We start from the raw sequence: 113,466 nt of genomic DNA, 5'->3' as shown, positions 1-113,466 counted from the left end.
CAGCGGCGAAACGCGTTCGAGTTCGTCCTCGACGATACTCGCGGGCACGACGGTCAACTGGCAAAAACTGAGCGCCTTGGCGGTGCTTGGGCGCGGCTCCGCGCCAAGCAATGCGCTTTCGCCAAAGAACTCGCCTCGACCGAGCGTTGCCGTCACGACGCGTTTTTCGTCGCAACGGGTGGAGATTTCGACTTTGCCTTCGGCGATGACGAAGAGCACGCGCTCGCCCGCAAAGCCCTCCGAGTAAATCACTTCGCCCGGCGCGGCGGTGCGCGACCACGTTTGACTGCGATTCAAGGTAATACCCCGTAAGCGATGTTTTGTTTTCGATCCCGGAAGCTGGCCGATCGGCGCCGGCGCGCTCAAAACGGGGTCTCGTCAATGCCGTTTACGGCTTGCGTATGGGGGTTCTTGAATCAGTTTTCAAAGCGGCGCGCAGGGCTTGCAGCCGGGTCGATAGCAAACCGACGCGGCATGCGACGCATATGGCGCGTTTGCTGGTGAAATTGGCAAACGCAAACGATTGCGCCTGCGAAAGGCGTATTCAGACTCGCAGTCAGGCACTCGGTCAGATTCTCAATCAAGCCCTAAATCAGGCTGCAAGCTTGCCGACAGATCCATTCGCGGGCGGTACGGCCACGCCCGCGCGCGCGAAGCGGATGGCCTCCATCAGCGCTTCATGCTCGCCCACGTGGTTCGCGAGCAGCAGGATCAATTGCGCGTTGGCCGATTGGCTTTGCGCGTCGTCCAGATCGCGATGCATGTCGATCAGCGCTTCGTAGAAGTCGTCGGGCCGTGCGAGATTGGGTTGGGTGTTGAGCATCGTTGTCTCCTTGCTCTTGATTCTGTTTTCGTCTGCGCAACGAAATCGAAAGGCGGCGACGTCTCGCGTACGTCACCTTTCGTCTCGCTGCTTCAAGCCGTACCGGCCACGCCCAGCGCCCGCCTGAGCGCCTGCTCGACACGCGAAGCATTGGCGCGCCGCCAGCGCGCACACACGTGCTGATCCGGCCGGATCAGATAGAACGCGCCATCCTGCGCACCATAGCGTTGCGCGGCCAGGCCTTCTGCGTCGCGCAGCACTGCCGCATTCGCAGGCAGGCCCTCGGGCACCGCGCCCGCGCCATCGAGCACGACCACGAAATGCATGGGCACCGGGCCACGTGCAAGCGCATCAAGCGTCGCGCGCGTATCGCTTTCGAGCGCCGCTCCCGCGCGGCAAAACAGCAGCCCTGTGAAACGCCCGCCGAGTTGCGCGAGCAGCCATTGCGGCGTGCCTTGCGCGTCGGCCAGTGGTGCATCGGCGCACGACGAGCCCGGCACCATCTGCCCCGTGAACGGCTCTTCGTCGGCGGTGTTGAGCGTCGATTCGTGCAGCACCGCAGGCACCGAAAGCCGCCCGCTATTCACCAGTTGCCGCGCGAAGGCATGCTCGCGTGCGAGCGTCAGCACGGCGTCGCGGAACACGCGGCTCACCGCGCTCTTCGGCGTGATGAAGTCGGTCGAGCGCGTGGAGTTGCGGATGTTTTCGTCGGCGGCGTATTCGCGTTCGCTCGCATAGGTGTCGAGCAGCGCATCGGGCGCGCGCTGTTCCAGCACCATCGCGAGCTTCCATGCGAGGTTCTCGCCATCCTGGAAGCCGCTATTCGCGCCGCGCGCGCCGAACGGCGAAACGAGGTGCGCCGAGTCGCCCGCGAACAGCACGTTGCCGTGGCGGAAACTGTCCATGCGCAAGCACGAGAACGTGTAGATGCTCACCCATTCCAGCTCGAATTTCACGTCGGGGCCGAGCAGCGCGCGCACGCGCGGGATCACGCGTTCGGGCGTCTTTTCGAGCACCGGGTCGGCGTCCCAGCCCAGCTGGAAGTCGATGCGCCAAACGTTGTCGGGCTGGCGATGCAGCAGCACCGACTGGTTCGGATGAAACGGCGGATCGAACCAGAACCAGCGCTCGGTGGGAAACTCGGCTTCCATCTTCACGTCGGCGATCAGGAAGCGGTCCTTGAACGTGCGGCCGTGGCTGTCGAGGCCCATGAGCTTGCGCACCGGACTGCGCGAGCCGTCGGCGGCCACCACGTAACGCGCGAGCAGCGCGTAAGGGCCGTCCGGCGTTTCGATTTCGAGCGCCACGTGCGCGTCTTCCGCACCCGGCGTGCCGTGCTGCGCGATGCCCGTCACCTTGCTCTTCCAGCGGATCTCGAGGTTGGGCAGTTCCTGTGCGCGTTCGAGCAGGAAGCCTTCCACGTAGTACTGTTGAAGATTGATGAACGCAGGCCGATGATGGCCGCTTTCCGGCAGCAGGTTGAAGCTGTACACCAGCTCGTCCTTGCGAAACACCTTGCCCACGTTCCAGCTCACGCCCTTCTCGACCATGCGCTCGCCGCAGCCGAGCCGGTCGAAAATATCGAGCGAGCGCTTCGAAAAACAGATTGCGCGCGAGCCCGTGGAGAGCGTGCAGTCGTCGTCCACGAGCACCACGGGCAAGCCGTGTTGCGCAAGATCGATTGCCGTGGCGAGGCCCACCGGCCCCGCGCCCACCACCACGACCGGATGCACGCGCGCGGCGGCGTCCGGGCTTTGCTCGCTACAGCGCGTGTATTCGAAGGTCAGCGTCTGATAGTCGATCATTGTTGTGTCTCCACCGTGATTCCTTCCCGCCTCGCGCCACTTCAATCCTGCAGCGCGTCCCACATTTCCTTGTCGCGCTGCGCGGTCCAGATGCGCGGATGCGAAATGCCGCTCGCCTCGTCATAGGCGCGCGACACGTCGAACGGCAGGCAATGCTCGTAGATGAACACATGGCCAAACTTCGGATCCATCGCTTCGCGAGTGAGCGCCATGGCGTCCTTGAGGTCGAGCTTGCGCTCGACCGCCTTGCGGCCCTGCACGAGCAGGGTCGTGACGAAGTCCTTCGTGTAGTCGAGACCCTTGTTCACTTCATCGGGCGTGACGAGCGCGGGGCCGCGGCCCGGCACGAGCTTTTGTGCGCCAAGCGCGCGCAGCGCTTCGAGCGTGGCGGGCCATTCGGCGAGCTGGGCATCGCCGCAATAGCACGCCGCGTCGTATTCCACGAGATCGCCCGAGAACAGCACCTTCTGCTGCGGCAGCCACACCACCGTATCGCCCTTCGTGTGGCCCGAGCCAAGATGAGCGATCTTCACTTCGAGCTTGCCGAGAAACAGCGTGATTTCCTTCTCGAACACGAGCGTCGGCCACGTGAGGCCCGGCACGGTTTCGACACCGGCAAAGAGGCGCGGGAAGCGCTCGATTTCCGACTTCATGTCGGCTTCGCCGCGCTCGACGATCATTTCGTAAGTGCCGCGGCTCGCGATGATCTGCTGCGCGCCTTCCTTGAAATACGCCGATGCGCCCAGCACGCGCACCGCGTGATAGTGCGAGAGCACGACGTATTTGATGGGCTTGTCCGTGACGCTGCGGATCTTCGCGATGAGATCCTGCGCCATGGCGGGCGTGGCGGTGGTGTCGACGATCAGCACGCCGTCGTCGCCGATGATCACGCCCGAGTTCGGGTCGCCTTCCGTGGTGTACGCGTAGGCGTTTTCCGAGAGCTGCGTGAAGGTGACCTGCTTTTCTTCGAGATCCGCCTGCGATGCGAACGCCTTTGCCATCTGAGTCTCCGTATCCGTTGGGGGAGCGAACGACGGAGCGAGGCCGGGCGGCGCGCGCGAGCACGCGCCGCCATGGCGGGCATGACGCCCGCCCGAATGTCTCGCCCCGCCTGGTTGTGAATGAGCCGCTGTTTTGCCGGGGTGAAGCCATGATCGCCCGCCCGTTTTTATTTGTCAATGGCGAATACACTAGCCATATGCAAATAATCAGATCGCCAGTGTTTGTGCGCCATTCGGTTAACATGGACCCTTTTTCAGCCCGGGACAACGAGTGAAGACCCCTCGCAACGCGCGCGCCGCCGCTGCCACGCCCGCCCCGTCCGCCCGGCCGGATGCGGACGCTGGCGCCGGCATCGGCAAGACGCAGCGCGGCATTCAGAGCGTGGAGGTAGCCGCGCGCCTGTTGCGCGTGCTCGCCGACGCCCGCGTGCCGCTCGCACCCAGCGATCTCGCGGCAGGCGCCGAAATCGCGTCGAGCCAGGCGCACGCCTATCTGGTGAGCCTCACGCGGCTCGGCCTGATCAAGCGCGACGCGCTTTCCGGGCGCTACGAGGCGGGACCGCTCGCGCTGCGCCTGGGCCTGCTGCATCTGGCGCAGGAGCCCGCGCTGCGCGAAGCCGTGCCCCGCGCGGCGGCGCTCGCGCAAGCGCACAACTGCAGCATCGCGCTGTGCATTGCCGGGCCGCAAGGGCCGACCATCGTGCGCTACGAGCACGCGAGCCTGCCGCTCCATGTGAACTTGCACGTGGGCACGGTGATGTCGCTGCCGGCGACGTCCACGGGCCGCGTGTTCTGCGCGTTCCTCGACGAAGCCGCGCTGGGCGCGATGTGGCGCAACCAGACGGCGCAGCCGGTCTGGCGCGGCACCGCGGCAACCGGCGCGACGTCCGCCGCTGCAACGCCAGCCACGGGCAAGGCCGCATCGAAGCAGGACGACGCATCGCCGAAACACGACGCCGCCTTCGCCGCCACGCTCGATACCATCCGCGCGCGCGGCTTCGAGCTTGGCATCGACGCGCCCAGCCCCGGCGTCAGCAGCGCCTGCGTGCCGGTGCTCGATCCGCAGCGCACGTTGCGCCTCACGCTCACGGCCGTGGGCGCAACCGGCGTGCTCGATGTGCGCCCGGCCAGCGCGCTCGTGCGCGCGCTGCGCGAGGCCGCGCGCGAGATCGCCGAGGCCGCCTTTGCGGAGGCCGCCTCTGCGGAGGCTTCCGACGCCCCCGGCGCTGTCCCCCCTCCCGATCCGAACTGAAGCCGCCACCATGCCCCGAGCCCGCCCCCCGTCCACCGTCCCGGACGAAGCCCGCGCCGAACCCGCACCCCAAGCGGAATCCGCCGACAAACCGCAGCGCGGCATCCAGGCGCTCGACGCCACGGGCGAGCTGCTCGCCGCGCTGGTGGCGGCCGGCACGCCGCTTTCGCTGCGCGACCTCGCGGCGGCGGCCGGCATGCCGAGCGCGAAGGCTTTTCCGCACCTCGTAAGCCTGCTCAAGACCGGCCTGCTCGCGCGCGACGCGGCGGGCCGCTACGAAGCCGGCCCCCTGAGCCTCGAACTGGGCCTCCTGGGACTCGCGCGCCTCTCGCCCGTGCGCGAAGCCGACGCCGAGCTGGTCGACCTCGCCGCCAGCACCGGCATGAGCGTGGCGCTCGCGGTGCCGGGGCCGCTCGGGCCCACGGTCGTGCGCCTCGAAGAATCGCCGCGCCCGCTGCACGTGAGCCTGCGGCCCGGCACGGTGATGTCGCTCGTGAACACGGCCATCGGCCGCGTGTTCGCCGCCTGGCTCGACGACGACATGCGCGCCGAGCTGCTCGCGCAAGACAGCCTGCGCCTCGCCGGCGCGCCATCGCCATCATCGCCCATGCAATCGGCAGCGCCCGACCCGCGCTACGCCGAACGCCTTGCCGCGATCCGCGCACGGCGGCTCGACACCGCGCTCGACAATCCGATCCCCGGCATCAGCACCGTGGCCGCGCCCGTGTTCGACCACACCGGCAGTGTGTGCCTCGTGCTCGCGCTGATGGGGCCATCGGGCAACTTCGACGCGGCCAGCGAAGGCGACAGCGCACAGCGGCTAAGCGCCTCGGCAGAGCGCCTGTCGCGCCGCTTCGGCCATGTGGCGGGAGCGGCGTCGCTATAATCGGCTCCCAGTCGTCCGCACGCGGCCACGCAACACCACGCCATGCCACGCCATGCCACGCAACGGCGCGCAACACCGCGCAGCAGCACCCAGCCGCCACACCAGCCCCCGCCAGCCGCCACCAAGGAAGCGCTCATGAGCACGGCCTCCACCGGTTCCCGCACTGCGCAGCGTCAGGTCGCCGACCTGCCGTGTCCGCGCGGCCTGCCGCTCGTCGGCAATCTGCTGCAGCTCTCGCCCGCGCGGCTGCACTTGATCCTCGAACGCTGGGCCGCCGAACTCGGCACGCCCTACCGCTTCCAGGTGGGCAGCATCCCCATCACGATCTGGACCGACCCCGAGCTGATCCAGCAGATAATGCGCGAGCGCCCGCACCGCTACCGGCGCTATCAACCGATCGAAGCGGTGCTCGAGGAGATGGGCTGCAACGGCCTGTTCTCTGCGGAAGGCGCGGCCTGGGAGCCGCAACGCCGCCTCGTGATGCAGGCGCTCTCGATCCCGACCATCAAGGCGTTCTATCCCACGCTGGCCGACATCACCGGGCGGCTGCGCGCGCGCTGGCTGCGCGCGGCCGAGCGCGGCGAAACGGTGGAGATGACCGACGACCTCAAGCGCTACACCGTGGACGTGACGAGCGCGCTCGCATTCGGCGAAGACCCGCGCACGCTCGAACGCGATCACGGCGTGATTCAGGAGCATCTGGAGCGCATCCTGCCGAGCGTGATGGGCCGCATCAACGCGCTCTTTCCGTATTGGCGCTACTTCAAGCTGCCCGCGGACCGGAAACTCGATCAATCGCTGGCCGAAGTGCATCGTCATGTCGACGCGATGATGGCGCGCGCCCGCGAACGCATGCGCGACGAGCCCGCGCAAACGCCGCGCAACCTGCTCGAAGCGATGCTCGTGCAGCAGCAGGACGCGAGGGCGGAACCGGGCGCGACGCCCATCACCGATGCGCAGATCCGCGCCAACGTGCTGACGATCCTGCTCGCTGGCGAGGACACCACCGCCGATTCGATCGCCTGGACGCTGCCCTACCTCGCGGCGGACCCGCAACTGCAGACGCATCTGGGCGCACAGGCGCGCCGCGTGCTCGGCGAGGCGAGCGTATGCCCCGACTACGCGACGCTCAAGGAGCTCGACCTCTTCGAGGCGATCTGCATCGAGGCGACGCGCCTGCGCCCCGTGGCGGCGGTGCATTCGTTCGAGCCGTTAGAAGACGTCGTGCTCGACGGCGTGGCCCTGCCCAAAGGCACGCGCATGTTCTTCGTGGCGCGGCCCGCGATGATCGACGCAAAGAATTTCGCCGATCCGCAGCGCTACGATCCGTGGCGCTGGATGCACAAGAGGGAGTCCAGCGGCGAGCATGAGGCTCACGGCGGTCCGCACGACGTTCGCGCGTACCTGCAGTTCGGCGCGGGGCCGCGCGTGTGTCCGGGGCGTCATCTCGCGACGGTGGAGATGCGCCTCGCGCTTTCCATGCTGATGAACGAGTTCGAGATCGAGATGGCCATCGATCCGGCGCAGATCAACGAGGTGTCTGCGTTTACGATGGTGCCGGATACGATGCCGGTGAGGTTGAGGAAGCGCTAGCGATACCTGCCGATCGGCACCGCAACGAGCATCCTGAAAACCGCCGGCCTTAAGTGACACGGACAAGCAAAGAGGAGCGAAAAATGGAATTTCCCATCGCAATTCATAAGGACGATGGGAGCGTCTACGGAGTCACCGTTCCGGACATTCCGGGCGTGCACTCGTGGGGCGACACCATCGATGACGCAATCAGGAACGCCAGAGAAGCCATCACCGGCCATGTTTCCACTTTGGTCGAGTTGGGTGAGGATGTCGGGTTCACGTGCTCGACCATCGAAGAACTGGCTGCAAATAAGGACTACGCAGGAGCCATTTGGGTGCTGGTGGATGTCGACTTGACGAGGCTGGACAGCAAGCCGGAGCGGATCAACATCAGTCTTCCACGGTTCGTCCTGCACAAGATCGACGCTTATGTCGAGAAAAGGCACGAAACGCGAAGCGGCTTTCTCGCGCGCATAGCGTTGGAAGCGTTAGCGCACGAATAAAGGGTCGAAGGCTCGCTGCCCAGACTCACTACCCAGCGAGCTTTTTTCTTCTCGCGCTCTGCCTATCCCTTCATTTCCGCACTGTCCGAGCCTCCACGCGCCTGCGCACCACGCATCTTCTCCAACGTCTTCGGACCAAGCCCGAGCGCCACGCCCATCGCGAGCGCATCCATCACCGCGAGATGCGCGATGCGCGACACACCGGCCGCATGCGCCTCTTCAGGCGCTTCGGACTCCGGCACGCGCAACAGCAGCGGAATGTCCACCACCCACGCGAGCCGCGAGCCTGCGTTGGTGAGCGCGATGGTGGTCGCACCGCGCTCCTTCGCGATCTGGATGCTCTCGTTCACTTCCACGCTGCGCCCCGACTGCGAGATCGCGAACGCCACGTCGCCCGGCTCGAGCAAGCCGGCATAAAGCCGCTGCAAATGCGCATCGGCGAACGCGCTCGCGGCGATGTCCAGCCGCAAAAAACGCAGCGCCGCGTCCTGCGCCACGAGCCCCGAGCCCGCGCCCACGCCGAAGAAATAGACGCGCCGCGCACCGGCGAGCGCCGCCACCGCCGCCTCGAATACAGCCGGGTCCAGCGAGGCGCGCGCGTGCTGCACGCCCTGCACCACCTGCTCCGTCACGCGGTCGAGCAGCGTGCCGGCCTGCGCGGGGTCGCCGCTCGTCACTTCGCGCGCGGCGGCGAACGGCATGCCGCCCGCCGCGCTCTGCGCAAGCCGCATCTTGAAGTCGCGCAAGCCGTGCGCGCCCACCGCACGGCAAAAGCGCGTGACCGATGGCTCGGACACCTCGGCGCGCAGCGCAAGCTCGGTGATGCTCGCGCGCATCGCGAAGTCGATGTCGGCGAGCACCATCTCCGCGACCTTGCGTTCGGCGGGCCGCAGCGACTCCGCTACGTTGCGGATGTGATGGATCAGATTGGAGACCGGCAAGCTGTGTTCCGTGGATAAGCCGTGGAAGGTGCGACCGGGCCCGCGGTTCGGTTCAGTCAGTCGAGCCGCTTGCCGCTTTCGGTGTCGAATAGATGCAGGTGCGCGAGCGGCAGACCCAGCGTCATGCGCTGCCCCGGTTCGATGCCGGGCCGCGCGCGCGTCGTGACGCACCATGTCGTGCCGCCTATTTTCCCGTACAAGTGCGTCTCAGCGCCAGTCGGCTCGATCACCTCGACGTTGAACGGCACCTCGCCGCCCGCGGTTTCGATGTGCTCGGGGCGAATGCCGAGCGTCACGCGCGCGCCGGCTTGCAGGCTCGTTCCCGCACGGCCCTCGGGAAGCGCGATGCGCACGCCGTCTTCGAGCACGAGCGCCGTGCCGCGCGCGTCGCTCATCACGCTGCCCGCGGCGAAGTTCATCGAAGGCGAGCCTAGAAAGCTCGCCACGAACAAGTTGCCCGGCTTGTCGTAGAGATCGAGCGGCTTGCCGATCTGCTCGATGCGCCCCGCGTTCATCACCACGATGCGGTCGGCCATGGTCATCGCTTCAATCTGGTCGTGCGTGACGTACACCACCGTGTTGCGCAGACGCTGATGCAGCGCCTTGATTTCCGTGCGCATCTGCACGCGCAGCTTGGCGTCGAGATTCGAGAGCGGCTCGTCGAACAGAAACACCGCAGGCTCGCGCACCACGGCGCGCCCCATCGCCACGCGCTGGCGCTGGCCGCCCGAGAGCGCGCGCGGCAGGCGGTCGAGATAGCTCGACAGATTGAGCATTTTCGCGGCGGCTTCGATGCGCGGCTTGAAGCCTTCTTCGCGCTCCTTGCGAATGCGCGGCCCGAACGCGATGTTGTCGTAGACCGAGAGATGCGGGTAGAGCGCGTAGCTCTGGAATACCATCGAGATATTGCGCTGTTGCGGCGGCAATGTATTCGCGAGCGTGCCGCCAATGGTGAGATCGCCGCCGCTGATGTCTTCGAGACCGGCGATCATGCGCATCAAGGTGGTCTTGCCGCAGCCCGAAGGCCCTACCAGCACGACGAATTCGCCGTCCGCGATGTCGAGGTCCACGCCGTGCACGACCTGGGTGTCGCCGTAGCGCTTGAAGATGCCGTTCAGTTGTACTGCCGCCATGTTGTCCTCTTGGGCTGTGCTCTTGTGCTGTTGTTGCGTGCCGCGCGCTTCAGAACGGGTCGAGCGTGAGCTCGTTCGCCATCAGCCGGTTGCCGGCCATGAGGCCCGCGTCCACCGGCAGCGCCACGCCCGTGATCACGCGCGCCTGTGGCGACGCGAGAAACTGCACGGCGTCGGCGATATCCTCGGGCGTGGCCACGTCGCCGAGCGGATACCACTTCTTTAGTTCTTCGAATATTTTTGGATGTTGCGTCACGCGCGCGTGCCAGGCCGGTGTTTTCACCGTGCCGGGGCAGACGATGTTCGCGCGAATCCCGTGCGGCCCGAGTTCCATGGCCAGCGCCTTCGTGTAGTTCACGAGCCCCGCCTTCGCGGCGCTGTACGCGGGGTGTCCCAGCGCGGTCAGCCCGTTCACCGAGCCGATCAGCACGAGCGCGCCGCGCCCGCGCTCGATCATCGAGCGGCGCACGGCCTCCACGGTGTAATAGGTGCCGTTCAGGTTCAGGTCGATGTCGCGCCGCCAGCTTGCGGCGTCGGTATGCGCGAGCGTCGTGCCGAGCGCGGCGCCCGCGTTGGCCACGGCCACCTCGACCGGGCCGCGCGCAGCCACGGCGCGCGCCACGGCGTCTTCGAGCGCAACCGGATCGCTGACGTCGGCGGCCAGCGCTTCGAGGCGCAGCGCGCCGAACTCGTCGGCCAGCGCCTGCACGCCGGCCTCGTCGCGATCGAGCGCGAGCACGGTATCGCCCGCCTCGTGAAATCGCTTGCATAGCGCACGGCCAATGCCGCCGCACGCGCCCGTCACCAGCACCACCCGGCTCATCGTCGACTCTCCGCGAAGGATTCGAAAGGCCCCGCCGCCCATCCGGCGGGGCTGTAAATTTCCTACATAGTGAGCAGCATACGAACTTGCCAGCGGCTTGACATGAATGGCGCGCTGCTGCGGCGCCGCATGAATTCCGCTTGTTTTACAGCATGTTAGGCAATTCCCAGCGTGCGAAACAATCTCGTGTTTCCCAGGTGACAACGTTTTTTTCATCCTGTAGGATTTTTTCAGACAACGCAAGACGGTCAGCACGACGACCGAAGCCAAGGCGGCGGCAATAACCCGAAAAACCAGGCAGCAACCACCCCGCATGGGATGGGACGAGGTGCGCAACACCCGCTTCCATCGACACAGGAGATTGAGAATGGCGTTTAAGGCACGTGCATCTTTCACGCTCGGCAAGCTCGCCGCCGCGCTCACGGTTGGTATCGCTGCGGCGGGCGTTTCCGTTGTGGCGCATGCCGACACGGTCCGCGTGACCGTCGCTCACTACAGCGACGCCACGGCCCCGTACTTCGAGAAAATGGCCAAGCAGTTCGAGGCCGCCAATCCCGGCACCACTATCAAGATCGAAGACGTGAACTGGGACTCGCTGCAACAGAAGCTGCAGACGGATATCTCCGGCGGCGCGAACGCCGACCTCGCGATCATCGGCACGCGCTGGCTGCTCGACTTCGTGAAGGACGACATTGCCGAGCCGCTCGATCCTTATATGGATGCGAACTTCAAGGGCCGCTTCATTGGTCCGTTCCTCGCGCCTGGCGAAATCAACGGCAAGATTTACGGCCTGCCGATCGCCGCGTCCGCGCGCGCGCTCTACTACAACAAGGACATGCTCGCCTCGGTGGGCTATCCGAACGGGCCGAAGAGCTGGAACGAAGTGATCGACGCCTCGAAGAAGCTCAAGGCGAAGGGCATTGCAGGGTTCGGCCTGCAAGGCAAGGAAATCGAAACCGATGTGTACTACTACTATTCTCTGTGGACCAACGGCGGCGATGTAGTGGGCAAGGACGGCAAGGCCGCGTTCAATTCGCCGGCCGGCGTGAAGGCCGCCACGCTCTACAAGACCATGATCGACGAAGGCCTCACGGAGCCTGGCGTGACGGGCTACAGCCGCGAAGACGTGCAGAACCTCTTCAAGCAGGGCCGCGTGGCGATGATGATTTCCGCGCCGTTCCTCGCCAAGCAGCTCAAGAAGGAAGCGCCGAACATCAAGTACGGCATCGACCCGATCCCGGTGGGCACGACGCCCGCGACCTACGCCGTCACCGACTCGATCATGATGTTCAAGAACTCGAAGGTGAAGAAGAGCGCGTGGAAGTTCCTCGACTTCCTGTTCACCAAGCAGCCGCGCGTGGAGTTCACGAGCACCGAGGGCTTCCTGCCGACAACCAAGGCTGAAGCCACCGATCCGGCGTTCCAGGATCCGGACACCAAGGCGTTCGTCGCGCTGCTGCCGCATGCGCGCTTCGCGCCCACGGTAACGGGCTGGGAAGACACCGCCAAAGCCGTGACCAACGCGATGCAGTCGATCTACCTCGGCAAGGCCAAGCCCGCCGACGCGCTGAACCAGGCCGCCGCCGAAGCCAACAAGTCGCTCGGGAAGTAAGCAGCAAAGCGCCTTATCGCCGCGAAAAACCGGCGCGTGGCGTAGCATGGGATTCGCTACGCGGCGCGCCGGTTCGTTCATGCAACGACCGCAACACCGGACGCACCACGCCATGCCCCCCGGCCCCCTGAAGCAAACGCCGCCAGCCGGTCCGGCGAACGGCGAAGCAAGCGCTCCGCCCAGTCCGCTTCCACGCACAACGAACCGCAGCCGCATGAGCCATACGAGCCACATAAGTCACATGAGCCGCTCACACCGCGCCATCGCCGTACCCCGCGCCCCCTGGCTGCTGATCGTGCCGAGCCTCGCGCTGGCGCTCTTCATCATCAGCTACCCGATCTTCAACATCGTGTACCAGTCGCTGCACGAGGTGTCGCGCTTCGGCCAGATTCGCGGCTTCAGCGGCTTGCAGAACTTCTACAACGTCTTCACCGATCCCGTGTTCCTGAGCGCGCTGAAGAACACGCTGATCTGGACGTTCTGCGTCGTGGTGGGGACGGTGGCGATCTCGGTGCCGGTCGCGCTGATCCTCAATCAGGACTTCTATGGACGCGGCATCGCGCGCACCATCGTCATGCTGCCGTGGTCGGTCTCGCTCACCATGACCGCCGTGGTCTGGCGCTGGGCCTTCAACGACGACTACGGCATGGTCAACGTCACGCTGCAGCGTCTCGGCATGATCTCGGGGCCGATCCACTGGCTCGCCACGCCCCAGTATGCGTTCCCGGTCGAGATTGCCGTGGGCATTCTCGTGTCGATCCCGTTCAGCACCACGATCCTGCTGGGCGGGCTCTCCTCGGTGCCGGGCGACATCTACGAAGCCGCGCGCATCGACGGCGCAAGCGCCTGGCAGCAGTTCCGCCAGCTCACGCTGCCGCTACTCAAGCCCTTCATCAACATGGCGATCCTGCTCAACGTGATCTACGTGTTCAACTCATTCCCGATCATCTGGGTGATGACGCAAGGCGGCCCCGACGACAGCACCCACATTCTCGTCACCTACCTCTACGAACTCGGCTTCCGGCTCGGCCGGCCCGGCGAAGCGGCCGCCGTCTCGCTCATCATGCTCGTGATCCTGTTCGCGTTTTCGGTGGCTTATCTGCGCGTGCAGGCGAGGCGTGGCGGCAACGCCGAAGGAGACCTCGCATGAACCGCAAGCTCAAACGCTCGCTCTGGTGCTGGCTCGCGCTTTCGCCGCTCGTGGTGGCCGTGCTGTTTCCGTTCGCGGTGATGTTCTTCACCTCGTTCAAGCCCGCCTCCGAGGTGTTCGTCTATCCGGCGCGCTGGCTGCCCGTGCATTGGCGCTGGGAAAACTATGTCGACATGTGGCAGGCCGCCAACTTCGGCGTCGCGCTGCGCAACAGCATCGTGATCTCGTGTCTCTCCACGGCGCTCGCGCTCGCGGTGAGCCTGCCCGCCGCCTACGCGCTCGCGCGCTTTCCGTTTCGCGGGCGCGGGCTCTACCGCCAGTTCCTGCTGGTCACGCAGATGCTCTCACCGATCCTGCTGGTGGTGGGCCTGTTCCGGCTCGCCGCGATGATCCCTTACGGCGACGGCAATCTCGTCGATTCGAAGATCGGCGTGATCGTCTCGTATGCGGCGTTCAACATCGCGTTCGCGGTGTGGATGCTGTCTTCGTATTTCCAGACCGTGCCGCGCGATCTCGAAGAGTCGGCCTGGCTCGAAGGGTGCAGCCGCAGCGGCGCGGTGCTGCGCGTGTTCCTGCCGCTCGCGGTGCCGGCCGTGGTGGTCACGGCGATCTTCACCTTCATCAGCGCGTGGAACGAATTCGCGGTGGTCTATACGCTGATCCGCTCGCCCGAGAACAAGACGCTCACCGTGCAGGTCACCGACATGGTGGCCGGCAAATACACCGTCGAATGGGAACTGGTGATGGCGGCCACGCTCGCGGCCACGCTGCCGGTTTCCGTGGTGTTCGCGTGGTTGCAGCGCTATATGGTGAAGGGGCTCGCGCTGGGGGCGGTCAAATAAGAGAGAAATCCGTTGCGCCGTTATACCCATCCAAGAATGCGATGAGCGATATCGCGCGCAACGTGTAAGACAAGAAAGTCTTGCAAGAATTGAAGCCGTACGGGCGCTTATTTGCCGAGTTCGTGTCCGATCACACCACCCGCAACGGCGCCGCCCACCGTGCCCACGGCACTGCCGTTGGTTGCCCTGTTGCCGATATAGCCGCCTGCCGCGGCACCGCCCAGCGTGCAAGCGCCGGCACCCAGCATCGATACAGTGGCGGCAACGAGTACACATGCCCGCAATGCGCGGCTGCGTCGAAGCCAGATCATCGTCATTCTCCCAATTCAAACCATGACCCGACTGCCGCAAGCACCGTGCCATCACTTCGCGCACCGTGCGGGTTGAGAGCGCAGTGCTTCTGGGGTCAGCCGTCGTGCAGATGCAGCAGAATCAGCACGAGCGTGACGAGTGAACCCGGCGTCGAGCAGGGGCGGATCGAGACAGCGGAGAGCATCGCGCGTGAGCAGGAGATCAGTCCATCGCCGCGTGGCTTGCGTCGGCCGCCCCGCTGCCCGCCGAAGGCCGGATCAGCACGAGCAGCGGAATCACCAGCAGCGTGGCGACGAACATCATCTTGAAGTCGTTCAGATACGCAATCATCTGCGCCTGCTGCGTGATCGACTGGTTGAGCACGGCGAGATCGTAGCGCGATCCGGAGGCGAGCATCGGCTCGAGCGCGGGGTTGAACGGCGTGACGTGCGCGGCCAGATCCGCGTGCGCGATCTGCGTGCCGCGCGTCACGAAAGTCTGCACGATCGATATGCCGATACTGCTGCCGATGTTGCGCATCAGGCTGTACGTGGCCGTGCCGTCCGCGCGCAACTGCGGCGTGAGCGTCGAGAACGTCAGCGTGGAAAGCGGCACGAACACGAAGCCGAGCCCGAAGCCCTGCACCACGCCGGGCCATACGATATCGGAGGCCGAGAGCACGATCGTGTACTGCATCATCTGCCACAGCGCCCAGGCGGACACCACGAAGCCGAACAGCAGCATCGCGCGCGCGTCCACGTGCTTGAGCAGGCGCCCTGCGATCAGCATGGCCAGCATGGTGCCCGCGCCGCTGGGCGCCGTGACGAGTCCGGTGGTGGCGACCGGGTAGCCCATCAAGTTCTGCAGCATGGGCGGCAGGAGCGCGCGCGTGGCGTAGAGCACCGCGCCGATCACGAAGATGAACAGCGTGCCGGTGGCGAAATTGCGGTCCTTGAGCAGTTGATAGCGAAAGAACGTGTTGGGGCCCGACGTAGCCGTATGCACGACGAAGAACGCGAACGCGATGCACGAGGCCAGCGCTTCGATGCGGATTTCGAGCGAGCCGAACCAGTCGAGCTGCTCGCCGCGGTCGAGCAAGGCCTGCAGCGCGCCGATGGCGAGCGCGAGCGTGGCGAAGCCGAACACGTCGAAGCGCGTCTCGCAGCGCGGCGTGCGCGAGGGCATGAAGGTGGAGACGCCGAAGAACGCGAATGCGCCGATCGGCACGTTGATGAAGAACACCCAGCGCCAGTTGTAGCTGTCCGTGAGCCAGCCGCCCAGCGTGGGACCGAGCACGGGGCCCACCATCACGCCCATGCCCCAGACGGCCATGGCCTGCCCCTGGCGCTCGCGCGGATTGATGTCGAGCAGGATCGACTGCGAGAGCGGCACGAGCGACGCGCCGAATATGCCCTGCAACAGGCGCGAGCCGACGATCTCGCCAAGCGTTTCCGAGAGCCCGCACAACGCCGAGGCCACCGTGAAGCCCGCAATGGCCGCGCCGAGCAGCCGCTTCACGCCGAAGCGGTCGGCGAGCCACCCCGTGAGCGGCGTGGCAATGGCCGCCGCCACGATGTACGAGGTGAGCACCCACGTGATCTCGTCCTGCGAGGCCGAAAGCGTGCCCTGCATGTGCGGGAGCGCGACGTTGGCGATCGTGCTGTCGAGCGTCTGCATCAGCGTGGCGAGCATGATCGACAAGGTGATCATGCCGCGATTGAGCGGCGCGGTCTCACGTTGCGAGGCGGTGCCGTGCGGGACTGCGGTCATCGTGGGTTCGGGCGGCGCATGGTGGCGTGGCGGCCAGGTGTCGACTACGTGGAGACTGAGCGGAGACTAAGCCCATAGATAGTAAGCCTGCTTATTATACGACTCGATCGACCCGGCACAACCGGAAAGAACGGCCGCGCGGCGCACCGTATAATCGCGCGATGACTACCGACCTGGAAAAACGCTTCGGCTTTCTCGTCGTCGACGTGGGCAGCCTGTATGGCAAACGTTACGACGCGCTTGCAAAGTCGTCACTCGAACTCACGCGCGCGCAGTGCCGCACGATCGCGTACCTCGCGCATTACGGCGACATGAACCAGGCGAGCCTGGCCGAGCGGCTCGAAGTCGCGCCGATTTCCGCTGGCAGGCTGCTGGAAAGAATGGAGGAAGGCGGCTGGGTCGTGCGCGCGCCCAATCCCGAGGACCGCCGCGAATGGCTCGTGAGCCTCACGCCCAAGGCCGAAAGCGCGCTCGGCGGCGCGCGCCGCGTGGGCGACGAGGTGCAGGCCGAAGCGCTGGCCGGCTTCACGCCCGAAGAGGCCGAGCAATTCAGCCGGATGCTCCAGCGCGTGCGCGCCAATCTGGGCGCGCTGGTCGAGCGCTGATCATACGAATCGCTCGCGCGCCTGCGAGCTAGCCCGCGCAGCAACTTGCGCCGCCGCGCGAGCTCATTCCACGCTTTTAGCGCAGCCGCACGAGCGTCGACTTCAGCTCCGTGTACTTCTCGAGCGCATGGAGCGATTTATCGCGGCCATTGCCCGACTCCTTGAAGCCGCCGAACGGGAAGTTCATGTCGCCGCCTTCGTCATAGCAGTTGACCCACACGGTGCCGGCGCGCAAGCGGCGCGAAATCTCATGCGCATGCGTAAGGTTCGCGGTCCACACGGCCGCCGCCAGGCCGTAATCGCTGTCGTTGGCGATGCGCACCGCTTCGTCGATCGTGTCGAACGTGATGACCGAAAGCACCGGGCCGAAAATCTCCTCGCGCGCGATGCGTGCGTCGTGGCGCGTATCGAACACGGTCGGCTCCACATAGAAGCCGCCGCTCGAAGCGTTCACGCGCTCGCCGCCCAGCAGCAGCGTGGAATCCTTGCGTCCCGCCTCGATATAGCCGAGCACGCGCTCGAGCTGAAGCTTGTCGACGATCGCGCCCATCGAGACATCGGGATCAAGAGGATTCCCAGGCTTGTACGCCTTCGCGGCTTCCAGCAGCTTCGCGAGAAATACATCCTTGATGTCGCGATGCACGAGCAGTCGCGAGCCCGCCGTACACATCTCGCCCATGTTGTAGAAGATCGCGCCCGCCGCGGCCTTGGCCGCACGATCGAGGTCCGGGCAATCGGGCAGCACGATATTGGGCGATTTGCCGCCGAGTTCGAGCCACACGCGCTTGAGATTGGACTGGCCCGCGTACTGCATGATCTGCTTGCCCACGCTGGTCGAGCCCGTGAAGGCAAGGCAGTCCACGTCGCGATGCAATGCAAGCAGCTTGCCCGGCTCGCCGCCGCCCGGCAGCACGTTGAACACGCCCGCCGGAATGCCGGCCTCGTGCGCGAGCTGCGCAACGCGAATGGCGGTGAGCGGCGACTTCTCCGATGGCTTGAGCACGACGCTGTTGCCGGCGGCCAGCGCCGGGCCGAACTTCCACGACGCCATCAGGATCGGGAAATTCCATGGCACCACGGCTGCCACCACGCCAATGGGCTCGCGCGTGACAAGGCCCACGAGATGATGGTCGGCGGGCACGACTTCGCCGCCCACCTTGTCGATGGCCTCGGCGAACCATTCGACGCAATAGGCCGCGCCCGGCACGTCCACCGTGGTGGTGTCGCCAATCGGCTTGCCCGCGTCGAGCGTTTCGAGCAGCGCGAGTTCGTCCAGATGCTCGCGCATGAGCGCGGCCCAGCGCAGCAGCACCGCCTTGCGCTCACGCGGATTGCGGCCCGCCCACACACCCTGTTCGAAGGCGCGGCGCGCGGCGGCCACGGCGGCATCGACATCGGCCGCGCCGCAATCGGCCACGTTCGCGAGCACGCGGCCGTCGATGGGGCTCACGCAATCGAAGGTGCGGCCCGAGTACGCATCGCGCGACGCGCCGTCGATGAATGCACGCCCTTCGATCGAAAGCGATGCGGCCTTGTCCTGCCAGTAAGCGAGAGTTCTCTTTTCCATGAGGATGCCTCAATGATTTGCGATCCGCTTGGCGTGCCGGGGATGCAGCCGAACTTCAGGCCAAATTCAGCCTGAATTCAACACAACGCCGGCAAGAAGCGAACCTGATTTGCGCGAGTCAGAAGGTGGGCGGCGAATTGGCCGACACCACTTCGCAAACATCGCTCGCGCTGGGATTGCGAAACCGGTGTGGAAGACGGCTTTCGAAGTAGTAGCTGTCGCCGGGGTCGAGCAGCCAGGTGGTGCCGTCCACGCTCAGTTCGAGCTGGCCGGACACCACGACGCCGCCCTCGTGGCCCGCATGCGTGAGCATTTCGGCGCCGGTGTCGGCGAGCGGCTGATAAACCTCGCGCATGATGCCCATGTTGCGGTCCTTCACGTTCGCACCCGCGAGATAAAACTCGATGGACGCGTTGCCGAGGTTAGGCATCTCGTTGCGGCGCGACACGACGCTCGCGCCCTCATTCAGGTCGAAGGTGAAGAATTCCGCGAGACTCATGGGAATGCACTCGAGCAGCTTCTTGAGCGAGCCCACGGAGGGACTGACACGACTTTGCTCGATCAGCGAGATCGCGCCGTTCGTGACGCCCGCGCGCTTGGCGAGCTCGCGCTGCGACAACCCATAGCGTTTGCGCACGTAGCGCAGACGTGTTGCAACTTCAGTAGAAGCGGATGCGGACTCGGTCACGTTCGAAAGCCGGTTGATCAGGAAGCGCGCCAAAAAACGACTGCGGACAACAATGAACGACGGGCGAATTACAACAAAACGGCGCGTTGGATGTGTTGAATATTCTAATCAGTTTGCAAAAATTTGCGCTAGTGGAAACCCCTGTAAGTAAATCGAAATATAAAAACAGTCGGGCATATCTCGTGTTTGTTGTGGTCTTCAGAACACCCTCGGGAAAGTGCTGACACAAAAAACGTAAAAAATAATTGACGGCCTTTTTGGCTCGTATATGCTGAAAACAGGTCGATCGAACGATGACTACAAGCATGAAACGGTCCTGCAACACGCCGCTCATGCAAAACACATTGAACGACACCAATGTTCAGATTGATGCACTGCGAAGTATTTATGCCGCACTGAATAAATCGGGCAATTTTTCAACCACCCAGTCGAGTGTAATTGTGAGAGTCCGTGGCCCTCTGGTGAGATGGGAACGAAGTCATGCGAGGTGTCTTCGCAGTGACTGCGCCGCCATCGCCGACGGCAGTCGCGGCAGGCTTGCCTCTCGCCTGCTTCCCTCCGTCTTCACCATTCTTTCCCGCCGGTCCGTTCGACGCCATAACGCCGTCTCGGCCCGCGCCTTCATTGCCGTTCACACGGACGAAGTCGCGTCGCTGCTGCCCTAGCGCCTCTCTTTCCTGCGCCGTTCGTTTTCATCGCCGTCGATTGCACGCGAGCCGCATTGCTGCGCGAGCGCGGCGCGGTTGCGCACGCCTTTGCACGGTCTCGCCGCATAACGGCCGGAAACGAACCGCCTACATGATCTCCACCCGCAGCGCCATGCGTTAGCAACGCTCGCGCGCCGCACCCAAGGTTTGCGGCCTTGCCTCGTGCAGGGTTGCAAGGTCATGTCACGTCCGGGCATTGCTGAAAAACGATATGCACATGCATCTCCCGGACAGAAGAAGTGAAACATTAGTCATGCGAACCAAGCCATTGATTGGAGTCACTGCCGATCGCACGATGATGGGACCGCACGCGTCGCACGTGGCCGGCGAGAAGTACATCGCCGCCGCCGTGGACGGCTCGGGCGGCCTCGCGCTGGTGCTGCCGGCGCTCGGCGCGAGGCAGGACACGGCCGACCTGCTAGAAGTCGTGGACGGCCTGCTCTTCACCGGCAGCTACTCGAACGTGGAGCCGCATCGTTACGGCGGCGCGGCTAGCGCTGCGGGCACGCTGCACGACCCCGCGCGCGACGCCACCACGCTGCCGCTGATGCGCGCGGCCATCGACGCGGGCGTGCCCGTGCTCGCCATCTGCCGCGGCTTTCAGGAGATGAACGTGGTGTTCGGCGGCACGCTGCATCAGCAAGTGCATGCCGTTGACGGCTTCGACGACCATCGCGAGAACAAGGCCGATTCGCTTGAATCGCAATATGGCCCGGCGCACACCATCTCACTGGCCGAGGGCGGCTTGCTGCAGCGGATCGCCGGCGGCACAGGCGAAACTCGCGAGGCCGAGGTGAATTCGCTGCACGGGCAAGGCCTCGAAACGCTCGGCAGCGGACTGGTTGTGGAAGCAACGGCACCCGACGGCCTTATCGAAGCGATCAGCGTTGCCAATGCGGCGAGCTTCGCGCTCGGCGTGCAATGGCATCCCGAATGGCAGCACGCGCAGAACGCGCTGTCCACCGCGATTTTCCGCGCGTTTGGCGAAGCCTGCCGCGCCCGCATGCTGGCCCGAATACCGTGCGAAAGCCGAGCGCCAATCCATGCACGCATGACGCCGGCTCATACAGAACAGAGAGAATCATCATGAACGACATCGACGACTTCCTGAAGAAGCACCACATTACCGAAATCGAAGCGATCATCCCCGACATGGCGGGCATCGCGCGCGGCAAGATCATCCCGCGCAGCAAGTTCGAATTCGGCGAAAACATGCGGCTGCCGCAAGCGGTGATGATCCAGACCGTGACCGGCGACTATCCCGAGGACGGCAGCCTCACCGGCGTCACCGACCCGGACATGGTGTGCGTGCCCGACGCCTCGACCATCCGCATCATTCCGTGGGCCGTCGATCCCACCGCACAGGTGATCCACGATTGCGTGCACTTCGACGGCACGCCGGTCGAGATCTCGCCGCGCCGCGTGCTGCGCCGCGTGCTCGAACTCTACGAGGCGAAGGGCTGGAAGCCCGTGATCGCGCCGGAACTGGAGTTCTACCTCGTCGATATGAACAAGGACCCGGATATTCCGCTCGCGCCGCCCATCGGCCGTACGGGCCGTCCGGAAACGGGCCGCCAGGCGTATTCGATCGAAGCGGTCAACGAGTTCGACCCGCTGTTCGAAGATATCTACGAGTACTGCGATATCCAGGGCCTCGAAGTCGATACGCTGATTCACGAAGTGGGCGCGGCGCAGATGGAGATCAACTTCCTCCACGGCGACCCGCTCAATCTCGCCGACCGCGTGTTCCTCTTCAAGCGCACCGTGCGCGAAGCCGCGCTGCGCCATCACATGTACGCGACCTTCATGGCGAAGCCGATGGAGAACGAGCCGGGCTCGGCCATGCACATTCACCAGAGCATGATCAGCGCCGAGAGCGGCCAGAACCTCTTCACGGGTTCGGACGGCAAGGCCACCGACATGTTCTACGCATACATCGCTGGCCTGCAGAAGTACACGCCCGCGCTCATGCCGATCTTCGCGCCGTACATCAATTCGTATCGCCGTCTTTCGCGTTTCATGGCCGCGCCCATCAATGTGGCGTGGGGCTACGACAACCGCACCGTGGGCTTCCGCGTGCCGTATTCGTCGCCGGTCGCGCGCCGCGTGGAAAACCGCATTCCGGGCGTGGACACGAACCCGTATCTCGCGATCGCGGCCACGCTGGCCGCCGGCTATCTGGGCATGACGCAGCACCTCAAGCCCACCGAGCCGCTCGTGAGCGACGGCTACTCGCTGCCGTATCAGCTGCCGCGCAACCTCGAGGAAGGCATCTCGCTGATGGCCGCATGCGAGCCGCTCAAGGACATCCTCGGCGAGAAGTTCGTGCGCGCGTATCTCGCGCTCAAGGAAACCGAATACGAAGCGTATTTCCGCGTGATCAGCTCGTGGGAGCGCAAGCACCTGCTGCTGCACGTGTAACAGAAAGGAGAAACGAAACATGAGCTATCGAATCGACGCCCCCGCCAGCGCGGTGCAAGAGCTGCCGACGACGCTGCGTGCACAGACCGCGCGCTCGACCGCCGAGTACCGCGCGCTCGACGCCGCGCACCACATCCATCCGTTCTCGGACATGGGCTCGCTCAACAAGGCCGGCAGCCGCGTGATCGTGAAAGCGAAGGGCCTGTACCTGTGGGATTCGGAAGGCAACCAGATCATCGACGGCATGGCCGGACTCTGGTGCGTGAACGTGGGCTACGGCCGCAAGGAACTCGCCGATGCCGCCTACAAGCAGTTGCAGGAACTGCCCTACTACAACACCTTCTTCAAGACCACGCATCCGCCGGTGATCGAGCTTTCGGCGCTGCTGGCCGAGGTATCGCCCGAGCCGTTCAATCACTTTTTCTACTGCAACAGCGGCTCCGAAGGCAACGACACGGTACTGCGCATCGTGCACCAGTACTGGCTCACGCAAGGCAAGCCCGCGAAGAAGTTCGTCATCTCGCGCAAAAACGCTTATCACGGTTCGACCATCGCGGGCGGAACGCTCGGCGGCATGGGCTATATGCACGAGCAAATGCCCTCGAAGGTCGAGAACATCGTGCACATCGATCAACCGTACTTCTTCGGCGAAGCGCAAGGCAACATGACGCCCGAGGAGTTCGGTCTCGCGCGGGCGCAGCAGCTCGAGGCGAAGATTCTCGAAGTGGGTGCGGAGAATGTGGCCGCGTTCATCGGCGAGCCGTTCCAGGGCGCGGGCGGCGTGATTTTCCCGCCCTCGACCTACTGGCCGGAAATCCAGCGCATCTGCCGCAAGTACGACATCTTGCTGTGCGCCGACGAAGTGATCGGCGGCTTCGGGCGCACCGGCGAATGGTTCGCGCATCAGCATCTGGGCTTCGAGCCCGATCTGATCACGATGGCCAAGGGCCTCACGAGCGGCTATGTGCCGATGGGCGCGGTGGGCATTCACGACCGCGTGGCGAAGGCGCTCATCGAGAACGGCGACTTTAATCACGGCCTCACCTACTCGGGCCATCCGGTGGCGGCTGCTGTTGCCGTTGCGAACCTCAAGCTGCTGCGCGACGAGAAGATCGTCGAGCGCGTGAAGACGGACACCGGCCCGTACTTCCAGCAGCGCCTGCGCGAAACCTTCGCCAATCACCCGATCATCGGCGACATCTCGGGCGCTGGACTGGTCGCGGGCCTGCAATTGGCCGAGGATCCGAAAACGCGCAAGCGCTTCGCGAACGGCGGCGACGTGGGCACGATCTGCCGCGACTTCTGCTTCAACGGCAATCTCATCATGCGCGCCACCGGCGACCGCATGCTGCTCTCGCCGCCGCTCGTGATCACGCGCGCCGAGATTGACGAAATCGTGACGAAGGCGAAAAAGGCCATCGACGCAACCGCGCAACAACTGGGACTTTCGTAACGCTGCAAACGTAAGGGCCGGCGGCGCACGACGGGGTGCGTGCGCCGCCCGCCAATCCTCACCTTCCAGGGATACCAACATGAGTGTCAGTCATCTTCGTCACGCTGTCGCGCTGGCCGCGCTTGCCGTATGCGCGGGCCTCACGGCCACGTCGAGCGCGCCGGCGCACGCCGCCGACAATCAGCTCAATGTCTACAACTGGTCCGACTACATTGCGAAAGATACGATCCCGAACTTCGAAAAGCAGTCGGGCATTCACGTGAAGTACGACAACTACGATAGCGACGATACGCTGCAAGCCAAGCTGCTCGCCGGCAGCTCGGGCTACGACATCGTAGTGCCCACCTCGAACTACATGGCCAAGCAGATCCAGGCCGGCGTGTACCAGAAGCTCGACAAGTCGAAGATCCCCAACCTCGCGAACCTCGATCCCGTGCTCATGCACATGATCGCCGACGCCGATCCGGGCAATCAGTACGGCGTGCCGTGGGCCTTCGGCACGGACGGCATCGGCTACAACCAGGAAGCCATCGAAAAGGTGCTCGGCCCGAATGCGCCGGTGGACAGCTGGGCGCTCGTGCTCGACCCCGCCAATCTTTCGAAGCTCAAGAGCTGCGGCGTGTCGTTCCTCGATCAGGCCGTGGACGTATTCGCCGCGACACTGCAATACATGGGCAAGAACCCGAACAGCACGAACCCGGCCGACTACCAGGCAGCCTATGAAGTGCTGAAGAAAGTCCGCCCGTACATCACGCAGTTCAATTCGTCGGGCTACATCAACGACCTCGTGAACAACGATGTTTGCGTGGTGGTCGGCTGGTCGGGCGACGTGGGCATCGCGCACCGCCGTGCCGAGGAAGCCAAGCGCCCGTACCACATCAAGTTCTCGAACGTGAAGGAAGGCGGGCTGCTCTGGTTCGACGTGATGGTGATTCCGAAGGACGCGCCGAACGCCGAGAACGCGATGAAGTGGATCAACTACATCGAAGATCCGAAGGTCAACGCGGCCATCACCAACGAAGTGTTCTATCCCACGGCGAACAAGGCCGCGCGCCAGTTCGTGACGCCGGGAGTCGCGCAGGACCCGACGGTCTATCCGCCCGAAGACGTGCTCAAGAAGATGACGCTGATGAAGCCGATGCCGGCCGAAATCCTGCGCCTCGAAAACCGTCTCTGGTCGCAGTTGAAGACCGGTCACTGATCGACTGACGAGATCGGTTGTCCGCCCCGGAAGGAAACCGAAGCAGAAGGAAGGAGACAACGCGCGGAAGAGGGATCGCTCGACCCCTCGCCGCCAGAAGTTTGCTGTTTCGAAGTCCGGCTGAGTGCGTCGCCCCCTTTTTCTAAACCGGCGCACCTGGCCTCCAACGAGCTCAGTTCGTAGTGCTGATGTCCGCGAGTCGCTTCCAGCGCCCCGTGCGGGGCAACTCGCGCCCGCGTTTTGCCAAACCGGGAAAAGACAGGCCAGTGCCGCGATCAGAAAGGAACCCAGTTAGATCATGAATCCGACGTCCAAAGTCAACGCCTCCGAAGCCGCTCGCGCCAGCGCCGCGGCCAGCTCCCGCGACGCCTTCGTGCGCATCGAAAACGTCGTCAAGAAGTTCGGCGACAGCGTCGCCGTCAACAACGTGAGCCTGAACATCGCGAAGAACGAGCTCTTCGCGCTGCTCGGCAGCTCGGGCTGCGGCAAGTCCACGCTGCTGCGCATGCTCGCGGGCTTCGAGACGGCCACCTCGGGCAAGATCTTCGTCGACGGCGAAGACCTCGCGACGCTCCCGCCATATCGCCGCCCGGTCAACATGATGTTCCAGTCGTACGCGCTGTTTCCGCACATGAGCGTGGAATCGAACGTCGCGTTCGGCCTCAAGCAGGAAGGCGTGCCGAGGAACGAGATCCGCGAACGCGTGGCCGATGCGCTCAATCTCGTGCAGATGGGCCGCTACGCGAAGCGCAAGCCGCATCAGCTTTCGGGTGGCCAGCAGCAGCGCGTCGCGCTCGCGCGCTCGCTCGTCAAGCGGCCGAAGCTGCTGCTGCTCGACGAGCCGATGTCGGCGCTCGACAAGAAGATCCGCCAGAAGACCCAGCTCGAACTCGTGAACATCATCGAGAAGGTCGATGTCACCTGTGTGATGGTCACGCACGACCAGGAAGAAGCGATGACGATGGCCAACCGCCTCGCGGTGATGAGCGAAGGCCGCATCGTGCAGATCGGTTCGCCCAACGACGTCTACGAATTCCCCAACAGCCGCTTCTCGGCCGAATTCATCGGCTCGACCAACCTGTTCGAAGGCAAGGTCGTGGAAGACGAGCCCGATCACATCTACGTCGAAAGCGAAGACCTGGAAACGCGCATGTACGTGAGCCACGGCGTGACCGGGCCGCTCGGCATGCCGGTGGGCATCTCGGTGCGTCCGGAGCGCGTGCGCGTTTCGCGCGAGAAGCCTGGTACGCCACACAACTGGGCGCGCGGCGTGGTCACCGACGTCGCCTATATGGGCAGCTACTCGCTGTATCACGTGCGCCTGCCTGGCGGCAAAACCATCGTCTCGAACCTCTCCAGCTCGCACCTCATGAACGAAGGCGCGCCGGCATGGAACGACGACGTCTATGTCTCGTGGTCGCCCGCAAGCGGCGTCGTGCTCACGCAATAAGGGAGAAGCCGGGATGAGTACTCCAATGTCCTCCACTACGCCCGCCGCCTCGCGCGGCGCGCTCGGGCGCATGCTCTCGCGCTTCCTGCCCTCGGGCCGCAGCACGGTGATCGGCGTGCCGTTCCTGTGGCTCACGCTGTTCTTCGCGCTGCCGTTCGTGCTGGTGTTCAAGATCAGCTTCGCCGATCAGGCGATGAGCATTCCGCCGTATTCGAGCCTCGCCGCGATGAAAGACGGCATGGTGCACCTCTCGCTGCAACTGGGTCACTATGTCTTCCTGCTGCAGGACAGCCTCTATATCGCCACCTATATCAGCTCGCTGAAGATGGCGGCGGTCTCGACTTTCTTCTGCTTGCTGATCGGCTATCCCATCGCCTACTACATCGCGCGCTCCAACCCGGCCACGCGCAACCTGCTGATGATGGGCGTGATGCTGCCGTTCTGGACGTCGTTCCTGATTCGCGTCTACGCGTGGATCGGCATTCTCAAGGACGACGGCCTGCTCAATCACGCACTCATCGCGATTGGCCTGATTCACTCGCCGCTGCGCCTCTATCACAGCGATGCGGGCGTCTATATCGGCATGGTCTATTCGTACCTGCCCTTCATGGTGATGCCGCTTTACGCGCACCTCGTGAAGATGGACCTCACGCTGCTCGAAGCCGCCTACGACCTCGGTGCGAAGCCGTGGGTCGCGTTCACGCAGATCACGCTGCCGCTCTCGAAGAACGGGATCATCGCGGGCAGCCTGCTGGTGTTCATTCCGGCGGTGGGCGAGTACGTGATTCCCGAACTGCTCGGCGGCGCGGACACGCTCATGATCGGCCGCGTCATGTGGGATGAGTTTTTCAACAATATGGACTGGCCGATGGCCTCGGCGGTCACCGTCGCCATGGTCGTGCTGCTGCTCGTGCCGATGGCAGTCTTTCAGTACTACCAGGTCAAGGAACTGGAGGAAAGCAAATGATCAAGCCCAATCGCACACTTTCCACAGGCGTTCTCTCGCTGGGATTCCTGTTCCTCTATATCCCGATCATCAGCCTCGTGGTGTACTCGTTCAACGAGTCGAAGCTCGTGACCGTGTGGTCGGGCTTCTCGCTCAAGTGGTACGCCGCGCTGCTGCAGGACGACGAACTGCTCACCGCAGCATGGCTGTCGCTAAAGATCGGCCTCATGACCGCGTTCGCCTCGGTCGTGATCGGCACGTGGGCCGGCTTCGTGCTCGCGCGCTTCGGACGCTTTCGCGGCTTCACGCTGTTTGCCGGGATGATCAACGCGCCGCTCGTGATTCCCGAAGTGATCCAGGGCATCTCGCTGCTGTTGCTGTTCGTCGCGATGGAGCAGCTCATCGGCTGGCCGAAGGGCCGCGGCGTGATCACCATGTGGATCGGTCACGTGATGCTGTGCGTCTCGTACGTGGCAATCGTCGTGCAGTCGCGCGTGAAGGAACTCGACAAGTCGCTCGAAGAAGCCGCGCTCGATCTGGGCGCCACGCCGCTCAAGGTGTTCTTCGTGGTCACGCTGCCGCTCATCTCGCAGGCGCTGCTCTCGGGCTGGCTGCTCTCGTTCACGCTCTCGATCGACGACCTCGTGCTCTCGGCGTTCCTCTCCGGCCCCGGCTCGACCACGCTGCCGCTCGTGGTGTTCTCGCGCGTGCGCCTCGGCCTGAATCCGGAAATGAACGCGCTCGCCACGCTCTTCATTTGCGCGGTGACGATCGGCGTGATCGCGGTGAACCAAATGATGGCCGCCCGCGAAAAGAAGCGCATGCGCGACATGCAAATGGCCTTCGTGCAGCCCGATCCCTCGGAAGCCATCCAGACCGCGGGACCGGGCGCGCCAGCCGGCGCGGTGGGCTCGCCGCTCGGCCGGCGCGCCGCTTGATGATCTGATCGCAGTCCACAAAGGCAGCGCGCGCTGCCGGCAACGCGCTGCGGCACAGGGGATTTTTAAGCCGCAGCGCTTGCAATAACGACCCACTCGGAGAATTTCAATGAAGAAGAAGTTAATCTGTTTGCTGGTGGCCGGGGCATTGCCTGGGCTCGCCTTCGCGGACACGACTAGCGACCAGATCAAGGCCCTGCAGGCGCAGCTCAACGCGCTGCAAAAAGAGGTGAAATCGCTCAAGAGCGAACTCGCGGCTTCGAACAATGCCGCAAAGGGGACGGCGAAAACCGCCTCGGCGTCCTCGGGCGCGGCAGGCGTCACGCTTGTCGCCGCGCCCGCTGTGGACCCGTCCTCGCCCGAGTATGGCAAGCAGCCCGCCCAGTTGACCAACGACCAGGTCGACGCGATGAAGCAGCAGATCGCGAATCAGCAAATGAAGGTCGATTCGCTCACCGACGCGGCCACGACCGGACCGCTCGCAGGTCTTTCGGTCACTGGCTATATCGACCCGACGTACATCTACAACCGCGCTCCGGGCACCTCTTCGTTCCTGTTCGCGAACCATACCGGTTCGTACAACTACTACAACAGCACGTTCGGCGACGTCTACCTCGACATCAAGAAGACCTTCGGTGTCGGCCCGATGGCGCCTTCGGCCGAAATTACGCTCATGCCCAATCGCGGCAACGGCATCACGCTGCTGCAAAACGAGCACGGCGAGATCGGCAACAACATCCTGAACACGGCGATCATCACGGTGCCGGTGACCTCCACGGGCACGTTCGTGGCCGGCCTCATGCCGAGCTTCGGCGGCTACGAGGTGCAGCAGTCGAACCAGATGCTCACGCTCACCCACAACCTGCTCTACGACTTCTCCGATCCGGGCAGCTATGTGGGCATCGGCTGGAACTACACGCCGAGCGGCAGTCAGTGGGCGTTCAAGTTCATCGTCGCCAACGAGCAGTACCGCACCTTCGGCGCCGTCACGCAAACGGGCACGAACGCGCTGGGCGACCCGATCACCACCAGCAACAAGATCCCGACCTTCACGGCGCGCGCCGACTACACCTGGTCGAGCGCACTCGATATCGGCGGCTCGTTCAACGTCGGCCGGCAGACGCTGGCGAGCGCGATCGACTCCACGACGGGCCAGGCGGTCTATGGTCCGGGCGGCCAGGCATCGAGCTCCGGCGGCTACTTCTTCTTCGGCGAAGTCGATGCCAGCTACACGCTCGCGGACGTCCAGTACAACGCCGAAGTCGACTACGGCCAGCAGCAGCGCGCGGCGTTCAACGGCGGCAATGCGCAGTGGTACGGCCTCTCGCTGCTCGCGCACCGCAAGTTCTTCGCGCCGGTGGTGGGCCGCATGGGCGTGACCGCTCGCTACGACGTGCTCGTCAACAACAAGAACGGCGGCGGCGGCGGCGGCATCGCGCTCAACGGCAACGGCATGGATCCGTACAACGGCTTCGGCATTGGTTCGGACTGCCTCGCGAATTCGAAGGCTAACGGCGGCTTCGGCTTCGAATGCCACGGCGCGACGCGCCAGGACATCGCGCTCGACGTGCTGTTCTACGCGACGCAGCAGATCACCGTGAAGGTCGAATATCGCCACGACTGGGCCACGCAGAAGGTGTTCCTGCGCGACGACGGTTCGTACAGCAAGAGCAACGACCTGGTGGGCGCGCAGTTCATCTACTCGTTCTAACGAGTGCGCAACGGGCGGCAGCGGGAGCGAACGCTCCCCGCTCCGCCCGCTTTTTTGTACGCTTTCTCTATGCTCAAATTCGCCAATCAACCTCATGCGCCGTCGTGGTACGCGGCCAGCATCAACGACACGACCCGCCACCCCGTGCTGCAAGGCGCGCTGGACGCCGACGTCTGCGTGATCGGCGCGGGCCTCACGGGCGTCTCGGCAGCGCTCAATCTCGCCGAACGCGGCTATCGCGTGGCGCTTCTCGAAGCTTCGCGAGTCGGCTGGGCCGCGAGCGGACGCAACGGCGGCCAGTTGATCGGCGGCTTCGCGTGCGGCATGGACACGTTCGCGCAGTTCATGAACGAAGACGAGGTCAAGCAGATCTGGGCGATGGGCCTCGAAACGCTCGACATCGTGAAGTCGCGCGTGGCACGGCACCAGATCGATTGCGCGCTCACGCCGGGCTACTTCACCGCCGCGAACAAGCCGCGCGACGTGGACGACCTCAAGCGCTCGCGCGACGAAGCCGCGAAGCGCTTCGGCTATGACCGGTTCCGTTACGTCGATGGCGAGGGCGTGGGCCAGTACGTGAATTCGGCGCGCTATCCCGGCGGCCTTTACGATCCCGATAGCGGGCATCTGCATCCGCTCAACTACACGCTCGGCCTCGCACGCGCGGCGCGCGAAGCAGGCGTGCGAATCTTCGAGGACAGCGCGGTCACGCGCATTCGCGACGAGCATGGCGGGCATATCGTCGAAGCGGCGCAGGGCCAGGTGCGCGCGAAATTCGTCGTGCTCGCGTGCAACACGTATCTCGGCACGCTCGCGCCGCAACTCGCGCGCAAGATCATGCCAGTCGGCACCTATGTGATCGCGACCGAAGCGCTCGGCACTGAACGCATGGCCGCGCTGATGCCGGCGCAGACCGCCGTGTGCGACAGCCGCTTCGTGCTCGATTACTTCCGCCCGGCGCCCGACACGCGGCTCCTGTGGGGCGGCAAGGTCAGCTACTCGAAGCTCGCGCCGCGCAATCTGGGCGAAGCGATGCGCGCGGACATGCTCAAGACCTTCCCGCAACTCGCCGACGTGAAGGTGGAATACGCGTGGGGCGGCTTCGTCGACATCACGATGAACCGCGCGCCGCATTTCGGCCGCCTATCCCCTACCGTGTACTTTGCGCAGGGCTTCTCGGGCCACGGCGTAAACACCACGGGTCTCGCGGGCACGCTGATTGCCGAAGCGATTCACGGCCAGGCCGCGCGCTTCGACCTGTTCGGCAAGATCCGCCACCGCGACTTTCCCGGCGGCGCTACACTGCGAACCCCTGCCCTCGTGCTCGCGATGGCATGGTATCGAATGAAGGATTTGCTCTGATGACTTTCGACCTCGACGCCCAGGCGGACCTGCTCGCCCGCGACTCGTACTACGAAGCCACCGCCACGCGCCCCGCCGACGACGACCCCGTGCTGGAAGGCGTGATCGACGCCGATGTCTGCGTGATCGGCGCGGGCTTCGCGGGGCTTTCGGTGGCGCTGGAGTGCCGCGCGCGCGGGCTCTCGGTCGTGGTGCTCGATGCGCATCGGCCCGGGTGGGGCGCCTCGGGGCGCAACGGCGGCCAGACGCTGGTGGGCTTCGCGAAAGACGAAGTGCTCGAAAAACAGCTTGGCGAAGCGGGCATACGCGCAGCATGGGCGCTGTCCATCGAGGGCGTCGCGCTCGTGCGCGAGCGCATCGCGCGCCATGGCATCGATTGCGATTTCACACCAGGCTACGTGACGGTTGCTACAAAGCCCAAGCGCGTGCCCGACCTGCGCGCATGGATGGATGCCGCGCGCACGCGCTGGGGCTACGACAAGCTCGAATGGCTCGACACCGACGCCACCCGTGCGCGCGTAAATTCGCAGAGCTTTCTGGCGGGCGCCTACGATCCGTTCTCGGGGCATCTGCATCCGCTCAAGTACTGCCTCGGTCTCGCCGATGCGGCGCGCAAGGAAGGCGCTCGACTGTTCGCCCACTCGCGCGCGCTCGACGTCGCGCGAGGCGCGCGGCCGGTCGTGAGGACCGCGCGCGGCGAGGTGCGCTGCCGCTTCGTGGTGTCGTGCTGCAACGCCACGCCTGGCGGCGTGCTGCCCGCGCCCATCGCGGCGCGCATTGCGCCCATCGCCTCGTACATCATCGCCACGGAGCCGCTCGGGCGGACGCGCGCGCAAGCGCTGATTCCCGGCCGCGCGGCCATTTGCGACAACAACTTCTTCCTCGACTATTTCCGGCTTTCGGCCGATGACCGTCTGCTGTTCGGCGGCCGCGCCGATTCGACGGGTGCGGCGCCCGCGCAACTCACCGAATCGATGAAGCAGCGCATGACCGGCGTGTTCCCGCAACTCGAAGGCGTGAACGTGGAATACGCATGGGGCGGCTTCGTGGATGTCACGCGCAATCGCGCGCCCGACTTCGGCGCGGTCGATCCGAATTATTACTACGTGCAGGGCTTTTCAGGGCACGGCGTGGCGCTCACGGGCATCGCGGGGCGCGTGGTTGCCCAGGCGATTGCGGGCGAGCGCGCGGCGTTCGATCTGTTTTCGCGAGTGCGTCACGCGCGCTTTCCGGGCGGTCCCGCGTGGCGCAGGCCCGCGCTCGAGATCGGCATGATGTATCACCGGGTGATGGAGATGTTTTAAGGCGTCTGCCTCGAGAGCATCGCCTTCAACACATCCGCCAGCGCTGCCATGAGCACGTCCGAGGCCTCGGGCGTGGCCTCCGCGTAGCCGAGCAGGAAGCCGTTGTAGCGGACTGCTTCGCGATTCGAGCGCCCCTCCTCGCCGTCGAGACAAAACGCACTGAGCGCCGAAAGCGCAAGACCGCGTGCGCGCGCCGCCTCGCTCACGGCCACGTCCGCGAGCGGCGCGTCCAGACGCACGCTCAGGTGCATGCCGCCCGCGTCGGCGGACACTGTCATGAGCCCCGCGAGGTGCTTTTCGATCGCGGCCACGAGGCCGTTGCGGCGCGTCTCGTAGAGCTTGCGCATGCGGCGCAGATGCCGCGCGTAGCGGCCGCTTTCGATGAAGTCCGCGAGCGCCGCCTGCTCGGCCACGCGACCCTGGCGCATGAGCGTGCGATGCGCCGCCGCCACCTGCGCCACAACCTGGCGCGGCACGATCATGAAGCCCAGGCGCAGCGCCGGAAAAAGCGTCTTGCTGAAGGTGCCCAGGTAGATCACGGGCGAGTCGTCCGCGAGGCCCTGGATCGATGGCAGCGGCGGGCCATCGTGGCGCAGCTCGCTGTCGTAGTCGTCTTCGATGATCCATGCGCCGCACGCGCGCGCGTGCTCGATCAGCGCGAGACGCCGCTCCAGGCTCAACACGCAGCCGAGCGGATATTGATGCGAAGGCGTGAGATACACGAGACGCGGCGGCGCTACGCGCCAGTCCTCATCGCGCGCTGCCATGCCCGCGGCGTCCACCGGCACCGGCACGAGCGTGAGCCCGGCCGCCAGCATCGCCACGCGCGCGCCCAGATAGCCCGGATTTTCGATCCACACGCGCTCGCCTTCGTCCGCGAAAAAGCGCGCGCACAGCGCGAGGCTCGTTTGCGTGCCGTCTGTGATGAACACCTGCTCGGGCTGGCAGCGCACGCCGCGCGACACGCGCACGTACTGCGCGATGGCGTGGCGCAGCACCGGCAGGCCCGCGCTGTCGCCGTAGCCCAGTTCGCCCGGGTCCGTCTCGCGCATCGCGCGCTCGACGCTCGTGCGCCACTGTGCGAGCGGAAACGCGTCGAGCGCGGGCGTGCCGGGACGCAATGCCGTCACGCCGTCGCCCGACGCGCGGCGCGGCGGCAGCTCGCGCACGCGGCGCGACAGCAGCGGCGCGGTGTCGTCGTGCAGCGGCACGCGCGTGGCGGGCGGGGCCACGCCCGGCTTCACGCCGTTGACGACGGAGCCATGGCGCGTAGCGGTGATGAAGCCCTCTTCCACTAGCCGCTCATACGCATAGAGCACCGAATTGCGCGCGATGCCCAGCTCCTCGGCTAGCGTGCGGCTCGAAGCGAGGCGCGTGCCGCACACGATGTCGCCGTCGAGAATCGCGCGGCGCAGGCTCTCGTAGAGCAGGTCCTGCTGCGTGAGGCGTCGTGAAGCGCTCGCGCGCGCACGGCGCTCGTAAGCGGCCATCATCAGCGCGTAGTCCAATTTCGTGGCTCCATGTTTTGCGGCTTGAGTGGGACTAAAAATGGTGCCACAAATCGCTTACGCTGGCGCTGCGGCAAACCCACAAGCCCAAGGAGAACGAATTTGAACCCGACGATTCACGTGCGCGAAGTCACGCCCGCCGACTACGACGCATGGCGCCCGCTCTGGGACGGCTATAACCATTTCTATGGCCGCTCCGGCCCGACCGCGCTGCCCGAGGCGATCACGCAGACCACGTGGACGCGCTTCTTCGACGGCTACGAGCCCATGCATGCCTTCGTCGCGCTGCAGGGCGAACGCGTAGTGGGCCTCGTGCACTTCATCTACCACCGCAACACCACGCTCGATGGCCCGATCTGCTATTTGCAGGATCTGTTCACGAGCGAGGACGCACGCGGCAAGGGCGTGGGACGCGCGCTGATCGAAGCGGTATACGCGCACGCGAAGGCCTCGAATTCGGCGCGCGTCTACTGGCACACGCACGAGACGAATCACACGGCCATGCGCCTTTACGACGGCGTGGCCGACAAGCCCGGCTTCGTCATGTACCGCAAGAACGTCTGAGGCGCAGCATGAAGCGCGAAGGCTTCAATCGAGATCCTTCACGAGCGCGTCGCGCACGTCAGAGTCGATGATCTGGTCCGGCACGCGATAGTTCGGATGATCGCAGCCGATCATGAGCGCCGCGCCGTCGCGCAGGCGCTTTTTCATTTGCGGCGTGAATTCGAAGCGCACGAAGTGCACCGCCGAGGTCTTCTCGTCATTGTCGCGCTCGAGGTCTTCGTCGGCGATGGCGTAGACGGGCGGCTCGCCCTCCACCTGCAGAAATACGCGGTCTTCAATGCCGATGAGCCGCGCGAGCGCCGCGCGCCGCTCGATCTCGCTCTCGTACTCGATCTGCATCGTGGCCTTGAGGTTGCTGCCATCCGGCACCAGCGGCAAATAGGCGTCGAGTTCGCCCTGAATGCCGTCTTCCTCGAAGATCTTCTCGATGTGCAGCATCTCCTGGATCTGGTAGCGGATCGTCGCCTCGTCTTCGAAGAGAAAGGTCAGATGATTGCCGAGCGCCACGGCGCGGCGCTTCTTGTGCTCGATGATGCGGTTACGCATCTCGGTGCGCTGCTTCGCATAGGCTTCGAGCGAGAGCAGCGAATTTCTTGCGATCGTCATCAGGTGTGCCTCATGCGTGAATGCTCATCAAATGCCATAGGCGCGGCGCAGCAGCGTGAGCGGATGCGCAAGCGGCGGGCCGCCTTCGGCGTTGCCGAGCTTGTTCTCGTCGATGCCCTGCGCGATGTGATGCCCCGCGAGCTGGCAATCCGAGGAGACGAAATCGGGCTCGCCTTGCGCCATCTGCTTGAACACGGGCGTGCCGATCTTCATCGCCATCGCGTGAAATTCCTTCTTCACGCCAAACGTGCCCGCATGACCGGAGCAGCGCTCGACCACGTTGACCTTGGTTTCAGGCACGAGCGAGAGCAGGTCCGATGTCTTGCGGCCGATGTTCTGCACGCGCGCGTGGCAAGGCACGTGATACGAGACATTGCCAAGCGGCGTGCGGAAGTCGGTTTTTAGCAAGCCGTCGCGGTTGCGCGCCACGAAGTATTCGAACGGATCCCAGAACGCTTCGCTCACGGCGCGCGTGTCGGCGTCGTCGGGGAACATCAGCGGCAGTTCGTGCTTGTACATCAGCACGCAACTGGGCACCGCGCCCAGCAGCGCATAGCCTTCGCGCGCGTACTGCGCGAGCACCGGCATGTTCTCGGCCTGCTTCTTCGCCACGCCTTCGAGGTTGCCCTGTTCGAGCAGCGGCATGCCGCAGCACGCCTCGCTCTTCACCAGCACGTAAGGAATGGCGTTGTGATCGAGCACCGCCAGCAGGTCGTGGCCGATGCCCGGCTCGTTGAAGTTCACGTAGCAGGTCGCGTAGATCGCGACCTTGCCCGGCGTGCGCTCGCCGTCGCGCACCTCGCTCGCCGTGGCCTTGCTTGCCGCGCTGCGGAACTTGCGCGCGGCAAACGACGGCAGCCACGCTTTGCGGTCCACGCCGAGCGCATCTTCCATCACCGCGCGCATCGCCTTCGTGCCGTTCACCGCGTTGACGGTTTGCGTGACGACCGGAATGCCCGCGAGATGGCCGAGCGCATCGGTGTTCGAAAGCACGCGGTCGCGCAGCTGCACCTCGCCGTTGCGGTAATGAATGGCCTTCGCGCGCAGCATCAGGTGCGGAAAATCCACGTTCCACGGATGCGGCGGCACATAAGGACACTTCGTCATGTAGCAGAGGTCGCACAGATAGCACTGGTCGACCACTTTCGAAAACTGGGCTTTGTCGACGTCTTCGGCTTCGCCGGTGTCGGTTTCGTCGACGAGATCGAATAGCGCCGGGAACGCGCCGCAGAGCGAAACGCAGCGCCGGCAACCCGCGCAGATATCGAACACGCGTGCAAGCTCGGTGTCGAGCTGCGCCTGATCGTAGAACGCGTCCGAGCGCCAGTCGAGCGGGTGGCGGGTCGGCGCTTCGAGACTGCCTTCCTTGTGGGGCATGACGTCTCCGGTTCTAGTTCTGGTTATAAGGGTGCGTTCGCGCGGGCGCACGAAAAACGCACGCAAAAAAAACAGCACGCGCGCGGGCGAGCCTCGCGCGCGGTGGTGTGGCCCTGTGACCGCGGCCCTAGTCGGCCAGAACTTCTAGCGCCTTCGTATAGCGGTTCGCGTGGCTGCGCTCCGCCTTGGCGAGCGTCTCGAACCAGTTGGCGATTTCGTCGAAGCCTTCGTCGCGCGCGACCTTGGCCATGCCCGGGTACATATCCGTGTATTCGTGCGTTTCGCCCGCGATCGCCGACTGCAGATTCAGACGCGAACTGCCGAACGGCAGGCCTGTCGCCGGGTCGCCCACGGCTTCCAGATACTCGAGGTGGCCGTGCGCGTGGCCGGTTTCGCCTTCGGCGGTCGAGCGGAACAGCGCGGCGACGTCGTTCTGGCCTTCCACATCGGCCTTGGCCGCGAAATAAAGGTAGCGGCGATTCGCCTGCGATTCGCCCGCGAAGGCGTCCTTGAGGTTTTGTTCCGTCTTCGAGCCTTTGAGCTGTGCCATCTATGCCTCCTTCAATCTTCCGGATTCGGGGGGACGCGGCGCTGCGCATCTTCGTGCGGTGCAGCAGGGCATGAGCGCGGACTACGCCGCTCTATCAATTTAGGAAATGTCGTTTGCGTTCCCAATTGTGATTTTCAATCCCGCCGATAGCCGGACGGTCTCCGGACCGGCGACACCTTGCCGCACCGCTGCACACCCTTATGCGGCGGGCCTGTAGGACGGGCCTCTCCCAATATATGAATAAACGCCTTGAACACCGAACCATCCGACCTAGACTTGGATTTCGGCCAGATTCGCGCGCCCGCCCGCGCGCCCTTTGAAGCCATTTCGGAGCTCACATGCGATTGACTATTTTGATCAACGGTTCGGACCCGACTGTGAACCACGACTTTGCGGTGCTCTGGCTCGACACCGACCAGCAACGCTGGTCGCGCGAGTCGCATGAAGGCATCGATCTTCCCGCTTGGGGAGAGATGCGCGACGCAGATGGCGTGACGGCGCTATGTGCGCCGCTCGACGATGCGCCGCTCTGCACCCTGCGCGGCCTGCACGTGAACCGCCGCCAGGAAATCAGCTCTGCCCATGGCGACGCCACGTGGTCGTGCGAGAACTCGCACGCGCACATGGAAGGCCAATGGCGTTTGCAGGCCGTGGACCGTCAGTCGGTCCATGCCGAAAACGCGCTGTTCGCGGACTAATGCATCGCGCGTAGCCTGCGCGATGCACCCTTCCTGTTTTTCCTGTCTTGCGGCGTCGCCTTTCTGGCGGCGCCGCATTGTTTTGCTGCGCGCGCACAACTGACTTCAAGTTGGCCACGCCCAGTCCCGCCCGCTATACTTTCACGCCCTTACGGGCCCTTTCAGGAATGCAACGCCGCGCACGACCCGCGCGCCGCTCGCGCGTTCCCGGGGCCATTCCCGACTCGCTGGTTTGCCGATTTGCCGATGAAGAAGCTGTTTGCCTGCCTGACCATGGCCCTCGCCGGCCATGTGTTTGCCGCACCCGCCGCGCCTGCCGCACCTGCAACATCCGCCTGCGCCCAGTTCGTTCCGGGCGGCCAGTTCCCCACGCTCAGCAATCCGCGCCTGGCGCCGAAAACGCGCATGCTCTGCTATTCCGATTATGTGGTGCTGCACTCGGGCGTCACGCACGGCCCGCTCTGGTCGGCGGAGCACCTCACGCGCGATCACCTCCAAGCCGCGAAGGACATGACGCGCACGAACCGCTTCTTCGAAGACGAGCGCCTGCCCGCCGGCGAAGGCGCGACGCTCGCCGACTACAAGCGCAGCGGCTTCGACCGCGGCCACATGAGCCCCGCCGGCAACCGCTGGAACCCGCAGGCAATGGCCGAATCGTTCTCGCTCGCGAACATCGTGCCGCAGAACCGCGAGAACAATCAGCGGCTGTGGTCGCATATCGAAACGGCGGTGCGCAAGCTCGCGACGAAATACGGCGATGCTTATGTCGTGACCGGTCCGCTCTTCGCGGGCGCGCAATTGCAGACGATCGGCGCATCGCGCGTGCTGGTGCCCACGCAGATCTACAAGGTGGTGTACGTGCCTTCGCAGCAGCTTGCGTTCGCCGTCGTCGCGAACAACACGAGCGACGATCGCTATGACGTGCGTTCGGTGCGCGATCTCGAAGCGCAAAGCGGCATTGCGTTCCCGGGCATTCCCGCGAACGTCGCCGCGCAAACGAAGGTGTCGTTCAACGGCGGCACATTTGCCGTGCGCAAATGGGGCTGGTAGGAACCGCGTGACGAAAGCATGACTAAAGCCGGCGGGAAGCGGCATACCGCTCGCCGTTACAAATCGAGCCGCGAAATCTTGGTGCCTTCGAGCGAAGCGCCGGCCATCAGGCCGGCGTTGGTGAGCACGAAAGCCTCGATCGGGTTGACGGCGGTGGTCGTGTCGACCTGCCCGTTCACGCCCATCTTCACGAGCGCGACGGTGGCGTCGGCGCCCACCTTCCAGCCGCTGCTGCGCTTGAAGCGCTCCAATGCGCCCCGGGTCATGAAGGCATAGAAAATGGCGCGCGACTGTGCGCCGACCTGGAAGCCGAACGAGCCCGCCGTGGTGCTGAAGTAGCCAATCGAGCGGCCGTCGACGCGCAACGCGCCGCGCCCATACTCGCCGCCCACGCCAAAGGCCGCGCCCATCACCTCGGGAAATACCAGCACGGCGGCGGCCTTGCCCACCAGCTCGCGCGAGCCCTTCACCGTGCCATAGAGACGCGCAAGCGCGGCATCGACCTTGGCGTCGATCTCGCGGCGCAGGCTAGCGTTCTTCTCCGCGGCATCGGCGGCGTTGCCGGGCCCGGTCATAGTGCATGCGCCCAGCACTGTGAGCGACGCCACCGACGCAGCGGCTCGCCCACCCGCCGCAATGAATTGCCTTCTGTTCATGTTGTTTCGCACTCGCATGGACTACGGCTGCTTGCGCGGCAATTGCGCAAGCGGATCGACCGGCTTGCCGTTCTCGCGCACTTCGAACAGCAGCATGCCCACGCCCACCGCGTCCGCGCCGCTCGTGGCGATCTGCTGGCCCAGCTTCACGCTGTCGCCCTGCTTCACGAGCAGCCTGCCATTGCGGCCATACGCGGTGATCAAATGCGCGTTGTGCTTGACGATGACGAGCTTGCCGTAGCCCTTGATGCCGCTGCCCGCATACATCACGCGCCCCGCAGCGGCCGCCTTCACGGGCGCGCCCGGCGCACACGCGATGACGACGCCCCGCTGCTTGCCAGGCTCGAACGGCTTGACGACGCTCCCGATGACCGGCCAGGCGAGCCGCGCATTGGTCCGCGCGGCGACGGCGGGCTGCGCGGGCGCAGTCGGCACATTCGGGGCCGAAGGCGCGGTGGCCGGCGGCGGCGAAGCGGGTGCCGCGAGCCCCTTCGCGGGCGCGGGCGCTGGAGCGGAAGCGGATGTGGGTGCCGCGACAGAGGCCTTCACGGGCGGCGCAACGCGCAGCAATTGCCCCACCTTCACCATGCCCGAGGCGGGCAGCTTGTTCCAGGCGGCAATATCGACGGCGCGCTGTTTGTGGGCGACGGCAATGCGGCTGAGCGTGTCGCCGGCCTTGACGCGATAAAACTCGTCGGCGACGCTCGACGACGGCACCTCGGCCACGACAGCCGAAGCCGGTGTGTCGATCGACGTGGCGCTCGTGGCAGACGAAGGCTCGGCGGCCTCGCTGGCGACAGCCGGCGCATCGTCGGCCACGGGCGCGGACGAATGCCACGGCGTGACCGTGCAGGCGCCGAGCATTGCGGCGGACGCGGCGGCAACGGCCACGGCCACGGCAATTTCGGCACCCTTGTCTAGAATTCCCATGACGCGCTCCTTGTTCGACCTGCAGGAATGTCTGCGCCGCGTGGCGCAGGAGCGTCATGATCGAGGGTTTGCCGCGAAGCGCAGCGGATTCGCGCGCCAGTTCTGACTCACGTCAATATGAACAGCCCGCGTGCGGGATGCGCCGGGTTTTCGGGAAGATGTTTGATGGCGCAGCGGGACGCTTCTTATAATGCGGGCCCGCGCATCGCGCTCAAGGAGGAACAGAAGGTGTTCGACGCATACGCAAATGACGACGATGTCCTGAACGTGCAAGGCGACGCGCTCACGCTCACGAACGGCACCACGCGCGTGACGCTTGCCGGCACGCTCGAATTCACGCGCGACAAGCGCGGCCTCGCCGCCGCGCTCGCGCTGAAGGCCGCGCTCGACAGCGTGGTAGCGAAGCTCCAGGGCGACCCGCACTTGCCCGCGCAGGTCAAGGACGAGCCGGACGCGAAGCCCGGCGTCGTCGACAACCCGTTCAATTGATCGCCGCGCGGGCCGCCGCAAACGCGCGGCCCGCGCGCCGGCAGCGCCTCCCAGGAAAACGCCGGGCCGCCCCAAGTTTTCTTGAACCCCCTCCGGGGGGCCTGACGCGAAGCGGCAGGTCTGGGGGCGCTCAGAACGGCTTGCCTTCGCTCGTCTTCCACGCGGCCATGAGCGTGTTGGACGGCAGCGTTTCGTCGAGCAGCTTCTTCGCGCTCGCGGCGCCCGCAATCGGCAGCCCGGTCGGATCGATCGCGCCGATCTGCGCGAGCACCGACGCCTGATCCCAATAGATGTGCTCGTTATAGAGCTTGCTGCCGCGAAAGCAGATCACGGCAAGCATCGGCACCTCGAAGTACTTGCCGGTGGGCGCGAGCCCGGGCAGCAGCCAGTCGATCTCGCGGTCGTGCGTGCAGCAGAAGATGAACTCGTCCACCACGCGGTCCGAGCCGATCGTGCGCGAGATTGGAATCAGGCGCGTATCGGCGGGGTTCGAATGCACGAAGTGGTGCGTGTAGAAGCGCTTGAGCTCGTCGTGGCCCACGCCGCCCGTCATCGTCGGGATGTGGTTGACGTAGGGCTGCGCCACCATCGTCGGCATGACGTCGCTCGGGTTGCGCGTGACGAACTCGTGATAGCAGTGCTCCTCCCACAGCGCGTTGAAATCGTAGATGGGGCCGAGCACGCGCCGCAGCATCGCCAGCGAGCGCGAGTACGCCATCATCGCGGCGGGCTTGTCGAATTGGGGCCGCGCGTTCGACGCGAACGCGTGATCGCAGCCCGGGTACGTGTAAAGCTCGATGCCAGGCTTGCCCGCCAGCGCCTTCGTGATGCGCTCGCGCGTGGCCGCGTCGCACCAGCCGTCCTCGGCCGCGAAGTGCAGCATGAGCGGACACTGGATCTTGCCGGCTTCGTCCAGATAATTTTCGAGCGCCACGGCGTAGTAGCCGATCGCGCAATCGACGTCGGTGCGCGCCGCGGCCAGATACGCGAGCCGCCCGCCCAGGCAATAGCCGAGCGCCCCCACCTTGCCGCGCTGCGAAGGATGCGCGCGCAGCGCCGCGAACGTCTGCGCGACGTCGTCCATCGCGAGATCGACGTCGAAGCGGTCGTACAGCGCGAGCGCCTTCGCCATGTCGGCGCCCTCGTAGCCCAGATCGACGCCCGGCTCGAGCCTCCAGAAGAGGTCGGGCACCATCACCACGTAGCCTTCTTCCGCAAAGCGGTCGGCCATCGCGCGCATAGATGCGTTCACGCCGAAAATCTCTTGCAGCAGCACGAGGCCCGGGCCGCTGCCCTCGGGCGGCAGCGCCGTGTAAGCGCGGAATTCGCCGCCGTCGCGCGACGTCACCTGGGTCCATTGTCCAGTCATGAGCTTGTCTCCTGTTGTCGTGTTGTGGCCGGATCGGCGGATCCGCCGTGCGTGGCATACGCGACGCGTGACGCGCTACTACACCGCCGCGCCAAATCCCCCGCCAGCCGCGAGCGGCGGAAGCGCCGCCTCACCGCGTATCCACGCGTGATTCGCCAGCTGGGCCATTTCGCGATCGCCACGGCTGTCGCCGTAGGCGTAGAGCGTCGCGGGCGCGTGCTCGCCCCACCATGCGCGCAGCCGCGCAACCTTTTCCGGGCCCCAGCAGTTGCGGCCCGCGAGCCGCCCAGTGTAGACCGCATCTCGCCATTCAAGCTCGCTCGCGAGCACCGTGCCGATGCCCACGCTCGGCGCCCACTTGCGCAGATAAATCGAAGGCGACGCGCTCACGAGCACCACCTCGTGCCCGAGCGCCTGGTGCTCGCGGATGCGCGCGAGCATCTCGGGGCGCAGCATCGAGGGCAGGTGCGTGTCGACGAAGCGCTGCGCGGCGGCGTCGAGTATTTCGCGGCGCACCGGGCCGAGCGCCGCATAAAGAAAGCGCGCCTTGGTGCGGCCCCGGTCGGCCCAGCCGGGCGCGATGCCGGCGAGCCACGGCAGGCAGCGCAGCACGGCGAGCGCGAAACGCGCGTTGCCGGCGGCATCGAGCATGAAGGCGCGGAAACTATCGGACGTGGTGATGGTGCCGTCGAAATCGAAGGCGGCTACGACGCGGTTGTTCATGAAGCGGAATCGGAAAGCGCCATGGTCAGGGGCGTGGGATTATGGGCGGCAAGCCGGCGTCATTGTCGGCGCAAACGGCGCGCTGCCGCAATGGCGCAGCCATGAACCACACGGGCGATCTTGCTTTATGTATCGATGTTGATGCTATCAATCAATATCGATACATGCTCAACGCGCAGCGCCGCGAGGCCGTCACACGGTCATAATCATTGTGGAGACAACGAGGCACTCATGAGAAACCTGACCGATCAGCTCACGCAGTACGCCGAATACCATCGCGACGCCCGCAATATCGCGACGCATTTCGTCGGCATTCCGATGATCGTGCTCGCGCTCGCCGTGCTGCTGTCGCGGCCTGTCTGGGGGCACCTCGGGGCCTGGCCGCTCTCGCCCGCGTGGCTCCTGTTCGGCGTGGCGACGCTCTATTACCTCGTGCTCGACGTGCCGCTCGGCCTCATGATGGCCGTCGTCTCGGCGGCCTGCCTCGGCTTCGGCGCGTGGCTCGCGCAGCAAGGCACGGCAGCCTGGCTCGCGGGCGGCGTCGGCCTGTTCGTGGTGGGCTGGATCTTTCAGTTCGTCGGGCACATCGCGTGGGAGCATCGCAAACCCGCGTTCGCCGACGACCTGATCGGGCTCGTCGTCGGCCCGCTTTTCGTGCTTGCCGAGGCGCTGTTCGGCCTCGGCTGGCGCCCTGCTTTGCGCGCGGCCATCGAGGCGAAGGCGGGGCCCACGCGCATCAATCCCCCGCGCGGACGCGCGGCCCGGCCGTAACCGGATCATCCCCCCGATAGCCTCACCAGCCGCGCACCATGAACCGCCGTCAACGCGACGGCAATCCAGATCGGCACGTAGGTTCCGAGTTCGCGCAACCCGAACGGCTCGCGCAGCAGCACCACCGAGACGATCACGAGCAGCACCGGTTCGACATAGCCGAGGATGCCGAAGAGCGCCATCGGCAGCAGGCGGCTCGCCTTCAGATAGCACGCGAGCGCCACGGTGCTGAGCACGCCCAGCCCCGGCAGCAGCATCCACGTCAGCAGCTTGTGCGAGGCGAGCTGCGCGAGCGAGCCGCCCGTGCGCACCTCGATGGCGGCCACGGGCAGCAGCAGCATCATTTCGATAGAGAAGGTCACGAGCGAATCCGCGTGGATTTTGCGGCGCAGCACGAAGTACGGCGGATAGCCGAGCGCGACGAGCAGCGTCGGCCACGAGAACGCGTGCGTCACCCAGAGCTCGTGCGCGACGCCCACGGCCGCGCACGCCACCGCGATCCATTGCAGCGCTTCGAGCCGCTCGTGGTAGTAGTAGCGCCCCACCAGCACCATCACGAGCGGCAGCATGAAATAGCCGAGCGACACCTCGAGCAGGCGCCCGTGCAGCGGCGCCCAGAGGAACACCCATAGCTGCATGCCGAGCAGCCCTGCGCTCGCCATGAGCATGAGCGCGGTGCGCGGCTCCTTGAACGCACGGACGATCAGTTGCCAGAGGTGCGGCGCGCGCGAGCGCAGGACCACCAGCGCGAGCGCGCCCGGCGCGGTCCAGATCACGCGCCAGGCGAAGATGTCGAGCCCGTCGAGCGGCGCGAGGAGCAGCGTGTAGGCGGACATCAGCGCGAATAGCGCGGATGCGCCCACGGAAAGCGTAATGCCGCGCTTGGGTTCGTAAGAAATCACCGACATGGCGAAGCGCCGCGCTGACGTGGATAAAACGCGGCGCAGGTGCGCGCGCTCACAGTGCGCCGCGCGGTGGAACGCACGCCGGCCTCCCTGAAAAACTCAGGAAGCGCTGAAAAAAGTATTGTCATTTGAATCGGTTATTGAACAAGAGGCGGCTGGCGCAGTCACGCTGTCACGCTTTCAGGCGAAGTGTAATGCGCCGCGCACCGCGTTGGGGCGGCAGGCACGCGCAATGCGGCCTCCGCCCGAGCAGCGAGATCCGCAACATAGTCCGTGAAATGCCTGCTGCAATGGACTAGAACTTAAATCTCGCTACGGAGCCGCCCTGCAACCGTGCGCGCGAAGAAGGCCTTCGGCGCGCCGGCCGCCAGCCGTCCAACGCACACAGGAGTGCGCATGCACCGATCCGCGTCCCGTCCCGCCCGTTCTTCCCGTTCCAACGCGCAGCCGAATGCCCTTTCCGGCTTCGCCGCCGATTTTGCCGCCGAGGTCCGCGCGGGCCTCACCCACGCCCCGCAAAAGGAACTGCCGTCGAAGTATCTCTACGACGAAGTCGGCTCGGCGCTGTTCGAGGTGATCACGGTGCTGCCCGAATACGGCGTCACGCGCTCCGAGGAACGCCTGCTCATGCGCCATGCCGCCGAAATCGTCGAGGCGCTGCCCGCCGACGTCGTCGTCGCCGAACTCGGCAGCGGCAGCGGGCGCAAGACGCGCCGCATTCTCGAAGCGCTTTCGCGCAAACGCCCGACCTCGCCCACCTCGTACTGCCCGATCGAGATCTCGCGCACGGCCTTGCAGCTATGCCGGCGCGAGCTTGCCGACATCGAGCGCATCTCCATCGTCGGCTATGAGCGCGATTACCTCGCAGGTCTCGCCGAGGTGAGCCGCCAGCGCAAGCACGGCGAACGACTGTGCGTGCTGTTTCTCGGCAGCACGATCGGCAATTTCGCGCGGCTCGCGGCCACTCGATTTCTGCGCGACATCCGCGCGATGCTGCGCGAGGGCGACACGCTCTTGCTAGGCACCGATCTCGTGAAGCCGGTGCCCACGCTGATCGCCGCCTACGACGACGCCATCGGCGCGACGGCCGCGTTCAATCTGAACCTGCTCGCGCGCATCAACCGCGAGCTCGACGGCGACTTCGACCTGCACGACTTCGAGCACGTCGCGCGTTTCAATCCCGATGCGCGCAGCGTCGAGATGCATCTGCGCGCGCGGCGGCGCGTCTCCGCGCACGTGGGCGCGGCGCGGCTCGCGGTCGAACTGGAAGCGGGCGAGACGATCTGGACCGAGAGCAGCCACAAGTACCACGCCGACGAAATCCCCGCGATCGCAGCGGATGCGGGTTTCGAATGCGCGCGGCAGTGGGTCGAGAAGGAATGGGGGTTCGCGGAGAGCCTGCTGGCTGCCGCCTGAGGGCTGGAAAGCCTGCGGATATAGCGGAGTCGAGCAGCCTCAGTGCTGCTCGAAACGCTCGTAGCGTTTCTCGGTGTGCCGCTCCTCGCTCTCCACCGAGCTCACGCGCGCGGCGGGCGGGCCGTGGCGCAGCCAGGACAGCATGCGGTCCACCTGGTTCGCGCTGCCCTGGATCACGGCCTCCACCGAGCCGTCCTCCATGTTGGCGACATAGCCGCGAATGCGCAGCGCGTGCGCCTGGCGCACCGTTGCGTGGCGAAAGCCCACGCCCTGCACCGTTCCGCGCACGCGCACGTAATACGTCTCAAGGCGTGCATCCAGATCCGGTTCGCTCATCGTTCGTTCTCCCTTTGTCGGCCAGAGTTGGCGCTTTAGCTGTCGACCGGAGTTAGTGCTTTAGCACTTACTCCGGTCCCATGCAAAGCTCCTTACTCTGGCCCCATGCCGCATGAAATCGGCGCGCAGTGCGTCCATTACGCCAGGCATTGTAGACGCCGCGCCGTGACTCTGCCGCCGTGCGCCACGTACAATCCGTGCCACGCTAGCGGCGCAACGCGCCGCTCCTCGAACCCGCAAGCAAATCCAGAATGACCGACACCTCCCGCGCCAACAAGGACCTCGTGCTGATCACCGGCGCGTCCGGCTTCGTGGGCTCGGCCGTCGCCCGCATCGCGCAGGAGAAGGGCTACGCCGTGCGCGTGCTGGTGCGCGCGACGAGCCCGCGCAAGAACCTGGAAGCCCTCGACGCCGAAATCGTCACCGGCGACATGCGCGACGCCGCCTCGATGCGCAAGGCGCTCGACGGCGTGCGCTACCTCTTTCACGTGGCCGCCGACTATCGGCTGTGGGCGCCCGATCCGCACGAGATCGAGCGCGCCAATCTCGAAGGCGCCGAAGCCACCATGCGCGCCGCGCTCGACGCGGGCGTGGAGCGCATCGTCTACACGAGCAGCGTGGCCACGCTCAAGGTCACGAGCTCCGGCAACTCCGCCGACGAAACCTCGCCGCTCACGGCCGAGCAGGCCATCGGCGTGTACAAGCGCAGCAAGGTGCTCTCGGAGCGCGCCGTGGAGCGCATGATCGAGCGCGACGGCCTGCCCGCCGTGATCGTCAATCCGTCCACGCCGATCGGCCCGCGCGACGTCAAGCCCACGCCAACGGGCCGCATCATCGTCGAGGCGGCCACGGGCAAGATTCCCGCGTTCGTCGACACGGGGCTGAACCTCGTGCACGTCGACGACGTCGCGACCGGCCACTTCCTCGCGCTCGAGCGCGGGCGCATCGGCGAGCGATACATCCTCGGCGGCGAAAATCTGCCGCTACAGCAGATGCTCGCCGACATCGCGGGCATCGTGGGCCGCAAACCGCCCACGATCGCGTTGCCGCGCTGGCCGCTCTACCCGCTCGCGCTGGGCGCGGAGGCCGTGGCGCGCTTCACGAAGCGCGAGCCGTTCGTGACCGTGGACGCGCTCAAGATGTCGAAGAACAAGATGTACTTCACCTCGGCGAAGGCGGAGCGCGAGCTCGGCTACCGGGCGCGGCCTTATCGCGAAGGTCTGCGGGACGCGCTCGCGTGGTTCCGCGAGGCGGGGTATCTGGGCGCGAAATAAACGCCGCGCGAGGCGCGCCGCGCAATGCCGGAGCAAATTGTTACAACTTTTGTTGCGACCTCATTACAACGTCGCGCGGGACACCCGCGTGCGCTGTAGGTAAAATCGCGGGTCTTACCAGAGAAGCCTCGCATGAATCTTCAAGATCAGATCGGCGCGCTCGACGTGGGCGTCGATCAGCTTATTCAGGCCGCCAGCGCCGCGCTTGCCGCTCGCGCAGCCGTTGCGGCAACTCCCGAACCTGCTCAAGCGGCAGCGCTTGCCGAGCCGGAAACGCCCGCCGTTGCGGCAGCGGCCGTGCCCGAGCCTCAAGCCGCGCAGGTCGAATCCACGGAATCCACGGAATCCACGGAATCCACGGAATCTGCTGAACCCGCTGAACAGGAAGCCAAAGCCCCGGCTCCCACGCTGGAAGTCGGCCGGCCCTCGGCGAACGAGATCACGATGACGATCGGCGGCCAGACAGTGTCGCTGCATCCGATGCAGGTGGGCCAGCTGATCGAGGAGCTTGCGAACGCGCGCGCCTCGATGCAACCCGAGCCGCCGCCCGCGATTCCGCAGGGATGGCGCTTCGCATCGACGAAGAATCCGATGATCGCCGTGCAGAAGCAGTCGAACGGCGACCGCCTGCTGGTCATGCGGCACACGGGTCACGGCTGGGTGCCGTTCGTGTTCTCGCCCGACATGATCGTGCAGATGTACATGATGCTGACGCAGCGCTGATCAGGGCGTCAGGGCATTCAGCGTCCATAAAAGCAAAAGCCGCCGCGAGCGATCGCGACGGCTTTTTTGCATGCTTGCGGGCCAGCGCTTTTCTTACCGCCCCTGCGCCGGCGCCTGCACGCGCGACTTCCACTGCCCGCCCTTGCCGCGCCAGAAGCGCCACGCCGAAGCGAACGTCGCGCCCACATAAAACAGCGCGACGAGCGGCAAGAACGGCGCCCACAGCGGCGAGCGGCGATAGTACGCGAGCATCGGCGCATAGGCGCAGCACATCAGCGCCCACGCCATCCACGCGGGCCAGCCGAGCGGGCCGAGCACGAGCGCGACCACGGGCGGCGCGAGATAGATCACCGTCATGCCGAGGATCGTGCCCGCGAGCTGCCACGCCGAGTAATGCAGCTGCGTGAACGCCGTGCGCGCGATCATGTTCCAGATGTCCTTCCACGAGTCGTAGGGGCGCAGCGAGACGCTCTTCGCGGCCACGTCGAGGCGGATCGGATGATGGCCCTCGCCGCGGTGCTTGATGCGCGCGGCCAGGCTGCAATCGTCGATGAGCTCGGCGCGGATCGACTCGATGCCGCCCGCTTCCTCAAGCGCCTTGCGGCGCACCAGCATGCAGCCGCCTGCCGCCGCCGCTGTCTTGTTGCGCGGATTGTTGACCCACGAGAACGGATAAAGCTTCGCGAAGAAGAACACGAACGCCGGGATCAGCGCCTTCTCCCAGAACGAGTCGCAGCGCAGGCGCACCATCAGCGAGACGAGGTCGCGCTGTTCCGCCTGCGCGCGCACCACGAGCTGCGCGAGGGCCTCGGGCGGATGGCCGATGTCGGCGTCGGTCAGGAGCAGATAGTCGGCGTTCAGGCCCAGCGTGCGCACCGCCTCGATGCCCTGCGACTGCGCCCACACCTTGCCCGACCAGCCCGCGGGCAGCGGCCTGGCGCTCACCACCGTGAGCTTTTCCGGGCATTGCAGCGCGAGCGCGGCGGCGCGCGCGGCTTCGGCGGTGCCGTCGGTGCTGTGGTCGTCGATCACGATGACGTGAAATTCGCCGCCGTAGTCCTGCTGGAGCAGCGACGCGACAGCCTCGCCGATCGCGTCCGCCTCATTGCGCGCCGGCACCACGGCGCACGCCGACGGCCAGCCCGCCGCGGGCTCGACCACGGGCAGCGGCGCGGAGGGACGCGCGCGCCAGAAGCCGCCCCGCGCGAACAGCAGCACGAGCCAGATCAGCAGCGAAAGGCAGGACACGGCAAAGAGGATCGTTGTCATCATGCGTTGTTGCTCTCCATCGAAGGCGACCCCAGGCGGCGCGACAGCCACATGGCGCCGGTGCGCAGCAGCACTACGGCCCAGTCGGCCGCGCCCAGCCGGGGCCGCGCGCGAAACACGTCGTAGCCGCTGCGCTCGATGATCTCCAGCATGCGCAGGCCGCCATGCACGACGCTGCACAACTCGAGGCCGAAGCGGCCCGGCACGCGCAGCGCGAGCGGCGCGCCGCTCAGCATGAGCGCGCGCGCTTGCGCCACTTCGTGCGCCATCAGCGCGCGCCAGGCGTCGTCCACCCTGCCCGCGGCGATCTGAGCGTCGCTCACATTCATGCGCTCGCGGTCGGCCTGCGGGAGATAGATGCGGCCCCGGCTCCAGTCGGCCGGCACGTCCTGCAAAAACGTGATGAGTTGCAAGGCGGTGCAGATGGCGTCGGACCAGGCGAGATTCTCGGGCGTGGCCTCGTCGATCAAGTGCAGCATCAGGCGCCCGATCGGGCTGGCCGAGCGGCGGCAGAAGTCGAGCAGATCGTGGCGGTCGGCATAGCGCGTGGTGCCGATGTCCTGCTCGAACGCCGAGACGAGGTCGTAAAACGGCTCCAGCGGCAGCCGGCACTGGTACATCACTTTCGCGAGCCGCGCGAACAGCGCGGGGTGCACGGGCGCGAGGCGCCCTTGCGCCACGGCGTCGAGCCCGGCACGAAAGTCGGCGAGGCGCAGGTGGCGCTCTTCGGCGCTCCAGTCGCCTTCGTCGGCGATGTCGTCAAGGGTGCGCGCGACATGGTAGATCACGCCGACCGGCGCTCTGAGCGCCTTCGGCAGCAAAATGCGCGCTACCGGAAAATCGTCGTGTTGATCGGGTTCCATGAAGCGTCCAGATTGGGGTGGTCCCGCGCGGCGCGGGTCGGCCGATGCGCGGGGACGTTAGTTTAAGGGTTCCCGCATCATGTTGCACTGCGCAAGGTTCCCCCGAGGCCGCCATGGGCTGTCTTCCGGCAAAACTTACCGAAGTAACAAGCCAGTCGCGCGCGGAAAAGCCCGTGAAAAAAGGGGTCACGCTAATTGGCGTCGTATGCGCGCAGCACCTTCCCGTTCGCTGGGCAGCAAAGCGGCGGCGATGGGGTTAAAATGCGCGTCTGGTTTTTTCCGCCCGCCTTTCTGCGGATACGTGCGGATCTCAGCACCTTATTAATATGATGGCCGCGGCGACCGGGTCTTTCACGGCTCGTTCGAATATCCGCGGCAGCCGGAGTTCGCCACCTTATGCGAGTCATCCTTGCTCAACCCCGCGGCTTTTGTGCGGGGGTTGTCCGCGCTATCGAGATTGTCGATCGCGCATTGCAGAAACACGGCGCGCCGGTCTACGTGCGCCATGAAATCGTCCACAATCGCCACGTGGTCGAAAACCTGCGCAACAAGGGCGCGCGTTTCGTGGAAGAACTCGACGAAGTGCCCGAGGGCGCGGTCGCCATTTTCAGCGCGCACGGCGTGGCCAAGACGGTCGAGCGCGCTGCAGAGGAACGCAGCCTCGACGTGCTGGACGCAACCTGTCCGCTCGTCACCAAGGTTCACGTGCAGGGCCGCCAGTACGTCGCGGCGGGCCGCACGCTGATCCTGATCGGCCACGCCGGTCACCCGGAAGTGGAAGGCACGATTGGCCAGATTCCCGGCACCGTGCTGCTGGTGCAGAGCGAAGCCGACGTGGGGAAGCTCGACCTGCCGCTCGACGCGCCGCTCGCCTATGTCACGCAGACCACTCTGTCGGTGGACGACACGCGCGGCATCATCGACGCGCTCGTCACCCGTTTTTCCGACATCGTCGGCCCGGACACGCGCGACATCTGCTATGCCACGCAAAACCGCCAGGCCGCGGTGCGCGAGCTGTCAATCCAGGTGGACGTGCTGCTGGTGGTGGGCGCAACGAACAGTTCGAACTCGAATCGCCTGCGCGAAATCGGCAGCGAAACGGGCGTGCCGAGCTACCTCGTCGCGGACGGCTCGGAAGTGAAGCCCGAGTGGTTTGCCAACGCGCAAACCGTGGGCATCACGGCTGGTGCGTCGGCGCCCGAGGAAATGGTGGAAAACGTCATTGACGCGCTGCGCGCGTTGGGGCCTGTCGAGGTGTCGACGATGGCGGGCCGTGAAGAAAAAGTCGAATTCAAGCTGCCGTCGAAGCTGTTGCAACCGCTCGTCGCGCGCGAAGTTTAAGGAGGACACGCTTTGTCTATTCCGCTGCTACAAAAAGTCCGCGTTGGCTCGTACATCTTTCGCCAGCATTTCAGCGGCACCAAGCGCTATCCGCTCGCGCTCATGCTCGAGCCTCTGTTTCGCTGCAACCTGGCCTGCAACGGCTGCGGCAAGATCGACTATCCGGATCCCATCCTGAACCAGCGCCTGTCGTTGGCGGAGTGTCTCGAAGCCGTCGACGAGTGCGGCGCGCCGGTCGTCTCCATTGCAGGCGGCGAGCCGCTCCTGCACAAGGAAATGCCGCAGATCGTCAAGGGCATCATGGCGCGCAAGAAGTTCGTGTACCTGTGCACGAACGCGCTGCTGATGGAAAAGAAGATGGACGACTACGAGCCGAGCCCGTACTTCGTCTGGTCGGTGCACCTCGACGGCGACCGCGAAACGCATGACCACATGGTTTCGCAGGAAGGCACCTACGACAAGGCCGTCGCGGCCATCAAGGAAGCCAAGCGCCGCGGTTTCCGCGTGAACATCAATTGCACGCTGTTCAACGACGCGGTGCCCGAGCGCGTGGCGAAGTTCTTCGACACGGTCGGCGAGATTGGCGTCGACGGCATCACGGTCTCGCCGGGCTATGCGTATGAGCGCGCGCCGGACCAGCAGCACTTCCTGAACCGCGAGAAGACCAAGAACCTGTTCCGCGAGATCTTCAAGCGCGGCAACAACGGCAAGAAGTGGTCGTTCAGCCAGTCGAGCCTGTTCCTCGACTTCCTGGCCGGCAACCAGACCTACGAATGCACGCCGTGGGGCAACCCCGCGCGCACGGTGTTCGGCTGGCAAAAGCCCTGCTATCTGGTCGGCGAAGGTTACGTGAAGACCTTCAAGGAGCTGATGGAAACCACCGACTGGGACAAGTACGGCACGGGCAAGTACGAGAAGTGCGCGAACTGCATGGTTCACTGCGGCTTCGAGGCCACCGCCGTGCTGGACACGGTCTCGCATCCGCTCAAGGCCATGAAGGTCGCGATGAGCGGCCCGAAGACCGAAGGCGCGTTCGCCAAGGACATTCCGCTCGACGGCCAGCGTCCGGCCGAGTACGTGTTCTCGCGTCACGTCGAGATCAAGCTCGAAGAGATCAAGAACGCGGCCAAGACGAAGAAGGCCGCGACCGTCGCGGCAAGCTGAGCGACGCGACGATAACCGGGAAGGCTGCCGCCCGTAAGGACAGCAGCCTTTGCACGGTGCTCAAAAGGGCGCAAGAAAGGGCGCAACGGTTCATACCGTTGCGCCCTTTCTGTTTTTGTTGCGGCAGATCGCAGGGGCGCGAGAGCAGGCGTTTTCGGGATGGCGACGCGGCCACAATACCGGGTTTCCCATTCACCGGACGCCGCGCCCGGTCCCGCGATGCGTCCGCGCGCGCGGCCGGCCCCGCCGATCGCCATCATGTCTTCACTTTACGACGACGCCCTCGCCGCCTGGCGCACCGGGCAGCCGGCCGTGGCCGAGCAGCACTGCCGCGCCTTGCTCGCGCAGTCGCCGGGCCACGCGCAAGCGCTGCATCTGCGCACCCTGATCGCCCACCAGCAAGGCCGCGCGGCCGAGGCCGAAGCGCTGCTGCGCGAGGCGCTCGCGCAGCACCAGGATGCGCAGCGCCTCGTCGATCTCGCCAATGCGTTGCGCTCACAAGGCCGCGTCGACGACACGCGCGCCGCGCTGCGCCGGGCGCTGGCGCTCGATCCCACGCTGGCCGCCGCGCACTTCTACCTGGCCAACACCTTCGGCCCCGACGACGCCGCGCAAGCCGACGCCCACCTGCGCGCGGCCATCTGCCTCGATCCGGCGCTCGCGGAAGCGCACAACAACCTCGGCAATCTGCTGCGCACGACACAGCCCGAGCAGGCGCGCGCGGCGTTCGAGCAAGCGATCGCGCTGCGCCCCGATTTCATGCACGCGCATTTCAACCTCGGCACGCTGCTCGCATCGATGCAACCAGACGACGCCGCAGCCGCCGAGGCTGCGCTGCGCCGCGCGCTCGAACTCGACCCGGACTTCGCGCCCGCGTGGAACCGTCTCGGGCAACTGCTATCCGCGCCGCACCCCGACGAAGCCGAAGCCACGCTGCGCCGCGCGATCGAGCTGAACCCCGAGCTTGCCGCCGCGCACTTCAACCTCGGCAACCTGCTCTGCGACCACCGCCCCGACGAAGCGGCGCAGGCCTTGCGGCGCGCGGTGGCGATCAGGCCGGATTTCGCCGTCGCCTGGGTCAGCCTCTCGCACCTGCTGGCGAAGACGGAACCCGGGCAGGCCGAAGCGGCGGCCCGCACGGCCATCGCGCTCGACCCCAGCCTCGCGGACGCGCATTACAACCTCGGCACGCTGATCGGCGTCACGCATCCCGACGAGGCCGCCGATGCTTTGCGCCGCGCCGTTGCGCTGCAGCCCGACCACCGGCTCGCGTGGCATCACCTCGGCCTCGTGCTGAAGGACGAGCGGCTGGGCGAAGCCGAAGCCGCGCTGCATCGCGCGATCGAACTGGACCCCGTTGACCCGGCCGGACACGCGGCGCTCGGCAACGTGCTGCTGGAGATGGGGCGGCTCGACGAATCGGCCGCTTCGTACCGGAGGGCGGTGGCGCTCTCGGCAACGCAAGACCCCGCAGGCAACGGCGACAGCAACCGCGACCCCGTCGTCGCGCATGGCGATCTGATCTTCGCGCTCGCCTTCCAGACCGACGACCCGCAGGTGCTGCTCGACGAATGCCGACGTTTCGCAGCGCGCTACGAGTCGCCGCTGCTCGAAGCGGCGCACGCGCAGCCGCCGCACGCCAACGATCGCGCGCCCGCACGGCGCTTGCGCATCGGCTATGTCTCGCCCGATTTTCGTTCGCATTGCCAGGCTCTTTTCACGACGCCGCTGCTCTCGCATCATGACCGCGCGGCGTTCGAGATCGTCTGCTATGCGAGCGTCCCGAAGCCAGACGCCCTGACGCAGCACCTCAAAAGCCTCGTCGATGTCTGGCGCGACGTGCACGCGCTCGACGACGCCGCGCTCGCGCGGCGAATCCGCGAGGACCGCATCGACATCCTCGTCGACCTCACGATGCACATGGCCGGTGGGCGGCGCCTGCTGTTCGCGCGGCGGCCCGCGCCGGTGCAGGTCGCGTGGCTCGCGTATCCGGGTACGACCGGCAGCGCGGCGATGGACTACCGGCTCACCGACCCGTGGCTCGACCCCATCGGCGAACCCGGCCGCGACGCGCTCTACAGCGAGCGCTCGCTGCGCCTGCCCGATGCGTTCTGGTGCTACGACGCGCAGATCGCAGGACTCGAAGTCAACGCGTTGCCGGCGGCGGGCGGCGCGCCGTTCAGCTTCGGCTGCCTGAACAATCCAGCCAAGATCAGCGACCACGCGCTGCGCCTGTGGAGCCGTGTGCTAGCCGCCGTGCCGCACTCGCGGCTGCTGCTGCTCGCGCCGCCGGGCGCGCCGCGCGAGCGGCTCAAGGCGCGCGCGCAGGCGTTGGGCATCGACGCGGAGCGCGTGGCGTTCGTCGGCCACCAGACGCGCCGCCAGTATCTGGAGACGTACCACCGCATCGACATGGCGCTCGACTCGTTTCCGTATAACGGCCACACCACGAGCCTCGACGCGTCGTGGATGGGCGTGCCCGTCGTCACGCGCACGGGCCGCTCGGCGGCGAGCCGGGGCGGCTTGAGCATCGCGGCGAATCTCGGCACGCCCGAACTCGTCGCGCACACCGACGAAGACTTCGTGCGCATCGCCGTCGAACTCGCGCACGATCTGCCGCGTCTGGCCGCGTTGCGCGCGGGGCTGCGCGCGCGCATGGAAGCGTCGCCGCTCATGGATGCGCCGCGCTTTGCCGAGAGTATCGAAGGCGCGTATCGGCAAATGTGGCAGGCCTGGTGCGACGATCAGAAAGCGAAGCGAGCGGCGTGCGTGTCATCGCCGGAATAGTTCGCCGCATCACGGCGGCGCGGCGCCGCTTTCACTTCGGTCACTTCGACTTCGCGCCGAAGGGCGAAACCAGCAGCGCCTTCGCCGCTTTCATCGCCTTCGCCATGGTCGTGGTCACGGTCGCGCTCGTACGCGTAGTCGTGCTCGCGCGGGTCGCGGTCATTGCCGTGGCGGTCGCTGGCGGCGCCCAGCGGTACACCACGACGCTCGTGCCGTTGTAGTTGTCCTTGGTCACCACATACTCGCCGTTCGCGCGGAGATACGCGCGCAAGCCATACATCGAATCCACGTCGTTGCCCACGTAGACCGTGCTCGCGCTGCTGTTGATGAGCGTGGTGTCGAGCGCGCCCGTGGCGAGGTTGAAGGCATCGATATTGGGCACGGTGTGCACATAGCCCACGAACAGCTCGTTGCCGGCGGCCGCGATCGACTTGGGATTCGCGCTCGTGAGGTTGATCACCGGAGCCGGCGCGCCCGTATTGCCCGCGAGCCAGCCGTGATAGACCTCCACGCGCGAGCCCACGGCGGTCCAGTCGGTGCTGCCGGTAATGCCCGCGAGGATCATCGTGTCGCTTTCGGCCAGGTAGATGATGCGCGTGAGGCGTCCGATCGTGCTCGGGATCGGCGTGGCGATCGCGGCGCCCCAGAGCGGCTTGCCGCTCGCATCGAAGCCGCTCAGCGGGTAGTGGGAAATCACGTTGGTCTTGTCGAGCCCCACCCAGAGATCGCCCTTGCCGTCGATACAAAAGCCATTGCGCACCGGCGCCGTCGTATTGAATGCCGGTCCCGGCAGCGTGTAGTCGGGAATGGCGATATAGCCGCTCGCCGCGTTGAAGTGAAACAAGTAGAAGGTATCGGGGTTCTGGCCGGCGGCCACGAGAATGCGCTGCCCGTTCACGCTCGCAAGTTGTGCGAAATGTTCGCCGCGCGCGGGATCGGCGGGATTGATGCGCGGGTCGTTCGGGTAGGTAACGGGGTCGATCGTGTTGGCCACGAAGCTGCCGCCTGCCGTACCCGCGTAGATGTTCATGCCGCCGTAGAAGCGCGCGCCGTCGGTGGCCGGGTCGGGCGCACCGTTGCCTTCGAAGTTGAGCGACTGAAGCACCCAGCGCAGATTGCCCGTGCCATCGTACGCGTGAAGATCGGTGCCGCCGTTGCGGCCGAGATCCCATGAACCGCCCCACGGATTGTTCAGCACGTATAGCGTGCCCGCTGAATCCTTGCCGATGCCCGCCACGCGCGTGAAACGTTTGGCGCCCACCTGGCCCTTGATGCCGGTGGTCGTGTCGAGATAGCCGCCTTGTACGCCGAAGGTGCCCGCGAAAGCAGGCGCGCCCGTAACGTTGTAGATCTTGATGTTCATGTCGGGGCCGGAGTCGCCGATCATCAACTGTGCGTTCTGCGCATCGAAATACAGCGACGACGGCCGCGCGCCGGAAGCCAGCTGAATAGTATTCAGAAGCTGGCCGCTGGGGCTGAACTCGAGCACCGCACCCGCGCTCTGTTGCGCGACCCAAAGATTGCCGAGCGCGTCCAGCGCCAGCGCGCCCGGCCCCGCCACGCCGATGTCGTTTTGCCAGACGCCGGCCGTGGTGTACACGCGCACGCGGTTGCCGGGAAAGTCGCTGGCGTAGAGCAGCGAGCCCGAGGTCGCGAGCCCGGTGACGACATCGGCGAGCTTCTCGGTTGTGGCGGCGCTCACGCCGATGAGCAGATCGCGCGCGCCGCTCGAGCGGTTATATCGCCCGACGCTGCCGCTGCCGTAGCTCGCGTTGTACTGCATCGCGACGAACAGCGAGGTGGCGTTGCCCGTGATCGCTCCGCCCTGGAAATCGGCGTGCCCGCCAATCGAGCCTGCGCTCTGGCCGTTCTGATAAATGGCCACGCCGCCTTCGTTTTCGTCCCACATCGACGCGGTGTAAATCACGCCTTCGGGCGCGACCCACATCGAGCGGGCCACGTTGCCCACGCGCGTCGTGGTGGTGCCGTAGGTGTTGGCCACCCAGTCGGTCGTGTATTGTGCTTCGCAAACGGGCGCAACCGTTGCGGTGAGGATGAGCGCCAGCCATGCGGCGCCCAGTCGGGGCAGGATCATGAGAGATTTCTTTGTGCGACGCGTCGAATTGGTGAGTGATGTCGTTCGGGTTAACGGCGAGGTGTGGAGGGAGTTGAATGGATTTAACAGGGGCGCATTAAGGTTTGATGGGGTTTGACGGCGAGCACGCAAAAGGCCTTGTCAGTCTCGACAAGCCTCTCCTCGGAGAATCCGGCCGCCGCCAGGCGTTCAACCAGACCGCCCGGCTTTTGGCCCGAATAGATCGTGAAGCCCAGCGCGATGGTTCCGCCAGCTTTCAGCACACGCCGTATTTCCGCCAGGGCGGCCTCCGGGTCCGGCCAGATCTGCATGGAGTTGATCGTGAGTATCTTGTCGAAGGTGTCGTTGTCGAACGGCAAACTCTCCACCGGGCCCAGACGCAAATTGACCTTGCCGTCGCCAATGGCCGCGGCATTGCGTGCCGCGGCCTGCTTCAGCATTTCCTGCGATGCGTCGATACCGTCGACATGCGCGGGCATCGCCGTCTCGACGAGAAGCTGAATCCCCACGCCGGGCCCAAACCCGATTTCCAGCACGCGATCGGGCGCCCGGATATCGAGTAGGCCAATAACCCACGCCGCGCACGGCTTGTTCATGCTGGCCATGAGCTTTCCGCCGAGCCAGCCGAGGATGCCGCTGGGCCGGCCAAACGATCGCATCAAAACAGATTCAAAGGCACTCATCGCTGCCACCTCCTGCAAAACGAAGGCGCCGCCGCGCAGGCGGCAATCGGCTTGCTGGTGAACAGTATCGAACAAACCGCACCCGACGTAAAAAAGGCACGATAGCTCCCGCCATCGTGCCTTTCATCGAATTCCGCCTCGTACTGTGTACCAGGCGTATCCGCTCAGCCGGTCTTCAGCAGCATTTTCCCGCGCCCGAACCATAGCGCGCGTTCTGCCGCTCGCGGAAAAACTCTTCATACGTCATCACCGGCCGGTCGGGATGCGTCGCGCGCATGTGCTCGACGTAGCCCTCGTAGTCCGGCAGCCCGACCATCAGGCGCATGGCCTGGCCCAGATAGCGGCCCGCCGTCTGCACGTTGTCGCGAAGTCCCGAGAACATGATGCGCTCCTTCTGGCTCGTGCCTTAGTGCACGCCTTGGCGCGCCGCGATAGTCGCGCCAACTGCCGGCATCGCCTCGTACGGCGTTTCCTGCGCAGTCGGGCGGTCGCTGCGGCGGGCGCGCGCAATCGCAATCAGCCCGTACACCACGATGCTCGCCACCACGAAGATGAACAGGCCGGACAGCGCCGCGTCTACGTAGTCGTTGAAGATCATGCGCTGCATCTGCTCGGCCGATTTCGCGGGCGCGAGGACCTTGCCGTCGGCAAGCGCCGCCGAGAGTTTCTGTGCGTGCGCAACGAAGCTCACCTTCGGGTTGCTGTCGAAAATCTTCTGCCAACCGGCCGTGAGCGTGCAGATCAGCAGCCAGAGCGTGGGCACTGCCGTGACCCATGCGAACTTCTCGCGCTTCATCTTAAAGAGCACGACCGTCGCGAGCATCAGCGCAATGCCGGCGAGCATCTGATTCGAGATGCCGAAGAGCGGCCACAGCGTGTTGATGCCGCCGAGCGGATCGACCACGCCCTGATACAGGAAGTAGCCCCACGCGGCCACGCACAAGGCGGTGGCGATCAGGTTCGCGACCAGCGAATCCGTGCGCTTGAGCGACGGGTGGAAGGTGCCGAGCAAGTCCTGCAGCATGAAGCGGCCCGCGCGCGTGCCCGCATCGACGGCGGTCAGGATGAACAGCGCTTCGAACAGGATCGCGAAGTGATACCAGAACGCCATCATCGCCTCGCCGCCGATCACCTGGTGCAGGATCTGCGCCATGCCCACGGCCAGCGTGGGCGCGCCGCCCGCGCGCGCGATGATGGTGGTCTCGCCCACGGCTTGCGCGGTGTGCGTGAGCATGTCCGGCGTAAGCGCGAAGCCCCACTGGCCCACGGTTTGCGCGACGGCGTCCGGCGTCGTGCCGAGCACGGCGAGCGGCGCGTTCATCGCGAAGTACACGCCCGGCTCGATCACCGAAGCGGCCACCAGCGCCATGATCGCGACGAACGATTCCATCAGCATCGCGCCATAGCCGATGAAGCGCGCGTTGGTTTCGTTATCGAGCATCTTGGGCGTGGTGCCCGACGAGATCAGCGCATGGAAGCCCGAGACCGAGCCGCACGCGATCGTGATGAAGAGGAACGGGAACAGGTTGCCCGACCAGACCGGGCCGGTGCCGTCGATGAACTTCGTGAAGGCCGGCATCTTCAGTTCCGGCGCGACGATCAGAATGCCGATCGCGAGCGCGAGAATCGTGCCGATCTTCAGGAACGTCGAGAGGTAATCGCGCGGCGCGAGCAACAGCCAGATCGGCAGCACCGAAGCCACGAAGCCGTAGCCGATCAGGATCCACGTGAGCTGCGTGCCCGTGAACGTGAACATGGCCGCGAGCGTGGGCGAATCATGCACGTGCTGGCCGAACGCGATGGAGGCCATCAGCAGCACGAAGCCGATGATCGAGATCTCGCCGATCTTGCCCGGGCGGATGTAGCGCACATAGAGGCCCATGAAGATCGCGATGGGAATGGTGGCGGCCACGGTGAACGTGCCCCACGGCGAGTTCGTGAGCGCCTTCACCACGATCAGCGCGAGCACCGCGAGAATGATGATCATGATGAGGAAGGTGCCGAACAGCGCGATCACGCCGGGGATGGGCCCGAGCTCCATCTTCACGAGGTCGCCCAGCGAGCGGCCGTCGCGGCGCGTGGAGAGGAACAGCACCACGAAGTCCTGCACCGCACCCGCGAACACCACGCCCGCGAGAATCCACAGCATGCCGGGCATGTAGCCCATCTGCGCGGCCAGCACCGGGCCCACCAGCGGGCCCGCGCCCGCGATGGCCGCGAAGTGGTGGCCGAACAGCACGTACTTGTTGGTGGGCACGTAGTCGAGCCCGTCGTTGTGGCGCACGGCCGGCGTCATGCGCAGGCCGTCGAGCTGCACGACGGCGGTGGCGATGAAGCGGCTGTAGAAGCGATACGCGATCAGATAGACGCACACCGCGCAGATCACGATCCACAGTGCGCTGATGCGCTCGCCGTGCGCGAGTGCGATGGTGCCGAACGCGAACGCGCCTAGCAGCGCGACTAGCGTCCAGACGATCAGGCTGGTTGTCCGACTCATGCCGTCTCCTGTCTCTGTCTTATGGTTGGTTTCGATACCCACTTCGGACCACGACCCGTCATGCATGAACGGCGCGCGGCATGGCGCAATGCGCCAGGTGGTGGCGTAGTATTCGCCTTCGCACCGCGCGCCACAACCGGACAACTACGTAAGCAGTCTACGTATAACTACGTAGGGTAGTGCATCGTCAAGGACATGGGTAGCCGGCGCGCAAGGCCTCGCGCACCGGCGCCATCTGCCGTGGAGAGTCCGCCAGCACCGCGTCCACGCCCGCGCAGGCCGCCGCGCGGTAGTCGGCTTCGTTGTTGACGGCGATCGCCACGATATGCACGCCCGGGTTCGTGCGGAAGCACTGGACCGCCTCGGGCGACCAGAGCGTGGCGCCTGCCACCGTCGAACGCGCTTCGCCCAGCGTGAACTGCTCGACAAGATCGACCTGGCGGCGCCACTCGAAGCCAGTCCACGCATTCGCCGGCGGCGGCGCTTCGCAGCGATGCGCGAGCGCGGCCGTGGCAAGCCGCCCGCGCGTGGCGTCGCGCGACTCGAACAGGCGCGCGCGCGGCCACGCGGCAAACGCCTGCTGGTAGCTCGCATCGGTCGAATAGATCTGCACGCGCTCCCATGCGCCGGCCTGGTCGAGCACGTGCGCCACGGCAACCGCCTGCGGCTGCGCGGGCAAGGCCTTCATGTCGAGCATGACGGGCACGTCCGGCGGAATCGCCGCGAGCGCCTCCGCAAGCGTGGGAATGCCGACGGGCGCGCTGCGGTATGGGTAGACCTCACGGCCGGACGCGTCGAGCGTCTTGAACTGCCAGCCCGCGTTGATGCGCGCCAGCTCCGCGGCGCTCTTCGAAGCGACCGTGCCGCGCGCGTCGGTCAGCGCCGAGAGATCGGCGGGGCGGTAGAGCACCGGCACGCCATCGCTGCTCAATTGCACGGTGAGCCAGATGGCGTCGGCGCGATTCGCGAGCGCCGTGCGAATGGCGATCATCGTGTTCTCGGGCGCGTCGCCCGTGCCGCCGCGATGGGCGATCAGTTGCGGAACGGCGACCTCCGTGTGCGTGATCGTGCGGGCCTCGGAATCGCCGCCACAGGCGTTGAGCAACAGCGCGGCGCAGGCGGCGACGCTCGCGAGCAGAGGGCGGATCGGTGTGGTCTGTCGAGTCATGGTGCGTCAGGTTCAAGGTCGCTCGGAACAGGAAAACCCAAGGGAAACCGAGGGAAACCCAGGGAAACCCAGCCAGCGCGATAGGGCAGGAGCGGTGCTGCCCTCGTTCGCCGCCGCATCATCGCCCGTAGCACAATCTCGAAAAATTCAGGTGCGCCCCGCACTTCGTGCGCAGCCGTTATGCTTGCACACCTGGTATCCGAACGCCGCCATGCCCGCCCCATTTTTCTTCAACGACCGCCTGAAGACGAAGATCTTCCTGCTCGCGGTCGTGCCGTTTCTCGCCGCCATTGCCAGCATCGGCATCGGCGTGCGGCAGCAGGCGACCGCGCTCGCGCGCACGCAGCACGCCACGCTGCAAGCGGCGTATCTGTCGAGCAAGGAAGTCGAGCTGCGCCACTACGTCGAACTCGCGACGAGCGCCATCGCGCCGCTGTACGAAGCCAGCGAGAGCCGCGCCGCAGGAGCCGCAGAGGGCATTGCTGGCAGCGTCGCCGACCGCCAGCGCGCCGCGCTCGCCGTGTTGCAGAAGATGGACTTCGGCCCGGACGGCTATTTCTTCGTCTATGACATGCACGGCCGCTCGCTCATGCATCCGCGCGAGCCGGGCCTCGTCGGCCAGGATCTCTGGAATCTGCGCGACCCACAAGGCGCACTCACGATTCAGCAGCTCGTGACGGCGGCTTCGCACGGCGGCGGCTTCGTGCGCTACATGTGGCACCGGCCGTCGACGGGCAAGCTCGCGCCGAAGCTCGGCTATGTCGTCGCGCTGCCGCGCTGGGGCTGGATGGTCGGCACCGGCATCTATCTCGACGACGTCGAGTCCACGCTCGCGCGCGCCGACGAGCGCGCCTCGGCCAACATCGAGCGCACGCTGCAATGGCTCGGCATCATCGCGCTCGCGGGCGTGGGCGTGTTCGCGCTCGGCGCGCTCGTGCTCAACGTGAGCGAGTACCGCAGCACCGACGCGAAGCTCAAGCGCCTCGCGCAGCAAGTGGTGGAGTCGCAGGAGCAGGAGCGGGCGCGCCTCTCGCGCGAGCTGCACGACGGCATCAGCCAGATGCTGGTTTCCGCGAAGCTGCTGCTCGAGTCGGCGCTCGCGCGCTTCGAGCGCGGCGAGGCGCGCGTGCCCGCGGCGGAGGCGTCGCTCTCGACCGGTCTCGCGCGGCTTTCGGAGACGCTGCGCGAGGTGCGCCGCATCTCGCACGCGCTGCGCCCGGCGATGCTCGACGATCTCGGTCTCGCCGCCGCGCTCGAGCAGCTTACGCGCGAGCTGGCTGGCGAATCGGAGATGGAGATCGGCTTCACGCAATCAGGTGCGAGATCGGTCGCAAGATCGGGCGTGAAACCCGGTGCGTTGCCCGGTGCGTTGCCCGGCGCCGGGCATGGCGATGGCGGCGCGAATCAGGGCGCGAATCAGGGCACGAATCCAGGCACCAACGCGGGCGCCGCGCCCTTGCCCGACGCCGTGAACACGGTGCTGTTCCGCATCGCCCAGGAAGCGCTCACCAACATCGTGAAGCACGCAGGCGCGCGGCGCGCCGCGCTCACGCTCGATGTCGCGCCCAACGGCGTGACGCTCACCATCGCCGACAATGGCCGGGGTTTCGACGTCGCGCACGCGCTCGCCGATCCGCGCGCGGGCATGGGCCTGCGCAACATGCGCGAGCGGCTCGAACCGCTTGGCGGGCGGCTCTCGGTCAGCTCGAAGCCGGGCCACACCGTGGTCGACGCCTGGGTGCCGATCCACTCCGCTAGCGCGTCCTCCAAAGCACGCGGCCTCCAGGGCGACGCACAGAAAAGAAACACACCATGAACGAATCAGGCAAACCGGCGCGCCTCGTGCTCGTCGACGATCATCCGCTCGTGCGCGACGGCCTGCGGGCGCGCCTCGAAGCCGTGCCGGGCCTCGAAGTCGCGGGCGAGGCGGGCAACGCCGACGAGGCCATCGGGCTCGCCGCCGCGCTCGAGCCCGATCTCGCGCTGATGGACGTGGGCATGGCCGGCATGAATGGCATCGCGCTCGCGGGCATCTTTCACGAGCGCTTTCCGGCGATCCGCGTGCTGATGCTCTCGATGCACGACAACGTCGAATATGTGGCGCAAGCGGTGCGGGCGGGCGCGAGCGGCTATGTGCTCAAGGATTCGCCGGCCACCGAGATCGTGCGCGCAATCGAGGCCGTGCTGGCCGGGCAGACGTATTTCAGTGTGGGGCTGGGCGTGCGCATGCTGCAGGCATCGCTGAAGGAAACGCCCATCGAGCGCCTCACGCCGCGCGAACTCGACATTCTCGACGCGCTCGCCGAAGGCCTGTCGAGCAAGCAGATCGCGCAGCGCGCCGGGCTATCGGTGCGCACGGTGGAGACGCACCGGCTCAATCTCAAGCGCAAGCTCGACATCGAAGGCCAGGCAGAACTGATCAAATTCGCGGTGGAGAACCGCAGAAAGCGGGAAGGCGCCTGAGGGTATCTTCAGACGTACTTCCCGCGCAACGCGCGCCGCTTTAGCCGCGCGCGTTGTGATCGATGAGATATTTGATGAGACCGTCGATGCCGCCCTTGGCGATCTGGTCGGCGAACTGGGTCTGATAAACCTGGATGAGCCACGCACCCATCATGTTGATGTCGTAGATCTTCCAGCCGTTGGCGCTGCGCTCGAGGCGATAGTCGATGGCGTCGTCGCCGCCGTTGCTGATCACGTGCGACTGCACGACGGTGTCCTTCGCGCCCGCGCCCGTGTTGGACGGTACGAACTTGAAGGTGACCTGGGCGTCGCGCAGTTGCGAAAGCGACGATGCGTAGGTCTTCACGAGCAGGAGCTGAAATTGCTCATAGAGCTTTTGCTGCTGCTCCGGCGTGGCCGTGGTCCAGGCCTTGCCGATCGCGATGCGCGTGGTGCGCTGGAAGTCAGTGGCCGGCACGAAGTGGGTCTCGACCACGCTGGTGATCTTGTTCATGTCCCCACCGCGCGCCTGCGGGTCGGCTTGCATAGCCTTCACGGTGCCTTCCACCGCGCTCTTGACGACGGCGTCCGGCGAGGATTGCGCCAGGGCGGCGCCAGAGACGCCCGACAGGAAAGCGGCGGCGAGAAATGCGGTCAGATAGCGTTTCATACGTGTTCTTGAGCGTTCTTGAACAATGAATATCAGGCGCCGGCACGGCGGCCCGGAAAAGACCCGATCAAACGTCCGATCGACGTTGAACCGGCCTCATCAGGCCCGATGCCGCCCCGACCGACCCAGTATAACGGCTTTGGCGCACGGACTAGCGTGCGCAAGGCGCTCCGGGATGAGCGAGGCCGGTATACTTGAGCGCTTCTCATCAAGAACAGTCGAACGTCCAGGCCCCCTCGCCTCTATGCTGAAGCCATTCATCATCCACCTCGTCGCGTGGTCGGTTCGCCGCGCGGCGTGGGTCATCGCATTCGCGCTCGTTCTCGCCGCCGTGAGCGGCGTGTACGTCGTGAAGCATTTCAAGATCAACACGGACGTGAGCGGCCTCGTCGAGAACAAGGCCGAATGGGCCGCGCTCAGCGACGCCAAGGACAAGGCGTTCCCGCAGCACGGCTCGTCGCTGCTCGTGGTGGTCGAGGCGCAGGCGCCCGAACTCGCCGACGCCGCCGCCGATAAGCTCGCCAAAGCCCTCAAGCAGGATGCGCACGAATTCAGCGCCGTTTCGCAGCCCGCGGGCGGGCCGTTCTTCGAGCACAACGGGCTCTTGTTCCCGCCCACCCAGACCGTGCTCTCCACCACGGGCCAGCTCGTGCAGGCGCGCCCGCTCGTGAACCAGCTCGCGAAGGATCCGAGCCTCGCCGGGCTCGCCGGCACGCTCACGACCACGCTGCAACTGCCGCTCACGATCGGCCAGGTAAAGCTGCCGCAAATGGCGTCCCTGCTCGGCAGCGCCGCCAATGTGGTCGACCAGGTGCTCGCCGGCAAGCCCGCCGCGTTCTCGTGGCGCGCGCTCGTCGACAAGGATTCGGCCGCCAAGCCCGCGTTTGCCTTCGTCACGGTTCAGCCGGTGCTGAATTTCGCGGCGCTCAAGGCCGGCGCGAGCGCCTCGCAGGCGATCCGCGACACTGCCGCGCGCCTGCATCTGGACACCGAATACGGCGCGCGCGTGCGCCTGACCGGCGAGCAGCCGCTCGCCGACGAGGAGTTCGCCTCGGTGCAGGACGGCGCCGCGCTCAACGGCATCGTCACGGCCATCGTCGTGCTCGTGATCCTCTGGCTCGCGCTGCGCTCGGGCCGCCTGATCGGCGCGGTGCTCGTCACGCTCGTGATCGGCCTCGCCATCACGGCCGCGCTCGGGCTCATGATGATCGGCTCGCTCAACATGCTGTCGGTCGCGTTCATGGTGCTGTTCGTGGGCCTCGGGGTCGACTTCGGCGTGCAGTTCGGCGTGAAGTACCGCGAGGAGCGCTTCCAGGATGAACGCCTCGACGCCGCGCTGCTCAAGACCGCGCGCACCATCGGCGTGCCGCTCACGCTCGCGGCCATCGCCGTGGCCGAAAGCTTCTTTTCGTTCCTGCCGACCGCCTACAAGGGCCTCTCCGAACTCGGCCAGATCGCGGGCGTGGGCATGTTCGTCGCGTACATCGCGAACATGACGGTGTTCCCGGCGCTCATCCGCGTGTTCAACCCCAAGGGCGAGCGCGCCTCGCCGGGCTTCGCGTTCCTCGCACCGGTGGACACCTGGCTTGCCGAGCATCGCAAGCCGGTGCTGATCACCACGCTCATCGTGGTGCTGGGCGCGACGCCGCTGCTGCTGCATCTGCGCTTCGACTTCAATCCGCTGCATCTGAAAGACCCGCATACCGAGTCGATGGCCACGCTCATCGCGCTCAAGAACTCGCCGGTTATTTCGATCAACGATGTGAGCGCGCTCGCGCCCAATCTCGCGGAAGCGGACAAAATTGCGGCGAAGCTCGCGAAGCTGCCCGAAGTGAGCCGCGCCACCACGCTGAGCTCGCTGATCCCCGACGACCAGCAGCAAAAGCTCATGCTGATCGCGAGCGCCGCGCAGCAACTGCTGCCCGCGCTTACGCAACAGCCGTCCGCGCCCGTCACCGACGCCGTGCGCGTGGACACGCTCAAGCGCACCGCGCGCCAGCTCGCGCTCGCGGCCGGCGATCACCCGGGACCGGGCGCCGCCGAGGCCAAGCACCTCTCGGACAGTCTCCAGAAGCTCGCGAACGCCGACGCCGCCATGCGCGAGCGCGCCGAAACCGCCTTCAGCCTGCCGCTCAAGCTCGCCTTCGCGCAGCTCGCGCGCCTCTTGCAGCCTTCGCCCATCACGCGCGAGAACCTGCCGCGCACGATGGTCGACGACTGGATTTCGCCGGTCACGGGCCAGGCGATCGTGGATATCGCGCCGCGCGTGCCGGCCGGCGTCGACCCCAACGACGACACCATGCTCGCGCGCTTCGCGCATGCGGTGAAGCAAGCCGAGCCGAGCGCGATCGGCGGCCCGATCTCGATCCTGCATTCGGCCAACGTGATCATCCTCGCGTTCTTCCAGGCGGCGGGCTGGTCGGTGCTGCTCATCACGGCGCTGCTGTGGATCACGCTGCGCAACTTCAGCGACGTGCTGCGCACGCTGATTCCGCTGCTGGTGTCGGCGCTCGTGACGCTGGAGTTGTGCGTTGCGTTCGGCATCCAACTCAATTTCGCCAACATCATCGCGCTTCCCCTGATGCTGGGTGTGGGCGTCGCGTTCAAAATCTACTTCGTGATGGCGTGGCGCGCGGGGCAGACCGGCCTCTTGCAGTCGAGCCTCACGCACGCGGTGCTGTTCTCGGCCGCCACCACGGCTACGGCATTCGGCAGCTTGTGGCTTTCGCACCATCCGGGCACCTCGAGCATGGGCAAGCTGCTCGCGCTGTCGCTGTTTTGCACGCTGATCGGCGCGGTGGTGTTCCAGCCAGTGCTGATGGGCAAGCCGCGCGAGAAGCGCGCACGAGCGCAAATCCAGGGAATCGATCAATGAAGAAAAAAAAATCAACCGCGCTCACGATGGCGGCGGCGAGCCTGGTGCTCCTCGTGACGTCGGGCTGCGCCACGGGCCCCGACCGCAAGCCGGGCGACCCGTTCGAGCCCGCGAATCGCGCGATCTTCACGTTCAACGACAAACTCGACACTTACATCGCGCAGCCGATCGCGAAGGGCTATCAGAAGGTGACGCCGAAGCCGGTGCGCCAGGCGATCACGAACTTCTTCTCGAACCTCGGCGACGCGAGCAACTTCGCCAACAACCTGCTGCAACTGAAGATCACCGACGCCACCCAGGACCTCATGCGGATGGCGATCAATTCGACCTTCGGGCTGGGCGGCCTGATCGACTTCGCCACGCTCGCGGGGCTGCCGAAGCACCATCAGGACTTCGGCCTCACGCTCGGCCACTATGGCGTGCCGGCCGGCCCGTACCTCGTGCTGCCCCTGTTCGGGCCGAGCGACGTGCGCGACGGCATCGGCATGGGCGTGGACGTGAAGTTCAACGTCATCAACTACTTTCAGCCCGCAGTGCGCAACCCGTTCTACATCATGCAGTTCGTGAGCGCGCGCTCCGACCTGCTCGGCGCCACCGACCTGCTCAAGCAGGCCGCGCTCGACCCGTATTCGTTCGTGCGCGACGCGTACAGCCAGCAGCGTCAATCGCTGATTCGCGGCTCGCAGAGCAATAATGCGCCGCTGCCGAATTACGGCGATCCGGACGCGGAGGGGGCTGAAGGCGCCGAAGGTGCGGTGGGGGCTGCTGCTGGTGGGGCCGCCGGTGCCGCCGCCGGTGCTGCTGCTGGCGCTGCCGGGGCCGCTGGCGGATCGGGCAAACAGGGCAAGCCGGGCAACAACAATCTGCCGAATTACGAGGATCCGGGCGAGTCGGGCGGTTCGCCGGATGGCGCGGGTTCGGGCGCGAAGGGTGGATCGAGCGGGCCGGGGGCTTCGAACAACGGGCTGCCGAACTACGAAGATCCGGGCGAGTCGACGGGCGCCGCCGGCGCGGCGCCTGCAGCGGCCGCGAGCGGCGCGGCGGATGCCGCGCCTGCTGCTCCTCCTCAAGCGGCGTCGGCACCGGTGGCGGCCTCGGCCGCCGCGCCCGCACGGGCTGCTTCGGCGCCTTGAAACGCGCGGCATGTTTGCGATATCGCGACGCGTTCTCCAGGCTCCTGGCAATCCGATACCCAATCCGATACCCAATCCGATGCTAAAATTGATGCGAAATTGCATCAATTCAGGAGCTTGACATGAGAACGACGGTCACGATTGACGACGCACTGTACGAGCAGGCGCTCGAGCTTGCCGAGCCCGGCATGGACAAGGCCGAACTGTTCCGCGAAGCGATGCAGACTTTCGTGCGTGTCCAGGCTGCAAAGCGCCTTGCAGCGCTCGGGGGAGTGGCACCCGATATGCAGGAGATTCCTCGACGCCGTAGCGAGCCGAGCGCAGGGTGAACATCCTGATCGACACCTCAGTGTGGGTAGATCACTTCCGGCAGCGTAACGAGACCCTGGTTCGGCTCATCACGACCGATCAGGCACTGACACACTCGCTGGTCCTCCTCGAACTCGCATGCGGCACTCCGCCGGCGCCCCGTGCCCGCACCCTGCACGATATCTGCTTGCTACGTCGCGCAACGCAAGCTACACCGTCGGAGGTCATGCAATTCATCGAGACCGAGCAGCTTTACGGTCGAGGCTGCGGCAGCGTCGACCTCGCTTTGCTCGCCTCAGCCTTGATGACGCCAGGCGCAAGTCTTTGGACCCTGGATCGTCGCCTCGAAAAACTTGCGCACCAGTTCAACGTGGCGTTTCCGAAAGAGACGCACTGACAAGCCGATTCAGGCCCCGCCCCCCTCGCCATTGGCGCAGACACAAAAAAACCCGTCAGGTACCCACCTGCCGGGCTTTCTTTTCATACGGCGCAGCGCCGCTCAATGCACCGCTGAGTCCTCGTGCTCGGCCTCGCGCGCTGCTTCGTTCGCGGCCGCCAGCGCCGTCGCATCCGCCGCGTTCTGCACGGTCTGGCGGTAACGCTCGTACGCCTCGTCGGCGTAGCGGATCTGCTCGCGCCCGTGCGGCGTGGGCTTGCCGTCGGCGCCCAGGTTCACGAACACCATCTTTTCGATCGTCAGGATGCTCTTGCGCGTGACCTTGTTGCGCACTTCGCAGCGCAACGTGATCGAGGTGCGGCCAAAGTGCGTCGCCTTCATGCCCAGTTCGATGATGTCGCCCTGACGCGCCGAACTCACGAAGTTCACTTCCGAGATCAGCTTGGTCACGACGCGCTGATTGTCGAGCTGGCAAATCGCGTAGATCGCCGCTTCTTCGTCGATCCAGCGCAGCAGGCTGCCGCCGAACAGCGTGCCGTTGGGATTCAGGTCTTCAGGCTTGACCCATTTGCGGGTATGAAAATTCATGGCTGGTAACTCCCGATGCGCGTTCCGCCCCCAGATCAAAAAAAGCAAATCCAAGGGTTAACACCAATACGTTACCAGATATAGGGGTTTTCCCTTAGTTTTGCAATAGCCCGCGCCGCCAGGCGGCCGGATCAGCCAGGGAAAAACGCGCCAGAGGCAGTCAGCACACGCCGCGCCGCCGTGAGCGTCTTGCGCGCCGCGCCGGCGTCGGCGGCCACGCGCAGCAGGCCGCCCAGTTGCAGGGGATCGCGCGCGAGTTCGCGCAGTACCGGCAGAACGGCCGTGGAGCCGTCGTCGCGCAAGCCGGCCATCGCGGCCTTCGGCAGGCTGCGCCAGGCCGGATCCACCACCGCGCGGCAGACCGCGAACGGCAGGCCGCGTGCCGCCGCAGCCGCGGCAGCCAGATGCGACTCCATGTCGACAGCGAGCGCGCCGCCGCTCGACCGGTGCAGCGCCGCCTTGTCCGCCGCGCCGGTAAGCGGCGCGGCCACGGCGGCCTCCACGCCGCGCCGCATGGGCGCGGCCAGCGGCGAATCGAGCAGCGCCGCCGCCATGCGCTCGCTCCACGCCGCATCGCAGGCGATGCGGCCGAGCGGGCCATCCACGGCGTCGGCAATGATGAGCGTGCCCGGTTCGAGATCCGGCCCAAGGCCGCCCGCGGTGCCGAAGCTGATCACGCCCGCTGCGCCGCGATCGAGCGCCGCCGCGAGCGCGCGTTCGAGCAGGTCGGCGCGCGCGGCGTAGACCGCCGTAATGCCGTCGCCGCCTTTGCCCGCTGCGATGCTCGCCTCGAAGGCCATGCCGGTCACGGCGATCACGGGCAGCGCGCCTCGCGTGCTGTTCATGCTTTTCGTGCGTTGCACGCGCGCCGTGGGGGCCACTGATGCAGATTCCACCGCCATCGTCACAAACCGACCTTGACGTGCGTGGCGCCATCGCGCTTGAGGTTGCGGTAGCGCGCGAGCGCCCATAGCGGGAAGAACTTGCGGTAGCCGTGGTAGCGCAGATAGAACACGCGCGGAAAGCCCGTGGCCGTGAAGCGCGTTTCGTCCCAGAGGCCGTGCTCGCGCTGCGTGGCCTGCAGCCACGCCACGCCGCGCGCGACAGCAGGATGGTTCACCTCGCCGGCCGCCATCAGGCCGAGCAGCGCCCACGCCGTTTGCGACGCCGTACTCGGCGCGCGCTCGTAGCCCCGGTACTCGAGCTTGTAGCTGGTGCCGTCCTCGCCCCAGCCGCCATCGTCGTTCTGGATCGCAACAAGCCACTGCGCCGCGCGCTTCATGCGCGAATCGGTGTGCGCGAGGCCCGCGGCGTTCAGCGCACACAGCGCCGTCCACGTGCCGTAGATGTAGTTCATGCCCCACCGGCCATGCCAGCTGCCGTCGGCTTCCTGCTCGGCGAGGATGTAGTTGTAGGCGCGCTGCGCCGGCTCGCTCGTCGCGGGCAATTCGCCGAGTTGCGCGAGCATCGAGAGGCAGCGGCCCGAGACATCGGCCGTCGGCGGATCGAGCAGCGCGCCGTGATCCGAGAACGGAATGCTGTTTAGGTACTCGTGCGTGTTTTCCGGCTCGAACGCGCCCCAGCCGCCGTTGCCGCTCTGCATGCCGACCACCCATTCGCGTCCGCGTGCGATGGCCTCGTCATAGGCGCTCGTCTGGTCGATCTGGTCCACACGGCGCATCGCCGCCACCACCACAGCCGTATCGTCGACGTCGGGGTAGTGCGGGTTCGCGTACTGGAATGCCCAGCCGCCCGGGCGCGTGGCGGGGCGGCGCGAGATCCAGTCGCCACGCAGGTCGAGAATCTGCAGCGGGCGCAGCCATTCGAGGCCGCGCCGCGCCGCTTCGTGCGCGCGCGCGTCGCCTGTTTCGATGAGCGCATGCGCGGCGAGCGAGGTGTCCCACACGGGCGAGAGACACGGCTGGACATACGCTTCGTCGGCGTGGATCGTCACGAGCTTTTCGATCGACTGGCGCGCGATCGCGCGGTGCGGATGATCGGCCGGGTAGCCGAGCACCTCGTACATCATCACGGCATTGGCCATGGCCGGGAAGATCGCGCCGAGCCCGTCCTCGCCGTTCAGGCGTTCGTCGACGAACGCCACTGCCGCGTCGATCGCGCGCTGGCGCAGATAGTTCGGGAACAGCGGATCGGTGATGCGCAGCACGCCGTCCACGGCGCGGAAGAAACCGAACCAGCCTTTGCTCTGGTGCGGCGAGCGCTCGTTCAGGCCCGTGGTGACAGGCGCACCGCGGAACAGCTCGTCGATGCGCACGCCGCGCGGGTTCTTCGCGACTGGCCGCTTCGCGCCCAACACGAGCAGCGGCACGATCACCGTGCGCGCCCAGTACGAAACCTTCGTGAGATGGAACGGGAACCACTTCGGCAGCAGCATGATCTCGACCGGCATCATCGGCGTCGCGTACCAGCTGACCACGCCGTAAAGCGCGAGCAGAATGCGCGTGAACACGTTGGCCTTTTCCGCGCCGCCCGCCGCGAGAATCGCCTCGCGTGCGCGCACCATGTGATCGGCATCTTCTGCATCGCCGATCATCTTGAGTGCGAAATAAGCCTTGATGCTCGCGCTCACGTCCATCTCGCCTTCGGCGAACAGCGGCCAGCCGCCGCCGGGCAACTGGATGCGGCGCAGGTAGCGCGCGATCTTCGCTTCGAGTTCGAGGTTCGCCTCTTCGCCCAGGTAGTGCACGAGCAGCACGTATTCGGCGGGAATCGTGGCGTCGGCTTCGAGTTCGTAGACCCAATGGCCGTCGGCGCGCTGGTCGGCAAGAATCGCGTCGGTCGCGCGCGTGACGGCGGCGTCGAGCGCATCGATCACGGCAACGTCCGCGCCGGCGGCGGGCGCGGATGCGGCGAGCGCGTTCGCGAGGTCGTCGGCCGGTATGGCCTCTGAAAGATCGTTCATCAATACATCCTGGTCTCTAAAAGCAGGTCCGCGGCCTTGCGGCCCGAGCGGATTGCGCCTTCGATCGTGGCGGGCAGGCCGGTTGCAGTCCAGTCGCCAGCGAGCGTCAAGTTGGTCCAGCGGGTGCGCGCCGCCGGGCGGCGCAGCTCTTCTTGCGGCACGGCGGCAAAGCCCGCGCGGGCTTCGCGCGCGACCTGCCAGGCGGGCAGCGGCTGCGCCGGCAGCGACGCGGCTTGCGCCACATCGGCCCAGATACGCAGCGCGAGGTCTTCGGGCGCGAGTGCGTCGAGCGTATCGGACATGCCGAAGGCCTCGGCATCGTGAATCGTCGCCGAGATGCGGCCCGCGCCCGCGAACAGCCAGTCGGCCGTGCCGTTCACGAGCGCCATCGGCGTGGTCATGCCGGACGGCGGCTCCACGGCGAAGTGCGCCGTGACGACCGCCGTGTGGCGCTGCGGCGTCTGCAACGCGGGCACGAGCGCGGCGGCAGCGGGGGCCGGCACGGCCAGCACGACGGCTTCGTCCTCGCCCAGCGGGACGCGGCCACTCTCGAAATCGAGCGCGACGACGCAGCCTGCCGCGTCGTCGTACACGATCTCCTTTAACGGCGCATCGAGCCGAATCGCCGCGCCGCCATGCTGGAGCATGCGCAGCGCCGGATCGACGAACGCACTCGACAAGCCGTTGCGCGCCATCAGCGGCCGGAACGCCTCGCCGCCCGCGGACAGCACTTCGCGCAGCAGCGTGGCCGAGAGCTCGGCGCTGGCCTCCCGCGGCTCGACGTTGAGCGCAGCGAGAAAGAGCGGGCGCAGCAAGCGGTCCCAGAGCGGGCCGTCGCAGCGCATGGTCTGCGCCATCGTGCGGCCAGGCTTTGCGAACAGCAGCGGCAGCAGCGCGAGATAGTCCGACACCTTGGTGCCCGGCACGCGCGCCTGGGCGTCGCCGATCCAGAACGGCACGCGCGAGCGCGAAAAGCGCACGCTCCAGTGCGAGCGCGCCGCGAGGTCCATGAACGCGAAGGCCGGCTCGCTCGGGCCCGAGAGCTCGTCGGCGGCGCCGATCGTGCGCACGTAGTCGAGCGTGGCTTCATGGCCCGCCAGCACGAGATGATTGCCGCTATCGAGCGTGAGCGCGAGCGTACGGTCGTAGTACGAGCGGCATCGTCCACCGGCCTGTGAGGCGGCCTCGTGCAGCGCGACCTGGACCCCGTGGCGCTGGAGCCGGGTCGCTGCGGCGAGGCCCGCGAGCCCCGCGCCGATCACGTGGACGAGCCGGGGCGTTCGCATGCTCATAGGTAAGCCGACCCTAAAACAGCGCGTAGCGCGCGACGATCCACAAGAGCCGCGCGCGCGGCTTGACGATCCTGGTGCGCGGCAGATCGAAGCCGCGCTCGACAGTGCCCTCGAGCAGCACGCGGTACACGCCCGACATGATGCGCGGCGCCTTGACCTGCACGCGCGGCGTGCGGTCCATGATGGCGTCGGCTTCGGCGAAGTGGGCGAGCGCGCGTTGCACGAGCGTCGCGCAGACGCGCGGCAGCGACGGATCGGCGGCAATCTCGTGCGGATTCGACGTCGCGATGCCCTCGCGCGCGAGCAGCTCCCGCGGCAGGTAGCAGCGGTTGATGTCCGCGTCCTCGTCGATGTCGCGCAGGATGTTCGTCAGCTGCAAGGCGCGCCCGAGGTGATGCGAGAGCAGGCGGCCCGGCTCGTCCGCCATGCCGAAGATCTTCACCGAAAGGCGGCCCGCCGCGCTCGCCACGCGGTCGCAATAGAGGTCGAGCGTGGCTTCGTCGGGCGCGCAGATGTCCTCGGCGGCGTCCATGGCCATGCCGTCGATCATCGCGTGGAAGTCGTCGCGCGCGAGCCCGAACGTATGGATATGGCGCGTGAGGGCCGCGAGCGAGGCGCGCGGCGTGCCGGCGTAGCACGCGTCGATGTCGGCGCGCCATTGGTCGAGCCCCGCCGCGCGCTCGGCGCGCGGCAGGTCGCTGTCCGCGATGTCGTCGACAGCGCGGCAAAAGGCGTAGACCTGATACATGGCGTCGCGCTGCGCAGGCGGCAGAATCCGCATTGCCAGATAAAACGAACTGCCCGACGAAGCGGCGGCGGCGTCGGTTTGCTGTGTATCGTCCACGACGAGGTTGGAAACGGCCAAGACGATCTCCGCTGGGGGCGCCCCGGCGGGGCTTTTCAGATATTCGGGCCCGCCTGTAGCGGGTCGCCCGCGCGCGCGGACACGCGCGAGGCACCGGCCCTATCGGAACGCCGTTCGGGGTTCACGGCCGGAAACGGCCAAAAGTATAGCAATCTTTACCCGCCGCCGCAGGTCAGGGGCGGCGGGAAACGGGGCGGGAAACGGGGCGGGAAACGGGGCGGAAACACGGGACGGAAACGCGGGGCGATATCATGGAAGGTCCGGCCCCGCCCGGCCGCGAAAGCTCAGGGCATTGCCTCGCCACGCGCGACGGAGCGATTGCGCCCCTCGCGCTTGGCGCTATAGAGGGCCGCGTCGGCCTCGTTGATCATGGCTTCAGAACCGGTCGCGCCGGGCCGCGCGGCGGCGGCGCCCACGCTCGCCGTGACGGACACGAGCACGCCCTCCACCTCCACGGGCGCATCGCTGATCGTGTGACGAATCTTTTCGGCAACGCGCAGCGCGTCGCCAAGCGGCGTGCACGGCAGCAGCAGAGCGAACTCCTCGCCGCCGAAGCGCCCGAACACGTCCTGCTTGCGCACCACCTGGGCCACACGCTGCGCCATGGTGCGCAGTACGGTGTCGCCGGTAACGTGGCCGAATTCGTCGTTGATCTTCTTGAAATGGTCCAGATCGAACAGCAGCACCGACAGTTCGCCGCCGTAGCGCTGCCAGCGCGCGAATTCGTCGGCGAGCCGCGCCTCGAAATAGCGCCGGTTCGCGATGCCCGTGAGGCCGTCGCGGTCGGCGTATTCGCGCAGCTTCGCCACGGCGTCCTCGCGCTCGCGCTGCATGACGCTCACGTGCGTGACATCGGAAATGGTCACGCACACGGCGATCACCTCGCGCCCCTGCACGAGCGGCATGAAGGTGCAGTCCTGCTGCATGTAGTCCACACCGCCCGTAATGGGACGGTCGTGATCGAAGCGGAACAGCCAGGGCCGCTGCTCCCAGGAACTGAACGCGAAGCTGCCGAGCTGGAACACGCTCTCGACCTTGCGCGCGAGCCATGCGCGCGGCAACTCGGGAAAGCGCTCGAAGACGCAACGGCCGATCACGTCGGCCGGGGCCACGCCGCTGTGGTCCTGCATGAAGCGGTTCCACATCAGCACGTTCAGGTCTCGGTCGAGCACGAAGATGCCGAAGCCCACGCGCTCCACCACGAGATCGGAAAGCGACGGCATCGACGGCTCCACGGCACGGGCCGGGACAGACAGGTCGCGCGTATTCATAGGCTGAGCAGCAAGGCGTCGATGGCGCGGCTCACGCGATGGATCGATTCCTCGGCCATCAGCATGACGAGATGCGCGCGAAAACGCTGGTCTTCGAGCGCGAAATTGACTTCCACGAGCAGCGCGAGATCCCAGGCGAGCATGCCGGGCTGAAACACCTCGTCGAGCATGATGGCGAGGCCGAGCAGCCCCGGCTGCGAGAACACGGGCAGGCGCCCGAGCTGATCGAGCATCGACGAAACGCACGCGCCGCAGAGCACGTTCGCCACGTCGAAAATCAGCTCCTGCCCGGTGAGCGCGTCGCGCGCGGATGGCGGGCCGCCGATCAGTGCGCCCAGCTCGTCGATCTCGCCGCTGCGGCAGATCACGAGCGCCTCGCCCTTGATCTCGGAGCGAAAGCCCTGGCGCACCGCCGTGACCGGACCGTCGATGCCGGTCATCTCGCGCAGCGCGTGCGCGGCCTCGCTCACGGCGACCACGCGCACGCGCGGCACCGAGAGTTCGATGAATGCGTCGAGGAGCCCCGACAGGCGCGTCGCGGCCTGACCCATGCCGAGATTGGCGATCTCCTGGAGCGCGTCGCGCTGTATTTCCGTGAACACTTGATCAGACATACAACCCGTACTCCCTGAGGATGGGCAGCAGCGTCTTCTGCGTAACCGGCTTCGGCACGAACGCCATCGCGCCGAGCGCGAGCGCGCGCTCCTGGGCGCGCGGCTGCACATCGGCGGAAACCACGATCACGAATGTGTTCAGGTCCTCATGCTGCATCGCTTCGAGCACCTGGAAGCCCGTCATGCCGGGCATCGTGAGGTCGAGAAACATGACCGGCGCACGCCCGGCCCGGTACAGCGCCAAGGCTTCCTGTCCGTTCGACGCGTAGGTAATCTCGACATCCCAGTCCTCGGGCAGCGCCTTCGTGAGCACCTTGCGGGCGAGCAGCGAATCGTCGGCGATCACGATGGGCAAAGACATGGATATGCGAAATGAGTGGGCGTTGAACGGACTGCGTTAAAGCGTATTAACGGCCGCGCGCGCGAGTTCTTTAGCGAGTGTGAGATATTTATGCGTATCGCATGGAATGCGCGGACGCGAAGCGCCCCGAAAAACACCGCATATTGCGCGGCATGCAATGGCCGCGCACTTGCATGGCGCTAATCGTGGCCGCGATTCTCGAAGCAAATCGAACCAAATGCAACTCGCCGATAATCATTAGACGAACAAAAACCACCCGTTTTTGGACTATTAGAGAAATAAATAATCCGGCTTTGCATTAAAGGCCCGCGATTGTCCTTTTGTGTACGTTTGCGCTACGTGAAATGTCGCGCAATCACCGGGACCGGTGAGTCCAGCCTGCCGACGTTCGCGCACGTTTCGCAACGTTTCGCGCACATCCCGCGCGCCTCGCGGCGGCGCGCGAGGCGAACAGGCTAACCGAAGCACAAGCCCGGTCGTTTATCATGTTGGAAGCCATGTCCCAAGCTCCTCCGCAGCCTTCAGCCTTAGCTCTATGAATCCCGACCGGCCCGCAGGGCCCGACGACCGCACGCCGCCACCGCGCGCCGAAGAAGCGCCGTTCCCGGCTGCGCCCAGCCATGACTTCACGGTGCGCCGCCGCACGCTGATCGCGCTGCTGATTGCCGCGATCGTGCTGCCCTGCGTCTACGTCGCCACGATGGCGTGGAATGACCTGCGCACGCGCGAGGCCGACGCCACAGACATCACGCTGCGCACCGTGCGCGTAGCCGAAGAACACGCGCTCAAAGTGTTCGACATGAACGATGCGCTCGACGCGCGCATCGTGGACGGCGTGGAAGATCTCGACGACAACGGCATCCGCGCGAACGAAGCGCAGATCCACGAGAAGCTCGACACCATCGGCGGCGGCTATCCGCAGGTGGCCGCCGTGTCGATCTTCGGCCGCGACGGCGAATTGCTCGCGAGCAGCCGCTTCTCGCCGCCGCCGCCGGTCTCGATCGCCGCGCGCGAGGACTTCGTGGGCATCCGCGCCGGCCGCATGCTCGACCACGTTTCGCGGGTCATGCAGGGCCAGGTGAGCGGCGAAACGGTGTTCAACACCGGCATCGCGCGCCACGACGCCACGGGCGCGTTCGCCGGACTGGTGTCGGTCGCGCTGCGGCCCGGCTACTTCGACAAGTTCTACAACGAGTTGCTCGGCGACGACTCGCCAATGGCGCTCGGCCTCGTGCGCAGTGACGGCGCCGTTCTCGCGTTCGAGCCGCCGCCCGGCGTGCGCGCGGTCCGCGCCAGGGGAACGACCGGCGCGGCGAGCGGCGCGCCTAAGGCTGCCAGCGCGGCCGCATTCAACGGCGCTGGCGGCACGGGCATGCCGGCCATTGTCGCGCCCAGTTCGCCCTTCGCCGCCGCGCTCGCGCACAACCAGGAATCGGGTGTCGTGCGCATGCATTCGCCGCTGATCGGCGACAACGCGATCGTGGCGTTCCGGCGCGTGGGCGCGTATCCGGTCTATGTCGCCTGTTTCTATCGCACCTCGGCGATCTGGTCCGCGTGGTACCGGCACCTGAGCGTGCTGATCATCTCGATGTTCATGCCGTCGATCGCGCTGTGGTGCGTGATCTGGCTCTCGCTGCGCCGCCTCGCCGCCGAGGAGGAAGCCTGGGAGCGCTGGCAGGCCGAAGCGGCAATGCGCCGCTCGATCGAATCGGCCTACCGGCAGTCGCGCAAGATGGAAGCGCTCGGCAATCTCGTGGGCAGCGTTGCGCACGACTTCAACAATCTGCTGATGATCGTCTCGACCAACGTGCAGATCGCGCGACGGCGAGGCGTGACGGGCTTCGAGCGCGAACTGTCGGCCGTCGAGCGCGCGCTCAAGAGCGGACAATCGCTCACGCGCCAGCTGCTCGGCGTCGCACGCAAGCAGCCGCTGCGCAACGAGACGATTGCCGTCGGCCGCTGGCTGCCCGCGTCGCGCGAACTGCTGCGCGCCTCGCTCGGCGCGAAGGTCGCGCTCGTCATGGACGTGGACGAGGCCGTGTGGACCGTGCTCGTGGACGTCGCCGAATTCGAGCTTGCGCTCATCAATCTCGCGGTCAATGCGCGCGACGCCATGCCCAACGGCGGACGCTTCACCGTGCGGGCACGTAATATTGCGTTCCGGCCCGGCGAGGGCTTCCCGCTCGACGGCGAATTCGTGCACGTCTCGCTGGAGGACACGGGGGTGGGCATGCCGCCCGACGTGCTCGCGCGCGCCTTCGAGCCGCTCTACACCACCAAGCCCAAGGGCATGGGCACGGGCCTCGGGCTGCCGCAGGTGTTCGCATTCTGCGAGCGCTCGGGCGGGCTCGCCGCGATCGACAGTGCGATTGGCGCTGGCACCTCGGTGCATCTCTATCTGCCGCGCGCGAGCGCCGCGCCGGCCGCGCTGCGCGAAACCGAGCAGCGCGAACACAGCGCGAATCCGCCGCAAGGGCTGCGCGTGCTGCTCGTCGAGGACAACGACGAAGTCGCGGCGGGCACCGAGGCGCTACTGCAGATGATGGGCCATCACGTGACCTGCGCGAACGACGCGGCGAACGCGCTGGAATTCGTGGATGCGGCCCGCGCCGCGCCCACGAGCGACGACGATGCGCCGCGCTTCGACCTCGTGCTCTCCGACATCCACATGCCGGGCACGATGAACGGCATCGATCTCGCTGAGGCGTTGCGGGCACGCGAGCCGGGGCTGCCGGTGATTCTCGTCACCGGTTACGCGGAAGAGCTCGAGCGCACGCGCGGCGTGGATGTGCGCGTGCTCTCGAAGCCCTTCGACATCGCCTTGCTGGAGAAGATGCTGGAAGCCATCCAGCTCGACCGCCAGACGCGCACGCGGCGGGAACGGGACGCGACGCTGTAGGTCGGAATAGATATACCCGGCACGCGGATTGCGTTATGGGTCGTACGGCACGTGGAAACGGCTATAGGAGGATCAAGCCATGAAACAGACCGTGACCGGTCTCTTCGAGACCTACGACAAAGCGCGGCATGCGCAGGAAGCGCTGCTGCAATGCGGATTTCTTGCCAGCGACATCGAATTGCCCGTACACGAGTCGGGCGTGCTGGCCGGCATCGAGCGGCTCGTGGCGAGCTTCTTCTCCTCGACTGGAGACGGGCGCTCGAACCCCGGCGCCGCGCCCGAGCCCGTCACGCCATCGGGCAATGTGCTGATCGGCGTGCGCGTCGCCGACGAAGCCCACGCGGACCTCGCCAGCAACACGCTGCGCGGCAACGATGCACTCGAAGTCGCCGTGCGCGGCGGTAACTGGACTTGGGCCACGACGGACGCCGAGCCGGTCGCGCGCGAGCACTCCGCGCTCGACGAACTCGGCCTTGCGAATCTGGCCGAGGCGATGCGCCGCCGCCTGGAGCAGGGAGCCGGCGCAGAAGCAAGCGACGTTCAACCTGGCGGCGCTGGCGACGCGACGCATGCGGCGACCGACACCGCAGCGCAGCCGTCACGGCCGGTGAACGATGCGGAAGCCACCGTGCTCGCATCGGCAAGCGCGCCGGGCGCCGGTGCGGTGATGGGCGCGCCGGCCGCCCCCGCCCCCCCGCGGGAGACGCAACCCGCGGAGGCCACCGCGCCACGCATTCCCGACGAGTTCATCGAGTACGAAGAGGACTCGCACGACCACCGTGCGTCCGATGCGCCGGATCGGCCCGTGACCGGCCAGCCTCCAACACTGCATTGACGGTGCTATCGATGCGATGGGGCGCGACGGCAAGTTGCCGCCGTGCCCCATCAGGCCCGCCGCTGCAGCTTAACGGCCCAATTGGCGCTTGACCCAGTCGGCATAACGATCGACGAACGCCTGCAGGAATTTGCGCGTATCGTCGTTTGTAATTTCGCCTTTTTCATTGATCCGCGTGGCATCGTGCTTGATGAACATCTCGGGCTGGCCGAGCGTCGGCACGTCGAGATACGCGAGCACATTGCGCAAATGCGCTTGGGCAAGCGCCGTGCCAACGGCCCCCGGCGACGTGCCGAGCACCGCGCCCGGCTTGCCGGTCCACGAATTCTTGCCCCACGGACGCGAGCCCCAGTCGATTGCATTCTTCAGCACCCCGGGTATCGACCGGTTGTACTCGGGCGTCACGAAGAGCAGCGCATCGGCCGCCTCGATCTTCTGCTTGAACTGACGCGCGACCTCGGGGAAATCTGCGTCGTAGTCCTGGCTGTAGAGCGGCAACACGCCGATGTCGAGAAACTCGAATGAAAAATCGGCTGGTGCAAGCGATGTCACGGCATGCGCGAGCTGCCGGTTCCACGAATCCTTGCGCAGACTGCCGACTACGACCGCAACTTGATAGGCCATCTTTGAGTCCTCCTCGGTTTCCTCGAATGGTGCGCGAAGCGCAGTGGAGAGAAACGTCATCATAGGCGCGAGAAAAATCCGCGGTGTGTCAGAAGGGCGGGGTGCGAAGCGGGCGACGACGATCGGCAATGTGGATAAGCGAGCAGCGCAGAGATTTATCCACAGATTTTCTGGACAACCTTGTGGACAAGTTCGCGCGAAGCCCGATCCAGCCGGGCAAGTTTCGGGATCGAGGCGTGCCCGATCGTATGCCCAACGAGTCAATCTCCGACGCACGGCCTCGGGGTGCCGCGCGGCGATGCGATGCTGGGTGAGACGGGCACCAAGGTGCACGACCGATGCAATGCCAGGCTGGACCGCGCCAGCAATGAAAGCGGTCACGCAGCCTGGGCAACCCTGTGCAGCTTAGTCGAACAGCACAGCGACGTTTTCCGGCGGACGTCCAATCGCCGCACGACCGTTACGCACGACAATCGGACGCTGCAGCAGAATCGGGTGGCTCACAATTGCTTCGTATAACTGATCATCCGTCACGCTGTTGGCATCGAGTCCGAGCGCCGTATATTCCGCTTCGTTGGTGCGAACCATGTCGAGTAGCGGGCCTCCCAGCATGGTGTGCAGCGACTTCAACTGGTCGACCGTGAGCGCGGCTTTCAGGTACTCGACAATCTCAACTGGTTCATTGGCCTTGTTGTAGGTACTCGAGACCAGTTCGCATGTGGCACGGGACTTCGAGCAGCGAGCGTTGTGGTAGATCGTGATCATGGATTCAGATTCAGGAAGTGAGGATCGGTTTGAGTGGATGGAGATTGGCGGGGGGCGCCGCGGCACCTGGTTGGTTATTCGGAACGGACCCGTTCCGAGCCGGCCAGGACAATCGAAATGCGGCCGCGTCGGTAGGCGTCGCACGGGTCGCTCATTTTACCGGGCTGGATGAAGAGGGTAGAAGGCGAGGGAATCGGTCGAGGCTTCCGCTGCGTGTCCATTGCATTTAATGGAATAGCGCCAATCCACCGAGATGGGAACGGCGGAAGCCGATAGATCAATACTCGATACATGGACAAGTGGACGTCCAACCCATGCGGGGGCACCTTTATGCGCATAAAGTCCCCGGCTCTCGGAAGAAACGCATCCTGTCACACAGGCATGTTCGCAGGGCTCAGACGACAACGGGGCTTCGTCTGGCACTCCACCGTTAGCCATCTCGATGCCGCAATCTTTATGCGCATAAAGCCCGTTTGCTGACCGCAGCGACACGAACCCACTCCGGCACCCACGCATCCTCACAGAGACCTACCAAGCCAGCAACAGGGTAGTTGTCAGCCCCCTCGATCTTTATGCGCATAAACCTTGGCCGAACGGCCAATGCGTCATCGAATGCGATGAAAATCATACAACTGCCGTTGAATCGCAACTTAATCCAGGTAAAATCCAAAACAATTAGCAAAAAGGAGAAAATCAATTGGCAGCAGAGATAATCGCAGTCACGCAGCAAAAGGGCGGGGTCGGCAAGAGCACGATCGCGATGCATCTCGGCGCAGCATTTCACGAAAAAGGAAAGCGTGTGCTCGTGGTCGATGCCGACGGCCAGAACACACTGGTTCACTGGGCAAGCGCCTCTTCCGATGGTGAAACCGGCATCCCGTTCCCGGTAGTGAATCTCTCAGAGGCAGGCGGCCAGATCCACCGGGAGATCAAGAAGTTCATCGGCGACTACGACATCATCATCGTTGACTGCCCGCCATCGATTACCGAAAAGGTTTCTGGCGTGGTACTGCTCGCGGCCTCCATTGCCGTCATCCCCACTTCGTCTTCACCCGCCGACTATTGGTCAAGCGTTGGGCTCGTCAAGCTGATCCAGCAAGCGCAAGTCATGAACGAAGATCTAAAGGCCGTCTTCCTGCTGAACAAGACCGAAGAGAAGCGCATGCTCACGCGCGAACTGAAGCGTGCACTGGAAGAGCTCGGCTTTCCTTTGCTCAAAACCCAAATACCCACCCGCGAAGCGTACAAGCAGGCCATGGCCCTCGGTCAGACCGTCCTGCAGATGAGCGATCGCGGCGCACGGCTCGCTGCCGCCGAAGTGCGAGCGTGCGCCGACGAAATCGCGGCCATGCTCCCCTGACTTTATGCGCATAAAGGACCCTGAATGAAGCCCTCACAATTTGCCAAAGGTTTTCAGGCGCGGCCTGACACGACGAGCAGTGAAAAACGCACAGCGCTAGACCGGCTCAATGCCATCGACGGTCTCGTCCAGGAGAAGCCAAAGGTACGTGAACCGGTCGGCCGCATAAGCCAGCCCGAGCCGGTTGCGAACACGGAGGAAGCCGCTCCTGCTTCGACTGAAAACGAATCCGCGGAATATCGCGCGTGGCGTATCGAGCACGGATATCGTCCCGGCCAGATCATCGAGCTGCCGCTGAAGGCGATCAAACCGAGCCCGTTCAATCCGCGTCACTTCTATCTGAAGGCGTCGATTGCCGAACTCGCGGTCAATCTCGCCAAGCAGGGGCAGCAGCAGGCCATCCACGTGATTCCTGATTACGCAGCACCGGGCAGCTACTACGTCAGCGACGGCGGGCGGCGTGTGCGGGCGCTCAAGGAAGCTAACAAGGAAATCGTCAAGGCGATCGTCGTCGATCTGCCCATCGGGCTCGAGAGCTACAAGCTTGGTTACGATCTCAACGTCCAGCGCGATTCGCAAACGGTCTTCGACAATGCCATCGTCTGGAGGCGCTTTATTGACGAAAAGCATTTCCAGAGCCAGCGCGAACTCGCCGATCATCTTGGCCTTGATGAGTCGACCGTAGCCGTGGCGCTGTCCGTCGCCAAGCTGCCCGAAGCGGTCATGCACGAAATGGTTGCACGCCCCGACCGCTTCGGCTCGAACATGGCTTATCAGGTCGGGCGCTACCACGGTGCGCGCGGCACGGACGCCACGCTGCGTCTTATCAACCGGATCCTTGCCGACGATCTGAGCACCCGCCAGGTGGCGGACATCGTCAAGGGCCGTGCAGCGCCCCAAGAAAGTCCCAAGCCGGCCGGACGACAACGCTATGCCCAGCGTCTGGAGATCAAGCTCGACGGCATGGCGGTGGGCGACCTGAAGTCTTACGGCGACGATCGACTCGAACTGCGTTTGAAGGGCCTCAGCAAAGACCGGCGCGATGCGCTTCTCCACCAAATCGAAGAAATGCTGAAAGCGAAGTAATCGCGGAAAGTAAAAAAGCGGTCTTCACTGGACGTGAAGACCGCTTTTTTATTGCGAATCCGCAGGAAATCTGGTGTGCACCGGATCACCTCGCCGGCAACAGCAACGCTACCCGCTCAGGCCGCGCGCGACTGGCTCAGCGTAAAGGCAAGTAAATCGCCATCGGTGGGCTCGCCCCACGTCTTGCGTGCAAGCCAGTCGAAGAATGCCGTATCGGCCAATTTCGAATCGAGGCCGCGGCGGCGCCAGTCATCACGCAGATGTGCTCCGAGCGCCGGCAACTCGTCGTTCTCGAACGAAGTGCGCGCAACCTCACGCTCGAGTTCGCCCTGCTCGTCGTAGAGCGCCCGCGCTTCCTTGCGCCGGTAGGCCGCGTACTCGTCCATCAGGCGGGCCTTCGGGTCGTCCGCGGCCGCGCTTCCCGCCACCGCGCGCGCCGCAGCCGGTGCGCCCGCGGCGGAGTCCTCGACCGGCGGCGCGTAGCCCTTCTTCAACGCATCCTTGAACAGCGCTGCTGCGCTGCGCACGGGCGGCAGACTCGTGCTGCGCATGCGCTGCTCCGTCAGCTGGAGCGCTGCGCGAATACGGTTTTCCTCGCTGTCGGCGTAAAGCGACTGCGCTTCTTTCAGCGGAATGCCGATCTTGACCATGCGGTCGACGAGCGTGCTGTCGAAAACGTTCGGATGCTCATCGAGCGCGAGCATAGGTTGCTTGCGCTCGGTCACGCGAAACTGGATCTCGGCCACCCGCCGGCCTTCGCGATGCTCGATCAACTCTACAAAAATGTTCGTAACCGCATTGACTTCCGCGATGGCAGGACGCAGGTAATCGCGCTTGAAATACTTGTACTCGCGCTTGGCTTCGTCGCCGGCCTCGGTGTCGGGCGTGCCCGACAGAATCGGCCGCCACCACTCCCACGTTTCGCGCATCGTCAGATGGCTAGGGTTAGTGAGATAGCGCACGCAGATCTCGTAGAGCGCGAGCCCCGCGCTGCTGCGCAACTGGCTCTGGAATTGCAAGCTCAGCCGGGCATACTGGACCGGGTCCAGCAGCTTCTTCTTGATCTTGGGCGCGAACGAGAACTCCACCCAGACACGGCGTGTAGCCGGATCTTCGAGAATTTCGGCGTCGGCAATCAGCGTGGAGATCCCCCACTTGCGGCCCGGCTTCTGGCTCGAGGTGCCCTGGCTCCATTCGACCTGCACCGACACCATGCGCCGCAGATGCTCTTTCACGAGCGCCGTGTCGTTCGAGTCGAACGCCGAGTTCGCGACGATGTCGGACAGGAGCGCGCGATAGGTGTCGCCAGACTCATCCGCCTGCTGCGCGACGGCGAGCAGGACGTTGAAGAGCTTGCGGGTCAACAGGGTGATCTTGCCGCTTTTCGGCTGAATCGCGATCGCCTCGACGGCCTTGCGCAATTCCGCCGAACTGGGGCTCACCACATCGGTTTTTTTCACGCGCTTTGTGGCCATGCGTCGGGTCGAGGTGAGATTTCGCGAAAGGATACCGCCTGTGGTGAAACGCGTCTATAGGCTCCCCCTCACCATTGCGGGTGAAGCAGCGCCACGACGCGTACCTCACCACGAAGGGCTCCCGAAAACGCTCACCTTGGCGGTATGCGCCTGTTCGCCGGGTTCCCGACCAGTTCGGGGTTCCGGCTTGCCGCCCGCGTTCAGGCCTATTTGAAAGGTTTCGTTCGGCTCCCGAATAGGCTCACCTAAAAAAATTTCCTGGTGCAAACACAACGGCAGGCCGGCCCTCACCGCCCATTCTGATGAGGGATAGCCCATACGGGCCCATCGGAAACGGCCCGGGCGGCTCTTGACCGAGAGGTCTTTCCCGGACGCACGCTTGCGGCAGGAACGACACATGCCCGCCCGTAACGGGTCTGTGATGCGCAACGCCCACGCACGCTCGATGCATCGCCGGGCAGGCTTGCTGCGCCGCTCATAAAGCGCTTGCGACACCGGCCATGTCTTCGCACAGCCTGGCTCCGGGGCATCGCAGCCAGAGAGAACCTCAACCAGAAGTGCCGCAAACCTCCCGGCTTGCCCTGGCCTCCTGAAAAAGCTCACCTTCGGCGCTGCATCACGTCCGAGCCCGCAATACTTCCGGCCAAAGTAGCAAACGGGAACGCGCTTCTTTGGTCCCGAAAATACTCACCTTTGAAGCCGGCAAAGATCTGAAACCCCAGATGCCATTGCGCCGGCCGGACCACCCATATCATTCCCGGAAACCCTCACCTTTTCTTCGGCATACCTGAAAAAGCCAATGAATTCCTAGGGTTATCCACAACGCCACGGGCGCCGTCAACGCGGCCCGCTGTTCCCGGAAAACCTCACCTCAAGATCTCATGCAAGCGAAACGAGCGAATCACGACAGTGCGCCACACACTCCTGAAAAACCTCACCTTCAGGGATTTACGGAAACATCAGCGACAGTCTCGTGACCTTGCCTATCAACCCTTCGGCTCCAGCGAACGCCTGTTTGCTCCTGAAAAAGCTCACCTGAACGACTTTTCTGGACAAAATTGGCTCCCGGAAAGCCTCACCTCATGCGCACAGCGGATCAAGATCACGGCCAGTTTCGCGGCACTGCGACAAACTCCCGCAAAAGCTCACCTTGATACGCCGATGACCTCGGAAAAACATCGAAATCGTCTCCAGCGCGGCCTCTCCCGGTGCGGACAACGACTCTTGCGCTCCCGTAAAAGCTCACCTCATGGTTCCATCAGACGCAAATCCGGTCAAAATGCCCCTCGGCTCCCGAAAAACTTCACCTTCGCCCGGCGATTTTTCCCGATCCCCCTCACCACAGCTTCCAGAGGGCGCAGATTGACGCCAAAAAGCAGTCCAATCAAGGGCCCTGAATCCCCTCACCGTTGCATTTCGTGTAACAACATTCATTGCCCCTATGTAGCCGGGCCGGGGGCGCGAATCGCTCCCGTATTGACTCACCCTTGCTTCCGGGTCAAGAATCAGGCTGATCCTGAAGCCGCTCACGTTCGGTCCCGCAGCCCCTCACCGCGTTCCCCGAAGCCCATCACCCGCCTGTCCCGCAGAGTCTCACCACCGCTCCCGTAAAGCTTCACCTCATCGGGCTGAAAGCCATGCCAGGTAAGGGTTTGCCGTGGCGTTAACGTCTTTTAACAGGTATCAAGGGTGTTTACTTTTATTACTCTCAAGCACCTCTACCCCGCGAGCCCTTCGGGATATCCACACCCAACCGGCCCCCAGAGATGTCATTGCCAGCAAATCGGTCCGTGAAACAACGCCGATAAACAGTTCGCCTCTGGAAATCCAAGCGTTTACAATAGCTTACAGGGCAAACTTAGCTTTGTTTCACGAAACGTAGACCTTGGCGACAGCAAAATGGGCTTTTAGAACCCAAGTTTCACGTGAATGTCTGCTCCGCTAGAATTACGGGCGATAAACGTATCGATCAATACGTAATTTGTTATTATTCGATCCGTTATCCCTCGCAGAAACGACCATGATTCGAGACGAAGATCGCCACGCCCTCCGCGAAGAGCTGGATGCGTTGCGCAAAGATGGCGCAAGGCGTCAGGACTTGTCGCTGCATGCCTGCAAGCGGCTCTTTTTCGATTTTGGCATCCGTCCCTCAATGGCCGCTGTCCGGGATTTGACCCAGACCGGCAGTGCCAGCGACATTCCGAAGGACATCGAGCTTTTCTGGCAACGCATTCGTGCGGCGTCCAAGGTGCGCGTTGGCAGTGGCGCCATTCCGCCCGCGCTGGAAGAACGCGCCGGCGAATTTCTCGGCGCGCTTTATGAAGAGGCGCGCACGTTTGCCCGCCAGACGCTTGAGGCCGAGCGCAAGGAAATCGAGTCGGGTCGGCTCGACGCCGAGCAGGCGTTGCGCGATGCCCAGGCCCGAAGCCTCGCCGCCGATGAAATGCTTCAGCGCAGTGAGGCGCGCATCGAAGCGGCCTGGGCTCGCGTGCGCGAACTCGAAAACCAGTTGGCGACGGCGTCCGCCCATGGCGCATCGCATCAGGATAATCTGCAGGCGACCGTGCGCCGCCTCGAGGCCGAAAACGAGTCGCTCCAGAAGCGTATCGACACCGAGCAGACCACCAACGCCGGGTTGCGCGACCGGATCGACCGCCTGCACGAAGACATGCGCAAAAGCACCGAGCACTACGCGCAGCAGATCAAAGATGCGCTGGCCGAGGCCGAGCGCCGCGTGAAGCCGATGCTGGTCGAGCTCGATTCGCTGCGCACGATGTCGTCCACATGGCAGTCGGCGCAGCGCGATGCAAGCAAAAAGGAATTCGAGTTCATCCAGCAACTGGCCACGGCCAAGGCGCGGGCGGACCGGCTCGATGCCGTCTTGCGCGAGCGCTCGGACGAGATCGATGTGCTCACGCGCCAGGTGGCGACGTTGCGCGCGCAACAGGGTGTCGATGGTTCGGTGGCCGGCGTGCTATGCGCGCTTGCGAAGTCGGGTCGTCTTGGCGACGAAGATCTGGCGCGGCTCGGCACGAGCATCGACGCCCAGGTGAGCTTGCCCTCGCATTGCCCGAACTGCGAAGACGGCGAGCCGGAGTTGGCCGAGGTCGATGGCCGCTTCGAACTCTCGTGTCCCGAATGTGAGTACACGTCGGGCCTGGGGGCGTCGCGTCTGGAGGCCGTCGCGCGCTTCGTCGTCGGCAAGAAAGATGCCCGTAACGTGGTGAGGTGAGCGTTTTCGGGAGGCGCAGGTTGCCGGAAAGGTGCGCTTTTACGGGAGGCTGGCGTGGTGCGAGCCAGGCGAGCAGCGCCTGCTCACAGTCGCATTGCGCGCCTCAGCCTGCGTCGGCCGCTGCGTCAGTAGTTTGCCCGGACGCCTTCCGGTCGGCCCAGACACGCCACGCGCGATGCAGCCGGCCGGCGGAAATCGGTTGCAGGAAGCCGAGCCACTGGCCGACCTGATCGGCATCCACACCCCGCTCGAACAGGTCCGCCGCGTAGCTGTTGCGCAGGGTTTGCGGACTCGCGCGTTCGGCGCGGGTTTGCGCGATGCCCGCCTCCTCCATGAGCGCGTCGATCGCGCGCAGCACAGTGGCCTTGTGCATCGGACGCCCGTTGGGCGAGCCGGGAAACACGAGTTGCCCGGGCAGATTCGCGAGACGGCGCGCTTCGAGCCATGCTCCCATCACGTCGACTGCGAACGGCGCGAGCTGCGTGCGGTGCGTGAACGCCGGATTGTCGGCTTCGACGGTGATCCACTCCGAGCCGATCGCGGTGGCGTCGAGCTTGAGCGCAATGGCGTCGCCCGTCTTCAGGCCGCCGCCGAGAAAGACCGCGACGAGCGCGCGGTCGCGCCGCTCGCGCCAACGCTTCGCGGCCGACTGTTCGGTGAGTGGCGCGAACAGCCGCGCGATCACGGCGGCGCGTTCGATCGCGGTCAGGAAACCGGTGGGTTCGTTCTCGCGCGCATTGCGCCAGGCTGCCTCGCCGTCCTGGGCGATGAAGCGCGCAGGGTTCGTGGAAGCCAGCTCGATCTGGCGCACGTGGTCGAGCACGCGCTCGATGAGGCGCAGATAGCGCAGCCGCTGGGGCTTCTTCACGTCGAGCCCCGCGACGAATTCGGCGATCGTGCCGGTGTCCACCGAAATGATCGTCTTGCGCCTGAGCGCGAGCCATTCGAGGAAGCGCCCCCATTGCACGCGGTAGACGTCGGCGGACGACTGGCGCAAGTCCTGGGCGGCGAGCCATGCATCGAAGGCGGCGACCGGATCGTCTTGCCAGTCCTTGCGCTGCTGGTCGAAGAGGTCGCGAGAGGATTGGGAGGCGCTCATCACTATGCTTCGGTTAGTTGCGTTGTAGGAAGGCATTCTAGCGAAATCCCCTTGTTGCGGGGCTCCTCAATGCTCATCAGCCGCCCCAGGCGCGCGGGCGCTTCGCGGTGGCATGCCGCTGGGCGTCACGCCGGACCTCTTCGGCGCTTTGGGCCGCTCGCTCATAGGCGTTGACGGCGAAGGCGAACACGGCCGGCAGGGCATTGGACTGGCCGAAATGGACCGTTTCGTCGGTTTCCGGATACGCGAGATCGCCCGGTCGCTGAAACAGGCCGAGCATGAGCCCGTCGTGACGGCTCGCGAACCCGAGGTCCGCGAGCGCTTCCGCTTCGATCGCGTGCAGCAGGCGCCAGCTCAGCGGCACCTGCTGGGCGATATAGCGCTGCGCGATGTTGCGCACGATCTGTTCGAGGTCGCGCGCGGCCGCCTGAAAACGCAAGGCGGCCAACTCTTGCTCGTTCGGAATGTGCGAGGTCTGCATGGGCTCTCCGGTCGTTCTTTTTACTGTATAAATATACAGTAGTCGGCGCGTTCGTGCAGCCTCATCCGTTCAGCCACGCATTCAGCCGTGTATTCAGCCGTGAATCACGATCAGCAGCGCGCGCGCCTCGCCCTTGCCCAAGTTGCGGATCGCGTGCGGCTGGTCGGCGACATAGCGCGCCGTGTCCGCGGTCTTCAGGCGCTCGTGCGCGCTGCCCGCCTCCACCTCGATCGTGCCCTGCAGCACGGTGAGATGCTCGCGCGTGCCGGGTTCGTGCGCGCCCGACACCAGCGCGCCGCCTGGCTTGAGCGTGAGCTCGTACCACTCGAAATGGCCGGCCAGCTCGATCGGCCCCCACACGCGCAATTGATAGCCGGCATCGTGGCCGTGCAGGGTGGGGATGTCGTGCGGCCCGGCCACCGTGATGGCGTCGGGCGCGCGCGGCGCGGCGAACAGCGAATCGAGCTTCACGCCCAGCGCGTTCGTGAGCCGCCAGGCCACGGCGATCGTCGGGTTTGCCTTGTCGCGCTCGATTTCCGATAGCATGGATTTCGAGACGCCGGCCGCGCGCGAGAGTTCGTCGAGCGTCATCCTGCGCTCGCTGCGCAGGCGCTGGATTTGCTCGCCCACGCGCGGCGGCGCGGCCGGTGCGGTGGCGCTCGACCGTTCCGCCGCCGGGACGGTGGCGGCGCGGGTCTTGCGTGGCCGGGATTTGACGCCGGCGCCGGGGTCCGCATGGATGCCGGAATCGGCGTCTGCATTGCCTCCTGCGCGGGAACCGGAATGGGAACCTGAGCCGGTGCTTGCCATGGACTGCCTCATCGATTAAAGTTGTTCGACATACCGAACTTAAGTTCGGAAAAACGAATAATTTCGCCTGGAGCTGACGGCGACTATACCAGCCGCGGCTCTCCATGTGAGGAGCACGATGCAATGAGCACTTCCAGTACTTCCAGCACTCCCTGGCTTGATCACCTGCGCGCGACGCTCGACCAGATTCGCGCGGACGGCTTCTACAAGAGCGAGCGCGTGATCGCGACGCCGCAGTCGTCCTCCATCGGCTTGGCCGACGGCCGCGACGTACTGAACTTCTGCGCGAACAATTACCTGGGCCTCGCGAACGACGCGCGCCTGATCGCGGCCGCGAAGGACGGGCTCGATCGCGACGGCTTCGGCATGGCCTCGGTGCGCTTCATCTGCGGCACGCAAACGGTGCACAAGCAGCTCGAAAGCGCGCTCGCCGCATTCCTGCAGACGGAAGACTGCATTCTCTATTCGAGCTGCTTCGACGCCAACGGCGGACTCTTCGAAACGCTGCTCGGCGAGGAAGACGCGATCATCAGCGACGAGCTCAACCACGCGAGCATCATCGACGGCGTGCGGCTCTCGAAGGCGCGCCGCTACCGCTACAAGAACAACGATCTCACCGATCTCGAAGCGAAGCTGCGCGAAGCCGATGCAGCCGGCGCCCGCTACAAGCTCATTGCGACCGACGGCGTGTTCTCGATGGACGGCATCATCGCCGACCTGAAGGGCATCTGCGATCTGGCCGACCGCTACGGCGCGCTCGTGATGGTCGACGACTCGCACGCCGTGGGCTTTATCGGCGCGCATGGCCGCGGCACGCCCGAGCACTGTGGCGTGGCGCAGCGCGTGGACATCATCACGGGCACGCTCGGCAAGGCGCTCGGCGGCGCGTCGGGCGGCTATGTGGCGGCGAAAAAAGAAGTGATCGAGTTGCTGCGCCAGCGCTCGCGTCCGTATCTGTTCTCGAACACGCTCACGCCGAGCATCGCGGCTGCGTCGCTCGCGGTGCTGGAGCTGATCGCGAGCGACGAAGGCGCACAACTGCGCGCGCGCGTGCAAGCCAACGGCGCGCATTTCCGTCGCGAGATGAGCGCGCTCGGCTTTACGCTCGTGCCCGGCGAGCATCCGATCATTCCGGTGATGCTGGGCGATGCGCGGGTGGCAGCGCAGATGGCGGAGGCGCTGCTGCAGGAAGGCGTCTACGTGATCGGCTTTTCGTATCCGGTCGTGCCCAAGGGCCGCGCGCGCATCCGCACGCAGATGAGCGCGGCGCATACGCCCGAGCAGATCGATCGCGCCGTGGCCGCGTTTGCGCGCACCGGCAAGCAGCTTGGCGTGATTTGAACAGGATGACGAAATAATATGAAAGCGCTTGCCAAACTCGAACGCGCGCCCGGCCTCACCCTGACCCGCGTGAGGAAACCCGAAGTCGGCCACAACGACGTGATGATCAAGATCCGCCGCACGGCGATCTGCGGCACCGATATCCATATCTGGAAATGGGACGACTGGGCGCAGAAAACCATTCCGGTGCCCATGCATGTGGGCCACGAATACGTGGGCGAGATCGTGGAGATGGGCCAGGAGGTGCGCGGCTTCGCAATTGGCGACCGCGTCTCGGGCGAAGGCCATATCACCTGCGGTTTTTGCCGCAACTGCCGCGCGGGGCGTCGACATCTGTGCCGCAACACCACGGGTGTGGGCGTGAACCGTGAAGGCGCGTTTGCCGAATATCTCGTGATTCCGGCTTTCAACGCCTTCAAGATCCCGCCTGAAATCTCCGACGATCTCGCCGCGATCTTCGACCCGTTCGGCAATGCCACGCATACGGCGCTCTCGTTCAACCTCGTCGGCGAAGACGTGCTCATTACCGGCGCGGGGCCCATCGGCATCATGGCCGTGGCGATTGCGAAGCACGTGGGCGCGCGCAATGTGGTGATCACCGACGTGAACGACTACCGGCTCGACCTCGCGCGCAAGATGGGCGCGACGCGTGCGGTGAACGTCTCGCGCGAATCGCTGCGCGACGTGATGAGCGAACTGCACATGACTGAGGGCTTCGACGTGGGCCTCGAAATGTCGGGCGTGCCGAGCGCGTTCACGGCGCTGCTCGAATCGATGAACCACGGCGGCAAGGTCGCGCTGCTCGGCATTCCGCCCGCGCAGACCGCCATCGACTGGAATCAGGTCATCTTCAAGGGCCTCGAAATCAAGGGCATTTATGGCCGCGAGATGTTCGAGACCTGGTACAAGATGGTCGCGATGCTGCAAAGCGGGCTCGATCTGTCGCCCATCATCACGCACCGTTTCAGCGTGGACGACTACGAGAAAGGCTTTGCCGCGATGCTCTCGGGCGAGAGCGGCAAGGTGATACTCGACTGGACCACGGCCTGAAGCCGAAGCCACAAAATGGTCACTGCGCCGCCGGGGAGCCGTCCGGCGGCGCCTGTTCGAACTCGGCCTGGATGCGCACGTCGATTGCGTCGCCGACCGCCGGGTACCACGTCGTGAGGCCGAATTTAGCGCGGCTGAAGCGCCCGGTGGCGGCAAAGCCGAGCGTCGGCTGCTTCGTGAGCGGGTCCGGCGCATAGCCGTTGAACACCACATCGAGCGTGACGGGCTGCGTCACGCCATGAATCGTGAGATCGCCCGTGATCTTTCCGGCGGGCTTGCCGTTCACATCCGCGGCGCGCTCGAAACGCGTGCTCGCAAAGCGGATCTGCGGATGCTGCTCGACGTCGAGCATCTGCGAACCCTTCACCATGCGATCGAGCAGCGGTACGTTGGTGTCGAGGCTCGCGGCGTCGATCACGGCGTCCACCTTCGCGCTTTCCAGCGCGTTCGCGGGCCAGTCGAGCTGTGCGCTCGCCCGGTCGAAACGCATCACGAAGCGTGAGTAGTGCAGATGGTCGACGTCGAATACGATGCTCCAGTGATGCGCGTCAAGCGTGTAATGCCCCGCCGGCACCGACGCCTCGGCGGGACTCACGCTGTGCGTCACCACGCGCAGCGGCATGCAGCCGGGTAGCAGGCAGGCCACGGCCAGCGCGGCGCACAGCATGCGGCGGCGTGCTTGCGGCGTGGCGCGGGGGGCGGCTGGGGAGCGGCTCATGGTGACTCCATTGAGGAAGGCGGCGAGTCATTGTAGTGACCGCGAGGATTTCAGGTGATAAAGCAACGATAAGTGGCACGCAGTGATACGCGGCGGCGCTTCACGCTCCGCTTGCCACCCGCTTGCACCCGCTTGCACCCGCTTGCACCCGCTTGCACCCGCTTGCACCCGCTTGTCACGCAGCCCGTTTTCGGGTTTGATACGCGGATCGGAGCCTGTCCATCCCGAAGACGCATACCGCATGCCCACCGCGAACGATTCGGTCTGCTTTCACAGCACGCACTTGCGCGAGGTCGACGCCATGACGGCCGCCACGGCGCGCAGCTTCGCGCGCCATGCGCACGACCAGTACGGCATCGGCGTGATCGACGCGGGCGGCCACGTATCGCTCTCCGATGCGGGCGTGGTCGAGGCGCTGCCAGGCAACCTCATTCTCGTCAATCCCGGTGAAGTGCACGATGGCCGCCCGCTCGGCGCGCACGCGCGGCGCTGGCGCATGCTCTATTTCGAGCCGCGCTGGATCGACGCGCTGCAGGCCGACATCACCGAGGGCGACGATGCGGGTTTCGCGCTCTTTGCGCCCGTGATCTCCGATCCGCATCTGCGCGCGCTGTTCGATGCCGCGTTCGCTTGCGCCACGGCCGACGGCGGCGACCTCGCGGCCATGGCGTTCGACGGCGCGGCGCTCGACGCCATGGCGCGGCTCGTGCGTGGGCTCGGCCACCGCCGGCCGCTCGCGCCGTGTTCGCCGCTGGCCGTGGCGCGCGTGCGCGAGATGATCGAAGCCGATCCGGGCCAGGCGTTCTCGCTGGCCGATCTCGCGAGCGCGGCGGGGCTCAGCCGTTTCCAGCTTCATCGCGGCTTCGTGCAGGCGTTCGGCGTGGCGCCGCATCAGTACTTGTTGCATTGCCGCATCGGGCTTGCGCGGCGGCTGCTCAAGGCCGGTCAGGCGCCCGCCCAGGCCGCGCTCGCGGCCGGTTTTTGCGACCAGAGTCATCTCAATCGCGCGTTCGCGCGCCAGTTCGGGGTTTCGCCGGGCCGTTACCGGCTCGTGCACGGGGGCGGTCCCGCCTGACGGTTGCGCGTGCGCCGCACACCGATCCAAGACGGCGCAAACGCCGCGGTTTATACAGGCGTTTCAATCCTTCGGAGCGCCTCCATGCCCTCTTCGTCTCCTTCTTCCCCTTCGCTGTCGCCCGCAAAATCGCCGCGCGCGTCGTCGTCGCGGTCCGTCGCGCATCTGCAGTTGACCCTCGCGATGATCACCGTGGGCAGCACGGTAATCGCCAGCAAGATCATCGGCGCGGGGCTCGATCCCATGCCGGCGACTGCCCTGCGCTTTGCGTTCGCCTTGCCGGTGCTGCTCGTGCTCATGCGCGTGACCAGCACTGCGTTCCCCCGCCCCGGCCTGCGCGACGCGGGCCTGCTGATCGCCCAGGCTGCGATCGGCAGCGTCGGCTACACCGTTTTTCTGATCGCCGGAACCCAGCGGACCTCGGCCGCCGATGCGGGCATCATCCTCGGCATCTTGCCCGCCGTGTGCGCGCTCACCGCTGCCGTGGTGCTGCGCGAGCGGCTGCGCGCGAGCACGCTGATTGCGGTGATGGTGGCAAGCCTCGGCGTGGCGCTCGTCACGCTCGCGCCCGCCGCGCAGCATGGCGGCGGCTCGCTCACGGGCGATGCGCTGCTGATTGGCGCGGTGATCTGCGAAAGTCTTTTCGTGCTGCTGAACAAGCGGCTCGCGACGCCCTGGCCGCCGCTCGCGTTGTCGGCCGCGATGACGGGCATTGGCTTCGTGGTTTCGGCCCTGGCGGCGTTGCCCGACTGGCCGGCCACGCTGCACGCGCTGCCGCCGCATGCCTTGCTGGCCGTGGCGTATTACGCGCTGGTGCCGACCGTCGGCGGCTTCTGGCTCTGGTACACGGGCGCGTCGCGCGTGTCGGGCGCCGAGGCGGCCATCTTCACGGCCGTCGCGCCGGTTTCGGGCGTCGTGCTCGCGGCGCTGCTGCTGGGCGAGCCGCTCACGCTTGCCCGCCTGGCCGGGCTCGCGCTCGTGGTCGCGGCTGTGTTCGTGACTGCCGCGCCGGGCGTGCGGGGGCGTTCGCGCCAGCGCTAGCCCGTGCACGTGCCCGGACTGCGTCTTGACTTCGGAGAATGATCGTTCTACATTGCGATGCATGGAGAACGATCGTTCCACCCTGGGCGGCAGCACAGGGTTCAAGATGTATGAGGTGAAATCATGAGCAGCAACCCCGTTACCGCCGATGCGCGCGAGCGCCTGCTCGACGCCGCCGAGGCGCTCGTCTACGCGGGCGGCATTCACGCCACCGGAGTCGACGCGATCGTCCGGGCGGCGGGCGCGGCGCGCAAGAGTTTCTACACCTGGTTCGAGTCGAAGGACGCGCTGGTGGCCGCCGCGCTCACGCGTCGCGACGAGCGCTGGATGCGCTGGTTCATCGAGGGCACCATGAAACGCGGCCGCACGCCGCGCACGCGCCTGATCGGCATGTTCGACCTGCTGCGCGAGTGGTTTGCCTCGGAAGACTTTCACGGCTGCGCGTTTCTGAATGCCGCTGGCGAGACCGCTTCACCCGACGATCCCGTGCGCGAGGTCGCCCGCCTGCACAAGGCGCGGCTGCTCGCGTTCATTGTCGAGCAATGCGAAGCATGGGCGGAAGCCGTTGGCGCGGACCGGCGCGTGGCGGCGCGGCTCGCGCGCCAGTGGCTGATCCTGATCGACGGCGCGATTGGCGTGGCGCTCGTGAGCGGCGCAGCGGATGCGGCGCTCGATGCGCGCGCCGCCGGCCAGCAGTTGCTCGATGCGCTTGCGCCCCAGTCGTCCCAGTCCTCGCAATCGCTGCGAACACGCGGCGCGGCGCCGGAAGCGCGCGGGCGCAGCTAGCCGCGCGCTTTTCTCGCGTTCTTCTTTCAGTCACGCCGCTTCCAGTCGTTTCCTGCCCTCTCCAAGGAGTCCACGCATGAGCACTACCAGCACCACGCCTTCCGCCGAAACCCGCCCGCCGCTGCCGCCGTTCACCCGCGAGACCGCGATCCAAAAAGTGCGCGGCGCCGAGGACGGCTGGAACACCCGCGATCCACAGCGCGTCGCGCTCGCCTACACGCCGCAAAGCGTCTGGCGCAACCGCGCCGAGTTCGTGACGGGCCGCGAAGCCATCGTCGCGTTTCTCACGCGCAAGTGGGCGCGCGAGCTCGACTACCGGCTCATCAAGGAACTGTGGGCGTTCACGGGAAACCGCATCGCGGTGCGCTTCGCCTACGAGTGGCACGACGATTCCGGCCACTGGTACCGCTCGTACGGAAACGAGAACTGGGAGTTCGACGAGAACGGGCTGATGGCGCGCCGCCATGCGTCCATCAACGACCTGCCGATTCGCGAGGCGGACCGGCTGTACCACTGGCCGCTCGGCCGCCGTCCCGACGATCATCCCGGCTTGAGCGATCTCGGGCTCTGAGCGGGCTGTCTCGTCCCTTGCCCGCGCGCAGCGCCGATAATTCATCGCGGCGACTCATCGGACCGGCAACATGGGTGCGCCGAAGGTGCGCCCGCGCTGTCTTGCTGTACAGTTTGCCGTCGCCGGAAGCAGACCATGAACAGAACCAGCAGCAGACGAACCGAAGCGATTCGGCGAGCAAGAGGACGGAGAGCCCATGCGGTGTTGGCAAGTGCGAGGTGGCAGGACAACAAAAATCGCTAGCGCGTTGGCGCTCGCAGCCCTGATGCTCGGTGCCGCAACGAGCGCACGCGCGGGCGACTGGTGCGGCGGCGGCCTGTGGGTGGACGCGATGGTCGGCTCGTATCACATCCATCCCGACAAAGAGTTCGAGCAATTCAATCCGGGCCTCGGCATCGAATGCTGGCCGGGCGAAACCTGGGCGCTCACCGCGGGCGGCTTTCGCAATTCGCTGCGGCGGCCCTCGTGGTATGGCGGCGCGGTCTGGGCGCCGGAGTTCCTGCACTGGGGCTACGTGCGCCTCGCGGCGATGGGCGGCATCATCTCCGGCTACAACTACGGCAACTGGGGGCTCGGCCACGATCACTCGATCGGACCCGTGGCCGCGCCTATCGTGATGGTCGCTTACAAGCGCGTGGGCGTGAACTTCATTGTCATTCCGCCGATTCCCTCCGACGACCTGCCGTTCACGATCGGCTTTCAACTGAAGGTGAAGTTCTGAGCGTGGGCGGGTGTTGCGCGAGGGCGTCGAAGCACTCGCGATAGCGGTGCCGCACGCCCCCATCCGAACATGTCGATGGCCTGCTGCCGCCTTGCCGCCACGGCCCGTGCCGCCGAGAAGCGCGCTGGCGGCGCATGGTGAATCGCGAAGGGCGCGGCGGCGTCACCGGCTAGCGCGCAATGGTGAGGAATTCCAGGAGAAGCGGATGGTGAGTCGTGCAAAGCGCGGCAACCTCACCGGCGCATCGAGCAATGGTGAGGAATTCCAGGAGTTGGCGCTCCCGAAAAACCTCACCTTTGACTTACGTGAGGCGTATCAGAACTTGTACTCGGGATTCCTCGGATCAAAGGCGGCGGCCTCGAAGGTCTTTGGCGTGATGCTTTCGATCACGATCCTTTCGAAGATCTGGCCGTCGTTGTCATACGCCTCGACGGTGCGGAAATACGGGCGGCGCAGATCCAGCCCGAGCGTCTGCTTCTTCGCATAGAACTGCGGCTTGCCGGCTGGCGAGGCATAAGTGAGCGCCACCACGCGCACGCCGCTGAGCGTTTTCACTTCCACCTGCGGCTTGTAGGGCGCGCCCACTTCGGCGTACTTCTTCGCGTCAGCCATGAAGCGGTTCACGATGAATTCCGTGCCGAGCTCCGTGATCTTGTGATTCGACTGCGAGCGCGCGAGCGAGCCGTCGATCGCAGTCCACATCGGCATGACACCGAGCAGGCCGCCCAGATGGCCGTACATCTGATCGGTGCGTTTGGTGGCGTCGTAGATCACTTCTTCGCCCGCATTTTCGCCGTCGGGCAGCCACTTCGCGTAGATGCGCAGCGGTTCGCGCTCGAGTTTCACGAGCATGTGCGCGGGCCTGCCTGACCATTTGCCGTTCAGGCGTTCCCAGCGCGAGAGCACGAATTCGTACGATGGATACCCCGATGGCCCGATTTCGATCAGCGCGGGCACAACGAGCGGATCGAACGCCTGAAAGAGCGCCGTGAGTTGCGCGTCGCTCATCTTGACGAGCGCGCCGCTCTTTTGTGCGCGGGAGAGCCAGCGCACTTGCTGTTCGAGCGGGAGCTTGCCGACTTCGGCGGCGGGATTGGCCGATGGGCTGGCCGTGGCCGTAGCGGGCGCAGCGTCTTGCTGGGTGTTCGCTTGTGCGTTCGCTTGTGCGTTTGCATCGGCCGCTGCGTTGTCTTGCGCGCTGGCCGTGGCACACGCGAATGCAAACGCCACGCAGGCGAGCGGCGCAGCGAAGCGCCGCGCCGGCCGCGCACCGTTCGGTATCGAATGCAATGGATCGTTATTCATGGTTTGGCTTCCAGTGTCGCTATTTTTTGAACGAAACGTTAAACAGAACCGCAAAAGGCATGGCGAAAAAGCGCGATGGTAACGGCTACGCGGCGCACTGCCTCTCAATTTCCCCATCACGCTGCGCGCGGAGCGGGGGCGGCTTGGGTGGTGCGCGCAATCGCGGCACGCAGCCACTCGCTCGTAGCGGAAGGCGCGGTGACGGGCAGCATATGGCTGCCGTTCACCACATCGAGCGTCACACGCGACGAACGGCGGCGCTGGGCATCGCCATGGCGCATCCAGTCGAGCACTACGTCGTCGCGGCCGAACAGGACATCGACTGGAATCGTTAGGTCTGCGTAACGTTGCTCCATCTGTTCGAGATCGTTCGAATCCTCGATGGCCGCCAGATCCAGCGACGCGTGATAGAACCCCTTCGGCCGCACGCTGTGCAGCGCGCCGCCACGGGTGCGGAGGCCTGCGGGCACCGCCTCGGGCGCGAACACGGCTTTGAGCGTCGCGCTACTCGTGGCGAGACCGAACGGCGTAGCCAGCGTGCGCGCCATGAAGCAGCGTACACGCGCCGAGCGCACGGCGAGCGCGCGGAAGGCCGGATCGCTCAGGTTCTGACTGCCGAGCGCACCCGCCGGGCCGGGCGGCTTGATCGTGCCGTGACCGTAGAGCTTGAAGGTGGGTGGCACGCCCGCCACTGTCGAGACCGCGATGTGATCGGTCAGGAAATGGCTGAATACGAAGCCGACCGTGTCCGCGCTGCTCGTCGAAAGACCCGTGCCCGGCGACGTGAACGAATTCGGCAGACGCAGCGGCGTGTTGATCGGCGTGGGCGCCACCGTGGCCGTGAGCGGCGTGCTCGAATCCACGAGTGTGGGCTTGACCTGCCCCTGGAAGTGGTCGGTTTCAAACGTGCCGCTGCCGTCGGCCGATGGCGCGAGGTTGGTGCAGGCCGACCAGCGGTGTGCCGATCGGCGTGGGCGTCTGAATTTGCGGGGCGTTGGCGCTGCTGAAGTAGCTGCCGGTTGAATTTGCGGTCCACGCGCTCGTGGCCGTCGCGCAACCCGTGTTGCTTGCGCCGCCTGGCACGCTGCAGTTGCCGCTTGCGTCGTACTGTTCCTGCGTGACCTCGGCTGCGGGCGCGAAATTGTTCGATGGCAGGATGTGTTAGAGCAGCGCGTTATACGAGCCTTTCAGGTCGGCGATATTCGTGCTCACCGACGAAAAGCCGATGAACGGATAGAAGTCGAACGCGCGCCTTCACGTTGGAAAAGAGCGTGGAGGCGAGCTGGTCGCCGCTGAAGTCGACGGTCGCGCCCGGAATGCCGCCGCTCGCCGGGGCGGCGGAGCAAACGATGTTTCCGGCGGATACGAGACTTGCAAGCTATTTGAAGGGCTCGGTGGCGAAGACAATTCAGATCGATGGACGTGTGGTGGCAGTCCGTACAACGATCTAATTGATTTGGTATCCGAATGAAATAGGGGGGGCTTTCGAACTGCGTAACGAACTCAAAGGTGAGGAAATTCGGGAGCGGATTTGAGTGCGCCGGTTTCAAAGGTGAGCATTTTCGGGGGCGCTTGCGGCAAACGCCGGAAACATCGCCGACAACCGGGCTGCGATGCCCGGGAATGGCAAAGGTGAGTGTCTGCGGGAGCGGATATTCACTGAGCAGTGCAAAAAGCCGCTTTTTACCTGCCGTATTTAAGTTGCTTCGCAGATTTTTTTCACGAAAGCGTCTGGCGTCGATTTGCAAAGGTGAGCATTTTCGGGAGTCGCCCGGCGTGGCAGCCTGTCATCGATGTGTGAGCCGCGCACGGTATAGTGACTCGCGAAACGCGCCATCGGCGCAGCGCTATGGAGTGGCAACATGGGCTTTTTCGATCGACTTTGGCCGCGCAAACGCGCGACGCCGGTGCAGGAAACCGAGCAAACACGCGCACTCGTCGAGCGGCTGATCGTGCTCAGCCCTTCGCTGAAACTCGCGCGCGACTATCGTGAGCGGCTATGTCCCGCGCTCGCGCAGTCGGTCGCGTACGTGCGCGAAATCGTCGAGCGCCTGCCGCCCGCGTGCGAGGCGAGCGCCGCGAACTGGCTTGCCGATCCCTATATCCACGCGTTCTTCGCCGCGCCCGACGAGGTCGCGCCGGTGCTGAGCCGCTCGCCCGAGCTGCATGCGTGGTTCGAGAGCCATCCGCTCGCGAACGAAGCATGGGCCGTGCTGGGCATGGCGATGGCCGAGCGCCGCAGCCTCGGCGTCGCGCAGCACGGCGACCACGTGCATACCGACGTTGCCCAGACCACGCTGAGCTTCGACGACCATCAGGTGCGCGTATGCGGCGAATCCGAAGCGGACCTGCGCGAGCAGATCGTGCAGCGCGTAGTTGAGCAGATTGCGCTCGAAGGACTCGCGCAGATTGGCGCCGACGAGTCGCGCCGCGATGCGCTGGAGCAGGAGCGCGCGCTGTTGCGCACGCGCCGCCAGCTGCTCACGCGCCAGGGCGCGGGCACGCAGAAGATGGTGGGCGAGCGTGCGGTCGCGAACGCCGCGGAGCTCGCGCACCTGCAGACGCAGATCGAAGCGAACGAGCAGGCGCTCGCGGAGCTTGGCTTGAAGACGGACGCGCTCGAGCACGAACTGGGCGTGATTTGCGATGTCCTCGCGCATCCCGCGCAGCACGCGAACGTCGAGATGAAGCAGGTGCGGCTGAGCCCGATGAACGTTCTGATCGAGCACGACGCGCCGGGCGGCGGTGCGCAGATCGAGTTTCCGCTCGCGCATTTGCCGGCGAGCCCGCAGGGCGTGCGCGCTTTCTCGCTGATCCGCTTCGCGCGCGCGGACCTCATGCCGCGGCCGTTGCTATTGGACGGAGATAGCCGCTTCGTAATTTGAGCCGAAGTCGGCGTGGTTGAATGAAAGGTGAGCGTTTTCGGGAGTGGTGCGCAGTCAAGAGCGCGCGGGCCCGCGTGGATGTCAGGTGAAGCGCGACGCTTCGGGACCGCTCACCGAGACGAGCCGTTTGCGCAACAAATAACGCAATTCCAGGCCGAATCGCGGCAGAAAATTCCTGGTAGTCCCAGGTTAAGCGATGCGAACCGTTCTCTGGCACGATAGCCGAAGCCGCGCCCGAACGCCAAAGGTGAGGTTATTCAGGAGCGGTGCGCGCGGTTGCTTCGAGACACTAACCGTTCAGGCAGAAAACTTTGAAAACACTGGAAAACAAGGCTTTCCGCGGCGCGCCGATACGCCCGACACGATGCGGCAGAAATCCCGATAACACGGAAAGGTGAGGCTTTTCAGGAGTGCACGGCGGGCCACGCGCTCACACCCGCAGGGTCGATCTCGAAGCGCAGCGCGCCGGCATGCGGGAGCGCCGCGTCGTCGGCGGGGATGTCGAAGGTCTCCCCGGCCAGTTCGAGCGCGACGTAGCGGTCGCCGTGGCGCAGCGAGACGCCCGCGAGACGGCCTTCGAGCGAACCATTCGGCGTCGCGCACAGCGCGCGCGGCGCCACGCGCCACATCACGCGCGCGCCCGTGGCGAACCGTGCGTCGTCGTAAGCGCTCCGGTACGGCAGGCGCAGGCCGCCCGCCGTTTCGATCTCGCCCGAATCGAGCACGATGCCCGTGCCGATGTTGTGCAGTCCGAGCAATTCGGCCACTCGCGGCGAGGCGGGCCGTGCGAACACCTCGTCGACGGGACCGGCCTGCAGCGTGCGGCCATGCTCGATCACGAGCACTTCGTCGGCGAGCAGGGCGGCTTCGTCGGGGTCGTGCGTGACGATCACGGTGACCGCGCTGACCTCGCGCTGCAGGGCGCGCAGCGTTTGCTGCAAGCGGCGCCGGCGCGGCGTGTCGAGCGCGGCGAATGGCTCGTCGAACAGCAGCAACTGAGTGTGCCGCGTGAGCGCGCGCGCGAGCGCCACGCGCTGGCGCTGGCCGAACGAAAGCTGGCGCGGCAGGCGTTGCGTGAGCGTATCGAGGCCCAGATGCGCGAGCCAGTAGCGCGCGCTGGCGGCGTCGGCATCGACGGGAAACGCCAGTTGCTGCGCCACCGTCAGGTGCGGAAAGAGGCCGTAGTCTTGCGGCATGTAGCCGATCTGCCGGCCTTCGGGCGGCAACGCGCCAATGTCGGTCGCGCCGAGCGAGACGAAGCCCGCATCGTTGCGCTCGAGACCCGCGACGATGCGCAGCGCGAGCGACTTGCCCGAGCCCGAAGGCCCGATGATCGCGAGCCGCCGCGTGCGCGGCTGCCAGGCGACGTCGAGCGTGAACGCGCCGAGGCGCCGCTGCGCCGCGAACGCGAGCCGCAAGTCGTTCGTATTCGTTGCCGCGGCGGCGGGCGTGAATGCGGTGAGCTCATCGCTGTTGTCGGTGCTCACCGCGAGCGTGGCGCGCGTGCCACGGCTATAGACCGAGAGCACCGCGCAGACGATCGCGATGCCAAGCGTCGGCAGCAGCAGCGGCATCATCGCGGGCAGCCCCTGGCCGCCGAACACCACATAGGTGTAGACCGGCAGTGAGTACGGGTGATAGGCGACCATCACCGTTGCGCCGAATTCGCCGAACGCGCGCAGCCATGCGAGCGCGAGCCCCGCGCGGATGGCGGGCCAGGCGATCGGCAGCGTGATGCGAAAGAAGCGGCTCGCGGCGCGATGGCCGAGCGTGGCGGCCACGTCGTCGTGGACCGGATCGACGGCGGCGAATGCCGAGCGTGCCGCCACGACCAGGAATGGCGCGGCCACGAAGGTCTCGGCGAGCACGATGCCCGTGAAGGAGTCGGTGAGCGCGCCGTTGAAGAGCTGGCCGAGGCCGCTATACGGGCCGATCAGAAACAGCAGCAGCACGCCGCTCGTGAGCGGCGGCAGCGCGAGCGGCAATTGCACGACGAAGCCGAGCAGCGCGACGCCGCGCGAGCGCGAACGCGCTAGCCAATAGCCGAGCGGCACGCCGCCCACGAGGATGACGAGCGCGGCGACGCTCGCGCTCGCCACCGACACGCCGACCGCCGACCCCATGGTGCGCCAGTCGACGCCGGCCCAGTCCGCCTGGCCGATCTGCGGAATGCTGGCGAAAAACGGCGCGCACAGATACACAGCGAGCAACGCGCCGAGCCACCAGAGCGGCCTTGCGGTGCTTTGCGCCGGTTCAGCGGGTCGAGTCATGATTGCGGCGTCATTGCTGTGCGGCGTCGATCACGGCCTGCACCGACGACGGAATGCCCTGGGCGTTGCCGTTGACCGCGGGCTTCTTGATGTCCACGCCGTGTTCGGCGAGCAGCTTGCGGCCTTCGGCGCTCAGCAGGAAGTTGACGAAGCGTGCGGCGCCCGCGCCATTGGGCGCGTCATTCAAAATCGTGAGCGTGTAGCTCGCCTTGATCCCCAGCTCGGGCGCGGGATGGATCGACGGAATCTTCAGGTCCGACGTTTCGGTCGAGTAAAAGAAGCCCGCGTCGAGCTGGCCCGACTGCAGACGGCCCACGAGCGTTTCCTCGGGCAACACTTGAGCGGGATTCTCCGGCGTGCCAAGCGTTTTCTCGACGAGGTCGGGCTGGTTGTACGCCTGGGCCGCCTTCGTCATGAGTTCGACGGTGAACGCGCCTTTCGGGTCAAGCTTGGGATCGGTGCGGCCAAGGCGGATGCCCGGCTCACGCAGCACGGCATCCCACTTCTTCGTCTTGAAGTCGGCGGCGAAGCGGCTCTTTGGGTTGTAGCCGATCATGAGCGGCGACTCGGCGAAATTCACATACCACGAAACATGATTGCCATTCGAGTCGCCCATGAGGTTCGCGTTGACCTTCGGGCTCGCGCTGATAAACACGTCGCCACGGCGCAGCTTGCCCTTCACTTCATTGGCGATCTTGTTCGAGCCGGCTGCGTAACCCTTGAAGTGCAGGCCTGTTTCCTTCTCGAACGCCGGCCCCACGCTCTTTTCCATCAGGTTCACGAGCGAGCCCGCATAGAGCACGTTGACGTCGCCGTTGTCGGCCGCTAATGCGCCCGTGCTCGCGGCGAGCACGCCGGACATCATCACGACGGACGCAATCAGCTTGCGGATCATCTTTTCTACCCCGTAGCGTTATAAAGGTGCATATATTACGCCGGCCCGACAGTTTCATGCACCTGGCCACATGGGCAATGTTCCCGATAACGCCTGTGCATGGTCGGGCCGCGCCGCTACACTAGGCCCTGCATTCGGACTCGCACCGGCGCGCGCCGCGACGGCGCTTACGTCGGTCAATTTCATCGCTTATAGGAAGGCTCTCATGCGTACCAGCGCTCGCAATCACTTCTCCGGCCAGATCGCCGCGGTCAAGGCCGGCGCAGTCAACGACGAAGTCACGCTGCGCGTCGACGGCGGTCTCGAGATCGTCGCCATCATCACGCATGGCAGCGCCGCTTCGCTGGGCCTCGCGGCCGGCAAGAACGCGTTTGCGCTCGTGAAGGCTTCGTCAGTGATCGTGATGGTGGATGGCGACGCCAGCAAGGTCTCCACGCGCAACGTCGTCGCGGGCACCGTCGCGTCGGTCACGAGGGGCGCAGTGAACGCCGAGGTCGTGATCGCGGCGGCGAGCGGCGCGCAGATCGCGGCCATCGTCACGAACGACAGCGTGGACCGCCTCGGTTTGGCAGCGGGCAAGCCGGCTGCGGCGCTCTTCAAGGCGTCGAGCGTGATCGTGGGCGTGGATGCCTGATCGACTGGCGTTTGCTTGCGCCCATGTCCCCCCAAAAAAAGTTCAGACCGAGGCCGCCACGCCAACGCCGCGCAGCGCGCCTGACGTGCGTTTTCGCATGCGTGTCATTCATGACGGCACCATCGCGCTCGGGCCCGGCAAGGTGCAACTGCTGGAGGCGGTGCGCGAGCAGGGCTCGATTTCGGCGGCGGCGCGCAGCCTGAACATGTCGTAACGGCGTGCGTGGCTTCTCATGGACGAACTCAATCGCGCGCTCGCATCGCCGGCCACCGTGTCCGAACATGGCGGACAAAGCGGCGGAGGCAGCACGCTCACGCCCGTGGGCGAAGAGATCATCCGGCTCTATCGCGGCATCGAGGCGCGAGCCGCCGCCGCCGCCTGCGCACCCGAAATCGAGGCGCTGAAGAAGCTCGTCAAAAGCTGATGCCCGCTGTCTAACCGTGGCGCAGGCAGAACCGCGAGACGGGCAGCGCCGCCAGTGCGGGCGCGGCGTTCTCGTGCAGCCGCATCGTCAATTCGACAAGACTCGCGAGCCTTGCGGTGCGCAGCGGGTGCCAGCTCACCTGGTGCCGCTCGCACACGCGCTTGAGCGTGGCCATCCGGCCTGGGCCATCCGGCCAGGGTGCCGCTGACAGTGGTTCCCGGTATCCTTTTGCCGATGGGCGCGTTCAGGTTTCTTTTCGCGTCCGCCCGGCAATCACTGAATCAAGCAAGTTTATGGAACCATCGAATTTCGCCCGAGGGAGCCGCGCATGCGCGTAGGCCGCCCGGTCAAGGCGCTGCCGCAGCCGCTGTGCGATTACTGCGGCGCAAAGGCGCTGCTCGCCCGTTATGGCGACGAAGCCTATCCGTACCGTGACGATCACGGCCCGCTCTGGGTCTGCGCGGCCTGTGAGGCGTGGATTGGCGTGCCCGCGCGCAGCACGCGCAACGTGCCGCTCGGGCGGCTCGCCAACGCCGCGTTGCGCGACGCCAAGAGCCGCTTGCACGACGCGCTGGAACCGCTCGTGGCCGCCAAGGTGCGGCGCGACAAGGTGAATGTCTTCGAGGCGCGCGGCCGCGCGTTGCGCTGGGTGGCCGGGGAACTCGGCTTCGAATTGCCGAATCCGTCGATCCACCACCTGACGCTCGAACAGTGCGAGGCGGCCATCCGCCACGTGGAAGCCTTCATGGCCGCGCGCCGCACGCCCGACGACGCGCGCTAGCTCGGGCAGGGCGCCGGGCTGTCACTCGCTGCTATATCGATCTTGAGCGACGGCGCTCAACCTTGGCCGCTGCGTGCCGTTAATGAACCTGGAAGTGCACCTGTAAACGCACCTGAATCGATACCGATGGGCGACATGGCCAAGACGATCCCCTTTCCGCAGCACAAGACCACCCGCGCCCGGCGCCAAAAGGCCGAGTTGCTGCCGATGCCGCGCGCGAGCGCTGACGAACTCGCGCTGCAACTGCATCTGGCGCTCGCTTCGCTGCGCGCGGGCGGCGCACAGCACGACGCGCAGGCGCTCCTGCATGCGCACGTGCTCGCGCAATCGATCGCCGGCGCGGGCTACGGCGTGCTGACGCCCGAGCAGGTCCGTTGCGCCGACGAGGCGATCCTCGCGTGCTTCGCGCGCGGCGCGGCCGAGAGTGTATGGCGGCTGGAAGAGCCGGAGTTCGAGGCGGTCAAGGCGATCGTGGGCGTCTACGATCAGCAGCTGCAGAGCGCGCCGTTCTGGGTGCTGGCCGAGGCCAGCGAACGGCTGGAGCGCATGCGCGCGGGCGATTCCAGGCACCCGATGCGCAAGCAAGCCTGACACGGGCGGTACTCAGACGGGCACGCCGGTTGCGGTGCGTCTGCGAGGCGGCCGGCCGATCCGCCTGAATCATTTGTCCGGCCCTTCTCAATCGTCAGTCCCCATGAACCACGGCCACGAGACTGCAATAACTTACGTATCGCCTCCAAACAGGGCCGGATAAGAGCAGAGGTGTCCGGTGCCTCACCCCGAGTCACGGTGATGCCGGCGGAATGGCCGTGCGGTGGCCGTGTGGCGGCATTGGCACGAGATTTGACGGGCGGCGCGAATCGTGTTGACTTCCGGCAGTGGGCGTGACTAAAATTCGCCCGTCTTAACAAAAGGGGCTGACGCCTTGGACAGTAGCAGTTGTCGATCTTCGAATAGTTTCGCTGCCTGACCGGCACGACGTCCGCGCTCCCTTTCTTTCAGCCGCCGTCTTGCCAGCCAGGCAGATGGTGCGCGTCTCGCAGTAATCCTCGTGCACTCTAATTAGCGTCGACCCGGCGCAGCCGCGTTTTTGTCACGCGCCGCGCAAGGCCGACATCGCGCCGTGAGCGAATTTCGCTCGCGGCACGGTCCGTTCATTGCGCGCATCGGCAGTCGGCCGACGCCGCGCAGCGCACGGGCCGCCACTTGCGTTGCGCATGGCCCAGGCCGATGCGACCGGCGCCCGCCAGCGCGCGCCAGCCGCTTTGCCTTGCCGCCATTCGGGACTCGCCGCGCGCTGGCCGGACTGGCGCGCACGGGTGTTGTGGCGCGCAAGGGCTGTATAAGAGCCAATTAGCAGCAAACAAGCCGCAATAAGCCGAAATAAGCAGCAACATCCAGAAACGCTGGTGCTTCAAGACATGAATCAGTTCAACCTGTTATTCGCCCCGGGAGGCTGCTGATGGAGTTCAGATTCAACCTGAACCGCACGGCCAACGCCTCGGCGTGGCGCGTGCTGCCCAATCGCTGGGACTTCGTGGCGTTCCCGCTGATCATCTGTTTGATCGCGATGGCCGTGGTGGGCTTTCACGAGACCATGGCGCCCATCGCCACGCTCAAGACGCAGGCGATCTCGCTCGACCCGGCCAACCTGCCCGAGTACGCCATGCGCACGACGCTGCGCATGCTCGCGGCCATGGTCGCCTCGCTCACGTTCACGCTGGTCTACGGCACGCTCGCGGCCAAGAGCCGGCGCGCGGGCCAGGTGCTGGTGCCGATCCTCGACATCCTGCAGTCGGTTCCGGTGCTCGGCTATATCTCGTTCACCGTTACGTTCTTCCTCGCGCTGTTTCCCTCGCGCGTGCTGGGCGCGGAACTCGCGGCGATCTTCGCGATCTTCACGAGCCAGGCCTGGAACATGACGTTCAGCTTCTACCAGTCGCTGCGCACGGTGCCGCGCGACCTCGATGAAGTCTCGCGCGGTTTCCATCTCACGGGCTGGCAGCGTTTCTGGAAGCTCGAAGTGCCGTTCTCGATGCCGGGCCTCATCTGGAACATGATGATGTCGATGTCGGGCGGCTGGTTCTTCGTGGTGGCTTCCGAAGCGATCACGGTGGGCAACAACACGATTACGCTGCCGGGCATTGGCGCGTACCTGGCGCAGGCGATCACGGAGAAGAACCTGCACGCGGTGGGCTGGGTGATTCTCACGATGACGGTGGTGATCCTGGCCTACGACCAGTTCCTGTTCCGCCCGCTGGTGGCGTGGGCCGACAAGTTCCGCATGGAAAACACCGCATCGGGCGACGCGCCCGAGTCGTGGCTGCTCGACCTGATCCGCCGCACGCATCTGATTCATCGACTGCTCGTGCCGATGGGCTTTTTGCTGGCCACGCTCGCGCGCGTGCCGATTCGCTTCCGGCTGCCGAAGGCCATGCCTGCGGCAAGCGCGGTGCTCACGAAGCGCTCGCGCGTAGGTGACATCCTCTGGGCCGTGTTCGTGATCGCGCTCACCGCTTACGTGGTCTGGCGCGTGGTCGCGTTCGTGCGCACCGGCGTCACGCTCGACGAAGTCGGCCATGTGTTCGTGCTTGGCCTCATTACGCTGTTACGCGTGGTGTTGCTGATCGCGATTGCTTCGGTGATCTGGGTGCCGCTCGGCGTGCTGATCGGCCTGCGTCCGGCGCTCGCCGAAAAGGTGCAGCCGCTCGCGCAGTTTCTCGCGGCGTTTCCGGCGAATCTGCTGTTCCCGGTGTTCGTGATCGTGATCGTGCGCTTCCACCTGAACCCGGACATCTGGCTCTCGCCGCTGATCGTGCTCGGCACGCAGTGGTACATCCTCTTCAACGTGATCGCGGGCGCCACGGCGTATCCGAACGATTACAAGGAAGCGGCCAAGAACTTCCGCATCCGCGGCTGGCAATGGTGGCGGCAGGCGATGCTGCCGGGCATCTTCCCGTACTACGTCACGGGTGCGATTACCGCCTCGGGCGGCGCGTGGAATGCGAGCATCGTGGCCGAGTTCGTGCAGTGGGGCGACACGAAGCTCCAGGCGCACGGCCTGGGCGCGTATATCGCGCAGATGACCGCCGCCGGCGACTTCCCGAAGATCATTCTGGGCATCGCGATGATGTCCCTGTTCGTTACGCTGTTCAACCGCGTGCTCTGGCGTCCGATGTACACGTTCGCCGAGTCCCGGCTGCGGCTCGATTGAGATGGAGTAAATCATGCTGAATCCCAGAATCGTCTCATCCGACCTGCTGCCGATGCGTCCCGTGCCGGGCCAGGAAGTGCTCGCCGTGAAGCACGTATCGCGCGGCTTCGCGAAGAAGGACGACGAGCGTCTCGTGCTCGACGACGTCAATCTCTCGCTGCGCGAAGGCGAAATCGTCGGGCTGCTCGGCCGCTCCGGCTCGGGCAAGTCCACGTTGCTGCGCATCATCTCCGGCCTGATCGAGGCCACGTCGGGCGAAGTGAACTGGCTTGGCAAGCCGCTCGAAGGGCCGGCCGAAGGCGTATCGATGGTGTTCCAGACCTTCGCGCTGTTCCCGTGGCTCACGGTGCTGCAGAACGTGGAAGCGGGCCTCGAAGCGCAGGGCGTGGGCGCGCGCGAGCGCCGCGAGCGCGCGCTGGCCGCCATCGACCTGATCGGTCTGGACGGCTTCGAAAACGCCTACCCGCGCGAGCTATCGGGCGGCATGCGCCAGCGCGTGGGTTTTGCGCGCGCGCTCGTGGTGGACCCGGCGTTGCTGTTGATGGACGAACCGTTCTCCGCGCTCGACGTGCTGACCGCCGAAACGCTGCGCACCGATTTGCTCGACTTGTGGACGCAAGGCCGCATGCCGATCAAGTCGATGCTGATCGTCACGCATAACATCGAAGAAGCGGTGTTCATGTGCGACCGCATTCTGGTGTTGTCGTCGAATCCGGGGCGCGTGGTGGCCGAGATCAAGGTGCCGTTCAAGCACCCGCGCAACCGCCTGGACCCGGC

General features: G+C 65.6%; 103 protein-coding genes and 3 pseudogenes (2 of these 106 only partly in view). 56 read left to right on the top strand and 50 right to left on the bottom strand.

What is annotated here, in order from left to right:
* The 4 genes from NH14_RS01260 to NH14_RS01245 form a co-directional block, all read right to left on the bottom strand.
* A protein-coding gene (locus tag NH14_RS01260) for a cyclic nucleotide-binding domain-containing protein (RefSeq protein ID WP_035528041.1) crosses the window boundary here: on the bottom strand, positions 1-297 show its start. 921 nt of this gene lie to the left of the window's left edge; the window shows 297 of its 1,218 coding nt (coding positions 1-297); the start codon lies at positions 295-297; its stop codon lies off the left edge, out of view.
* Positions 298-592: 295 nt separating this feature from the next.
* Complete coding sequence (locus NH14_RS01255) at positions 593-823, bottom strand: DUF2783 domain-containing protein (RefSeq protein ID WP_035528043.1); 231 nt, start codon at positions 821-823, stop codon at positions 593-595.
* Between the two features lie 92 nt (positions 824-915).
* Positions 916-2,628, bottom strand: a complete 1,713-nt coding sequence (locus NH14_RS01250) for an FAD-dependent oxidoreductase (RefSeq protein ID WP_035528045.1) — start codon at positions 2,626-2,628, stop codon at positions 916-918.
* A gap of 41 nt (positions 2,629-2,669) precedes the next feature.
* Positions 2,670-3,629 (bottom strand): MBL fold metallo-hydrolase, encoded by a 960-nt coding sequence (locus NH14_RS01245; RefSeq protein WP_035528049.1) that lies wholly within the window; start codon positions 3,627-3,629, stop codon positions 2,670-2,672.
* A 271-nt stretch (positions 3,630-3,900) separates the two neighbouring features.
* Between NH14_RS01245 and NH14_RS01240 the strand changes: the two genes are divergently transcribed.
* From NH14_RS01240 to NH14_RS01225, 4 genes are all read left to right on the top strand, one after another.
* Positions 3,901-4,881 (top strand): IclR family transcriptional regulator, encoded by a 981-nt coding sequence (locus tag NH14_RS01240; protein ID WP_052148120.1) that lies wholly within the window; start codon positions 3,901-3,903, stop codon positions 4,879-4,881.
* Positions 4,882-4,891: 10 nt separating this feature from the next.
* Complete coding sequence (locus NH14_RS01235) at positions 4,892-5,767, top strand: IclR family transcriptional regulator (RefSeq protein ID WP_084225547.1); 876 nt, start codon at positions 4,892-4,894, stop codon at positions 5,765-5,767.
* Between the two features lie 135 nt (positions 5,768-5,902).
* Complete coding sequence (locus NH14_RS01230) at positions 5,903-7,360, top strand: cytochrome P450 (protein ID WP_035528051.1); 1,458 nt, start codon at positions 5,903-5,905, stop codon at positions 7,358-7,360.
* An 83-nt stretch (positions 7,361-7,443) separates the two neighbouring features.
* Positions 7,444-7,845, top strand: coding sequence for a type II toxin-antitoxin system HicB family antitoxin (locus NH14_RS01225; protein ID WP_035528053.1), 402 nt, complete (start codon positions 7,444-7,446; stop codon positions 7,843-7,845).
* 62 nt (positions 7,846-7,907) lie between these two features.
* Here the strand turns inward: NH14_RS01225 and NH14_RS01220 are convergent, their stop codons facing one another.
* Genes NH14_RS01220 through NH14_RS01210 form a run of 3 tightly spaced genes read right to left on the bottom strand, consistent with a single transcriptional unit; the run spans position 7,908 to position 10,742 of the window.
* Positions 7,908-8,786, bottom strand: a complete 879-nt coding sequence (locus NH14_RS01220) for a MurR/RpiR family transcriptional regulator (protein ID WP_035528055.1) — start codon at positions 8,784-8,786, stop codon at positions 7,908-7,910.
* 56 nt (positions 8,787-8,842) lie between these two features.
* Positions 8,843-9,919 (bottom strand): ABC transporter ATP-binding protein, encoded by a 1,077-nt coding sequence (locus tag NH14_RS01215; RefSeq protein WP_035528057.1) that lies wholly within the window; start codon positions 9,917-9,919, stop codon positions 8,843-8,845.
* Between the two features lie 49 nt (positions 9,920-9,968).
* Positions 9,969-10,742 carry an SDR family oxidoreductase gene (locus NH14_RS01210; protein ID WP_035528060.1) on the bottom strand — a complete coding sequence of 258 codons (774 nt, stop codon included), beginning with the start codon at positions 10,740-10,742 and terminating at the stop codon, positions 9,969-9,971.
* Positions 10,743-11,109: 367 nt separating this feature from the next.
* Between NH14_RS01210 and NH14_RS01205 the strand changes: the two genes are divergently transcribed.
* From NH14_RS01205 to NH14_RS01195, 3 genes are all read left to right on the top strand, one after another.
* Positions 11,110-12,354, top strand: a complete 1,245-nt coding sequence (locus NH14_RS01205) for an ABC transporter substrate-binding protein (protein ID WP_035528064.1) — start codon at positions 11,110-11,112, stop codon at positions 12,352-12,354.
* A gap of 241 nt (positions 12,355-12,595) precedes the next feature.
* On the top strand, positions 12,596-13,504 hold the full coding sequence (locus tag NH14_RS01200; protein ID WP_035528067.1) for a carbohydrate ABC transporter permease: 909 nt from the start codon (positions 12,596-12,598) through the stop codon (positions 13,502-13,504).
* Entirely contained in the window at positions 13,501-14,346 is an 846-nt protein-coding gene (locus NH14_RS01195; RefSeq protein WP_035528070.1) for a carbohydrate ABC transporter permease, read from the top strand. Before NH14_RS01200 ends, NH14_RS01195 begins: the two co-directional genes overlap by 4 nt.
* Positions 14,347-14,453: 107 nt before the next feature.
* Here NH14_RS01195 and NH14_RS01190 read toward each other — a convergent pair whose 3' ends face one another.
* Both NH14_RS01190 and NH14_RS01185 read right to left on the bottom strand, forming a co-directional pair.
* The gene (locus NH14_RS01190; protein ID WP_084225557.1) at positions 14,454-14,657 is read right to left on the bottom strand and encodes a glycine zipper 2TM domain-containing protein; all 204 of its coding nucleotides are present in this window, start codon (positions 14,655-14,657) and stop codon (positions 14,454-14,456) included.
* 202 nt (positions 14,658-14,859) lie between these two features.
* On the bottom strand, positions 14,860-16,407 hold the full coding sequence (locus NH14_RS01185) for a DHA2 family efflux MFS transporter permease subunit (protein ID WP_035528077.1): 1,548 nt from the start codon (positions 16,405-16,407) through the stop codon (positions 14,860-14,862).
* A gap of 161 nt (positions 16,408-16,568) precedes the next feature.
* Here NH14_RS01185 and NH14_RS01180 point away from each other — a divergent pair, with 161 nt between their 5' ends.
* Positions 16,569-17,012, top strand: a complete 444-nt coding sequence (locus NH14_RS01180) for a MarR family winged helix-turn-helix transcriptional regulator (RefSeq protein WP_035528080.1) — start codon at positions 16,569-16,571, stop codon at positions 17,010-17,012.
* Between the two features lie 76 nt (positions 17,013-17,088).
* Here the strand turns inward: NH14_RS01180 and NH14_RS01175 are convergent, their stop codons facing one another.
* Positions 17,089-18,579 (bottom strand): aldehyde dehydrogenase, encoded by a 1,491-nt coding sequence (locus NH14_RS01175; protein ID WP_035528082.1) that lies wholly within the window; start codon positions 18,577-18,579, stop codon positions 17,089-17,091.
* A 118-nt stretch (positions 18,580-18,697) separates the two neighbouring features.
* Positions 18,698-19,267, bottom strand: a complete 570-nt coding sequence (locus NH14_RS01170; RefSeq protein WP_035528320.1) for a cupin domain-containing protein — start codon at positions 19,265-19,267, stop codon at positions 18,698-18,700.
* 440 nt (positions 19,268-19,707) lie between these two features.
* On the opposite strand from NH14_RS01170, the gene NH14_RS33290 reads away from it, so the two are divergent.
* The 11 genes from NH14_RS33290 (at position 19,708) to NH14_RS01115 (ending at position 32,760) form a co-directional block, all read left to right on the top strand.
* Positions 19,708-19,932 (top strand): hypothetical protein, encoded by a 225-nt coding sequence (locus tag NH14_RS33290; RefSeq protein WP_244143468.1) that lies wholly within the window; start codon positions 19,708-19,710, stop codon positions 19,930-19,932.
* 295 nt (positions 19,933-20,227) lie between these two features.
* Positions 20,228-21,064, top strand: a complete 837-nt coding sequence (locus NH14_RS01160; RefSeq protein ID WP_084225548.1) for a gamma-glutamyl-gamma-aminobutyrate hydrolase family protein — start codon at positions 20,228-20,230, stop codon at positions 21,062-21,064.
* On the top strand, positions 21,061-22,395 hold the full coding sequence (locus tag NH14_RS01155) for a glutamine synthetase family protein (RefSeq protein WP_035528088.1): 1,335 nt from the start codon (positions 21,061-21,063) through the stop codon (positions 22,393-22,395). The genes NH14_RS01160 and NH14_RS01155 overlap by 4 nt, the downstream gene beginning before the upstream one ends.
* A gap of 19 nt (positions 22,396-22,414) precedes the next feature.
* Complete coding sequence (locus tag NH14_RS01150) at positions 22,415-23,848, top strand: aspartate aminotransferase family protein (protein ID WP_035528091.1); 1,434 nt, start codon at positions 22,415-22,417, stop codon at positions 23,846-23,848.
* A gap of 79 nt (positions 23,849-23,927) precedes the next feature.
* On the top strand, positions 23,928-25,049 hold the full coding sequence (locus tag NH14_RS01145; protein WP_035528094.1) for a polyamine ABC transporter substrate-binding protein: 1,122 nt from the start codon (positions 23,928-23,930) through the stop codon (positions 25,047-25,049).
* Positions 25,050-25,347: 298 nt separating this feature from the next.
* Complete coding sequence (locus NH14_RS01140) at positions 25,348-26,499, top strand: ABC transporter ATP-binding protein (protein WP_035528097.1); 1,152 nt, start codon at positions 25,348-25,350, stop codon at positions 26,497-26,499.
* Positions 26,500-26,512: 13 nt separating this feature from the next.
* The gene (locus NH14_RS01135; protein ID WP_035528099.1) at positions 26,513-27,466 is read left to right on the top strand and encodes an ABC transporter permease subunit; all 954 of its coding nucleotides are present in this window, start codon (positions 26,513-26,515) and stop codon (positions 27,464-27,466) included.
* Positions 27,463-28,383 (top strand): ABC transporter permease subunit, encoded by a 921-nt coding sequence (locus NH14_RS01130; protein WP_052148122.1) that lies wholly within the window; start codon positions 27,463-27,465, stop codon positions 28,381-28,383. The genes NH14_RS01135 and NH14_RS01130 overlap by 4 nt, the downstream gene beginning before the upstream one ends.
* A 109-nt stretch (positions 28,384-28,492) precedes the next feature.
* Entirely contained in the window at positions 28,493-30,094 is a 1,602-nt protein-coding gene (locus NH14_RS01125) for a DUF3138 family protein (protein WP_035528101.1), read from the top strand.
* A 69-nt stretch (positions 30,095-30,163) separates the two neighbouring features.
* Positions 30,164-31,456, top strand: coding sequence for an NAD(P)/FAD-dependent oxidoreductase (locus NH14_RS01120; RefSeq protein WP_035528103.1), 1,293 nt, complete (start codon positions 30,164-30,166; stop codon positions 31,454-31,456).
* Positions 31,456-32,760 carry an NAD(P)/FAD-dependent oxidoreductase gene (locus NH14_RS01115; RefSeq protein WP_035528105.1) on the top strand — a complete coding sequence of 435 codons (1,305 nt, stop codon included), beginning with the start codon at positions 31,456-31,458 and terminating at the stop codon, positions 32,758-32,760. Before NH14_RS01120 ends, NH14_RS01115 begins: the two co-directional genes overlap by 1 nt.
* On the opposite strand, the gene pdxR is transcribed toward NH14_RS01115, so the two are convergent.
* Positions 32,757-34,268, bottom strand: a complete 1,512-nt coding sequence (gene pdxR, locus NH14_RS01110) for a MocR-like pyridoxine biosynthesis transcription factor PdxR (protein WP_035528107.1) — start codon at positions 34,266-34,268, stop codon at positions 32,757-32,759. The genes NH14_RS01115 and pdxR overlap by 4 nt on opposite strands.
* A gap of 102 nt (positions 34,269-34,370) precedes the next feature.
* Between pdxR and NH14_RS01105 the strand changes: the two genes are divergently transcribed.
* Positions 34,371-34,832, top strand: a complete 462-nt coding sequence (locus NH14_RS01105) for a GNAT family N-acetyltransferase (protein ID WP_035528109.1) — start codon at positions 34,371-34,373, stop codon at positions 34,830-34,832.
* A 24-nt stretch (positions 34,833-34,856) separates the two neighbouring features.
* Here the strand turns inward: NH14_RS01105 and NH14_RS01100 are convergent, their stop codons facing one another.
* The 3 genes from NH14_RS01100 to NH14_RS01090 form a co-directional block, all read right to left on the bottom strand.
* Positions 34,857-35,438, bottom strand: a complete 582-nt coding sequence (locus NH14_RS01100; RefSeq protein WP_035528111.1) for a DUF3501 family protein — start codon at positions 35,436-35,438, stop codon at positions 34,857-34,859.
* Positions 35,439-35,465: 27 nt separating this feature from the next.
* The gene (locus NH14_RS01095; RefSeq protein ID WP_035528112.1) at positions 35,466-36,815 is read right to left on the bottom strand and encodes a heterodisulfide reductase-related iron-sulfur binding cluster; all 1,350 of its coding nucleotides are present in this window, start codon (positions 36,813-36,815) and stop codon (positions 35,466-35,468) included.
* A 127-nt stretch (positions 36,816-36,942) separates the two neighbouring features.
* A complete protein-coding gene (locus NH14_RS01090) occupies positions 36,943-37,365 on the bottom strand; it encodes a rubrerythrin family protein (RefSeq protein ID WP_028218209.1) in 423 nt (140 codons plus the stop codon).
* 338 nt (positions 37,366-37,703) lie between these two features.
* Here NH14_RS01090 and NH14_RS01085 point away from each other — a divergent pair, with 338 nt between their 5' ends.
* Positions 37,704-38,063: a DUF3564 domain-containing protein gene (locus tag NH14_RS01085; RefSeq protein ID WP_035528116.1), complete on the top strand. Its 360-nt coding sequence runs from the start codon at positions 37,704-37,706 to the stop codon at positions 38,061-38,063.
* Positions 38,064-38,309: 246 nt separating this feature from the next.
* Entirely contained in the window at positions 38,310-39,113 is an 804-nt protein-coding gene (locus tag NH14_RS01080; protein ID WP_035528119.1) for a DNA/RNA non-specific endonuclease, read from the top strand.
* A 56-nt stretch (positions 39,114-39,169) separates the two neighbouring features.
* On the opposite strand, the gene NH14_RS01075 is transcribed toward NH14_RS01080, so the two are convergent.
* Complete coding sequence (locus NH14_RS01075; protein WP_035528121.1) at positions 39,170-39,769, bottom strand: BPSL1445 family SYLF domain-containing lipoprotein; 600 nt, start codon at positions 39,767-39,769, stop codon at positions 39,170-39,172.
* Between the two features lie 21 nt (positions 39,770-39,790).
* Positions 39,791-40,699: a M23 family metallopeptidase gene (locus tag NH14_RS01070; RefSeq protein ID WP_035528123.1), complete on the bottom strand. Its 909-nt coding sequence runs from the start codon at positions 40,697-40,699 to the stop codon at positions 39,791-39,793.
* Between the two features lie 228 nt (positions 40,700-40,927).
* On the opposite strand from NH14_RS01070, the gene NH14_RS01065 reads away from it, so the two are divergent.
* Entirely contained in the window at positions 40,928-41,188 is a 261-nt protein-coding gene (locus tag NH14_RS01065; protein ID WP_035528325.1) for a hypothetical protein, read from the top strand.
* 130 nt (positions 41,189-41,318) lie between these two features.
* Here NH14_RS01065 and NH14_RS01060 read toward each other — a convergent pair whose 3' ends face one another.
* Positions 41,319-42,557 (bottom strand): dienelactone hydrolase family protein, encoded by a 1,239-nt coding sequence (locus NH14_RS01060; RefSeq protein WP_035528126.1) that lies wholly within the window; start codon positions 42,555-42,557, stop codon positions 41,319-41,321.
* Positions 42,558-42,635: 78 nt separating this feature from the next.
* A complete protein-coding gene (locus tag NH14_RS01055) occupies positions 42,636-43,280 on the bottom strand; it encodes an HAD family hydrolase (RefSeq protein ID WP_035528128.1) in 645 nt (214 codons plus the stop codon).
* Positions 43,281-43,511: 231 nt separating this feature from the next.
* Here NH14_RS01055 and NH14_RS01050 point away from each other — a divergent pair, with 231 nt between their 5' ends.
* Positions 43,512-44,051, top strand: coding sequence for an Mpo1 family 2-hydroxy fatty acid dioxygenase (locus NH14_RS01050; RefSeq protein WP_035528130.1), 540 nt, complete (start codon positions 43,512-43,514; stop codon positions 44,049-44,051).
* 5 nt (positions 44,052-44,056) lie between these two features.
* On the opposite strand, the gene rarD is transcribed toward NH14_RS01050, so the two are convergent.
* Positions 44,057-44,959, bottom strand: coding sequence for an EamA family transporter RarD (rarD, locus tag NH14_RS01045; RefSeq protein ID WP_035528133.1), 903 nt, complete (start codon positions 44,957-44,959; stop codon positions 44,057-44,059).
* 393 nt (positions 44,960-45,352) lie between these two features.
* Between rarD and egtD the strand changes: the two genes are divergently transcribed.
* Entirely contained in the window at positions 45,353-46,372 is a 1,020-nt protein-coding gene (gene egtD / locus NH14_RS01040) for an L-histidine N(alpha)-methyltransferase (RefSeq protein ID WP_035528136.1), read from the top strand.
* Positions 46,373-46,411: 39 nt separating this feature from the next.
* Here the strand turns inward: egtD and NH14_RS01035 are convergent, their stop codons facing one another.
* The gene (locus tag NH14_RS01035) at positions 46,412-46,708 is read right to left on the bottom strand and encodes an acylphosphatase (RefSeq protein ID WP_035528139.1); all 297 of its coding nucleotides are present in this window, start codon (positions 46,706-46,708) and stop codon (positions 46,412-46,414) included.
* A gap of 251 nt (positions 46,709-46,959) precedes the next feature.
* On the opposite strand from NH14_RS01035, the gene hpnA reads away from it, so the two are divergent.
* A complete protein-coding gene (hpnA, locus tag NH14_RS01030) occupies positions 46,960-47,982 on the top strand; it encodes a hopanoid-associated sugar epimerase (protein WP_035528141.1) in 1,023 nt (340 codons plus the stop codon).
* A 132-nt stretch (positions 47,983-48,114) separates the two neighbouring features.
* On the top strand, positions 48,115-48,705 hold the full coding sequence (locus tag NH14_RS01025; RefSeq protein ID WP_035528144.1) for a hypothetical protein: 591 nt from the start codon (positions 48,115-48,117) through the stop codon (positions 48,703-48,705).
* Between the two features lie 93 nt (positions 48,706-48,798).
* Here NH14_RS01025 and NH14_RS01020 read toward each other — a convergent pair whose 3' ends face one another.
* Both NH14_RS01020 and hpnC read right to left on the bottom strand, forming a co-directional pair.
* Positions 48,799-49,977, bottom strand: coding sequence for a glycosyltransferase (locus NH14_RS01020; protein ID WP_035528147.1), 1,179 nt, complete (start codon positions 49,975-49,977; stop codon positions 48,799-48,801).
* The gene (gene hpnC, locus NH14_RS01015; protein WP_035528149.1) at positions 49,974-50,837 is read right to left on the bottom strand and encodes a squalene synthase HpnC; all 864 of its coding nucleotides are present in this window, start codon (positions 50,835-50,837) and stop codon (positions 49,974-49,976) included. Before hpnC ends, NH14_RS01020 begins: the two co-directional genes overlap by 4 nt.
* Before the next feature lie 396 nt (positions 50,838-51,233).
* On the opposite strand from hpnC, the gene ispH reads away from it, so the two are divergent.
* The 3 genes from ispH to NH14_RS01000 all read left to right on the top strand — a co-directional run bounded on the left by ispH (position 51,234) and on the right by NH14_RS01000 (position 56,129).
* The gene (gene ispH / locus NH14_RS01010) at positions 51,234-52,178 is read left to right on the top strand and encodes a 4-hydroxy-3-methylbut-2-enyl diphosphate reductase (protein WP_035528152.1); all 945 of its coding nucleotides are present in this window, start codon (positions 51,234-51,236) and stop codon (positions 52,176-52,178) included.
* Positions 52,179-52,190: 12 nt separating this feature from the next.
* Positions 52,191-53,342, top strand: a complete 1,152-nt coding sequence (gene hpnH / locus NH14_RS01005) for an adenosyl-hopene transferase HpnH (protein ID WP_035528154.1) — start codon at positions 52,191-52,193, stop codon at positions 53,340-53,342.
* Between the two features lie 258 nt (positions 53,343-53,600).
* The gene (locus NH14_RS01000) at positions 53,601-56,129 is read left to right on the top strand and encodes a tetratricopeptide repeat protein (protein ID WP_161790849.1); all 2,529 of its coding nucleotides are present in this window, start codon (positions 53,601-53,603) and stop codon (positions 56,127-56,129) included.
* Between the two features lie 40 nt (positions 56,130-56,169).
* On the opposite strand, the gene NH14_RS00995 is transcribed toward NH14_RS01000, so the two are convergent.
* The 5 genes from NH14_RS00995 to NH14_RS00975 all read right to left on the bottom strand — a co-directional run bounded on the left by NH14_RS00995 (position 56,170) and on the right by NH14_RS00975 (position 62,572).
* Positions 56,170-58,224, bottom strand: coding sequence for an SMP-30/gluconolactonase/LRE family protein (locus NH14_RS00995; RefSeq protein ID WP_152617167.1), 2,055 nt, complete (start codon positions 58,222-58,224; stop codon positions 56,170-56,172).
* A gap of 83 nt (positions 58,225-58,307) precedes the next feature.
* Positions 58,308-58,982, bottom strand: coding sequence for a class I SAM-dependent methyltransferase (locus NH14_RS00990; protein WP_237179492.1), 675 nt, complete (start codon positions 58,980-58,982; stop codon positions 58,308-58,310).
* A gap of 100 nt (positions 58,983-59,082) precedes the next feature.
* The gene (locus NH14_RS00985; RefSeq protein WP_035528156.1) at positions 59,083-59,289 is read right to left on the bottom strand and encodes a YbdD/YjiX family protein; all 207 of its coding nucleotides are present in this window, start codon (positions 59,287-59,289) and stop codon (positions 59,083-59,085) included.
* A 24-nt stretch (positions 59,290-59,313) separates the two neighbouring features.
* Positions 59,314-61,404: a carbon starvation CstA family protein gene (locus tag NH14_RS00980; protein ID WP_035528160.1), complete on the bottom strand. Its 2,091-nt coding sequence runs from the start codon at positions 61,402-61,404 to the stop codon at positions 59,314-59,316.
* 187 nt (positions 61,405-61,591) lie between these two features.
* Positions 61,592-62,572: a glycerophosphodiester phosphodiesterase family protein gene (locus NH14_RS00975; protein WP_035528163.1), complete on the bottom strand. Its 981-nt coding sequence runs from the start codon at positions 62,570-62,572 to the stop codon at positions 61,592-61,594.
* 211 nt (positions 62,573-62,783) lie between these two features.
* Between NH14_RS00975 and NH14_RS00970 the strand changes: the two genes are divergently transcribed.
* Positions 62,784-64,388 (top strand): cache domain-containing protein, encoded by a 1,605-nt coding sequence (locus tag NH14_RS00970; protein WP_052148124.1) that lies wholly within the window; start codon positions 62,784-62,786, stop codon positions 64,386-64,388.
* The gene (locus tag NH14_RS00965; RefSeq protein WP_035528166.1) at positions 64,385-65,035 is read left to right on the top strand and encodes a response regulator; all 651 of its coding nucleotides are present in this window, start codon (positions 64,385-64,387) and stop codon (positions 65,033-65,035) included. Before NH14_RS00970 ends, NH14_RS00965 begins: the two co-directional genes overlap by 4 nt.
* A 40-nt stretch (positions 65,036-65,075) precedes the next feature.
* Here NH14_RS00965 and NH14_RS00960 read toward each other — a convergent pair whose 3' ends face one another.
* Positions 65,076-65,684: an MlaC/ttg2D family ABC transporter substrate-binding protein gene (locus tag NH14_RS00960; RefSeq protein ID WP_035528169.1), complete on the bottom strand. Its 609-nt coding sequence runs from the start codon at positions 65,682-65,684 to the stop codon at positions 65,076-65,078.
* 244 nt (positions 65,685-65,928) lie between these two features.
* Between NH14_RS00960 and hpnN the strand changes: the two genes are divergently transcribed.
* The 4 genes from hpnN to NH14_RS00940 all read left to right on the top strand — a co-directional run bounded on the left by hpnN (position 65,929) and on the right by NH14_RS00940 (position 70,398).
* On the top strand, positions 65,929-68,559 hold the full coding sequence (gene hpnN / locus NH14_RS00955; RefSeq protein ID WP_035528172.1) for a hopanoid transporter HpnN: 2,631 nt from the start codon (positions 65,929-65,931) through the stop codon (positions 68,557-68,559).
* Positions 68,556-69,692 carry an MlaA family lipoprotein gene (locus NH14_RS00950; protein WP_035528175.1) on the top strand — a complete coding sequence of 379 codons (1,137 nt, stop codon included), beginning with the start codon at positions 68,556-68,558 and terminating at the stop codon, positions 69,690-69,692. The genes hpnN and NH14_RS00950 overlap by 4 nt, the downstream gene beginning before the upstream one ends.
* A 122-nt stretch (positions 69,693-69,814) precedes the next feature.
* Positions 69,815-70,021, top strand: a complete 207-nt coding sequence (locus tag NH14_RS00945) for a type II toxin-antitoxin system VapB family antitoxin (protein WP_035528178.1) — start codon at positions 69,815-69,817, stop codon at positions 70,019-70,021.
* Complete coding sequence (locus NH14_RS00940) at positions 70,018-70,398, top strand: type II toxin-antitoxin system VapC family toxin (protein ID WP_035528181.1); 381 nt, start codon at positions 70,018-70,020, stop codon at positions 70,396-70,398. The genes NH14_RS00945 and NH14_RS00940 overlap by 4 nt, the downstream gene beginning before the upstream one ends.
* Positions 70,399-70,500: 102 nt before the next feature.
* Here NH14_RS00940 and NH14_RS00935 read toward each other — a convergent pair whose 3' ends face one another.
* The 8 genes from NH14_RS00935 to NH14_RS00900 all read right to left on the bottom strand — a co-directional run bounded on the left by NH14_RS00935 (position 70,501) and on the right by NH14_RS00900 (position 78,312).
* Positions 70,501-70,986, bottom strand: coding sequence for an acyl-CoA thioesterase (locus NH14_RS00935; RefSeq protein ID WP_035528184.1), 486 nt, complete (start codon positions 70,984-70,986; stop codon positions 70,501-70,503).
* 131 nt (positions 70,987-71,117) lie between these two features.
* The gene (locus NH14_RS00930) at positions 71,118-71,831 is read right to left on the bottom strand and encodes a phosphorylase (protein WP_035528338.1); all 714 of its coding nucleotides are present in this window, start codon (positions 71,829-71,831) and stop codon (positions 71,118-71,120) included.
* Positions 71,832-71,890: 59 nt separating this feature from the next.
* Positions 71,891-73,909: a squalene--hopene cyclase gene (gene shc / locus NH14_RS00925; protein WP_035528187.1), complete on the bottom strand. Its 2,019-nt coding sequence runs from the start codon at positions 73,907-73,909 to the stop codon at positions 71,891-71,893.
* On the bottom strand, positions 73,909-75,201 hold the full coding sequence (gene hpnE, locus NH14_RS00920) for a hydroxysqualene dehydroxylase HpnE (RefSeq protein WP_407947112.1): 1,293 nt from the start codon (positions 75,199-75,201) through the stop codon (positions 73,909-73,911). Before hpnE ends, shc begins: the two co-directional genes overlap by 1 nt.
* Positions 75,202-75,214: 13 nt before the next feature.
* Positions 75,215-76,066, bottom strand: a complete 852-nt coding sequence (hpnD, locus tag NH14_RS00915; RefSeq protein ID WP_035528194.1) for a presqualene diphosphate synthase HpnD — start codon at positions 76,064-76,066, stop codon at positions 75,215-75,217.
* Between the two features lie 284 nt (positions 76,067-76,350).
* Positions 76,351-77,289: a GGDEF domain-containing protein gene (locus NH14_RS00910; RefSeq protein ID WP_035528342.1), complete on the bottom strand. Its 939-nt coding sequence runs from the start codon at positions 77,287-77,289 to the stop codon at positions 76,351-76,353.
* A 44-nt stretch (positions 77,290-77,333) separates the two neighbouring features.
* Positions 77,334-77,951, bottom strand: coding sequence for a chemotaxis protein CheC (locus NH14_RS00905; RefSeq protein WP_035528197.1), 618 nt, complete (start codon positions 77,949-77,951; stop codon positions 77,334-77,336).
* Positions 77,944-78,312, bottom strand: a complete 369-nt coding sequence (locus NH14_RS00900; RefSeq protein WP_035528199.1) for a response regulator — start codon at positions 78,310-78,312, stop codon at positions 77,944-77,946. Before NH14_RS00900 ends, NH14_RS00905 begins: the two co-directional genes overlap by 8 nt.
* A gap of 535 nt (positions 78,313-78,847) precedes the next feature.
* Here NH14_RS00900 and NH14_RS00895 point away from each other — a divergent pair.
* Both NH14_RS00895 and NH14_RS00890 read left to right on the top strand, forming a co-directional pair.
* Entirely contained in the window at positions 78,848-81,211 is a 2,364-nt protein-coding gene (locus NH14_RS00895; protein ID WP_035528202.1) for a hybrid sensor histidine kinase/response regulator family protein, read from the top strand.
* Positions 81,212-81,290: 79 nt separating this feature from the next.
* A complete protein-coding gene (locus NH14_RS00890; RefSeq protein WP_052148125.1) occupies positions 81,291-82,046 on the top strand; it encodes a hypothetical protein in 756 nt (251 codons plus the stop codon).
* 69 nt (positions 82,047-82,115) lie between these two features.
* On the opposite strand, the gene NH14_RS00885 is transcribed toward NH14_RS00890, so the two are convergent.
* Positions 82,116-82,670 (bottom strand): NADPH-dependent FMN reductase, encoded by a 555-nt coding sequence (locus NH14_RS00885; RefSeq protein WP_035528347.1) that lies wholly within the window; start codon positions 82,668-82,670, stop codon positions 82,116-82,118.
* A 405-nt stretch (positions 82,671-83,075) separates the two neighbouring features.
* Entirely contained in the window at positions 83,076-83,435 is a 360-nt protein-coding gene (gene arsC, locus NH14_RS00880; RefSeq protein ID WP_035528204.1) for an arsenate reductase (glutaredoxin), read from the bottom strand.
* 697 nt (positions 83,436-84,132) lie between these two features.
* Between arsC and parA the strand changes: the two genes are divergently transcribed.
* Both parA and NH14_RS00870 read left to right on the top strand, forming a co-directional pair.
* Positions 84,133-84,795 (top strand): ParA family partition ATPase, encoded by a 663-nt coding sequence (parA, locus tag NH14_RS00875; protein WP_035528210.1) that lies wholly within the window; start codon positions 84,133-84,135, stop codon positions 84,793-84,795.
* Between the two features lie 24 nt (positions 84,796-84,819).
* Complete coding sequence (locus NH14_RS00870) at positions 84,820-85,881, top strand: ParB/RepB/Spo0J family partition protein (RefSeq protein ID WP_035528213.1); 1,062 nt, start codon at positions 84,820-84,822, stop codon at positions 85,879-85,881.
* 116 nt (positions 85,882-85,997) lie between these two features.
* Here the strand turns inward: NH14_RS00870 and NH14_RS00865 are convergent, their stop codons facing one another.
* A complete protein-coding gene (locus NH14_RS00865; protein WP_035530025.1) occupies positions 85,998-87,356 on the bottom strand; it encodes a replication initiation protein in 1,359 nt (452 codons plus the stop codon).
* 2,020 nt (positions 87,357-89,376) lie between these two features.
* Here NH14_RS00865 and NH14_RS00860 point away from each other — a divergent pair.
* Positions 89,377-90,588 (top strand): DNA-binding protein, encoded by a 1,212-nt coding sequence (locus NH14_RS00860; RefSeq protein WP_052148255.1) that lies wholly within the window; start codon positions 89,377-89,379, stop codon positions 90,586-90,588.
* A gap of 103 nt (positions 90,589-90,691) precedes the next feature.
* Here the strand turns inward: NH14_RS00860 and NH14_RS00855 are convergent, their stop codons facing one another.
* From NH14_RS00855 to NH14_RS00845, 3 genes are all read right to left on the bottom strand, one after another.
* Positions 90,692-91,687 (bottom strand): tyrosine-type recombinase/integrase, encoded by a 996-nt coding sequence (locus NH14_RS00855; RefSeq protein ID WP_052148256.1) that lies wholly within the window; start codon positions 91,685-91,687, stop codon positions 90,692-90,694.
* 76 nt (positions 91,688-91,763) lie between these two features.
* The gene (locus tag NH14_RS00850) at positions 91,764-92,168 is read right to left on the bottom strand and encodes a DUF2471 family protein (RefSeq protein ID WP_035530027.1); all 405 of its coding nucleotides are present in this window, start codon (positions 92,166-92,168) and stop codon (positions 91,764-91,766) included.
* Positions 92,169-92,261: 93 nt separating this feature from the next.
* On the bottom strand, positions 92,262-92,978 hold the full coding sequence (locus tag NH14_RS00845; protein WP_084225714.1) for a helix-turn-helix domain-containing protein: 717 nt from the start codon (positions 92,976-92,978) through the stop codon (positions 92,262-92,264).
* A gap of 123 nt (positions 92,979-93,101) precedes the next feature.
* Between NH14_RS00845 and NH14_RS00840 the strand changes: the two genes are divergently transcribed.
* Together NH14_RS00840 and tdh are read left to right on the top strand one after the other, a co-directional pair.
* The gene (locus tag NH14_RS00840) at positions 93,102-94,319 is read left to right on the top strand and encodes a glycine C-acetyltransferase (RefSeq protein ID WP_035530029.1); all 1,218 of its coding nucleotides are present in this window, start codon (positions 93,102-93,104) and stop codon (positions 94,317-94,319) included.
* Between the two features lie 18 nt (positions 94,320-94,337).
* Positions 94,338-95,369: an L-threonine 3-dehydrogenase gene (gene tdh, locus NH14_RS00835; protein WP_035530031.1), complete on the top strand. Its 1,032-nt coding sequence runs from the start codon at positions 94,338-94,340 to the stop codon at positions 95,367-95,369.
* 19 nt (positions 95,370-95,388) lie between these two features.
* Here tdh and NH14_RS00830 read toward each other — a convergent pair whose 3' ends face one another.
* The gene (locus NH14_RS00830; protein ID WP_176329258.1) at positions 95,389-96,087 is read right to left on the bottom strand and encodes a YceI family protein; all 699 of its coding nucleotides are present in this window, start codon (positions 96,085-96,087) and stop codon (positions 95,389-95,391) included.
* Positions 96,088-96,328: 241 nt separating this feature from the next.
* Here NH14_RS00830 and NH14_RS00825 point away from each other — a divergent pair, with 241 nt between their 5' ends.
* The 5 genes from NH14_RS00825 to NH14_RS00805 all read left to right on the top strand — a co-directional run bounded on the left by NH14_RS00825 (position 96,329) and on the right by NH14_RS00805 (position 100,281).
* Positions 96,329-97,162: an AraC family transcriptional regulator gene (locus tag NH14_RS00825; protein ID WP_052148257.1), complete on the top strand. Its 834-nt coding sequence runs from the start codon at positions 96,329-96,331 to the stop codon at positions 97,160-97,162.
* Between the two features lie 84 nt (positions 97,163-97,246).
* Entirely contained in the window at positions 97,247-98,203 is a 957-nt protein-coding gene (locus NH14_RS00820; protein ID WP_084225716.1) for a DMT family transporter, read from the top strand.
* A gap of 123 nt (positions 98,204-98,326) precedes the next feature.
* A complete protein-coding gene (locus NH14_RS00815; protein WP_052148259.1) occupies positions 98,327-98,989 on the top strand; it encodes a TetR/AcrR family transcriptional regulator in 663 nt (220 codons plus the stop codon).
* A 76-nt stretch (positions 98,990-99,065) separates the two neighbouring features.
* Positions 99,066-99,560 carry a nuclear transport factor 2 family protein gene (locus NH14_RS00810; protein ID WP_035530033.1) on the top strand — a complete coding sequence of 165 codons (495 nt, stop codon included), beginning with the start codon at positions 99,066-99,068 and terminating at the stop codon, positions 99,558-99,560.
* Between the two features lie 265 nt (positions 99,561-99,825).
* On the top strand, positions 99,826-100,281 hold the full coding sequence (locus tag NH14_RS00805) for a hypothetical protein (RefSeq protein ID WP_237179491.1): 456 nt from the start codon (positions 99,826-99,828) through the stop codon (positions 100,279-100,281).
* A 315-nt stretch (positions 100,282-100,596) separates the two neighbouring features.
* Here NH14_RS00805 and NH14_RS00800 read toward each other — a convergent pair whose 3' ends face one another.
* The 3 genes and pseudogenes from NH14_RS00800 to NH14_RS34205 form a co-directional block, all read right to left on the bottom strand.
* The gene (locus NH14_RS00800) at positions 100,597-101,586 is read right to left on the bottom strand and encodes a DUF1571 domain-containing protein (RefSeq protein ID WP_035530036.1); all 990 of its coding nucleotides are present in this window, start codon (positions 101,584-101,586) and stop codon (positions 100,597-100,599) included.
* Between the two features lie 116 nt (positions 101,587-101,702).
* Positions 101,703-102,443 (bottom strand): annotated as a pseudogene (locus NH14_RS33980) (alpha/beta fold hydrolase); the annotation flags it as partial.
* 43 nt (positions 102,444-102,486) lie between these two features.
* A pseudogene (locus tag NH14_RS34205) lies at positions 102,487-102,825 on the bottom strand (DUF2957 domain-containing protein); the annotation flags it as partial.
* Between the two features lie 32 nt (positions 102,826-102,857).
* Between NH14_RS34205 and NH14_RS00785 the strand changes: the two are divergent.
* The gene (locus NH14_RS00785; protein ID WP_152617206.1) at positions 102,858-103,037 is read left to right on the top strand and encodes a hypothetical protein; all 180 of its coding nucleotides are present in this window, start codon (positions 102,858-102,860) and stop codon (positions 103,035-103,037) included.
* Between the two features lie 411 nt (positions 103,038-103,448).
* Positions 103,449-104,471, top strand: coding sequence for a hypothetical protein (locus tag NH14_RS00780; protein WP_035530041.1), 1,023 nt, complete (start codon positions 103,449-103,451; stop codon positions 104,469-104,471).
* A gap of 404 nt (positions 104,472-104,875) precedes the next feature.
* Here the strand turns inward: NH14_RS00780 and NH14_RS00775 are convergent, their stop codons facing one another.
* Together NH14_RS00775 and NH14_RS00770 are read right to left on the bottom strand one after the other, a co-directional pair.
* Positions 104,876-106,741 carry an ABC transporter ATP-binding protein/permease gene (locus NH14_RS00775; protein WP_035530042.1) on the bottom strand — a complete coding sequence of 622 codons (1,866 nt, stop codon included), beginning with the start codon at positions 106,739-106,741 and terminating at the stop codon, positions 104,876-104,878.
* A gap of 10 nt (positions 106,742-106,751) precedes the next feature.
* Positions 106,752-107,636 carry an extracellular solute-binding protein gene (locus NH14_RS00770; RefSeq protein WP_035530044.1) on the bottom strand — a complete coding sequence of 295 codons (885 nt, stop codon included), beginning with the start codon at positions 107,634-107,636 and terminating at the stop codon, positions 106,752-106,754.
* Positions 107,637-107,841: 205 nt separating this feature from the next.
* Between NH14_RS00770 and NH14_RS00765 the strand changes: the two genes are divergently transcribed.
* A complete protein-coding gene (locus NH14_RS00765; RefSeq protein WP_035530046.1) occupies positions 107,842-108,270 on the top strand; it encodes a TOBE domain-containing protein in 429 nt (142 codons plus the stop codon).
* Positions 108,271-108,367: 97 nt separating this feature from the next.
* Positions 108,368-108,694: pseudogene (locus NH14_RS00760) on the top strand (winged helix-turn-helix domain-containing protein).
* Positions 108,695-108,704: 10 nt separating this feature from the next.
* On the opposite strand, the gene NH14_RS00755 reads toward NH14_RS00760, so the two are convergent.
* Positions 108,705-108,869, bottom strand: coding sequence for a hypothetical protein (locus NH14_RS00755; protein ID WP_162531587.1), 165 nt, complete (start codon positions 108,867-108,869; stop codon positions 108,705-108,707).
* A 153-nt stretch (positions 108,870-109,022) separates the two neighbouring features.
* Here NH14_RS00755 and NH14_RS00750 point away from each other — a divergent pair, with 153 nt between their 5' ends.
* The 4 genes from NH14_RS00750 to NH14_RS00735 form a co-directional block, all read left to right on the top strand.
* Positions 109,023-109,475 (top strand): zinc-finger-containing protein, encoded by a 453-nt coding sequence (locus NH14_RS00750; RefSeq protein ID WP_035530048.1) that lies wholly within the window; start codon positions 109,023-109,025, stop codon positions 109,473-109,475.
* Positions 109,476-109,610: 135 nt separating this feature from the next.
* Positions 109,611-110,066 (top strand): hypothetical protein, encoded by a 456-nt coding sequence (locus tag NH14_RS00745; RefSeq protein ID WP_035530267.1) that lies wholly within the window; start codon positions 109,611-109,613, stop codon positions 110,064-110,066.
* 871 nt (positions 110,067-110,937) lie between these two features.
* Positions 110,938-112,689 carry an ABC transporter permease gene (locus tag NH14_RS00740; RefSeq protein ID WP_035530050.1) on the top strand — a complete coding sequence of 584 codons (1,752 nt, stop codon included), beginning with the start codon at positions 110,938-110,940 and terminating at the stop codon, positions 112,687-112,689.
* Positions 112,690-112,702: 13 nt separating this feature from the next.
* A protein-coding gene (locus NH14_RS00735; protein ID WP_035530052.1) for an ABC transporter ATP-binding protein crosses the window boundary here: on the top strand, positions 112,703-113,466 show its 5' portion. The gene runs 571 nt beyond the window's last position; only the first 764 of its 1,335 coding nucleotides appear in the window; it begins with the start codon at positions 112,703-112,705; its stop codon lies beyond the right edge, outside the window.

The sequence above is a fragment of the Paraburkholderia sacchari genome (assembly GCF_000785435.2).
Classification (GTDB): domain Bacteria; phylum Pseudomonadota; class Gammaproteobacteria; order Burkholderiales; family Burkholderiaceae; genus Paraburkholderia; species Paraburkholderia sacchari.
The sequence above is the reverse complement of the archived record's forward strand: the minus strand, read 5'-3'. Positions and strand labels throughout refer to the sequence as shown.

What these genes read in the sequence shown, in the direction of transcription:
- NH14_RS01255 (WP_035528043.1), bottom strand. Translation starts at nt 823, where the DNA reads ATGCTCAACACCCAACCCAATCTCGCACGGCCCGACGACTTCTACGAA.
- NH14_RS01250 (WP_035528045.1), bottom strand. Translation starts at nt 2,628, where the DNA reads ATGATCGACTATCAGACGCTGACCTTCGAATACACGCGCTGTAGCGAG.
- NH14_RS01245 (WP_035528049.1), bottom strand. Translation starts at nt 3,629, where the DNA reads ATGGCAAAGGCGTTCGCATCGCAGGCGGATCTCGAAGAAAAGCAGGTC.
- NH14_RS01235 (WP_084225547.1), top strand. Translation starts at nt 4,892, where the DNA reads ATGCCCCGAGCCCGCCCCCCGTCCACCGTCCCGGACGAAGCCCGCGCC.
- NH14_RS01230 (WP_035528051.1), top strand. Translation starts at nt 5,903, where the DNA reads ATGAGCACGGCCTCCACCGGTTCCCGCACTGCGCAGCGTCAGGTCGCC.
- NH14_RS01225 (WP_035528053.1), top strand. Translation starts at nt 7,444, where the DNA reads ATGGAATTTCCCATCGCAATTCATAAGGACGATGGGAGCGTCTACGGA.
- NH14_RS01215 (WP_035528057.1), bottom strand. Translation starts at nt 9,919, where the DNA reads ATGGCGGCAGTACAACTGAACGGCATCTTCAAGCGCTACGGCGACACC.
- NH14_RS01210 (WP_035528060.1), bottom strand. Translation starts at nt 10,742, where the DNA reads ATGAGCCGGGTGGTGCTGGTGACGGGCGCGTGCGGCGGCATTGGCCGT.
- NH14_RS01205 (WP_035528064.1), top strand. Translation starts at nt 11,110, where the DNA reads ATGGCGTTTAAGGCACGTGCATCTTTCACGCTCGGCAAGCTCGCCGCC.
- NH14_RS01200 (WP_035528067.1), top strand. Translation starts at nt 12,596, where the DNA reads ATGAGCCGCTCACACCGCGCCATCGCCGTACCCCGCGCCCCCTGGCTG.
- NH14_RS01195 (WP_035528070.1), top strand. Translation starts at nt 13,501, where the DNA reads ATGAACCGCAAGCTCAAACGCTCGCTCTGGTGCTGGCTCGCGCTTTCG.
- NH14_RS01190 (WP_084225557.1), bottom strand. Translation starts at nt 14,657, where the DNA reads ATGATCTGGCTTCGACGCAGCCGCGCATTGCGGGCATGTGTACTCGTT.
- NH14_RS01185 (WP_035528077.1), bottom strand. Translation starts at nt 16,407, where the DNA reads ATGACCGCAGTCCCGCACGGCACCGCCTCGCAACGTGAGACCGCGCCG.
- NH14_RS01180 (WP_035528080.1), top strand. Translation starts at nt 16,569, where the DNA reads ATGACTACCGACCTGGAAAAACGCTTCGGCTTTCTCGTCGTCGACGTG.
- NH14_RS01175 (WP_035528082.1), bottom strand. Translation starts at nt 18,579, where the DNA reads ATGGAAAAGAGAACTCTCGCTTACTGGCAGGACAAGGCCGCATCGCTT.
- NH14_RS01160 (WP_084225548.1), top strand. Translation starts at nt 20,228, where the DNA reads ATGCGAACCAAGCCATTGATTGGAGTCACTGCCGATCGCACGATGATG.
- NH14_RS01155 (WP_035528088.1), top strand. Translation starts at nt 21,061, where the DNA reads ATGAACGACATCGACGACTTCCTGAAGAAGCACCACATTACCGAAATC.
- NH14_RS01150 (WP_035528091.1), top strand. Translation starts at nt 22,415, where the DNA reads ATGAGCTATCGAATCGACGCCCCCGCCAGCGCGGTGCAAGAGCTGCCG.
- NH14_RS01145 (WP_035528094.1), top strand. Translation starts at nt 23,928, where the DNA reads ATGAGTGTCAGTCATCTTCGTCACGCTGTCGCGCTGGCCGCGCTTGCC.
- NH14_RS01140 (WP_035528097.1), top strand. Translation starts at nt 25,348, where the DNA reads ATGAATCCGACGTCCAAAGTCAACGCCTCCGAAGCCGCTCGCGCCAGC.
- NH14_RS01135 (WP_035528099.1), top strand. Translation starts at nt 26,513, where the DNA reads ATGAGTACTCCAATGTCCTCCACTACGCCCGCCGCCTCGCGCGGCGCG.
- NH14_RS01130 (WP_052148122.1), top strand. Translation starts at nt 27,463, where the DNA reads ATGATCAAGCCCAATCGCACACTTTCCACAGGCGTTCTCTCGCTGGGA.
- NH14_RS01125 (WP_035528101.1), top strand. Translation starts at nt 28,493, where the DNA reads ATGAAGAAGAAGTTAATCTGTTTGCTGGTGGCCGGGGCATTGCCTGGG.
- NH14_RS01120 (WP_035528103.1), top strand. Translation starts at nt 30,164, where the DNA reads ATGCTCAAATTCGCCAATCAACCTCATGCGCCGTCGTGGTACGCGGCC.
- NH14_RS01115 (WP_035528105.1), top strand. Translation starts at nt 31,456, where the DNA reads ATGACTTTCGACCTCGACGCCCAGGCGGACCTGCTCGCCCGCGACTCG.
- NH14_RS01100 (WP_035528111.1), bottom strand. Translation starts at nt 35,438, where the DNA reads ATGACGATCGCAAGAAATTCGCTGCTCTCGCTCGAAGCCTATGCGAAG.
- NH14_RS01095 (WP_035528112.1), bottom strand. Translation starts at nt 36,815, where the DNA reads ATGCCCCACAAGGAAGGCAGTCTCGAAGCGCCGACCCGCCACCCGCTC.
- NH14_RS01090 (WP_028218209.1), bottom strand. Translation starts at nt 37,365, where the DNA reads ATGGCACAGCTCAAAGGCTCGAAGACGGAACAAAACCTCAAGGACGCC.
- NH14_RS01085 (WP_035528116.1), top strand. Translation starts at nt 37,704, where the DNA reads ATGCGATTGACTATTTTGATCAACGGTTCGGACCCGACTGTGAACCAC.
- NH14_RS01080 (WP_035528119.1), top strand. Translation starts at nt 38,310, where the DNA reads ATGAAGAAGCTGTTTGCCTGCCTGACCATGGCCCTCGCCGGCCATGTG.
- NH14_RS01075 (WP_035528121.1), bottom strand. Translation starts at nt 39,769, where the DNA reads ATGAACAGAAGGCAATTCATTGCGGCGGGTGGGCGAGCCGCTGCGTCG.
- NH14_RS01070 (WP_035528123.1), bottom strand. Translation starts at nt 40,699, where the DNA reads ATGGGAATTCTAGACAAGGGTGCCGAAATTGCCGTGGCCGTGGCCGTT.
- NH14_RS01060 (WP_035528126.1), bottom strand. Translation starts at nt 42,557, where the DNA reads ATGACTGGACAATGGACCCAGGTGACGTCGCGCGACGGCGGCGAATTC.
- NH14_RS01055 (WP_035528128.1), bottom strand. Translation starts at nt 43,280, where the DNA reads ATGAACAACCGCGTCGTAGCCGCCTTCGATTTCGACGGCACCATCACC.
- NH14_RS01050 (WP_035528130.1), top strand. Translation starts at nt 43,512, where the DNA reads ATGAGAAACCTGACCGATCAGCTCACGCAGTACGCCGAATACCATCGC.
- rarD (WP_035528133.1), bottom strand. Translation starts at nt 44,959, where the DNA reads ATGTCGGTGATTTCTTACGAACCCAAGCGCGGCATTACGCTTTCCGTG.
- egtD (WP_035528136.1), top strand. Translation starts at nt 45,353, where the DNA reads ATGCACCGATCCGCGTCCCGTCCCGCCCGTTCTTCCCGTTCCAACGCG.
- NH14_RS01035 (WP_035528139.1), bottom strand. Translation starts at nt 46,708, where the DNA reads ATGAGCGAACCGGATCTGGATGCACGCCTTGAGACGTATTACGTGCGC.
- hpnA (WP_035528141.1), top strand. Translation starts at nt 46,960, where the DNA reads ATGACCGACACCTCCCGCGCCAACAAGGACCTCGTGCTGATCACCGGC.
- NH14_RS01025 (WP_035528144.1), top strand. Translation starts at nt 48,115, where the DNA reads ATGAATCTTCAAGATCAGATCGGCGCGCTCGACGTGGGCGTCGATCAG.
- NH14_RS01020 (WP_035528147.1), bottom strand. Translation starts at nt 49,977, where the DNA reads ATGATGACAACGATCCTCTTTGCCGTGTCCTGCCTTTCGCTGCTGATC.
- hpnC (WP_035528149.1), bottom strand. Translation starts at nt 50,837, where the DNA reads ATGGAACCCGATCAACACGACGATTTTCCGGTAGCGCGCATTTTGCTG.
- ispH (WP_035528152.1), top strand. Translation starts at nt 51,234, where the DNA reads ATGCGAGTCATCCTTGCTCAACCCCGCGGCTTTTGTGCGGGGGTTGTC.
- NH14_RS01000 (WP_161790849.1), top strand. Translation starts at nt 53,601, where the DNA reads ATGTCTTCACTTTACGACGACGCCCTCGCCGCCTGGCGCACCGGGCAG.
- NH14_RS00995 (WP_152617167.1), bottom strand. Translation starts at nt 58,224, where the DNA reads ATGATCCTGCCCCGACTGGGCGCCGCATGGCTGGCGCTCATCCTCACC.
- NH14_RS00985 (WP_035528156.1), bottom strand. Translation starts at nt 59,289, where the DNA reads ATGTTCTCGGGACTTCGCGACAACGTGCAGACGGCGGGCCGCTATCTG.
- NH14_RS00980 (WP_035528160.1), bottom strand. Translation starts at nt 61,404, where the DNA reads ATGAGTCGGACAACCAGCCTGATCGTCTGGACGCTAGTCGCGCTGCTA.
- NH14_RS00975 (WP_035528163.1), bottom strand. Translation starts at nt 62,572, where the DNA reads ATGACTCGACAGACCACACCGATCCGCCCTCTGCTCGCGAGCGTCGCC.
- NH14_RS00970 (WP_052148124.1), top strand. Translation starts at nt 62,784, where the DNA reads ATGCCCGCCCCATTTTTCTTCAACGACCGCCTGAAGACGAAGATCTTC.
- NH14_RS00965 (WP_035528166.1), top strand. Translation starts at nt 64,385, where the DNA reads ATGAACGAATCAGGCAAACCGGCGCGCCTCGTGCTCGTCGACGATCAT.
- NH14_RS00960 (WP_035528169.1), bottom strand. Translation starts at nt 65,684, where the DNA reads ATGAAACGCTATCTGACCGCATTTCTCGCCGCCGCTTTCCTGTCGGGC.
- hpnN (WP_035528172.1), top strand. Translation starts at nt 65,929, where the DNA reads ATGCTGAAGCCATTCATCATCCACCTCGTCGCGTGGTCGGTTCGCCGC.
- NH14_RS00950 (WP_035528175.1), top strand. Translation starts at nt 68,556, where the DNA reads ATGAAGAAAAAAAAATCAACCGCGCTCACGATGGCGGCGGCGAGCCTG.
- NH14_RS00945 (WP_035528178.1), top strand. Translation starts at nt 69,815, where the DNA reads ATGAGAACGACGGTCACGATTGACGACGCACTGTACGAGCAGGCGCTC.
- NH14_RS00935 (WP_035528184.1), bottom strand. Translation starts at nt 70,986, where the DNA reads ATGAATTTTCATACCCGCAAATGGGTCAAGCCTGAAGACCTGAATCCC.
- NH14_RS00930 (WP_035528338.1), bottom strand. Translation starts at nt 71,831, where the DNA reads ATGAACAGCACGCGAGGCGCGCTGCCCGTGATCGCCGTGACCGGCATG.
- shc (WP_035528187.1), bottom strand. Translation starts at nt 73,909, where the DNA reads ATGAACGATCTTTCAGAGGCCATACCGGCCGACGACCTCGCGAACGCG.
- hpnE (WP_407947112.1), bottom strand. Translation starts at nt 75,201, where the DNA reads ATGAGCATGCGAACGCCCCGGCTCGTCCACGTGATCGGCGCGGGGCTC.
- NH14_RS00910 (WP_035528342.1), bottom strand. Translation starts at nt 77,289, where the DNA reads ATGCCGTCGCTTTCCGATCTCGTGGTGGAGCGCGTGGGCTTCGGCATC.
- NH14_RS00905 (WP_035528197.1), bottom strand. Translation starts at nt 77,951, where the DNA reads ATGTCTGATCAAGTGTTCACGGAAATACAGCGCGACGCGCTCCAGGAG.
- NH14_RS00900 (WP_035528199.1), bottom strand. Translation starts at nt 78,312, where the DNA reads ATGTCTTTGCCCATCGTGATCGCCGACGATTCGCTGCTCGCCCGCAAG.
- NH14_RS00895 (WP_035528202.1), top strand. Translation starts at nt 78,848, where the DNA reads ATGAATCCCGACCGGCCCGCAGGGCCCGACGACCGCACGCCGCCACCG.
- NH14_RS00890 (WP_052148125.1), top strand. Translation starts at nt 81,291, where the DNA reads ATGAAACAGACCGTGACCGGTCTCTTCGAGACCTACGACAAAGCGCGG.
- NH14_RS00885 (WP_035528347.1), bottom strand. Translation starts at nt 82,670, where the DNA reads ATGGCCTATCAAGTTGCGGTCGTAGTCGGCAGTCTGCGCAAGGATTCG.
- arsC (WP_035528204.1), bottom strand. Translation starts at nt 83,435, where the DNA reads ATGATCACGATCTACCACAACGCTCGCTGCTCGAAGTCCCGTGCCACA.
- NH14_RS00870 (WP_035528213.1), top strand. Translation starts at nt 84,820, where the DNA reads ATGAAGCCCTCACAATTTGCCAAAGGTTTTCAGGCGCGGCCTGACACG.
- NH14_RS00865 (WP_035530025.1), bottom strand. Translation starts at nt 87,356, where the DNA reads ATGGCCACAAAGCGCGTGAAAAAAACCGATGTGGTGAGCCCCAGTTCG.
- NH14_RS00860 (WP_052148255.1), top strand. Translation starts at nt 89,377, where the DNA reads ATGATTCGAGACGAAGATCGCCACGCCCTCCGCGAAGAGCTGGATGCG.
- NH14_RS00855 (WP_052148256.1), bottom strand. Translation starts at nt 91,687, where the DNA reads ATGAGCGCCTCCCAATCCTCTCGCGACCTCTTCGACCAGCAGCGCAAG.
- NH14_RS00850 (WP_035530027.1), bottom strand. Translation starts at nt 92,168, where the DNA reads ATGCAGACCTCGCACATTCCGAACGAGCAAGAGTTGGCCGCCTTGCGT.
- NH14_RS00845 (WP_084225714.1), bottom strand. Translation starts at nt 92,978, where the DNA reads ATGGCAAGCACCGGCTCAGGTTCCCATTCCGGTTCCCGCGCAGGAGGC.
- NH14_RS00840 (WP_035530029.1), top strand. Translation starts at nt 93,102, where the DNA reads ATGAGCACTTCCAGTACTTCCAGCACTCCCTGGCTTGATCACCTGCGC.
- tdh (WP_035530031.1), top strand. Translation starts at nt 94,338, where the DNA reads ATGAAAGCGCTTGCCAAACTCGAACGCGCGCCCGGCCTCACCCTGACC.
- NH14_RS00830 (WP_176329258.1), bottom strand. Translation starts at nt 96,087, where the DNA reads ATGAGCCGCTCCCCAGCCGCCCCCCGCGCCACGCCGCAAGCACGCCGC.
- NH14_RS00825 (WP_052148257.1), top strand. Translation starts at nt 96,329, where the DNA reads ATGCCCACCGCGAACGATTCGGTCTGCTTTCACAGCACGCACTTGCGC.
- NH14_RS00820 (WP_084225716.1), top strand. Translation starts at nt 97,247, where the DNA reads ATGCCCTCTTCGTCTCCTTCTTCCCCTTCGCTGTCGCCCGCAAAATCG.
- NH14_RS00815 (WP_052148259.1), top strand. Translation starts at nt 98,327, where the DNA reads ATGAGCAGCAACCCCGTTACCGCCGATGCGCGCGAGCGCCTGCTCGAC.
- NH14_RS00810 (WP_035530033.1), top strand. Translation starts at nt 99,066, where the DNA reads ATGAGCACTACCAGCACCACGCCTTCCGCCGAAACCCGCCCGCCGCTG.
- NH14_RS00805 (WP_237179491.1), top strand. Translation starts at nt 99,826, where the DNA reads ATGCTCGGTGCCGCAACGAGCGCACGCGCGGGCGACTGGTGCGGCGGC.
- NH14_RS00800 (WP_035530036.1), bottom strand. Translation starts at nt 101,586, where the DNA reads ATGAATAACGATCCATTGCATTCGATACCGAACGGTGCGCGGCCGGCG.
- NH14_RS00780 (WP_035530041.1), top strand. Translation starts at nt 103,449, where the DNA reads ATGGGCTTTTTCGATCGACTTTGGCCGCGCAAACGCGCGACGCCGGTG.
- NH14_RS00775 (WP_035530042.1), bottom strand. Translation starts at nt 106,741, where the DNA reads ATGACTCGACCCGCTGAACCGGCGCAAAGCACCGCAAGGCCGCTCTGG.
- NH14_RS00770 (WP_035530044.1), bottom strand. Translation starts at nt 107,636, where the DNA reads ATGATCCGCAAGCTGATTGCGTCCGTCGTGATGATGTCCGGCGTGCTC.
- NH14_RS00765 (WP_035530046.1), top strand. Translation starts at nt 107,842, where the DNA reads ATGCGTACCAGCGCTCGCAATCACTTCTCCGGCCAGATCGCCGCGGTC.
- NH14_RS00755 (WP_162531587.1), bottom strand. Translation starts at nt 108,869, where the DNA reads ATGGCCACGCTCAAGCGCGTGTGCGAGCGGCACCAGGTGAGCTGGCAC.
- NH14_RS00750 (WP_035530048.1), top strand. Translation starts at nt 109,023, where the DNA reads ATGCGCGTAGGCCGCCCGGTCAAGGCGCTGCCGCAGCCGCTGTGCGAT.
- NH14_RS00745 (WP_035530267.1), top strand. Translation starts at nt 109,611, where the DNA reads ATGGCCAAGACGATCCCCTTTCCGCAGCACAAGACCACCCGCGCCCGG.
- NH14_RS00740 (WP_035530050.1), top strand. Translation starts at nt 110,938, where the DNA reads ATGGAGTTCAGATTCAACCTGAACCGCACGGCCAACGCCTCGGCGTGG.